At 50.4% G+C, this 115,343-nt stretch carries 96 protein-coding genes (2 of these 96 running past the window's edge); 30 read left to right on the top strand and 66 right to left on the bottom strand.

The features are described 5' to 3' along the window. From E6W40_RS22730 to E6W40_RS22720, 3 genes are all read left to right on the top strand, one after another. A protein-coding gene (locus tag E6W40_RS22730; protein ID WP_136607839.1) for a LacI family DNA-binding transcriptional regulator crosses the window boundary here: on the top strand, window positions 1-632 show its 3' portion. It extends 367 nt beyond the left edge of the window; 632 of the gene's 999 nt are visible here — the last part of the coding sequence; its start codon lies beyond the left edge, outside the window; its stop codon occupies window positions 630-632. Between the two features lie 160 nt (window positions 633-792). Further along, the gene (locus E6W40_RS22725) at window positions 793-1,785 is read left to right on the top strand and encodes an N-acetylglucosamine kinase (RefSeq protein WP_136607838.1); all 993 of its coding nucleotides are present in this window, start codon (window positions 793-795) and stop codon (window positions 1,783-1,785) included. Window positions 1,786-1,831: 46 nt separating this feature from the next. Next, entirely contained in the window at window positions 1,832-3,157 is a 1,326-nt protein-coding gene (locus tag E6W40_RS22720; RefSeq protein WP_136607837.1) for a 6-phospho-beta-glucosidase, read from the top strand. A 109-nt stretch (window positions 3,158-3,266) separates the two neighbouring features. On the opposite strand, the gene E6W40_RS22715 is transcribed toward E6W40_RS22720, so the two are convergent. The 3 genes from E6W40_RS22715 to E6W40_RS22705 all read right to left on the bottom strand — a co-directional run bounded on the left by E6W40_RS22715 (window position 3,267) and on the right by E6W40_RS22705 (window position 6,601). After that, window positions 3,267-4,652 (bottom strand): FAD-dependent oxidoreductase, encoded by a 1,386-nt coding sequence (locus tag E6W40_RS22715; protein ID WP_136607836.1) that lies wholly within the window; start codon window positions 4,650-4,652, stop codon window positions 3,267-3,269. A 160-nt stretch (window positions 4,653-4,812) separates the two neighbouring features. After that, a complete protein-coding gene (locus E6W40_RS22710) occupies window positions 4,813-6,018 on the bottom strand; it encodes a multidrug effflux MFS transporter (RefSeq protein ID WP_246073171.1) in 1,206 nt (401 codons plus the stop codon). 112 nt (window positions 6,019-6,130) lie between these two features. Next, on the bottom strand, window positions 6,131-6,601 hold the full coding sequence (locus tag E6W40_RS22705; protein WP_136607834.1) for a pyridoxamine 5'-phosphate oxidase family protein: 471 nt from the start codon (window positions 6,599-6,601) through the stop codon (window positions 6,131-6,133). A gap of 216 nt (window positions 6,602-6,817) precedes the next feature. Here E6W40_RS22705 and E6W40_RS22700 point away from each other — a divergent pair, with 216 nt between their 5' ends. Further along, a complete protein-coding gene (locus E6W40_RS22700) occupies window positions 6,818-7,372 on the top strand; it encodes a GNAT family N-acetyltransferase (protein WP_136607833.1) in 555 nt (184 codons plus the stop codon). A gap of 67 nt (window positions 7,373-7,439) precedes the next feature. Here E6W40_RS22700 and E6W40_RS22695 read toward each other — a convergent pair whose 3' ends face one another. From E6W40_RS22695 to E6W40_RS22685, 3 genes are all read right to left on the bottom strand, one after another. Next, complete coding sequence (locus E6W40_RS22695; protein WP_136607832.1) at window positions 7,440-7,856, bottom strand: YugN family protein; 417 nt, start codon at window positions 7,854-7,856, stop codon at window positions 7,440-7,442. Between the two features lie 151 nt (window positions 7,857-8,007). Next, window positions 8,008-11,376, bottom strand: a complete 3,369-nt coding sequence (locus tag E6W40_RS22690) for a copper amine oxidase N-terminal domain-containing protein (protein ID WP_136607831.1) — start codon at window positions 11,374-11,376, stop codon at window positions 8,008-8,010. 198 nt (window positions 11,377-11,574) lie between these two features. Next, window positions 11,575-11,799 carry a hypothetical protein gene (locus tag E6W40_RS22685; protein WP_136607830.1) on the bottom strand — a complete coding sequence of 75 codons (225 nt, stop codon included), beginning with the start codon at window positions 11,797-11,799 and terminating at the stop codon, window positions 11,575-11,577. A gap of 604 nt (window positions 11,800-12,403) precedes the next feature. Here E6W40_RS22685 and E6W40_RS22680 point away from each other — a divergent pair. Continuing rightward, window positions 12,404-13,513, top strand: coding sequence for a tetratricopeptide repeat-containing glycosyltransferase family 2 protein (locus E6W40_RS22680; RefSeq protein WP_136607829.1), 1,110 nt, complete (start codon window positions 12,404-12,406; stop codon window positions 13,511-13,513). A gap of 113 nt (window positions 13,514-13,626) precedes the next feature. Here the strand turns inward: E6W40_RS22680 and E6W40_RS22675 are convergent, their stop codons facing one another. Continuing rightward, window positions 13,627-15,081 carry a catalase gene (locus E6W40_RS22675; protein ID WP_281281495.1) on the bottom strand — a complete coding sequence of 485 codons (1,455 nt, stop codon included), beginning with the start codon at window positions 15,079-15,081 and terminating at the stop codon, window positions 13,627-13,629. 273 nt (window positions 15,082-15,354) lie between these two features. On the opposite strand from E6W40_RS22675, the gene E6W40_RS22670 reads away from it, so the two are divergent. From E6W40_RS22670 to E6W40_RS22655, 4 genes are all read left to right on the top strand, one after another. Then, a complete protein-coding gene (locus E6W40_RS22670; RefSeq protein ID WP_136607827.1) occupies window positions 15,355-16,059 on the top strand; it encodes a response regulator transcription factor in 705 nt (234 codons plus the stop codon). After that, window positions 16,056-17,039 (top strand): sensor histidine kinase, encoded by a 984-nt coding sequence (locus E6W40_RS22665; protein WP_136607826.1) that lies wholly within the window; start codon window positions 16,056-16,058, stop codon window positions 17,037-17,039. Before E6W40_RS22670 ends, E6W40_RS22665 begins: the two co-directional genes overlap by 4 nt. Window positions 17,040-17,178: 139 nt before the next feature. Continuing rightward, window positions 17,179-17,949 (top strand): ABC transporter ATP-binding protein, encoded by a 771-nt coding sequence (locus E6W40_RS22660; RefSeq protein ID WP_136607825.1) that lies wholly within the window; start codon window positions 17,179-17,181, stop codon window positions 17,947-17,949. Further along, window positions 17,924-19,867, top strand: a complete 1,944-nt coding sequence (locus tag E6W40_RS22655) for an ABC transporter permease (protein WP_136607824.1) — start codon at window positions 17,924-17,926, stop codon at window positions 19,865-19,867. The genes E6W40_RS22660 and E6W40_RS22655 overlap by 26 nt, the downstream gene beginning before the upstream one ends. Window positions 19,868-19,946: 79 nt before the next feature. Here E6W40_RS22655 and E6W40_RS22650 read toward each other — a convergent pair whose 3' ends face one another. After that, window positions 19,947-21,002 carry a CotH kinase family protein gene (locus E6W40_RS22650; RefSeq protein WP_136607823.1) on the bottom strand — a complete coding sequence of 352 codons (1,056 nt, stop codon included), beginning with the start codon at window positions 21,000-21,002 and terminating at the stop codon, window positions 19,947-19,949. Window positions 21,003-21,293: 291 nt separating this feature from the next. On the opposite strand from E6W40_RS22650, the gene E6W40_RS22645 reads away from it, so the two are divergent. The 3 genes from E6W40_RS22645 to E6W40_RS22635 all read left to right on the top strand — a co-directional run bounded on the left by E6W40_RS22645 (window position 21,294) and on the right by E6W40_RS22635 (window position 25,816). Continuing rightward, on the top strand, window positions 21,294-22,067 hold the full coding sequence (locus tag E6W40_RS22645; RefSeq protein WP_136607822.1) for a hypothetical protein: 774 nt from the start codon (window positions 21,294-21,296) through the stop codon (window positions 22,065-22,067). A gap of 279 nt (window positions 22,068-22,346) precedes the next feature. Then, window positions 22,347-23,009, top strand: a complete 663-nt coding sequence (locus E6W40_RS22640; protein WP_136607821.1) for a DUF2642 domain-containing protein — start codon at window positions 22,347-22,349, stop codon at window positions 23,007-23,009. 197 nt (window positions 23,010-23,206) lie between these two features. Further along, window positions 23,207-25,816, top strand: a complete 2,610-nt coding sequence (locus tag E6W40_RS22635; protein ID WP_136607820.1) for a winged helix-turn-helix domain-containing protein — start codon at window positions 23,207-23,209, stop codon at window positions 25,814-25,816. On the opposite strand, the gene E6W40_RS22630 is transcribed toward E6W40_RS22635, so the two are convergent. Then, window positions 25,722-26,855, bottom strand: coding sequence for a sensor histidine kinase (locus tag E6W40_RS22630; RefSeq protein WP_136607819.1), 1,134 nt, complete (start codon window positions 26,853-26,855; stop codon window positions 25,722-25,724). The genes E6W40_RS22635 and E6W40_RS22630 overlap by 95 nt on opposite strands. Further along, on the bottom strand, window positions 26,852-27,529 hold the full coding sequence (locus E6W40_RS22625; protein WP_136607818.1) for a response regulator transcription factor: 678 nt from the start codon (window positions 27,527-27,529) through the stop codon (window positions 26,852-26,854). Before E6W40_RS22625 ends, E6W40_RS22630 begins: the two co-directional genes overlap by 4 nt. A gap of 360 nt (window positions 27,530-27,889) precedes the next feature. Here E6W40_RS22625 and E6W40_RS22620 point away from each other — a divergent pair, with 360 nt between their 5' ends. Together E6W40_RS22620 and E6W40_RS22615 are read left to right on the top strand one after the other, a co-directional pair. Then, window positions 27,890-29,635, top strand: a complete 1,746-nt coding sequence (locus E6W40_RS22620) for an ABC transporter ATP-binding protein (RefSeq protein ID WP_136607817.1) — start codon at window positions 27,890-27,892, stop codon at window positions 29,633-29,635. Beyond that, a complete protein-coding gene (locus E6W40_RS22615) occupies window positions 29,632-31,422 on the top strand; it encodes an ABC transporter ATP-binding protein (RefSeq protein WP_136607816.1) in 1,791 nt (596 codons plus the stop codon). The genes E6W40_RS22620 and E6W40_RS22615 overlap by 4 nt, the downstream gene beginning before the upstream one ends. A gap of 57 nt (window positions 31,423-31,479) precedes the next feature. On the opposite strand, the gene E6W40_RS22610 is transcribed toward E6W40_RS22615, so the two are convergent. From E6W40_RS22610 to E6W40_RS22580, 7 genes are all read right to left on the bottom strand, one after another. After that, the gene (locus E6W40_RS22610; RefSeq protein ID WP_168929013.1) at window positions 31,480-32,502 is read right to left on the bottom strand and encodes an extracellular solute-binding protein; all 1,023 of its coding nucleotides are present in this window, start codon (window positions 32,500-32,502) and stop codon (window positions 31,480-31,482) included. A 123-nt stretch (window positions 32,503-32,625) separates the two neighbouring features. Beyond that, the gene (locus E6W40_RS22605) at window positions 32,626-33,705 is read right to left on the bottom strand and encodes an ABC transporter ATP-binding protein (RefSeq protein WP_136607814.1); all 1,080 of its coding nucleotides are present in this window, start codon (window positions 33,703-33,705) and stop codon (window positions 32,626-32,628) included. A 42-nt stretch (window positions 33,706-33,747) separates the two neighbouring features. Next, entirely contained in the window at window positions 33,748-35,403 is a 1,656-nt protein-coding gene (locus tag E6W40_RS22600) for an ABC transporter permease (RefSeq protein ID WP_136607813.1), read from the bottom strand. A 91-nt stretch (window positions 35,404-35,494) separates the two neighbouring features. After that, window positions 35,495-36,532, bottom strand: a complete 1,038-nt coding sequence (locus tag E6W40_RS22595; protein WP_136607812.1) for an ABC transporter substrate-binding protein — start codon at window positions 36,530-36,532, stop codon at window positions 35,495-35,497. 25 nt (window positions 36,533-36,557) lie between these two features. Beyond that, complete coding sequence (locus E6W40_RS22590) at window positions 36,558-37,343, bottom strand: DUF3919 family protein (RefSeq protein WP_136607811.1); 786 nt, start codon at window positions 37,341-37,343, stop codon at window positions 36,558-36,560. Window positions 37,344-37,386: 43 nt separating this feature from the next. Further along, window positions 37,387-38,820: a HAMP domain-containing sensor histidine kinase gene (locus E6W40_RS22585; RefSeq protein ID WP_136607810.1), complete on the bottom strand. Its 1,434-nt coding sequence runs from the start codon at window positions 38,818-38,820 to the stop codon at window positions 37,387-37,389. A 2-nt stretch (window positions 38,821-38,822) separates the two neighbouring features. Continuing rightward, window positions 38,823-39,491: a response regulator transcription factor gene (locus E6W40_RS22580; protein WP_136607809.1), complete on the bottom strand. Its 669-nt coding sequence runs from the start codon at window positions 39,489-39,491 to the stop codon at window positions 38,823-38,825. Between the two features lie 169 nt (window positions 39,492-39,660). On the opposite strand from E6W40_RS22580, the gene E6W40_RS22575 reads away from it, so the two are divergent. The 4 genes from E6W40_RS22575 (at window position 39,661) to mraY (ending at window position 42,374) form a co-directional block, all read left to right on the top strand. Next, entirely contained in the window at window positions 39,661-40,017 is a 357-nt protein-coding gene (locus E6W40_RS22575) for a PadR family transcriptional regulator (RefSeq protein WP_136607808.1), read from the top strand. Then, entirely contained in the window at window positions 40,014-40,694 is a 681-nt protein-coding gene (locus E6W40_RS22570) for a permease prefix domain 1-containing protein (RefSeq protein WP_136607807.1), read from the top strand. Before E6W40_RS22575 ends, E6W40_RS22570 begins: the two co-directional genes overlap by 4 nt. Then, entirely contained in the window at window positions 40,684-41,253 is a 570-nt protein-coding gene (locus E6W40_RS22565; RefSeq protein ID WP_136607806.1) for a DUF4825 domain-containing protein, read from the top strand. Before E6W40_RS22570 ends, E6W40_RS22565 begins: the two co-directional genes overlap by 11 nt. Window positions 41,254-41,423: 170 nt before the next feature. Continuing rightward, window positions 41,424-42,374, top strand: coding sequence for a phospho-N-acetylmuramoyl-pentapeptide-transferase (gene mraY, locus E6W40_RS22560; RefSeq protein WP_136607805.1), 951 nt, complete (start codon window positions 41,424-41,426; stop codon window positions 42,372-42,374). 426 nt (window positions 42,375-42,800) lie between these two features. Here the strand turns inward: mraY and E6W40_RS22555 are convergent, their stop codons facing one another. The 23 genes from E6W40_RS22555 to E6W40_RS22445 form a co-directional block, all read right to left on the bottom strand. Continuing rightward, window positions 42,801-43,037 carry a DUF6953 family protein gene (locus E6W40_RS22555; RefSeq protein ID WP_136608207.1) on the bottom strand — a complete coding sequence of 79 codons (237 nt, stop codon included), beginning with the start codon at window positions 43,035-43,037 and terminating at the stop codon, window positions 42,801-42,803. Between the two features lie 75 nt (window positions 43,038-43,112). Then, window positions 43,113-43,562 (bottom strand): DinB family protein, encoded by a 450-nt coding sequence (locus tag E6W40_RS22550; RefSeq protein ID WP_136607804.1) that lies wholly within the window; start codon window positions 43,560-43,562, stop codon window positions 43,113-43,115. A gap of 127 nt (window positions 43,563-43,689) precedes the next feature. Further along, a complete protein-coding gene (locus tag E6W40_RS22545; protein WP_136607803.1) occupies window positions 43,690-44,190 on the bottom strand; it encodes a HugZ family pyridoxamine 5'-phosphate oxidase in 501 nt (166 codons plus the stop codon). Window positions 44,191-44,211: 21 nt separating this feature from the next. Next, window positions 44,212-45,003 carry an ABC transporter ATP-binding protein gene (locus E6W40_RS22540; protein ID WP_136607802.1) on the bottom strand — a complete coding sequence of 264 codons (792 nt, stop codon included), beginning with the start codon at window positions 45,001-45,003 and terminating at the stop codon, window positions 44,212-44,214. A 1-nt stretch (window position 45,004) separates the two neighbouring features. Further along, a complete protein-coding gene (locus E6W40_RS22535; protein WP_425464952.1) occupies window positions 45,005-45,994 on the bottom strand; it encodes a FecCD family ABC transporter permease in 990 nt (329 codons plus the stop codon). A gap of 45 nt (window positions 45,995-46,039) precedes the next feature. Next, the gene (locus tag E6W40_RS22530; protein ID WP_246073137.1) at window positions 46,040-47,056 is read right to left on the bottom strand and encodes an ABC transporter substrate-binding protein; all 1,017 of its coding nucleotides are present in this window, start codon (window positions 47,054-47,056) and stop codon (window positions 46,040-46,042) included. 369 nt (window positions 47,057-47,425) lie between these two features. After that, complete coding sequence (locus tag E6W40_RS22525; protein WP_136607800.1) at window positions 47,426-49,270, bottom strand: alpha-L-fucosidase; 1,845 nt, start codon at window positions 49,268-49,270, stop codon at window positions 47,426-47,428. A 55-nt stretch (window positions 49,271-49,325) separates the two neighbouring features. After that, window positions 49,326-50,504: a glycoside hydrolase family 88 protein gene (locus E6W40_RS22520; protein ID WP_136607799.1), complete on the bottom strand. Its 1,179-nt coding sequence runs from the start codon at window positions 50,502-50,504 to the stop codon at window positions 49,326-49,328. A 31-nt stretch (window positions 50,505-50,535) separates the two neighbouring features. After that, on the bottom strand, window positions 50,536-52,668 hold the full coding sequence (locus tag E6W40_RS22515; protein ID WP_136607798.1) for a glycoside hydrolase family 31 protein: 2,133 nt from the start codon (window positions 52,666-52,668) through the stop codon (window positions 50,536-50,538). Between the two features lie 4 nt (window positions 52,669-52,672). Continuing rightward, entirely contained in the window at window positions 52,673-53,725 is a 1,053-nt protein-coding gene (locus tag E6W40_RS22510) for a glycoside hydrolase family protein (protein WP_211147064.1), read from the bottom strand. After that, window positions 53,725-54,921, bottom strand: coding sequence for a glucuronate isomerase (locus E6W40_RS22505; RefSeq protein WP_136607797.1), 1,197 nt, complete (start codon window positions 54,919-54,921; stop codon window positions 53,725-53,727). Before E6W40_RS22505 ends, E6W40_RS22510 begins: the two co-directional genes overlap by 1 nt. Window positions 54,922-54,982: 61 nt before the next feature. Further along, window positions 54,983-57,397: a glycosyl hydrolase family 95 catalytic domain-containing protein gene (locus tag E6W40_RS22500; protein WP_136607796.1), complete on the bottom strand. Its 2,415-nt coding sequence runs from the start codon at window positions 57,395-57,397 to the stop codon at window positions 54,983-54,985. 45 nt (window positions 57,398-57,442) lie between these two features. Further along, window positions 57,443-59,005 (bottom strand): extracellular solute-binding protein, encoded by a 1,563-nt coding sequence (locus E6W40_RS22495; RefSeq protein WP_136607795.1) that lies wholly within the window; start codon window positions 59,003-59,005, stop codon window positions 57,443-57,445. A 233-nt stretch (window positions 59,006-59,238) separates the two neighbouring features. Beyond that, window positions 59,239-61,146, bottom strand: a complete 1,908-nt coding sequence (locus E6W40_RS22490) for a cache domain-containing sensor histidine kinase (RefSeq protein ID WP_136607794.1) — start codon at window positions 61,144-61,146, stop codon at window positions 59,239-59,241. Continuing rightward, window positions 61,146-62,168: a response regulator transcription factor gene (locus tag E6W40_RS22485; RefSeq protein ID WP_136607793.1), complete on the bottom strand. Its 1,023-nt coding sequence runs from the start codon at window positions 62,166-62,168 to the stop codon at window positions 61,146-61,148. Before E6W40_RS22485 ends, E6W40_RS22490 begins: the two co-directional genes overlap by 1 nt. Before the next feature lie 74 nt (window positions 62,169-62,242). Beyond that, window positions 62,243-63,823 carry an extracellular solute-binding protein gene (locus tag E6W40_RS22480; RefSeq protein WP_136607792.1) on the bottom strand — a complete coding sequence of 527 codons (1,581 nt, stop codon included), beginning with the start codon at window positions 63,821-63,823 and terminating at the stop codon, window positions 62,243-62,245. A 144-nt stretch (window positions 63,824-63,967) separates the two neighbouring features. Beyond that, complete coding sequence (locus E6W40_RS22475; RefSeq protein ID WP_136607791.1) at window positions 63,968-64,831, bottom strand: carbohydrate ABC transporter permease; 864 nt, start codon at window positions 64,829-64,831, stop codon at window positions 63,968-63,970. An 18-nt stretch (window positions 64,832-64,849) separates the two neighbouring features. Beyond that, the gene (locus E6W40_RS22470) at window positions 64,850-65,773 is read right to left on the bottom strand and encodes an ABC transporter permease (RefSeq protein ID WP_244864638.1); all 924 of its coding nucleotides are present in this window, start codon (window positions 65,771-65,773) and stop codon (window positions 64,850-64,852) included. 260 nt (window positions 65,774-66,033) lie between these two features. Further along, window positions 66,034-68,505 carry a glycoside hydrolase family 95 protein gene (locus E6W40_RS22465; protein WP_246073136.1) on the bottom strand — a complete coding sequence of 824 codons (2,472 nt, stop codon included), beginning with the start codon at window positions 68,503-68,505 and terminating at the stop codon, window positions 66,034-66,036. 43 nt (window positions 68,506-68,548) lie between these two features. Further along, the gene (locus E6W40_RS22460) at window positions 68,549-69,838 is read right to left on the bottom strand and encodes a cupin domain-containing protein (RefSeq protein ID WP_136607789.1); all 1,290 of its coding nucleotides are present in this window, start codon (window positions 69,836-69,838) and stop codon (window positions 68,549-68,551) included. A gap of 196 nt (window positions 69,839-70,034) precedes the next feature. Beyond that, entirely contained in the window at window positions 70,035-70,856 is an 822-nt protein-coding gene (locus E6W40_RS22455; RefSeq protein WP_136607788.1) for a carbohydrate ABC transporter permease, read from the bottom strand. Then, complete coding sequence (locus E6W40_RS22450) at window positions 70,853-71,779, bottom strand: carbohydrate ABC transporter permease (protein WP_246073135.1); 927 nt, start codon at window positions 71,777-71,779, stop codon at window positions 70,853-70,855. Before E6W40_RS22450 ends, E6W40_RS22455 begins: the two co-directional genes overlap by 4 nt. 157 nt (window positions 71,780-71,936) lie before the next feature. Next, window positions 71,937-73,148 carry an ABC transporter substrate-binding protein gene (locus E6W40_RS22445; protein ID WP_246073134.1) on the bottom strand — a complete coding sequence of 404 codons (1,212 nt, stop codon included), beginning with the start codon at window positions 73,146-73,148 and terminating at the stop codon, window positions 71,937-71,939. A 206-nt stretch (window positions 73,149-73,354) separates the two neighbouring features. On the opposite strand from E6W40_RS22445, the gene E6W40_RS22440 reads away from it, so the two are divergent. Beyond that, window positions 73,355-75,121, top strand: a complete 1,767-nt coding sequence (locus E6W40_RS22440) for a cache domain-containing sensor histidine kinase (protein WP_136607787.1) — start codon at window positions 73,355-73,357, stop codon at window positions 75,119-75,121. After that, the gene (locus E6W40_RS22435) at window positions 75,102-76,592 is read left to right on the top strand and encodes a response regulator transcription factor (protein ID WP_136607786.1); all 1,491 of its coding nucleotides are present in this window, start codon (window positions 75,102-75,104) and stop codon (window positions 76,590-76,592) included. Before E6W40_RS22440 ends, E6W40_RS22435 begins: the two co-directional genes overlap by 20 nt. A 125-nt stretch (window positions 76,593-76,717) precedes the next feature. On the opposite strand, the gene melA is transcribed toward E6W40_RS22435, so the two are convergent. Then, window positions 76,718-78,016: an alpha-glucosidase/alpha-galactosidase gene (gene melA / locus E6W40_RS22430; protein WP_136607785.1), complete on the bottom strand. Its 1,299-nt coding sequence runs from the start codon at window positions 78,014-78,016 to the stop codon at window positions 76,718-76,720. Window positions 78,017-78,223: 207 nt separating this feature from the next. On the opposite strand from melA, the gene E6W40_RS22425 reads away from it, so the two are divergent. After that, entirely contained in the window at window positions 78,224-79,057 is an 834-nt protein-coding gene (locus E6W40_RS22425) for an AraC family transcriptional regulator (RefSeq protein ID WP_136607784.1), read from the top strand. 47 nt (window positions 79,058-79,104) lie between these two features. Here the strand turns inward: E6W40_RS22425 and E6W40_RS22420 are convergent, their stop codons facing one another. The 3 genes from E6W40_RS22420 to E6W40_RS22410 form a co-directional block, all read right to left on the bottom strand. Beyond that, complete coding sequence (locus tag E6W40_RS22420) at window positions 79,105-79,437, bottom strand: hypothetical protein (RefSeq protein WP_136607783.1); 333 nt, start codon at window positions 79,435-79,437, stop codon at window positions 79,105-79,107. Beyond that, the gene (locus tag E6W40_RS22415) at window positions 79,434-79,862 is read right to left on the bottom strand and encodes a DUF4257 domain-containing protein (protein WP_136607782.1); all 429 of its coding nucleotides are present in this window, start codon (window positions 79,860-79,862) and stop codon (window positions 79,434-79,436) included. The genes E6W40_RS22420 and E6W40_RS22415 overlap by 4 nt, the downstream gene beginning before the upstream one ends. A gap of 243 nt (window positions 79,863-80,105) precedes the next feature. Continuing rightward, window positions 80,106-80,555, bottom strand: a complete 450-nt coding sequence (locus E6W40_RS22410; protein ID WP_136607781.1) for an SRPBCC domain-containing protein — start codon at window positions 80,553-80,555, stop codon at window positions 80,106-80,108. 193 nt (window positions 80,556-80,748) lie between these two features. Here E6W40_RS22410 and E6W40_RS22405 point away from each other — a divergent pair, with 193 nt between their 5' ends. Next, window positions 80,749-81,558, top strand: a complete 810-nt coding sequence (locus E6W40_RS22405) for an AraC family transcriptional regulator (RefSeq protein WP_136607780.1) — start codon at window positions 80,749-80,751, stop codon at window positions 81,556-81,558. 114 nt (window positions 81,559-81,672) lie between these two features. On the opposite strand, the gene E6W40_RS22400 is transcribed toward E6W40_RS22405, so the two are convergent. Both E6W40_RS22400 and E6W40_RS22395 read right to left on the bottom strand, forming a co-directional pair. Then, the gene (locus tag E6W40_RS22400) at window positions 81,673-82,116 is read right to left on the bottom strand and encodes a hypothetical protein (protein ID WP_136607779.1); all 444 of its coding nucleotides are present in this window, start codon (window positions 82,114-82,116) and stop codon (window positions 81,673-81,675) included. Between the two features lie 152 nt (window positions 82,117-82,268). Continuing rightward, complete coding sequence (locus E6W40_RS22395; protein WP_136607778.1) at window positions 82,269-83,861, bottom strand: ATP-binding protein; 1,593 nt, start codon at window positions 83,859-83,861, stop codon at window positions 82,269-82,271. A 242-nt stretch (window positions 83,862-84,103) separates the two neighbouring features. Between E6W40_RS22395 and E6W40_RS22390 the strand changes: the two genes are divergently transcribed. After that, window positions 84,104-84,403 (top strand): MGMT family protein, encoded by a 300-nt coding sequence (locus tag E6W40_RS22390; RefSeq protein WP_136607777.1) that lies wholly within the window; start codon window positions 84,104-84,106, stop codon window positions 84,401-84,403. Between the two features lie 91 nt (window positions 84,404-84,494). On the opposite strand, the gene E6W40_RS22385 is transcribed toward E6W40_RS22390, so the two are convergent. From E6W40_RS22385 to E6W40_RS22370, 4 genes are all read right to left on the bottom strand, one after another. Next, window positions 84,495-88,643, bottom strand: coding sequence for a glycosyl hydrolase family 18 protein (locus tag E6W40_RS22385; RefSeq protein ID WP_136607776.1), 4,149 nt, complete (start codon window positions 88,641-88,643; stop codon window positions 84,495-84,497). Between the two features lie 410 nt (window positions 88,644-89,053). Then, the gene (locus E6W40_RS22380) at window positions 89,054-90,805 is read right to left on the bottom strand and encodes a fibronectin type III domain-containing protein (RefSeq protein WP_136607775.1); all 1,752 of its coding nucleotides are present in this window, start codon (window positions 90,803-90,805) and stop codon (window positions 89,054-89,056) included. 548 nt (window positions 90,806-91,353) lie between these two features. After that, window positions 91,354-91,896: a peptide-methionine (S)-S-oxide reductase MsrA gene (locus E6W40_RS22375; protein WP_246073133.1), complete on the bottom strand. Its 543-nt coding sequence runs from the start codon at window positions 91,894-91,896 to the stop codon at window positions 91,354-91,356. Beyond that, a complete protein-coding gene (locus E6W40_RS22370; protein ID WP_136607774.1) occupies window positions 91,889-92,998 on the bottom strand; it encodes a threonine aldolase family protein in 1,110 nt (369 codons plus the stop codon). The genes E6W40_RS22375 and E6W40_RS22370 overlap by 8 nt, the downstream gene beginning before the upstream one ends. Before the next feature lie 199 nt (window positions 92,999-93,197). Here E6W40_RS22370 and E6W40_RS22365 point away from each other — a divergent pair, with 199 nt between their 5' ends. Both E6W40_RS22365 and E6W40_RS22360 read left to right on the top strand, forming a co-directional pair. After that, window positions 93,198-93,515 carry a hypothetical protein gene (locus tag E6W40_RS22365; protein ID WP_136607773.1) on the top strand — a complete coding sequence of 106 codons (318 nt, stop codon included), beginning with the start codon at window positions 93,198-93,200 and terminating at the stop codon, window positions 93,513-93,515. 52 nt (window positions 93,516-93,567) lie between these two features. After that, the gene (locus E6W40_RS22360) at window positions 93,568-93,858 is read left to right on the top strand and encodes a transporter (RefSeq protein ID WP_136607772.1); all 291 of its coding nucleotides are present in this window, start codon (window positions 93,568-93,570) and stop codon (window positions 93,856-93,858) included. Window positions 93,859-93,989: 131 nt separating this feature from the next. Here E6W40_RS22360 and E6W40_RS22355 read toward each other — a convergent pair whose 3' ends face one another. Both E6W40_RS22355 and E6W40_RS22350 read right to left on the bottom strand, forming a co-directional pair. Next, on the bottom strand, window positions 93,990-94,790 hold the full coding sequence (locus tag E6W40_RS22355) for a hypothetical protein (RefSeq protein ID WP_136607771.1): 801 nt from the start codon (window positions 94,788-94,790) through the stop codon (window positions 93,990-93,992). A 96-nt stretch (window positions 94,791-94,886) separates the two neighbouring features. Next, window positions 94,887-95,180: a hypothetical protein gene (locus E6W40_RS22350; protein ID WP_136607770.1), complete on the bottom strand. Its 294-nt coding sequence runs from the start codon at window positions 95,178-95,180 to the stop codon at window positions 94,887-94,889. A gap of 63 nt (window positions 95,181-95,243) precedes the next feature. Between E6W40_RS22350 and E6W40_RS22345 the strand changes: the two genes are divergently transcribed. After that, complete coding sequence (locus E6W40_RS22345; RefSeq protein ID WP_136607769.1) at window positions 95,244-95,978, top strand: response regulator transcription factor; 735 nt, start codon at window positions 95,244-95,246, stop codon at window positions 95,976-95,978. Beyond that, window positions 95,956-97,329: a sensor histidine kinase gene (locus E6W40_RS22340; protein WP_136608202.1), complete on the top strand. Its 1,374-nt coding sequence runs from the start codon at window positions 95,956-95,958 to the stop codon at window positions 97,327-97,329. The genes E6W40_RS22345 and E6W40_RS22340 overlap by 23 nt, the downstream gene beginning before the upstream one ends. Window positions 97,330-97,423: 94 nt before the next feature. Here the strand turns inward: E6W40_RS22340 and E6W40_RS22335 are convergent, their stop codons facing one another. The 12 genes from E6W40_RS22335 to E6W40_RS22280 all read right to left on the bottom strand — a co-directional run bounded on the left by E6W40_RS22335 (window position 97,424) and on the right by E6W40_RS22280 (window position 108,413). Continuing rightward, on the bottom strand, window positions 97,424-98,335 hold the full coding sequence (locus E6W40_RS22335; RefSeq protein WP_136607768.1) for a polysaccharide deacetylase family protein: 912 nt from the start codon (window positions 98,333-98,335) through the stop codon (window positions 97,424-97,426). Beyond that, window positions 98,307-99,629, bottom strand: a complete 1,323-nt coding sequence (locus E6W40_RS22330; protein ID WP_136607767.1) for an MFS transporter — start codon at window positions 99,627-99,629, stop codon at window positions 98,307-98,309. Before E6W40_RS22330 ends, E6W40_RS22335 begins: the two co-directional genes overlap by 29 nt. A gap of 235 nt (window positions 99,630-99,864) precedes the next feature. Then, complete coding sequence (locus tag E6W40_RS22325) at window positions 99,865-100,548, bottom strand: LrgB family protein (protein ID WP_136607766.1); 684 nt, start codon at window positions 100,546-100,548, stop codon at window positions 99,865-99,867. Beyond that, on the bottom strand, window positions 100,532-100,909 hold the full coding sequence (locus E6W40_RS22320; protein WP_136607765.1) for a CidA/LrgA family protein: 378 nt from the start codon (window positions 100,907-100,909) through the stop codon (window positions 100,532-100,534). The genes E6W40_RS22325 and E6W40_RS22320 overlap by 17 nt, the downstream gene beginning before the upstream one ends. Before the next feature lie 51 nt (window positions 100,910-100,960). Beyond that, the gene (locus tag E6W40_RS22315; protein WP_136607764.1) at window positions 100,961-101,923 is read right to left on the bottom strand and encodes an acetylxylan esterase; all 963 of its coding nucleotides are present in this window, start codon (window positions 101,921-101,923) and stop codon (window positions 100,961-100,963) included. After that, window positions 101,856-102,422, bottom strand: coding sequence for a NanQ anomerase/TabA/YiaL family protein (locus tag E6W40_RS22310; protein WP_168929012.1), 567 nt, complete (start codon window positions 102,420-102,422; stop codon window positions 101,856-101,858). Before E6W40_RS22310 ends, E6W40_RS22315 begins: the two co-directional genes overlap by 68 nt. Beyond that, window positions 102,419-103,423 (bottom strand): ROK family protein, encoded by a 1,005-nt coding sequence (locus tag E6W40_RS22305; RefSeq protein ID WP_136607762.1) that lies wholly within the window; start codon window positions 103,421-103,423, stop codon window positions 102,419-102,421. The genes E6W40_RS22310 and E6W40_RS22305 overlap by 4 nt, the downstream gene beginning before the upstream one ends. Before the next feature lie 11 nt (window positions 103,424-103,434). Beyond that, complete coding sequence (locus E6W40_RS22300) at window positions 103,435-104,115, bottom strand: N-acetylmannosamine-6-phosphate 2-epimerase (protein ID WP_136607761.1); 681 nt, start codon at window positions 104,113-104,115, stop codon at window positions 103,435-103,437. Window positions 104,116-104,139: 24 nt separating this feature from the next. After that, the gene (locus tag E6W40_RS22295; protein ID WP_136607760.1) at window positions 104,140-105,063 is read right to left on the bottom strand and encodes a dihydrodipicolinate synthase family protein; all 924 of its coding nucleotides are present in this window, start codon (window positions 105,061-105,063) and stop codon (window positions 104,140-104,142) included. A gap of 70 nt (window positions 105,064-105,133) precedes the next feature. Then, on the bottom strand, window positions 105,134-106,015 hold the full coding sequence (locus E6W40_RS22290) for a carbohydrate ABC transporter permease (RefSeq protein WP_244864615.1): 882 nt from the start codon (window positions 106,013-106,015) through the stop codon (window positions 105,134-105,136). A gap of 12 nt (window positions 106,016-106,027) precedes the next feature. Then, window positions 106,028-106,924: a carbohydrate ABC transporter permease gene (locus tag E6W40_RS22285; protein WP_136607759.1), complete on the bottom strand. Its 897-nt coding sequence runs from the start codon at window positions 106,922-106,924 to the stop codon at window positions 106,028-106,030. Between the two features lie 91 nt (window positions 106,925-107,015). After that, complete coding sequence (locus E6W40_RS22280) at window positions 107,016-108,413, bottom strand: ABC transporter substrate-binding protein (RefSeq protein WP_136607758.1); 1,398 nt, start codon at window positions 108,411-108,413, stop codon at window positions 107,016-107,018. 312 nt (window positions 108,414-108,725) lie between these two features. On the opposite strand from E6W40_RS22280, the gene E6W40_RS22275 reads away from it, so the two are divergent. From E6W40_RS22275 to E6W40_RS22265, 3 genes are all read left to right on the top strand, one after another. Continuing rightward, window positions 108,726-110,372 carry a response regulator transcription factor gene (locus tag E6W40_RS22275; protein ID WP_136607757.1) on the top strand — a complete coding sequence of 549 codons (1,647 nt, stop codon included), beginning with the start codon at window positions 108,726-108,728 and terminating at the stop codon, window positions 110,370-110,372. Next, the gene (locus E6W40_RS22270; RefSeq protein WP_168929011.1) at window positions 110,369-112,174 is read left to right on the top strand and encodes a cache domain-containing sensor histidine kinase; all 1,806 of its coding nucleotides are present in this window, start codon (window positions 110,369-110,371) and stop codon (window positions 112,172-112,174) included. The genes E6W40_RS22275 and E6W40_RS22270 overlap by 4 nt, the downstream gene beginning before the upstream one ends. A 119-nt stretch (window positions 112,175-112,293) precedes the next feature. Beyond that, entirely contained in the window at window positions 112,294-113,163 is an 870-nt protein-coding gene (locus tag E6W40_RS22265; RefSeq protein WP_136607755.1) for a hypothetical protein, read from the top strand. Window positions 113,164-113,275: 112 nt separating this feature from the next. Here the strand turns inward: E6W40_RS22265 and E6W40_RS22260 are convergent, their stop codons facing one another. Together E6W40_RS22260 and E6W40_RS22255 are read right to left on the bottom strand one after the other, a co-directional pair. Further along, window positions 113,276-114,637 (bottom strand): FAD-dependent oxidoreductase, encoded by a 1,362-nt coding sequence (locus tag E6W40_RS22260; protein WP_136607754.1) that lies wholly within the window; start codon window positions 114,635-114,637, stop codon window positions 113,276-113,278. A gap of 373 nt (window positions 114,638-115,010) precedes the next feature. After that, a protein-coding gene (locus E6W40_RS22255) for an ATP-dependent Clp protease ATP-binding subunit (protein WP_136607753.1) crosses the window boundary here: on the bottom strand, window positions 115,011-115,343 show its final stretch. The gene runs 1,824 nt beyond the window's last position; 333 of the gene's 2,157 nt are visible here — the last part of the coding sequence; its start codon lies off the right edge, out of view — the gene reads right to left on this strand; the stop codon is at window positions 115,011-115,013.

The following is a 115,343-nucleotide window of genomic DNA, read 5'->3' as shown; positions in this document are numbered from 1 at the left end:
CGATGGAAGAGGACAACTACATCGTGGAATTGAAGCGGCGTAATATCCCTTATGTCCTGATCGATAACCAGAAACCGGAAAATGATGCTTTCTCCGTGACCATAGACAACTATAAAGGCGGCTATGTCGCAACTAAGCATTTGCTGGATCAAGGACATACCTCCATTGCTCATCTGAGCGGGCATAACATGTTCCGCAGTACACGGGAACGCCGCAGCGGCTTCCTTCAGGCACTGGAGGAAAAGAACCTCGCTCCGTTTGAGATGGTAACAGGCGATTTTGAAATCGATTTTGGGTATGATGCCTGCCGGAGATGGCTTCGTGATGGCCGTCTTCCTTCCGCTGTATTTGCAGGCGATGACAATATTGCGCTTGGTGTTGCGAACGCTCTGATGGAAGCTGGAATTCGCGTGCCTGATCAGGTAGCCATCGTGGGCTATGACGATCAACACATCTCCTCGAAGCTGCGCCCGCATTTGACAACGGTCCGTCAGCCTGCTGACCGGATTGGTCTTGCCGCTGCGGATATGCTGCTCAAACGGATGGACGGTACGATGAAACGCGGGGCAAATGTGCGGATTGACCCTGAACTCATCGTAAGAGAGTCTACTGTATCGAAAACAGAAGGATAACTGAATCAATTTCATAATACCTTAAGCTACTTCAATCAAGGCTATATATAGATCCAAACGATTTTATTGGTCTATATATAGTTTCCATTTTATCGTTTTAGTGAGTTATGAAATTGATTCAACTAAAAAAATATATCCGTATATATAGGAGTGACGACCATTGACTTACTACTTGGGAATCGATGGGGGAGGAACAAAAACATACGCCCTGCTGACCGACGACCGCGGCAGCGTGCTTGGCAAAGGCGTAAGTGGCAACGGCAATCACCAGATTGACCGTTCCATGGCTGCGCAAAGTATCCGGGAAGCTGCGGAAGGCGCGCTGAACGAAGCAGGCCTGCGGGTTCATGAAATTTCGCACACCTATTTCGGGCTGGCTGGCGCAGATCGGGAAGCAGATTACCGTATCCTGCATCCTTTAGTCCAGGGAATCGGCTTCACCCAGAATTATTCGATCAATTGCGATACGATGATCGGCCTGCGTGCAGGTACCAACCATCCTTATGGTGTCGCTCTGATCTGCGGAACAGGAACCAACGCCGCTGGACGAAATCCTGCGGGGGAACATGTTCAGGTAGGCGGCTTTGATTACATGTACGGTGATTTTGGCGGAGGCGGTTCCCTCAATATCGAGGTGTTCCGCTCCGTCATCCGCTCATGGGATGGCCGCGAGCAAACGACGCTGCTGACGCCGCTTCTGCTGAACTTCCTCGGATATGACAACGTCAGCGATATGTTTGAAGACTTTCAGGATCACGGGAAGCATGTACCCGTACATGCGGCGAAGCTGCTGTTTGAAGCGGCGGCGGAAAATGATGCCGTAGCCCTTGAGATTCTGACCCGTCAAGGCGTAGAGCTCGGCAAATCAGCGGTGGCAGTTATCCATAGGCTTGGCATGGAGAAAGATACGTTCGACGTCGTGTTGGCAGGAAGTCTGCTAACAAGGGGAGACCGCGGCTGGATCCGAAGCAAGGTTGAACAGGCAGTCGCAGCAGCCGCTCCGAATGCAGCCGTCGTCACGCTGTCCGCAGAGCCGGTTGTCGGCGCCATATGGTCAGCCATGGAAGCGGACGGACATCCAATAAGCCGGGAAGTGTATGACAAAATGCGGGCCTTCCGTGATTTTGAACATATTAAACAAACAACAAGATAACCCCATAAATATAAATTCAATTCTTTCAAGACTGGAGCGTGCAGAAATGACAAATGAACAAGGACTCAAAATAGCAGTAATCGGCGGTGGATCTTCCTATACTCCGGAACTCGTTGAGGGATTCATCCTTCACTATGCCGAGCTCCCGGTACGTGAGCTGTGGCTGGTGGATATTGAGCCAGGGCAGCGCAAATTGAATATTGTCGGCAACTTGGCCAAGCGTATGGTCGAGAAATCCGGTCTTCCCATTGAAGTCCATCTGACCTTGGATCGCCGCGAGGCGATTAAAGATGCAGACTTTGTCAGCACCCAAATGCGTGTAGGCATGCTGGATGCGCGCGGCCGCGATGAATCCATCCCTCTGAAATATGGTGTAATTGGCCAGGAGACCACCGGTCCCGGGGGCATGATGAAAGCACTTCGGACGATCCCGGTCCTGCTCGACATCTGCCGCGATATTGAAGAGCTTGCCCCAAACGCCTGGCTGCTGAACTTCACGAATCCTGCGGGCATGGTTACGGAAGCCATCCTGAAATATTCCAATGTAAAAAGCATCGGCCTCTGCAATGCGCCCATCGGCTTGATCAAGCAAACGTCAGCCAAATACGGTGTAGAAGCGGACCGCATTTATGCTGAATTCGTTGGCCTGAACCATCTGCACTGGATTACACGCATCGATGTGAATGGCGAAGACAAGCTGGATGAAATGCTCGCTGATACCGCTGGATACAGCGCGAAGAACGTGCCTGCACGGGAATGGAATCCGGAATTCCTTCAGTCCCTTCACGCTCTTCCTTCCTATTACCTGAAATACTTCTATATGACTGATGCCATGCTCGAAGAGCAGCTGGAATCCTTCCAAAGAGGCGGCAACCGCGCGGAAGTGGTTAAGCGTGTTGAGGAAGAGCTGTTCGAGCTGTATAACGATCCGGAACTGAAGGATAAGCCCAAGCAGCTGGAACAACGCGGCGGTGCCTTCTATTCTGAAGCAGCCGTGAACCTGATGCGTTCGCTGTACAATGGTTCGAATGACATCCAAACCCTGAACGTCGCCAACCAAGGCATTATTGACTTCCTGCCGGATGATGCGAGCATTGAAGTCAACTGTGTAGTCACCAAAACCGGCCCGCTGCCGCTTCCATTGACCAAGGTCCCTCCGATGGCTGTCGGTCTGATCCATGCAGTTAAAACCTATGAGCGTCTCGCCATTGATGCTGCTGTAACCGGTGATCGCGGATTGGCAATCCAAGCATTGGCCCATCATCCACTGGTTCCGTCCGTGGAAGTGGCGATCCGGATGCTGGATGAAATGCTGGAAGCAAACAAGGAATATTTGCCGCAGTTTTTTAAAGAAACGACGGCTAACGCATAAATTAGGTATTATATATGATTTCCTAAATGTAACCGCCCTGCCCAGGATTAACCGGAGCAGGGCGGTTGTTGTTTTGTCTTTTCCCTCTGAATCATTGTGCAAAATATCGCTACTCCATTTGTCCGAACAAATCATTAAATACTTCACTCATCGTAGGGTGCGTGAAGATTTGGTCTCTAAGGAGTGTATAGTTTTGCCCGGTTTGCATGAATATTTGAACGATATTAATAATTTCACTTGATTCTGTACAAAAGAGCGTACATCCCAGAATCTGATCCGTCTTGGCATCGACGACTGCCTTTAAAACACCTTGTGTTTCTTTCATTAATCTGGCTCGGGGACTGGCTGCGACGGGCATTTTCGCGATCTTGATCTCATACCCCTGTTCTATTGCCTCATCCTCTGACAAACCCACCCGCGATAAGGGAGGATCGATAAATACCGAATAAGGAATATTCACACGATCCTTCGTGGAGCGTTTCCCAGCGCCAAATAGTTGATCCTTGATGATTCGAAAATCATCCAACGAAACATAAGTAAATTGTGGTCCGCCCTTCACATCACCAATTGCCCAAATATGGGGAATGTTAGTCTTCAGATGTTCATCCACCTGAATGGCTCCCTTTTCATTAACCGCAACGCCTGCTTGAGCCAGATTCAATTCTTCCGTATTAGGTTTTCTGCCTGTCGCCAGCAGGATCGCATCCGCCTCTAGCGTTTCAGGCTGATCCGCACCACTACGTAAGTAAATGACCTGTGTGCCATCCGGTTTCTTGTCTTGAACAGTTTGAACCTGTGCGCCGGATATATACCGTATCCCCTTACCCTCAAGCGTTTTTAGGACCCCTTTGGCAATATCGCGGTCTTCACGCTTCAAAAATACCTCTGCTCCATCGAGCACAGTCACATCTGATCCGTAATTGGCATACATCGATGCAAATTCCAGGCCGATATATCCTCCGCCGATGATGACAAGGTGTTTGGGAAGTTCCGTTTTATCCATCAACGTCGTGCTGTCATATACGTATTTGCTTGCATGGATTCCCTGGATATTCGGAACGATCGGAGTTGCTCCTGTATTAATAAAAATCCGCTCCGCGGTAAGCTGGACGGTTTCATCCTTCATCTCCACCTTTATTTCGTGTGAGGAGATAAAGCTCGCTTTGCCTGTAATAACAGTGATTCCTTCTTTATCACTCAGATTGTGATAGTTTTTAGTTCGTAAAAAGGATACCAGTTCGTTCTTCTCCGAAATGGCTTGTGTATAGTAAGCATTCTGATCCTCAAAAGAGTTTGGATTTAGGAAGGCTGCATACTTGGATTGATACGCAAGCGACTTGGATGGAATACATGCGATGTTGATGCAGGTTCCTCCGTACATTTTATCGGACTGCTCGATCATCGCAACCTTCCACCCCTGTCTCTCCATTGCACCTGCCAGTGTTTTTCCACCCTTGCCAAAGCCAATAATAATGGCGTCATAATTGTTATTCATCTCATTCTCTCCTTTCCCGTAGCTTTTCCAAATATCCAATTTCCCATCAGGATGTCCATTAATATCAATTACCCAAACAAAAAGAAGTGTAACTATATAAGTTACACTTCTACTTTATGGTAATATATCTTCCGGCCATTTTTACGTCTCATTTTGCATGTTAACTGCTCTTGTTGTGAACGCCAGAAACCTCCGCCGTCAGCACCCTGCTTCTGGCACTGCGGACCAGCAGCAGGTAACAAAGCACGGAAAGCACATCCGCACCGGCGATCACGATACCCATCGGAAGCGCTGATGTGCTGCCGCCGATGCCGACAAGAGGACTGACAATGCCTCCGAAAATGTATGATAACAATCCGAGCAGTGCCGATGCGCTGCCTGCCGCGTGCCCATAATTCTGCAAAGCCAGCGAGGAGCCCGCGGTACCCACAATACCAACGCAGGAGACAACAATAAACAGCGGTGGCAGGATTGCTGCAAGCGGCGCTTTGGCTGTCAGCAGAATCAGGAGGGACAGGCCTCCGATCGTCGCCAGGGTAATACCTGTCACCAGCAGTTTCTTTTCGTTGACCCGTCCGGCCAGTCGACCTGTGATCTGTCCAGCAATAATAATGCCAAGCCCGTTCATAGCGAAAATCAGACTGAACATTTGCGGGCTTACCCCGTAAATTTTTTGAAGCACAAACGGCGATCCCGAAATATAGGCAAACATCGCTGCAGAAATAAATCCCGAGCTTAATGCAAGTCCCATAAATTTACGATCTTTCAGCAGTACACCAAATGTCTTGAGCGTGTTCTTCATGCCGCCGCTGGAGCGTCTATCTGGTTTAAGCGTCTCGGGTAATCCAAACAGTACCGATAAAAGCATCACGATGCCAATCACCGCAAGCACGATAAATACGCCGCGCCAGGATGTCACTTGCAGCAGCTGACCGCCCACAATCGGAGACAAAATCGGTGCTGCACCATTTACCAGCATCAGCATAGAGAAAAGCTTGGTCAGCTCTGAGCCGGAATACATATCTCTGACAATCGCGCGCGAGATGACAATCCCAGCGGACCCTGCAATCCCTTGAATAAAGCGCAAAAGTATCAGCATCTCAATCGATGTGCTAAATGCGCATAATAAAGATGAAACGCCGTAAACCACCATGCCGATCAGCAGTGGAATGCGCCGTCCGCGGACATCACTGAACGGCCCAGCGAGCAATTGGCCTACCGAAAGTCCAATCAAACAGGAAGTCAGGCTGAGCTGTGTCAGCGAGGTTGTCGTATGCATCGTATCCGCGAGGCTTGGCAGCGCAGGCAAATACATATCCAGCGAAAATGGACCGAAGGCAGATAGCGCCCCCAGAACGATAATCATCCAAAGCCGGCTTGTGCTGGGCCGTACAGGCAGCTCTTCCTGAACCCCGTCCCGGCTTTGGACACCTTGCGTTTGTTTATTCATAACGAGTAAGTGTTCCCCCTTATAACCATTACAGCATGAGTTCTGCCAATGTTTCATGCCACCGCCGGAGGACGGACTCCTCTTCCTTCAGATCAATCTGAATCCCGGTGGTAATATCGGCATATTGCGCCACGTCTGATCTGACAGCCACAATATCTGCCTCGAACCGTTCGCGCGGATGTTTGGCTGCAGGCAGAACCGGCAACCGTTTCAGCGAAAGCTTGATATAATGCGCTGCTCCAGCGTAAACAAACGCCAGAGTCGCCTTTTCCGTACGAATCAGGTTACGCGTGGTTGTCGTACCGGACCACATGGCCAATCTCACCCGCTTGGAGTCCAAAGCAATTATTTCACCTGCACTGATCATGGCCGTATGTGGCCATTCTTCTTCCGTGACGGTCATCAGCATCAAGGCTTCATGCTTTTTGGTCTCGAGGTCCTTACCGTTCAGCAGCTCATATAGTTCCGCGGAAAGCTCCTGGCTTGGCGACTGTTCCATAGAGTCGAATCCCTCCTCCTCTTGTATTTTCATTCTATTGTAGCTCATTTCACGGTTGAAAAAGAACCCTAAATTTTTTCATATGGCGGTGTTTGCTGGATGATCTCCCCCGGATGACCCACTCTACGCCTGAATTTATTTTCTTCCAATACTGCATATGCTAGACTCAGATTATTGAAAAATATGTAAAATCCATTCTAAAGAGGTGCAACATTATTGAAATATTACGATACTTCTTACGAAACCGAGAGACTTAGGATAAGACCCTTAAAAGTAGAAGATTACTTAGCTTGGCTTACTGGATACAACAATAGACTACCGTCCCAGCACAGACATGATGAAGGTAACCGGGATATGAATGAATGTTCCATGGAATGGTATGTGCGTTTGATACAACAGCATCAAGAGCTAGCACGGAATGACGAAGTTTATGCTTACGGGCTATTTTTAAAGGATGAAGGGTCACATGTGGGGATGATCGACTTCATGACACTGGTAAGAAGTGAATTCCAATGGGGATGTATTGGTTACATGATTCATAATCAATATTGGCGCAACGGTTATGGTAAAGAGGCCGTACTTAAAGCGCTGGACTTTGCATCCAGTGACTTGAATTTCCACCGTATTGAGGCGCACATCAATGTTGATAACGAAGCCTCCATCCGACTCGCACAAAGCGCAGGACTGGAATATGAGTGTACCCGCAAAGGATTTATTTTCGAATTTGGCGAATGGACAGACAATCTTATCTACTATAAAAATCTGATATAACGGCTGAGGGGTACATCAGAAACAGCCCGGCCGAAAGTATCCGCCCAGGCTGGTATTCAAGCAAATCTTAATGCAAATAATAGCCCCGTTCGACTTCATTCAGCACTTTTCTGGCATGCTCCACCCAAAAATTATCCAGGGGTGCATCATCGTCAAGCGGCGGCTGAAACTGGTCGAAGAGGGCACCCATTAAATGCGGGGTGGCATGCTTGTCCGTACCCGTGTTGTAGATATATTTGAATACGAACGGGCGTCCCAGTTTGACGGTTGCATGGCATCCACCGCATTCCCCATCCAGACTTCCCTTGGTCACGTGAAAAGGAATCCGCAGCCATACCATCCGTTCCTGATCGAGCCGTTTGTCCAGATAGCCGTGTTTGTAGTCCCAGTTGCCAGCTAGCGTAAAATCATGCGTGCATAAATAGCTGTCGATATTTACAAAGCGGTCTTCGATATTTTCGAGTCTTGACTCCAGATTGATCATTTAAATTCGCCCACCTTGCTGTTTTTAGTTAAAGGATGGACGTGAATGGTTCGCTTTATACGAGAAAGTGAAATGAACAGCAAAAAAGCACCGGACCGATAGGGTCCGATGCTCTTTGTGCTGCTGCAAAGAAAGATTGTTTGACGAAAAATTATTTCTCAGCGACGGCTTTAACTTCTACCGAAGCAGACAAGGCTTGTTTTTTATCCCCATTTGCGAGTACGTAAACGTAGTAATTTTTCGACGGTACGATTTTTTCTCCGTTAAAATCCTTTTCGTCTGCGTTGAAGGTAACCGGAGTTTCATCATTACTAGCCGTTCTTAACGTTTTTATTTTTTTTGCCACAGCGTCAAACGAGATTTTGCTGGATGAGAGAAATACGGAATAGGACTGACCTTCCGCTTTCGTAAAAGTAACCTCAAGAGCCCCGTCCTTATTCCATGACGCCTTCACATCCGTAGGTGCGCCGACACTGTTGTTTTTCAGAGTAACCGTCTTCGTACTTGCCAGGCTGCTCGTTCCGGACTTGGCAACAGACAGGACATATACCTTATATTCCATATCTTCAACGATTTTACTTCCATCTGAATCCGTTGCGTTTTGGGGGAGCGCTTGATCGAAATTACTGCCTGTATCTGCACGTGCTGCGCTGTTCGCCTTGTTTGCTGCTTTAAGATCAAAGCTGCCCGCAATACTGCCCTTTACAACAAATATTTTATACTCTTGAATATTGCTTTCATCCTTTGCCTTTACAAAAGATACCTGAATGTCTCTAGCATCATGTTGATCATCAACATCAACTGCACTCAAATTACTTACCAGAGGTGCGGTTGTATCTAATTTAATATCACCGGAAGCATCCGAGAGAGCATACGTACCGTGGTTACTAACGGAGAGGACATACACTTTGTAGGAAACATCACTTGTAATTGCATCTCCATCGGTATCTCTGGAATCAGCGTCCAGCGTCCTTGTATAGCTGTTGTTATTGTTTTTGCCAACGACCGTATAATTGGAACCACCTATATTGCTTGCAGCCGTTTCATTAAATCTTCCTGCTTTCGAGGATTTCACCACCATAACCCGGTAGTGCTGAATATCCGAATCGTTATCAGCACGGTTAAATGTTACCTGCAGATCGCGGCCATCATTATTGTCTCCTACATCCTGAGCACTGACATTCTTCGCTGCTCCCACTGTATAGCTTTGCGACAAAGTAATGCCAGCAGATGGAGATGATAGCGCATTGTTGAAGCCGTTTACTCCTACCGATAGCACAAACACCCGGTATTTAACGTTGTTTTTAATCGCCTGGCCGTTTATATCCTTCGCGCTGGAAGAGAGGGTCTTGGTAATGCTTTGTTTGCTTCCGGCATCCGTAATGCGGGTATAGCTGCCGCTTGACACGGCATTGGCCGATGTCAGATCGAAATAAGGGTAATCAGACTCTTTGACAACCATGATTCTGTATTCATTAATGTTATAATCTTCTTTCGCACGCGTAAACGTAACTTCCATATCGCTTCCGTTATTATTATCGTCGATATCTCTGGCCGTTACATTGGCAGCCGGATATACACTTGTGTTTCCGGTCAGCGTAATGGCTGAAGAGTAGCTCGACAGTGCATTCGTACTGTATGAACCTACAGCGAGTACAAAGACCCGGTAGCTGACGTTATTACGGATGGATTGACCGTTCACGTCTCTTGCGCCCGAGGAAAGAGTTTGGGTAATGGTATTTCCCGCTTTATTTACGGAAGTGTAATTAGAGCTGGATACGGCATTGGCTTGCGCCAAATCGAAATAATAAGCATCCGCAGCCTTCACAACCATAATCCGGTAGCCGTACAGATTGCTTTCATCCGCAGCCCGTGTAAACGAAACACGAAGATCACGACCATCCCCATAATCTGAGACATCGGCAACGTTCACGTTCGTTGGTGCATATACATCCGTATTTCCGTATAACACAATGGAAGAGGAAGCTGACGAGAGCGAATAGCTACCCGAGTAACTTCCGGTTCCTACGGCCATGACGAAAACGCGATAGGCCACACCCGGGTTGATCAGCGATCCGTCCACATCCCTGGCTCCACTCGACAAGGTTTGGTTAATATTGTACCCTGTCTTGCTGACCACCGTGTAATAGGAACTGGACACTCTGCTTGCTTCTGACAGATTGAAGCTGTTTGCTCTGCTGTCCTTGACCACAAAGATACGGTAAGAACCGATTCGAGACTCATCGGATGATTTGTTGAAACGCACCATCAGATCGCGTCCGTCCCCGTAGTTGCTGACATCCTCCACTTTGGTAATGACCGGTGCCGCAATCGCGCTGGCGGTCAGCGTAAATGCGGATGATGCCGAGGAGAGCTGAGATGTTGCATTGCTGCCGTTAGCAACAGAAAGGATAAAGACGGTATAGGAGACGCCGTTTTTAATATATTCACCGGAAGTATCTCTTGTTGTTGAATTTAATGTTGAAGTTATTGTCGTACTGCTCGACTTGCTAACTGTCGTATAATTAGAGCTTGCAACCGCATTGGCGGAATTGAGACTAAAGCTGCCTGCATCCTTGGTCTTCACGACCATGACACGGTAGTTCTGAATGTTGCTTGTATTTTGAGGCTGGTTAAAGCTGACCGAAATATCCCGGCCGTCACCATAATCATTAATATCACTCGCTTTTACGCTGGAAACCGAGCTCACCGGTGAAGCTGTGGTCAATGTGACCGTTGGTGAAACGCCGGATAAAGCGCTGGAGCCTCTTTTGCCTATTGTGAGTACATAGACGCTATAAGATTGATTAGCCTTCAACACATCACCGTTCACATCCTTCGACTGTGCGGACAATGTCACGAGCGGATCATATCCGGACGGCTGCACCGATGTGTAAGATCCGGTAGAAAGAGCCTGAGACAGCGTAAAGCCATATGCATTAGAGGACTTGACTACCAGAACACGGTATTCGCTGATATCCGATTCCCGCTGCACTTTTGGAAAGCTTACTTCCAGGTCGCGACCATCGCCGTTTTTACCAACGACACGTGCGGATACATAAGAAACGGAGCCAACGGCGGTATCCGAGGTCATGATACTTACGGTCTGCGCGGCTTGATTCCAATTTACTTCAGCGCCAAGTGTTTCGCTCACGAAGCGGACTGGAACCATGGTGGTTCCCGACAGATTTTGAGCAGGCACATCCAGTACGATCCTTTGATTGTTGACCGTTGCCGTCTGCGCTCCTATTTTGAGTACGATCGTAATATCATCTCGGGTAGCGGTTACCGTACTGGTCTTCTGGTTCCACGACACCTTTGCATCAAACGCTTCAAAAATCGCCCGCATCGGCAGCATCGTTCTGCCTTTGACCATAGTGGGCGCCTGCAGCGGATTCAGTTTGACTCCGTCCACATACACACTAATTTTTTGGGCGGCTGCCCCCTGCACCTGCGCAGGCTGCAGAGAAAATGAAACAACCATCAGTACCGCCACAAGCATAACCCAAAGCTTTTTCACGGTTCTCCTCCTCAATCTTTCTTATATAAAATAACTACACTTATTTGACGAGCGAAGGGCCAGAAATGTTTTCCATTTTTAAAAAAATATATAGGTTCTAGATCATTAAAAAGGCGTCTTCGACGAACCTTCTCAGATTTAGATCTTTTTCGAGGTGTAATCTAAAAAAGCACCGCCTGTAGGCAGTGCTTTTTGCTTTTATGATTTGTTTTTTTGAAGCTTGATCAGCTCATTAAAGGTTAGAATGATGGACCAGATCACCAGGATGAAGCCTATAAATTGCAGAAGATAGATGAGATAAGGTTCAATTTTGGTAACGGATCCAAAAAAGGACTTAAAGAGGGACAAAGGTTCCTCTGATGATAGCTGCATTAACATAAATCCGATGATAAAGCTGATTAGTAGCGTTATTTTCTTCTCCAATGAATGTTGCCTCCCTGCATGCGCAGCACGTTATACGTTCCAATATAACTTACATGGGATATATTGTCTATTCCCTCATGAAAATGAAAAATCCGCTGAATTACGGCATCGTTCGCCCTATAACACAAAAAAGGACCAAACGAATCTGCTCAGTTTAAGAGGAGATTTGTCGGTCTCGATAAACCTTATTTTATTGATGACTACCCGATGGGACAGGAATGCCCTTAAGCGGTATAAACTGCTTTTCAGGAATGAAAAAGGGCTCCTGATCCACAATATCTGACGGGTTATACCCTCGGCATTCCATTTCACATGCTGAAAGACCTTTTCATTAATACTCATCCATTTTTTCTCCTACATGATTCATTCCAACATAGATCCGTACCCTTGTTTTTCAATGCGACGAAATCAGACTGTCTGAACGCCATGGTCTTTTTCTGCGGTCTGCTTTCTGATTTAACGTCATACAAATGAATGACTGAAATCGTTCGAGTTGCCCTTTTCGCACCCCATACCAAATGTATTCATGATATTTGTACCACTTACTAAGTTTTGGGGGTTATTCCCGTTTAAAAGATCTACCCTTCCAAGGAGTGATAATAAAATGATAAGTATCAGCTTGTGCATGATCGTCAAAAATGAGGAAACCTCTCTGGAGCGCTGTCTTTCTTCGGTACATAGAGCTGTCGACCAGATTATCATCGTCGATACCGGCTCCACGGATAGCACGAAACAGATTGCCCGCAAGTTCACCCGCCATGTTCTTGATTTCGAGTGGATTGATGATTTCGCAGCCGCACGCAATTATGCTTTCAGCCAAGCAGATAAGGATTATATCCTGTGGCTCGATGCGGATGACGTTCTCATGGAAGAGGATCTTTCCAAGCTGATTGCTCTCAAAAGCGATTTGGAGCCTGAAACCGATTCTGTCACCATGAAATATCATCTGGCTTTTGACGAGCATGCCAACGTGGTGTCCAGCCTGCGCCGCAACCGTCTTGTAAAAAGAAGCAATCAGTTCCGCTGGATCGGAGCCGTTCATGAATACCTTGAAGTCGGAGGACAAATCATCGACAGTGATATTGCCGTGACGCATTGCGGTGATGACCGTGACAACGACCGGAATTTGAAAATATATATGAAAAGACAGTCCAAAGGGGAGATCTTCTCACCAAGGGATGTCTACTATTTTGCCAATGAACTGAAGGATCACCGTTATTTCGAAATGGCAGCCGTCTACTATCAGAAGTTCCTGGATGATGAAAAGGGATGGATCGAAGACAATATTGCAGCATGCGGCAAGCTTGCTGATTGCTATCATGAGCTGGGGGACAGCTCTAGGGAACTCGCCTGTACTCTGAAGTCATTTGAATATGGACCGCCCCGCCCTGAGTTTTGCTGCCGTATGGGGTATTACTTCATGCAAAAAAAGGAATACAGCTCCGCTGTATTCTGGTATAAGCAGGCGGTCGAGAACCCTGCACCCGACAGCAGCTGGGGCATGCAAAACATAAGCTGCTCCACCTGGCTGCCACATCTGCAGCTTTGCGTTTGCTACGACCGACTCGGATTTCACGAACTCGCTTACCGGCATAACGAAGCTGCGCGGCATTTCCAGCCGCAACACCCGGCGGTCATAAGCAATAAAGCATATCTTGAGGATAAGCTCGAAATTGTTCATGAGCCGGGCACAGCAGCCGTTTCCAGTGTTTAACTCCTTCAATAAATATAAGCACTTATTCACAGCGCATAATTGTGGCAATATATGAATAAACAGGGCATCGCTTAAGCGATGTCCTGTTTTAGTTTAATGATTATGAACTGTAATTACGACAACCGCGAAAGAAACGGGGCCAGGTCCACTTGAAGAGCATCTGCCAGACGTTTGCCCAGCTCTTCATCCGCACGGTAAAAGTTACAGATGGTAAGAAGTTTGGTCTGCTCTGCGACATGCTCCAGATCGGCAGCCAGATTGCTGACCAGCTGTGCTTGAACCTCTGGAGTATATTTGCGGAACACTTGGCCTGCCTGGCCAAAATCATTCGGTTTGTTGATCTTCTCCCGGGAGATCACGCCCTGAATAGGCTGCGGCACATCCTGGTAAGCCGGATCTTCTTTCGGCGTATGCTGATAGCGGTTCGGTTCATAGTTAATCCGGTCCGTTTGCTGTTTGATCGGCATCGCTCCGTCACGCTGGTTGTTGCTTACCTGCGCAAACGGGCAATTGATCGGAAGCTGCAGATAGTTAGGTCCAATGCGGTGGCGCTGGGTATCCGAGTAGGAGAACAACCGCCCCTGCAGCATCTTATCCTCCGAAGGCTCGATGCCTGGTACAAGCACACCCGGATTGAAACCAACAGACTCTGTTTCCGCAAAAATATTTTCCGGATTCCGGTTCAACGTCATCGTTCCCACCAGTTGGTAAGGGACATCCTCTTCGAACCAGTCCTTCGTCGCATCCAGCGGATTGAAATCGAAGCTGTCCAGATCGGCAGGGTCCAGCACCTGCACATACAGATCCCACTCCGGATAATCCCCGCGCTCAATCGCTTCATATAAATCACGGCTGGCATGGTTGAAGTCGTTCGCTTGAATGGCCGAAGCTTCGGCCCCGCTCAAATGTTTCACGCCCTGTTTCGGAACCCAGCGCAGCTTCACGTACACCATATTGCCGAACTGGTTGATCCATTTGTAAGCATGGACGCTCGATCCGCGCATCTGGCGGTAGTTCGCCGGAATGCCTTCATCCGTGAACAGATGCACCATCATGTTCGTTGATTCAGGAGTTAGCGACATGAAATCCCAGTAACGGTCTGAATCTTGAATATTCGTGCGTGGATCAGGCTTGAGAGAATGGACCATATCCGGAAACTTCATCGCGTCACGGATAAAAAACACCGGGAGGTTATTGCCAACGAAATCATAGTTTCCTTCCTCCGTATAAAACTTAACAGCGAATCCGCGTGGATCCCGCAGCGTCTCCGGGGAATGCTGTCCGTGAATAACCGTGGAAAAACGGGCGAACACTGGCGTTTCCAGCCCTTCATTTTGCAAAAATGCCGCCTTTGTATAACGCTTCATGCTGTTTGTCAGCTTGAAAACACCATGCGCTCCGGCACCGCGGGCGTGAACAACACGCTCCGGTACACGTTCGCGGTCAAAATGCGCCAGCTTCTCCAGAAGCTGATAGTCCTCCAGCAGTGTAGGTCCATTTTGTCCTGCCGTTCTTGAATTTTGATTATCCCCGATTGGAACGCCCTGATTTGTTGCGAGTTTTGCCATAATCATGTTTCCCCCTCATATATAATCAAATTAGAATAATTCTAAATAAGTAACTGATGTGGTTTATTGTAACGTAAGCGATAATGAAAATCAATATTAAATTATAATTATTATAATCTGTTAAATTATATGTCCAACACTGCAGTGTTATGCTGAAAAAATCACGTCTATATGAAAAGACCCTACACTTCATTTAGTGAAGAAGGCTGTACCATGTATAATAATGTGAAGAAAGCGACTTTCATTCCATAAAACGATGTAGGAGCTATTGGTATGTATAAAATATTAATCGTTGAAGACGATCCCAAAATTGCAGACTTACTGAAGTCTCATATTGAAAAATACGGAGATATCGGCATTGTTATTCATGATTTTGATCACGTGTTGGAACAATTTGAAAAGCATACGCCTCATATTGTTCTTCTGGATATTAATCTCCCGAGCTTTGACGGATTTTACTGGTGCCGCCAGATCCGGCAAAAATCGACCTGCCCGATTATTTTCATCTCCGCTCGCAGCGAGAAAATGGATCAGATAATGGCACTGGAGAACGGGGCCGACGACTTTATCACCAAGCCTTTTTACTATGAAATTGTGATGGCCAAAATCCGCAGTCAGCTTCGGCGCGTCTACGGTGATTATGCTTCGAAGAATGAAGAACGCACCGTGGAAAAAGAGGGATTGATTTTATATCCGGAACGCATGGAGCTGAAACTGGGTAGCCAGACCGTAACGTTAAGCAAAAAAGAAACCATTTTAATAGAAACCTTGATGGAGCGGAGCCCGCGGGTAGTGAGCCGGGAGGTCATTCTGGAGAAATTGTGGGACGATACTTTCGTGGATGATAACACGCTGAGCGTCAATATTACACGGGTGCGGAAACGGTTGGCGGAGCTTGGACTTGAAGACGCGCTGGAAACCGTTCGGGGAATGGGATACCGGCTTCATTCGACCTGGAAGGACAAACCCCTGCCATGAGGCTATTCGTCCGGGAACATCTCTCTCTGTTGATTTTTACCTTGTTCGAACTTCTGGCTGTACTGATGGTCTTCTGGTTCGATGGTTACAATCATCCGCTTACTGCTATTTACGCCCTTTTGCTGGGATTGTTTATCTTTGCCGGGTATCTTGTTTTCCGCTATTTCACCCATCGCGGCTTTTATGAGCGTCTCTCCCATCCTGTCGATTCTCTGGCCGAATCCGTGCACAGACATGAATCATCACCACTTCCGTCAGCTCTCAGCGAACTCATGGAAACCCAGTATAGACAGTATCAGAATATGCTGCAGAACTGGGAACGTAAGAACGAGGACTACCTTACCTTTATGAACCAATGGGTACATCAGATGAAAACGCCACTTTCTGTCATCGAGATGGTGACACAGGATGAAGAGGACGAACGGATGATCAGCATTTCGGAAGAATCAGACCGTTTGAGAAGAGGTCTTGAAATGGTTTTGTATGTGGCCCGGCTCGATACATTCGAGCAGGACTTCAGCGTGGAAGATGTCAACCTGCAGCAGATCACAAGCGAGGCGGTGCATGAACACAAACGGTATTTCATCCGCAGCCATGTATATCCCGAGGTACTTATCGATGAAAGCATGTCCGTGCGGACGGATGCCAAATGGATGAGGTTCATACTCGAGCAGCTGCTTTCAAATGCCATTAAATACTCGGCTGGTAGCGGGCAGAAGGTCACCCTGTCGGCAAAGACCGACGGTCGTGCAGTCATTCTGGAGATACAAGACCGCGGCGCCGGCATTCCCAAGGCAGATCTTCCGCGGGTGTTCCGCCCTTTTTATACAGGAGAAAATGGAAGGCGCTTCAAAGAGTCTACAGGGATGGGGCTCTACCTCGTTAAGGAGGTTATCGGCAGATTGAACCACCAGATCGAGCTGGAATCTACCGAGGGGCAAGGCACACGGGTCCGTATCCGTTTTCCGTATGCTCTCTGACCATGGAGCCGCCATTCGTATTTACGCTTATCTTACAATCATGTAAGACAGATGAAAGCTGAGTCGATAGGAGAAATCATGCCAGAAGCTTACACTCGGGATAACGACTTAAAGAAATGAAGGAGGCATTCAAAAGCCAATGGAAATTCTATCCGTCCGAAATCTCGGCAAAATATATAAAGGCATGGTCTCCTATGAGGCCCTCTCCAATCTTGATCTATCGATCAACCAGGGTGAATTCGTAGGCATAATGGGACCTTCCGGGAGCGGAAAAACGACTCTACTCAACATGATTTCCACCATCGATAAGCCCACCTCGGGTGAAATCCGCATAGATGGTGAAGATCCTTATCAACTGTCACAAGACAAGCTGGCCTTGTTCCGCCGCCGGGAGCTGGGGTTTGTGTTCCAATCCTTTAATCTGCTGAACACGCTCACCGTCAAAGAAAATATCGTGCTGCCGCTTACACTTGACGGTGTCGGTATCAAGGAAATGAATTCACGGGTAGACGTTCTTGCTGACAAGCTGGGCATCACCTCCATTCTCGATAAACGCACCTATGAAATCTCCGGAGGACAGGCCCAGCGTACTGCCATTGCCAGATCATTAATTCATCAGCCCAAGCTGGTGCTCGCGGATGAGCCGACAGGCAACCTGGATTCCAAGTCGGCGCGCGACGTTATGGAAATTCTCGAAGAACGCAACCGGGAGGATCAGGCAACCATGATGCTGGTCACACATGATCCGGTTGCAGCAAGCTACTGCAGCCGTGTGATTTTCATTAAAGACGGACAGCTTTACAACGAAATCTATTATGGGGACAACCGCGCCGCCTTCTATCAGAAAATCATCAATGTTTTGTCGCTGCTGGGAGGGAATGGACATGAATTTCCGTCAGTTCGCATTTAACAACGTCTTCCGGAACAAGCGGACTTATGTCGCCCATTTTCTAAGCAGCGCCTTTTCGGTCATGATCTTTTTTACGTATGCCCTGCTCGCTTTCCATCCTGACCTTCGGGGTGCGATTGTTTCAAACAGTACCATGCTAACCATGCTGGGCACCATGGGCATGAACATATCGCAGGCGATCGTGTTCGTATTTTCGTTTCTGTTCCTGCTGTACTCGGTCAGCGCCTTCATCAAGCTGCGCAAAAAAGAGTTCGGCATCCTGCTGCTGCTCGGCATGTCCCGCAAACAGCTGAACCGCATGCTCTTCATTGAAAATGTCGTGATTGGCGCAGCAGCCATGATTACCGGCATCCTTGTGGGTGTCGTATTTTCCAAGCTGATTCTGCTGATCTGCGCCACCCTGCTGGCTGTCGAGCACGGCCTTCCGTTCTACCTGCCGGGGAAAGCCATTCTGCTGACGGCCGTGGCGTATCTGGCATTGTTCATCATCGTCGCCGCCTTTACGTCTTTCATGACCAAGAAAGGAACGCTGGCCGAGCTGATCAAATCCGAGGATAAGCCGAAACCGGAGCCGAAGGCCTCTGTTCTGTTATCTTTGTTATCGGTATTGCTCATATTGCTTGGCTACGCCGCTGTGCTTATCTTCGTGATTTGGCGTATCCTCTCGTTCGCCCTGCTATTTGGAGGCGTGCTGCTGGTTATTATCGGCACCTATTTCCTGTTTACCCAGCTGAGCGTATACGTCATAAGAGCCTTGAAAAAACGGCCTCACATCTTCTTCAACCGCACGAATCTGTTGACCATATCCGAGCTGGTCTACCGGATGAAGGACAACGCGGTCATGTTCTTCATGGTATCGATTATTTCGGCTACTGCCTTCACGGGCATCGGCACTTCGCTGGCCATTGGAGATCCGGGGCTTGCCGCGATGAAAAACCCATATGCTTTTTCGTACATTTCCTTTAATGAATCCGATCTGAAAAACAATTCCGAACAAAAGCATATCCGCCTCATCGAAGAGACGCTGAGGCGGGAAGGCTTTGCTTACCAGATGGCCTCATATACCCCGACCTATACCCAAGACGGATTCGCGCTGGTCAAGCTGAGCGAATACAACCGTCTGGCATCGGCACTTGGTTATGACCTGGAAATGCTCCAAAACGGGGAGACGCTGGCATCCCCTTCAACCATATCCCAGAACAGCAAATACAAGCTGGAGGGGGTAGGCGCCGACACGGTTAGGATGGTAAACTTCGAAGGCAACTGGGAAATGACCATGCATATCAAAAAGGCTCTCCAGCATATCGTCATTCCGGAAGCCTACAAAATTTATATCGTTACCGATTCGGACTACGACACGTTTAACGCCGGCAATCTAATGAATGTAAACTATGTAGAATTTGTCGTGCCGAAGTGGCATGATACGCGCGCCATCACGCGGGAATTGACTGCGGCCATATATAATGGGGATACCAATTCAATGCAATATATTCCTTTTCAATTCAGCGCGCTCGTTACCCAGTGGGTGGAATCCCGGCAGACGAACGGCATTCTTCTCATCGTCAGCGGGCTTGTCGGCATCGTATTCTTCACCTTTGCCGCCAGCTTCATCTACTTCAGGCTCTACGCCGATCTTTCCCGGGACGAGGAGCAGTACCGGATGATATCCAAAGTCGGCCTCAGCCGCAAGGAGCTGGCCAAAACCGTTACAAGGCAGCTTGGCCTTATGTTCTTCCTTCCGCTCCTAGTAGCCTTCGTTCATAGCAGTGTAGCATTCATCGCACTGCAGCAGCTCGTTGATTTCTCTGTTATTTCTCATACGCTGGCCATATTTTCCTCATTTCTGGTAGTGCAGATCATCTACTTTTTCGTTACACGCTGGCGCTATCTGAACCATCTCTATCAAAAAGTAATGTAATCCTTATACTAAAAAAGACATCTGCCCTTCCTTCTCTAAGGCTGCAGGTGTCTTTTTCTTTTTCCATACTTATTATGTTTCATAAATTTTGTAGCTCGCGCCTGATATCCTTGCGCCGATCTTCAATATAAGCATGTATGAGATCGGGTTCGGAAATAAACATGCCGCGAGGCCATTTGTACTTCGGATCCCGATACACATCGCCCTCGATCTGATTAAACATTCTTCTGACCACAGGCATCAACTGTTGGACCGTAAAGGCAGACGCAAGAATGCCCTCCAGGCGCTTCTTGTACTGCTGCCGGTAGGAGCTGTACGCTAGTACCTTACCTGTCAGCCTGTTGTAACCCTCGATTCTTACCAGGTCGGAAGCAACCGACTTGCCATAGCAGTTGCGGCCCCATGTCCCTTCGTAATCCCATGGAAGAAAGCCATATGCCTTACGCTTTTTATACTCGAATATCGTGTAGTTTTGTTGAAACCCATCATAGTTTCCTGTAAGTACGGCTCCGCTCAGCCACTTTAAATAATTGTCCATGTACAAGCGCCCACCCAGATATTTCTGAAGCATCCTTCCCCGTTTCGCATGAATATCCCGGATGAATCGGATCAATTTCTGCCGATCCTCTCCCGTTCCCCTGATGAGACTGTACCCGGAGAACAGTGAGCTTTTGGGTGTATCCGTACCCACCTTGTTCAAGTCAAAGGTAGCATTGTCATTCACCGCATAGATGATGCTCCGCACCTGTATTTTTCGGACCCTAAAAAAAGCCTGATTGACTGCCTCAATCCTCAAATATACCCCTTGGGTCTCTCCATTTAATTGAAGAACACAGTGCTGGGTAGCGGGACTTGGAACGCCGATGGTATTAAAGAAGTGAAAAGAAAGCGCATTTCGGAGTAACGATGGATCATCATGCTCCGCATTATAATGATATGTTGCGCGTGATGTGCGAATTTCGTAGGATTTTTTCGGATATTCCCGGGTATGGCCGCCGCGGTAACGGATGCGCACCGGCTCCGAACTGCTTCCGTTCGACATCGTCGCCGGGACAAACTGATCCGACCATATTTGACTCTCCATCTGTTTCAAGTCCTTTTCCTTGATCATGATCCGATAAACGGGCAGACCCATGCAGAAACCGCCTTTCCAACACGAAGAATGGCCTATAGCAGGCTTTTCACCATCCTATGCTTGATCAGCGGATGCCGTCAGGGCTGACGCCTTGATTTCAGGTGTTTTGCATTTTTTCATCATCATGTAATTCTAGCAATCGAGCAGCGAGATATTGGCTCAATTTTGCTAATCTAGTATATCCGGCTAGTCCCCCCTTGCACGAGGACACATATAAATAGAGCATAGATAGACTTGAAGGACGAATTAACGTTCTTGTCTACCTAATATACTGAGGAAGGGGAATGTGCAATGTCTTTATCCGGTAATGATTTAATGGGCTTGGTCGGACAAAGTGTAAAGATCAACCGCGGTGGTCCGGATTCCGTTGAAGGTGTTCTGCTCAGCGTTCAGAGCAACTATCTGGCCGTATGGGCAAAAGACAAAAAGATCGTGTATGTCAGCACAACACACATTAAAAGCGTCACGGCTACTGATCAATCGGGCGGGTCCAAGTCAGGAAGAATGCGTTCAGGCGGAGTTCAATCAGCCATGGCACGTCCAATTCAAAGCTTTAATTTCGCAACACTCCTTCAATCACTGCAGTACCGTCACGTTCAGATCAATCGCGGTGGTCCGGAAAAGCTTGAAGGTATCATCACTAATGCGAATCAAAACTTTCTTGTGCTCGCCGTAAAAGCGGAGGAGATCGTACGTATTCCAATTTTCCATGTCAAATCCGTTACGGTAGTGAGCAGCTCCAATAACAGCGGTGGAAACAAGAGCAACGGAAATAAAAACAATCAATCTGGTGGAAACAAAAGCAACGGAAATAAAAACAATCATTCTGGTGGAAACAACTCGGGTGGAAGTAAATCATTAGGAAATAGAACACAAGGAAACCAAACCCGTGGGCACCAAATCGGCGGCAACCGGACATGGGGGAACCTAACCGGGGGCAACCGCACCGGTAACCGTACTGGCAATCATCCAGGCAACCGTACTGGCAAACGTATTGGCAAACGTGTTGGCAATCGTCTTGGCAGTCGTCCCGGCAACCGCAGCGGCCGGTGTGGCTGCGAATAATGGATTTGCTAAAGTAAGCTCAGACTAATTAAGAACAAGCATTGAATCCTATGAATAAATATGACGCTCCCCCGCGGAGTCTATGATTCTATTCCTCACTCTAAAGGAAACCGGATCCTACAGCCGCAGGGGACGTCGCTTAACCGATGCTCTATTAACAAATGCCTTCCATTTGGAACAGTATATGCATGCTGTATTTATTATGACACCCGAATTGGACCGGGATCCCGCCTGCCTATACGTAACTTAGTCTGATTCTTGTGCGAAAGGAGGTAGTTTATGGAGTCTATACGTTCTCTCCTCGGTAAAAAAGTCGAGCTCAAAATATTAGGCTGTAAAATTCCTTTCATCGGAGAGCTCGTGGATCTTGGCAGCGACATTATCGTGATTTTCTCCGAGAGCAGATATGTCTACACGCCTGTGCATCATTTACAGCATATGAAGCTCTCAACAGACAGCGAAGATTCCTCTCCGGCCGACAGGGAACCCTTGGTAGACCACACCCATATCTCATATCGGAAAATGCTGATGAACTCCAGAGGGATTTTCACGGAAATCGATTTGGGAGGCCCCAATCTCCTTCATGGCTATGTAACGAGTATTATGAATGATTATTTTATCTTTTTCTCGCCGCTCTATCATTCCGTATATATACCGCTTCATCATGTGAAGTATATATGCCCTCTTCCGCCCAATATGACCCCATCCTATCTCAATCAGCATCTTTTTCAGCTGCAGCAGCCTGCGCTCCCCCTCTCGCGTACTTTGGATCAGCAGCTGGAAAAATTTCAAAATGAGCTTGTAATTTTTGATTTGGGGGAATCCCCATTAAAAGCCGGTATGCTAAAAAAGGTGGACAATCGGATCATTGAACTGGTGGAGGCCGGAGGAAGTACTATCCTACTTCACTGTGACCATATCAAATCGATTCACTTACCATAAGCTGAATACAACGAACGAAAGGGCTGCTGTAGACATTCCTTCTACAACAGCCTTTTTCATGGATGAAGATATGCTTATAAAAATAAACTCATTAAACCGACTATCCGAAGTTAACGTACCTCATATTTTTTTATATAATGGTGTAAAACAGGTAAAAAAATAGGAATTTGTCGCAAGTTTGGAGGACTGACTTAAGGATGAGTATGACCACTCCTGTCGTTTTAAAAACCAAAATCACCCCGCCTCTGTTAAAGGAGGCTCTTGTCGAACGGACAAGACTCCTGGAGTGGATACAAAACGGCACCCGAGGCCGGATCAGCCTGGTTTGTGCCCCTGCAGGCTTTGGCAAAACAACACTGCTCACCCAGTGGGTGTATGCCCGGCAAACCTCCTGCGCATGGCTGACACTGGATGAACGTGATAATGATCCGGTACGCTTCTGGCGCTATGCGGTATACTCTCTTGCGGAAACGGTACCCGCATCTATGAAATCCAAAATTACATTGCTGGCTGAGAGCCTTAACGGCTTGTCTCTCACCGCATTTCTGGACGCTTTTATGAATGAGCTTTTTGAACTGGAAGATACCGTCAGCTGGGTTATGGATGACTACCATTTCATTACAAATCCGCGCATTCACGAGAGCCTTTCCTACTTTATCGAATATATGCCGCGGCAGCTGACCCTGCTGATCTCGACTCGGCGGGAGCTCCCCTTTGCCACGGTTAAATGGCTCACGAAAAATGAGAGTCGTGAAATGAATGCCTCGGGGCTGCAGTTTACCCCAAACGAAACCGAAACCTTTTATTGCGAATCGGAAGGTCCGCAATTAACAGAGCGGCAAATCAGAGAATTGAATGAGCGGACGGAGGGATGGGTCACCGGTCTGCAGCTCGCCCTGTTGTCCCTGCAATCCAGGCAGGATATTGACTGTTTTATTGAACAGTTTCAGGGCAGCCATCGGAATGTGACCGATTATATTTTCCATGAGGTCATTTCGAGTCTGCCAGAGGAAATTTATGACTTTGTATTAAAAACATCCATCCTGGAGCAGTTCGACGCACGAATCTGCGATGCGGTGACAGAGGATCGGGAAAGCCGATCGAAGCTTGAACACATTAAAAAGCTCAACCTCTTCCTTATCCCTTTGGACGAAAAAAATGAATGGTTCCGATATCATCATCTGTTCTCAGGTTCGGTGAGTGAATATATCAGAAGGCAGCAGCCTGATAAATGGGACAGGCTGAACCGTTTGGCAAGCCTTGAGTTTGCAAAGCGGGGTTATATGGATGAAGCCGTAGAATACGCGATCACCGCCGGAGACTTTGTATTGGTGGAAGAGCTGCTGCAAGGCCATATTTCTGCATTAATGGAAAGCGGAGAGCTCGGCAATCTGCTCCGCTGGTTTGAAGGTTTTCCTTCCTCGCATGCTTTGCACCCGGAAATGGATCTGTTTTATGCTTTTGTACTGGTCCTGACCGGTCGTTTCGAACAAGCCGAGCAGCGTCTGAAAGCCTTCGTGGAAAAACACCAAGGTGCAGATCCCGAACAATGGAAGCATCTGCAAAGCGGGATCTTGTTCGTCAGATCGAATCTGATGTTCGCAAGCGGTGACTTCGGCAACTGGTATACCTTCATCGGTACCATGCTTGATGAGCTCCTGCCGGCGGACCCGGTATTCTATAAATTTAATTATAATGTCAGAGAACCCTATATCCGTCGTACGCCACTTGGCTTGAATGGGGCGTTATCACCCGATATGGAGAACATCGGAGGCTTGTATCTCGGCGTTCTGTCCTCCCATGGTCTTCAGGAATCGCTGGTATATTATTATGTGAAACAATCCTTGGTTGAAGGCTACTATGAATGGAACCGGATCGCCGATTCCCGCAAAGCCTTGGAAGAAATGCTCCGGGCAGCTTCCCGTGTCGACCTGCCCGGCCTGCTGGTTCCTATACTGCTTATGCGTGTAAAGCTGCATCTTCTGGACGGCTATACTCAGCTGGCCCATGATTTACTTGAGGAGGGTCTCGATAACGCAGGACTTCATTGGAAAGAGCCCTGGGTGTCCCTGCTGCTTGCCCAAAAAATGCGCCTGCACATCAAGGAGGGTAAGCTGCCTGCAGCCAAAAAAATCGCGGCTAAGCTTGGACTCTCCACAAAAGACAAACCTACCTTTCAGCGAGAATACGAGTATTTATCCTACGTACGCCTGCTGGGACGACAGCGCAAGGAGATAGAGGCACTGCGGCTGCTGGAGCAGTTGAAGCCGCAATCGGTCCGAGAGCGGCTGGTTTCAAGCAGTGCGGAAATATCCATTATTCAGGCACTGCTGGAGGAGCAGCTTGGCCAGCGTAAAGCCGCACTCCGTGCGCTGCATGAAGCCCTGCTGATAGGCGAATGCAATGGATATATCCGCAGCTTCGTCGATGAAGCTGCGCCGATGCATGCTTTGCTCACCCGTTATACGGTTGAAGCCTTCACCGAACCGTCTTCTCTAACGGAGGATAAAGGCCTGAGAGAGCTAGAGAGTGTATCTGCGGATTATGTGCACAGCCTGCTGCAGCATTTTACAGCGGTTGACACGGAAGCCGCCGCAACTTCTCCTCTTATTGAGCAGTTCAGCCGGAGTGAAACTGTCCTGCTGCAGCTGATCCGAAAGGGCGCCAGCAACAAACAGATCGCCGCAGAGCTGGCTTTATCAGAAGGTACGGTCAAGGTTTATCTTTCGAGGCTGTACGAAAAGCTCGGCGTGTCTTCGCGGACGCAGGCGCTGCTAGCTGCGCAGGAGCTGGGTCTGCTGCTATAGCGACAGGAAGTCGCACGGTCATTGTGGTTCCTTCGCCCAGCTGGCTGGTCGCCGTGACGCTGCCCTGGTGCATCTGCACGATTTTTTGAATAATGGACAGTCCAAGCCCGCTCCCACCACCTGAGCGGGTTCTTGATTTATCCGCCTTATAAAAGCGGTCAAAGATATGTGCTTGGTCTTCTTCCGATATGCCGATGCCCGAGTCCTCCACCATGATGCATACCTGCCGTCCTTCCGCTTCCAGCCGGACCTGGATGGTGCCGCCGCGCGGCGTAAACTTGATGGCGTTATGGATCAGGTTCACCCAAACCTGGCTCAGCAGATCCGGGTCCGCATCAATCGTCACCGGGCTGAGCTCGGCCGACATATCCAAATCCTTATCCAGCCATTGCGGCTCACAGGCCAGGATCAGCTGCTGCAGCTGCTTATCCAGCCGCATCGGAACGGGATGGAATGGATGCTTCTCGGAATCCAGCGAAGCGAGGCGCAGCATATTTTCCGATAGGCGGGAGAGCCTCACGCTTTCCTGCTCGATGATATCAAGGTAATGCTCCCGTTCCTCCGCGGTCAGCTCCTTCTTCTTCAGCACTCTGGCAAAGCCGTTGATGGACGTAAGTGGAGATTGGATCTCATGGGAAACATTCGAAATAAATTCCTGGCGCATGGATTCGAGCTTATTCAGATCGGCCGCCATGTCATTGATGCTCTTGATGATATCCGTAAAGCGGCCATTATCGAAGCCTTCCAAGGGCAGCGAGACATTAAAGTCGCCTCTGGCAATCTTCCTGAAAGCATCAATAATGCTTTGGTAGAACTCCATCTCCCTTCTCCGGCCAAATCTTGACATGATCGAAATGAGCAATCCGAAAATGATAAACCCAGTAATGGAAACGGCCAGCTGTCTCGCAAGAGGGACATGCGGCCAATCAAGCCAATGGATAATGAAATAGGCCGCCGTCCAGCAGAGACTGAGTGAAGAAATCACCATCAGCATAAAAAATACGACCTTTAGCTTCATCCAAATCCCCTTATGCTTCATGAAGTCACCTCCATCCGGTATCCGAGACCGCGGATCGTCCGGATCTGAAACGCATGATCCTCCGGGGGAAACCGCTCCCGGAGGCGTTTGATATGCACGTCGACCGTGCGTTCATCGCCTTCGTAATCGAATCCCCAGATCTGCTCGATCAGCTGGTCGCGAGAGAACGTCTTACCTGGATAGCTTGCAAGCAGAAAAAGCAGCTCGAATTCTTTCAGGGGAAGCGTAATGCCTTCTTCGCCGGTATAACATTCGTAGGTTTTGCGGTTTAGCCGCAAGGAGCCGATCTGAATCTGCTGTGAGGCCGAAATACGGTAGCGCTTCAGAAGTGCTTTCACCCTGGCGATGAGCTCCGGCGGATCGAAGGGCTTAACCAGATAATCATCGGTTCCGAGCTCAAATCCCTTAACTTTATGCACGGTCTCCCCTTTTGCGGTGAGCATCAGAACCGGCATATCCTCATAATTTCCCGACAGCTCCTTACAGAGTTCCCACCCGTCCATGCCCGGCATCATGATGTCGAGCACGACCAGATCGGCCCGCGTCGTTTCCAGCACCTTCAGCGCTTCGTGTCCGTTTGCGGCTTCCGCGATGCTGAACCCTTCGCTTTTGAGCAGATGGCTAACCAGTTCACGGATATGCGGGTCATCATCAACGACAAGAATGAGTGGCATGAAGCTCAGCTCCTTTTCTTAATTGTATTGTCCGAATCATGTTCATCAATCCGGCCGCAACTGAGTGGCCTGCCAACGGATGATACAGAACAATTCTACTATACATCTTTCGTTCTCGAATAAAAGAAACTGCTTCTCACAGGTTCATTCCTTGTGACGGACTTAGAATACCTTGTTTGTATGAACTGAATATGAACTAAGAATCCTTTTTTATAATCAAACTTTATCTTGAATCGCTTCCAAATTATTGTATGATGGATATTATTTGCGTCTGGTCAATGAAATGGCGGCGGCTGGAATGCAGTAAAGACCAAGCTTAAAAATACATACTTGTCTTGTTCTGGAATTGGGGGTTTTCACATGCAACAGCCTAAACAGCCATCGATGTCATGGTTACTAAGGTATCTTCGTCCGGTCAAGGGCCGGCTGCTCATTCTGCTTATTCTGTTACTCGCTTCCACCGGGGCCCAGCTTGTAAATCCACAGATCGTACAGCGTTTTATCGATACAGCGGTGGATAACGGTGTGGTTTCCAGCCTGCTCGTACTGGCCGGCATCTACCTTATCTTTGCCGTTTTCAATCAAGTTTTGACAGTAGCCATCAGCTATTTGGGAAATGATGTATCCTGGCGTGCCACCAATCAGCTTCGCGGCGATCTGCTGAAGCACTGTCTACGTCTGGATATGCGCTTTCACAATATGAAAACACCCGGTGAGATGATCGAGCGTATCGATGGTGACGTGACCAACATGTCGAACTTTTTCGCCATGTTTATCATCAAGGTCATCGGCAGCTTTGTGCTCCTCGCCGGCATCCTTAGCTTTATGTTTACCATGAACTGGCCGATTGCGACAGTCATGACCGTATTCACGCTAGCCTCTATCGGCGCCATGGTTTTCATCCGGGATCTGGGCGTAAAATCCTCCAAAGATGAGCGCGGAGCAAGCGCAGCGCTATTCGGATTTATTGAGGAACGAATTGCGGGGATTGAAGATGTTCAGGCGAACGGCAATGTGCCGTATGTCATGAACCGTTTCCACCGTGCCATGCGTACCGTGTTCCTGAAAGGCCGCAAAGCATGGATGCTGCGGGTTATTCCCTGGAATACGACCGTAGTCCTTTTTGCCATCGCCGTAACGGTCGTACTTCTGCTTGGCGTTCACTATTATCTGACCAAACAAATAACGTTGGGTACACTCTTCCTCATCTATCAGTACACACAAATGCTGAACGATCCTATCGAACAGCTGGGTGATCAGGTGCAGGAATTCCAAAAGGCCAAATCCGGCATGATGCGCTCCCAGGAGCTGCTGGCAAACCGCAGCGAGATCGTTGAAGGAAACGAAACAACGCTGCCTGACGGCGCACTCGGCTTGGAATTTGATCATGTCAACTTCAGTTACAACCCGGATAAGCCGGTGCTTCATGATATTACATTCTCCGTTCGTCCGGGCGAGAGACTGGGCATTATCGGGCGTACCGGCAGCGGTAAATCCAGCCTCAGCCGTGTCCTGCTGCGGTTATACAACATTAACAGCGGCGTCATCCGAGTCGGAGGCACAGACATACAGGAGCTGAAGCTTGAGGCATTGTATCGCCGGGTAGGCATGGTAACGCAGGATGTGCAGCTGTTTGACGGCTCTCTCCGCGATAATCTGACGCTGTTTGACGGCAGCATTTCGGATGATTATATCCTGGAAACGACCGGAGGACTCGGACTGAAGCAGTGGATTGATTCGCTGCCTGAAGGCCTGGATACGCATCTAAAGGCAGGCGGCGCCTCACTTTCTGCCGGCGAGGCTCAGCTCTTCGCCCTGACACGGGTATTCCTGACCCAGCCAAGTCTGGTCATTCTGGATGAGCCTTCATCTCGCCTCGATGCTGCAACCGAGGCTATGCTGCAATCCGCCGTGGACCAGCTCATGATGAAATGCACGGGCATTGTGATCGCACACCGCCTCTCTACGCTGGAGCAGGTGGATCACATTATGGTGCTTGGAGACGGAAAGATACTTGAATTGGGTGAGAGGGAAGTACTGGCTAAAGATCCTTCCTCCCATTACGCTCAGCTCCTGATTACAGGCAGAGAGGAGGATTTGGCATGACCGTATCCCGATTTATACAACGCCTGTTTGCTCATAACATACCTCTGTTCATCGTTAACGGCCTGCTATGGGGGATGTTCCACTCTATTCCCCTGCTCCTCGGACTCGGTATGCAATGGTTTTTTGACAGGGCGACGAGCCAATCGCATAACTATTTATGGCTTGCTGTCCCGCTGATCTTTATCGCGCTCGTGAGGATTTCAAGGGTAGGCGTCTTTTTCTGGGCTTTCTTTAAATGGGTGACCTACATTTACGATATTCAGGCAATTCTCCGCACCAATATGCTCAAGGGCATTATGCGCTGGCCCGGCCGGAACCTTCCTGCCTCCCCGGGCGAAGCGGTGAGCCGGTTCCGGGAGGATGTGGATGAGGTTGTCGAATACGTGGAATCCTGGGTTGACTTCTGGGGCCGATTCGCGTTTGCGGTCATTTCCCTTGTCATTATGGCCAGAATCAATTGGCAGATTACGCTGGTCGCCATTCTACCTCTGCTTGCGGTTACCCTGCTGAATAATCTTTCAGGCAACCGTGCCAGGCGTTATGGCCAGCAAAATCGTGAAGCTACGGGGCGCATCACCAGCTTCATTGCGGAATCCTTCGGCGCGGTGCAGGCCCTCAAACTCGGCCAGGCCGAGGATCATGTCCATCAGCGGTTTACTCAGCTGAACGAATCCCGCCGCCAGGCAGCGCTTAAGGATAATCTGTTCAAGCAATGGATGCGCTCGCTCAATCAGCATGTGTTAAGCATTTGTACAGGTATTATCCTGCTGATGTGTGCCTCGGCGATGGAAGCGGGACGATTTACCGTAGGTGATTTTGCACTCTTTACTTCTTATCTGTCGAATATTGCCTTCAGTATTTCACTATTCGGATATATGGTATTCCAGCATAAACGCTTAAAGGTGTCTCTGGATCGGATGAGTATACTCTTCCGCCCCGGCGAACAGGACCGGATTATGCAATTCAGTGAAACTCATCTTTACGGAGAGCCGCCTGAACCGCCCGTCATTCAAAAGGATCCGAAAGAGCGGCTGCAAACGCTGGAGATCAAAGGGCTTTCCTATTCCTACCCGAACTCCGAGAACGGTATTACTGATGTGAGCTTCGCGATGGAACGCGGGAAATTCGTAGTGATTACCGGCCGGATCGGCTCCGGGAAATCTACGCTGGTGCGCGCTATGCTCGGACTGCTGCCCACATCGGATGGTTCCGTGCACTGGAACGGCAAAGAGGTTGATCCAGCTGCATTTCTCATACCGCCAAGGGCTGCTTATACGCCTCAAGTCCCCCGGCTGTTCAGTGATTCACTTCGGGAAAATATCATTCAAGGAAGCCCGCCAAGTGAGGATAAGCTTGCGCGTGCTATCCACTTGGCCGTGATGGAAAAGGATATTGAAGATCTGGAGAAAGGTCTGGATACCTTTGTTGGTCCGAGAGGTGTCATGCTGTCGGGTGGTCAGATTCAGCGCGCCGCTACAGCGCGGATGATGATGACGGAGTCGGATTTGTTTATCTTCGACGATCTGTCGAGCGCACTGGACGTCGAGACGGAGAAACAGCTCTGGGAACGTCTCTTTGAAGAGAGGGACGTCACTTGTATTGCCGTATCCCACCGCAGGGCAGCTCTTGCGCAGGCCGACCATATCATCGTCATGAAAGATGGCCGCATCGAGTCAGAGGGAACATTATCCAACCTGCTGGCAACCAGCACCGAAATGCAGCTGTTGTGGAAGGGTGAAGCTTCAGCGGTCGAAGAAGCAGATGGTAGCCTGATAACGGCTAATTAAATCCATAACAAATAAGGCAGGGCCAAGAGAAACCTTCTTGGCCCTGCCTTGTTATATTTAGGGTTCGTTCACGGCCCGCCACCGCATGAGCAGGTCTGATCGCGCTGAAGCCGCCACATCAAATCTGTAGCTACTCAGCAGCTGATCCGTCTTAACTGAAGCAAGCAGCGAATTAGGCTTGATATTAGGGATGACAGGCATTGAAAAGGCTGTGTTCATATATGTCGTTTGAGCGCTCTTGGAGAGTACAAAATCAGCAAGCTTCTTCGCAGCTGCCTTATTGCCTCCATTCTTGAGAATGGAGACCGCACCGATTTCCCATCCCGCCTGCGGCGGAATTGAAGAGCGGATAGCATATCCGGAGTTGTTAAACCGCAGTTGGTCGCCCAGAAAGCTGACAACCGCCGCGACATCTCCTACAGCCAGGCGCTGCGCTGAGGAAATGCCGGAAAAGGTCGTTGATGAGCTCTGCTGCTTCAGCGCATGCATTAGCTCAATGGCCTTTTCCGTTCCCCGCTCCTGTGCAAGCGAGGCCAAGAGCGTATAACCGGTCCCGGATGTCTCCGGATCGGGAATCTCAATCTTCCCCTTCAGCTCAGGACGGAGCAAATCCTCGTAGCGCTGTGGGAGAGGAAGCGGTGCGAGCTCGGGATCCTGCTTCCATACCTGCTCATTCACGCCGATTGCCAGCGCGCCCATGTACATGCCGGTCCAATACCCCTGCTTATCTTTATAAGCCTCAGGAATTTTATCGCTCATACGGGGCGAATACCGGAGCAGTTTGCCGCTGCTTTTCAGCGACTCATGCAAATCGGCTGTCCCCCCCAGCACCACGTCGATGCCGGTCTTGTTCATGGACAGCAGATGATAGCTGGCCTCTCCGCTGGACATCCGGATTACCTCGTACGACTGGCCTGTTTCCTTCTTGAATTTTTCCAGCAGCATGCGGCCTTCATCCTCCTGAAAAATAACATATACCTTTAGTGGCGGGTTAGCCGTCTTGCCCGGATAGATCCAGACCAAGACCAATACCAAGGCAGCGGCCAGCACCAAAATCACGCTCCCTTTCCTCATCATCATGACTCCCCCCCTTCTGCAGCTGAACTTTCTTAAGTAAATGTATTTGTAAAGCGTCAAAAAGGAAAACAAATTTGTTTTCCTTTTTGTGAAACGTATTCCATTGATCATATCCGGTTGTTATGTTTAGTTGTCCTCAGCTTTCATCATGTGTATTTTATCTGCCGTCGCAGCAAAGGTAACTTCGCCCTCATATGAAATATGACCGATATCATAGGCATCAACGATCCATTCCTTGCCTTCATCATCCAGAATGAAATACCTTTCCTTCTCGCCAAGGAACATGGAAGACTGTACCTTGCCCTTCATATAAAAGTCATAAGCCTCCGGCGGGCTCATACGCAGCGACTCCGGACGGACGCTAAGTATGACCTTTTCGCCCGTGGACCATAATCCATCGGTCGGGATCGTTGCCTTCCGGCCTTTTCCGTAAGCAACCGTTGCCATATTTCCTTCCTGGCGTTCAACCACGCCGTCGATGAAATTGGTCGTTCCTATGAAATCGGCTACATAACGGGTCCGCGGTTTATAATATATTTCGTGCGGCGTGCCGTATTGGTCAATTTTCCCCTTGTTGAAGACCACAATATAGTCCGACATCGACAAGGCCTCCAGCTGATCATGCGTGACATAAATGACGGTTAGTCCAAGCTCCTGCTGAATGCCCCGAAGCTCGACCCGGACCTCCTCACGCAGCTTGGCATCAAGGTTGCTTAGAGGCTCATCGAGCAGGATGATCGGCGAGTTCATGACGAGCGCACGCGCCATAGCCACACGCTGCTGCTGGCCGCCGGACATTTCATGCGGGTAGCGTTCCTCCAGGCCTGTTAGCTTGACCTGCGCCAAGGCCGTCTTCACGCGCTGCTGGACCTCAGCCTCCGGACGTTTTTTGATGTCCAGCCCATAAGCTACATTATCAAAAACGGTCATATGCGGAAAGAGAGCATACTCCTGGAATACCATGGGCGTTCCTCTTTTGTAGGGAGGCAGATCGTTCACGACCTTGCCGTCAATCCATACCTCACCCTGATCCACCGTATAAAACCCTGCAATAGAGCGCAAAAGCGTAGTTTTGCCGCAGCCGCTAGGTCCCAGGAATGTGATGAATTTCCCCCGCTCGATTTGCAGGTTGATATTTTTAAGAACATGATTCTGTCCAAACACTTTATTCACGTCTTTTAAATCAAGCAATACTTGTGACTCCATAATGTCCACTCCCTGTTTCTCCAGTTTTGCATAGGCCCTTTGCTAGAAATCAAATATTTTAACCTTGGAGCGGAATATAAGCTTGATGATGCCAAGCGTACCGAGTGTCGCGCCCATCAGACCCACTGCAACAGCCGCCGCCCAGTAATAGGTCCCGGTCTCCGCGTAGTTGAAGATCGATACGGCCGCAACCACCCATTTGGGCGTAATCAGGAAAATAATCGTGCTTAGGGTGTTCATATTTTTCATAAACGCATAGACAAAGTTGGCTACGACGGTTTTTTGCAGCATTGGAAACACGATGGTCGTCAGTGTCTTACGGCTATTCGCACCCAGATTGGTGGCGGCTTCTTCTATCGATTTGTCCACCTGCTTGAAGGAAGCGGTTAATCCGCGGTATCCGACAGGCATTTGCTTGAGCAGCATGGCAATGACAATCAATGCCGCCGAACCCTGCAGAATAATCGGCCCTTTGCTGAAGGTCACGATGAGAGCCAGGCCGACGAAGGTACCCGGAAGAGCAATAGGTAGAACCGCACTGAAATCCAGCAGCTTTTTGCCTGGAAACGGCTTGCGAACCACAATATAGGCAAGAACCAGCGCAAATGCAACGGCCAGGATCGCACTCACCAGTGAAAGCACGAGACTGTTCAGAACCGCCGGACTGGAGGAGCTGAATACGACCTTCATCATATGTTCGAGTGTAAATGTATTGTCTCGTCCGAAGTTTTTCGTAAAGGCAAACAGAATCGTAATCGCGAACATCGAAATAATGAATATGGAAATGATGGTGTTAAAGATAAAGAGCAATATATCGGTTTTTCTGGATGTCGTAATCCGTTTCAGGCCCGATACCGGCTTGCCTGTTACGGTGGAATAAGAGCCTTTGGACAATACCTTATTTTGAACCCAGAAAACCAGCAGTGCCGGAATAACGAGAATGATTCCCATAACGGATGCCAGCCCTGGCTCGTTATTAATGATTTCCCCGTAAATTTCCACGGCCAGCAGCGAATAATTGCCGCCAATCAGCTTCGGATTCCCAAAGTCGGCAAAACAGTTGATAGCCACCAGCAGAAAAGCATTGATAACACCTGGAAGCGCGAGTCTAAACGTAATAGTCCGAAACAATCGGAAGCCTCTTGCTCCTAAATTTTGTGCCGCGATTTCGAGATTCGGTGAAATGGAGCGCAGCACGCCGGTGATCGTCATGTAAGCCAGCGGGAAATATGAGATCGTCTGGACAATCCACAAGCCCGGCAGGCCATATAAATCCAGTTCAACATGGAATACGGAGTTCATCCAATGCGAAATCATGCCTCCGCGTCCGAACAAGAGGAGAAAAGCCAGACCGCTCATTACCGATGGGGCCAGCAGCGGAATAAATGCAATAAAACGGAAGAATTTTTTGCCCGCGATATTGCTGTAATGAATCGCGTATGCATAAATAAAACCGATGACTGTCGCCGTTAATGCCGACAGTGAGGAACTGACAACCGTATTCAGCAGCGCCTTCCCGTAGCGGGCTTTACTGAAGAACATGCCCCAGTTATCAAAACCCGAGGTAAAGACAACCACAATTAGCGGGTATATGACAAACAGGATCAATACGATAAAGCTGGTCAACACGAGAACAAGGGATGATGGATCTTTAAGGAGTCTCTTTAGCGACTCCCCGGTGCCTTTTTTCTCTTTCATAGGGGGCGACTCCACCTTTCTTCTGTCTATCCATGAAAGGGCAGTACGGTTAGCGCTAAGGCTGCCCGCAATGCCCCTTTTCGGCTATCGATTATCTCAAACCTTTCAAAGCACCTTGCAAATCTTTGCGCTGATCCGCTGCTTTCCACAGATCATATGCAGAATTGTACTTGGTCGATTTGATATCGATGCCGCCTTGTGGAATAGGTACAGAAGGCTTCACGGAAACCGCATACGCGGATTGCGTATAGATTTCGCCAGGTGTATTCGTCAGCATGTAATCCATCAGCTTTTTCGCTGCTTTCGTGTTTGGTCCGCCTTTTACAATGGACAGGCCGCCGATTTCATAGCCGGCCGCTTCCGGAACGATGCTGTGAATCGGATTGCCTTGATTTTTAATTTTGAGCTGGTCGCCGAGGAATGTCACACCGATGGTGTACTCGCCTTTGGCAGCCTTTTGGATCGGCTCGATACCGGATTTTGGTCTTTCTTTCAGGTTAGGCAGGAGCTGCTTCATATAGTTCAGCATTTCATCCTCACCCCATACCTGAGCAAGAGAAGCGACAGCCGTGTATGCCGTTCCTGAGGTTGCAGGGTCGGACATGCCGATCTCGCCCTTGAATTTCGGATCAAGCAAATCCTTGAATGTTTCAGGATAAGGATCGCTGCCGTATTTCTCTTTCCAGCGTTCTTCATTGACACCGATAGCGATTGGATTCAAATAAAACCCGGTCCAAAAGCCTTCCTTGTCTTTCATGTTGTCTGGAATATCGGAAGCATTAGGTGAACTGTACGCCTCAAGGGCACCTGCTTTTTTCAGCACTTCATGGGAATCGGCAGGGCCGCCCATCAAAAAGTCCGCTTGGGGATTCAACATTTCATTTTGCACACGGGAAACAGCCTCGCCGCTTGGCAACCGGAGAATATCATAGTCGATGCCTGTTTCTTCTTTGAACTTATCCAGAATCTTACGTGCCTCTTCCTCTTGGAAGATGGAATACACGGTAATTTTCTCTTTGTCTTTACCGCCGAAAACCCCTGATTTGTATAAGAAAAATCCTCCAACCAACACAACGATAACCACTGCCAAAATAATGATCGAGCCGTTGTTTTTCTTTCTAGCCGCCATACTTCAAACCATCCCTTCATTATGATCATGAGGCAACGTTAAGTTTGAAATAGGCTCTTTGGTTCGTCTCATCCAGCAAGTCATACACCACCATGTAAGCGCTGTTAAACCGATCGATATGAAGCCAGTGCTTCTTCCCCTCTTCGGATGTGGTCAGCGAAATGACAAAATGCCGATCCGGCTGCCCTGCCAAATCCTCGAAATGGCTGAAATCAATCACGCGGGCTGCCGTAAGAATCTGCACCGTCAGCGCTTTGCGATCTGCCTTGGACAGGGCTGTAATCACACCCTGCTGCAGGGAGTACACTTCGTTCTCCGGCTTTTGGACCGCCATACCAATGGTGGATGCCGTAAACACCTTATCGATCAGCGTACTTTGCAGCTTGCGGATATTTGCACTCACATTCAGTGAATTGACCGATACCTGCCCGAATTGAAAAGCATTGGTCTGTACCTGAAACGGAACATCCTCCTGGTCCAGATAGGCAATACTTCCCGTAAGCAGCAGACGCGGCTCCTTCGTGATCTGTTCCTCTTTGCCTGTCGTTAGCAGACTGGAAAAGGATGATTTCAGATTCAGCAGCTCCTTCGGATCATCCAGAATCACCTTGCCAAGACCGGGATAGGTGAGATCGATCCGCATCGGAATACCTGCGAATCGTTCCGATTGATCCTGCTGGGGCGAAGACGTACGGACTTTATCCATCGGAATCCTGAAGGTATAAGAGCAAATGCCGATCAGCACACAGCCAATGATGACTTGTAACAAAATGAGGCGAAACCATGAAAGCCCTTTCTTTTCCTCTGGCATTCACTTTAACCTCCTTTTATCTCAGAAAAATAGAAACTTTGTATCAGTTTTGTAACAGCGCTTTCATCGGCATTTCCTTACTGAAAACAAGCTGCACTTCTGTCCCCTTGCCCGGGCGGCTGACAAGCGAAACTTCCCCTCCCTGAAGCTCCATCAGCTGCTTGCACAGCGGCAATCCGAGGCCATGCGATTCCTGCGAGATAACGCGGTCCTGCTTTTCCTCCGGGGGAAGAAATATTCTGGATAGGTCCTGCTCCGGAATTCCCCTTCCGTTATCGGCAATTTTGACAGTTCCCCGTCCCTCCTTCTCCTTCAGCTCAATATGCAGATGCGTGCACTCGCTATGCCGTATTGCATTATCGATAATATTGAACAATACCTGCTGCGCCCGTTTCGGATCCAGATATACCTCGAAATGCGATCCTTTTACCGTCGTCGAAATCATGGATTTTGCAAGCGTAGGCTTCAGAATCCTCAGGCTGTCCGTGATAAGGGCGCCCAGATCCACCTTCTCCGGCCGGATGCGCCAAGCCTCATCACCCTTAAGCGAAGTTTGCAGGAGCTCCTCGACCATGTTCAGCAGTCGCGTGCTTTCTTTGCGGATATAATGATTGCATTCCTGAACATCTTCCATCCGCTGCATTTTGGATATAAGCTCCGAAAAACCGATGACCGATGTCAGCGGCGTTTTAAATTCATGTGTGATATTGTCATAGAAAGCCTTCTGCTTGCCCTGCTCGTAATGCAGCAGCTCAATGTGATGCTGAAGCGCATTCGACATATGGTTGAAATCCTTGGCCAGTTCGCCGATTTCATCCTTGGTATTCACCTCGATTGTACTGCTGAAATCCCCGATTGAAACGCGCTTTAGCGCACGCTGCAGCGCATGCAATGGCTTCATCAGAAATGAGGCGAAGGAGTAGCTCGCCAGTAAGGACAGCACCAGGCAGCCTGCTGCAGCACCAACAAACCATGTGCGCATCTGTCTCAGGGTCTCCACGTTGGGGCTCAAATCCAGCAGGTATCGGAATCCCCCCACAATCTTGCCTTCATACCAGAAAGGAGCGGAATACGTCAGGAACTGCGTGCCCTCTTTTTCCGTAATGACGGTGGCACTTTGGCCTTGGAGCGCAGCCTTGATGTCATCCCGCTTCAGAAGGTTCTCCTTATCGCTGCTGCTTCCGACGATCGTTTCATCCGGAGCAAAGAGCTGCACCTGAAAGTTGCTGTTGGCAGATAAATGCGAAGCGATAAAAGGTGCATAGGTCCCCGAGAACAGCTGGTTCATGCTGATTTTTTTGTCGCTGACAATCTTTAGAGCCTCGATGCGATGCAGAGCAAAATATTGGCTGAGCGTCTGCGTATCCCGCTCGATCATACTCTTGTTCAGCGTATAATTGACAATGAAGTACATCGCTGCCAGCAGCATAATAATCGTCACGGCATGCTGGATAAACATCTTATTGCGCAGCCCCATCCTTATACCTCCAGCTTGTAGCCTGTGCCGTGGACGGTGGCAACCAGATGATCGTAAGGCTTCATTTTCTCTCTTAGCCGGTTGACCATCATGTCGACGGAACGGGTGTGACCGTAATATTCATAACCCCATACTTGATCCAGAAGCTGCTCTCTCGTGAATACCTTCTTCGGATTTGTGCAGAGCAGCCACAAGAAATCAAACTCCTTGCTCGTCGTCTTCAGTGGCTTGCCGTCAATGCGGAAGGACCGCTCCCGGTGATCTATTTCGATACATCCGATCTGAATGGTTTCAGGTGAAGCCGTCGCAGCCCTGGTTCTCCGCATAACGGCCTTGATGCGCTCGACGAGCTCCCGGGTCTCAAACGGTTTGGTCAAATAATCATCAGCGCCCAGCTGGAAGCCGAGAATTTTATCGTTCATCTCATTTTTTGCGGTTAGCACAATAACAGGTATGCTTCGGTATTGCTGCTGCAGGATTTGCAGTAATTCGAAACCGGAGCGGTCCGGAAGCATCAGATCGAGCAGAATCAGATCCGTCTGCCCAAACGCAAGCTCTGTTAATCCTGCCGCCACGCTCCCGACGGTTATAGGATGAAACCCCTCTACTTCAAGGCTCAGCTTGAGCAGCATCTGTATGCTGGCATCGTCTTCGATAATTAAAATGTTCATCTCGTGACATCCCTCCCACGCGTTTTAGTGCCGCATGTTCAAAGTCCAACTTAGCTTAAAATATAAAGTCTGTAAATTAAAAAATAACTGCAGCAGCACCATATCTTTTCATTTTATTTATTACATTGTCACACATAGTAATATGTGTTACATTACATTCACGAGGTGAATGCAAGTGGGAGCAAGCAGCATCAGCAGTGACCTGATCCGCGGTAATATTGACACGATCATTCTCCGCATCCTGTGCGAAGGAGACAACTACGGATATAAAATTATCAAATCGATATCCAAATACAGCCAAGGCCAGTACGAGCTCAAGGAGCCTTCACTCTATACCAGTCTGAAGAGGCTGGAATCCCAGGGGTATATCACATCCTACTGGGGAGACGAGAGCCAAGGAGGGCGCCGGAAATATTATACGGTTACACCTGAAGGGACAACATCCTACCACCACAACGTGGAAGCTTGGAAAACAGCAAAAAGGCTGATTGATCAGCTGATTGAATCCGGGGAGGGATTGAATTGAATCCATTGCAGGAGCATGTGGAGAGATTATTTGCGGGATATAAGCCTACTCGCCAGGTCCGGGAGTTAAAGGATGAAATCCTGAGCAATCTGGAGGCCAGGGTTACGGATCTGACCGCTGAAGGCATGACATACAATCAGGCCTTGGAAGTAGCCCGGGCCAATATGACGAGCGTTGAGGGATTAATTGAGGAACAGTCTTCCTATGACGTTGTAAAATACCGGACCGCCATGCTGCAGACGGCCTTAATGTACTGCCTGATCGCCTGGATTGCCACCATTCCGATGCGGCTCTTCCGTGTTGCAGAGAATCTTAGTCTGCTGCTGCCGCTTATTGCGGTCATCCTGGGGATGATCTACCTGATTGTTCGCGGTTCCGCGGCTTCAGCCCAGCAACGGACTGTAAAGTTCGATAGTACCGCAGCGGATCACAGCCGGAAGCTGGTATGGATCATTTGGGGCATTTTCGTTCTGGCTGTGACGATGTCCACGACAGCACTCCATATGGGCAGCAATATCTGGTTCGGCAGACCGGTTCATATTTCGGGTCCCTACCAATTTGGCGTTCTTGCAGCGAACTATGCCTGGCCGCTTGTCACGATTGTCATTCCGCTGCTCTTCAATGCATCTCTCCGATTCAAAATGAAATACGAGGCAGGTGGGTGCCATGTGGACTAAAAATAAAACCATTCTGCTTCTTGCAGTGGTTGGCATTCTGCTTTTTACCGCTGTTCAGGGGATTGCACTGCCCCAGTGGGACCGTAACAAGCAGGTATACGCAGCCGAGCAGCAAAGTCCGCTGACGCATGATTTGCAAAGTATAATGAAATATCAGAGCCAATACATGGGCAACTCCTCGAACTTGTCCAATCTTATGCACACCCTGCCATTAAATGAGATCCGATGCACGATGGAGCTGCACCCGGACAGCCTGACCGCAGACATTCTCTATCATGCCGAAACGGCCGGTCTGAACACGGAAAGACTTGAGCGCTCGCTCATTTACAACGCCACTGCCGCCTTTGCGCTGGTCGACAATCTGGAGCAAATCCGGTTTAAGTTCGATGATCGGACGTATACGGCTGAGCGGAGCCAGCTCGAAGAATGGTATGGCAAGAAGCTTTCCTCCCTGACCGATTCACCGAAGATTTGGGAACCAGATGTTCAGGAACCTCTCGCAAGTCATGATTATGTGCAAAAGGGAATCGCCAGCCTGTTTACCGTCATCGACGAGTAGACAGATTTTTTTATTTGTGGTTTAATATCGCGTGTGCAGGCATTTACCCGATTTAAATTTCCCTTTTTTGGTTATGAAAGGAATGATTGTCCAGAATGCCGAATTAAATATATTAAGGATATTTTTATTCCTCCCGCTCATTCCAATATCTAAAAAAGGGTGTTTATCACATGTTTGGAATTATGGCTATGTCCGGTTTATCCTTTTTGCTCGTTGCCGTGTTCATGCCGGTTCTTATCTGGATGCTGCGAAGACTGAGGCTAACACAGCCTATCCGCGCGGAGCTTCCGGCGGACCATCAGGCCAAACGCGGAACTCCGCTGATGGCAGGACTTATTTTAATCATTGGTGTCGCGACTTCATTACAGTTTCGTCCCGTTCCTTTGATGGTGCTGCTTGGTGCTACGTTTATTTTGTTCAGCTCGATTGGTTTTCTTGATGATTTCAAAAAGGCCGCTTGGCAGGATCCTTCCGGCATCTCCGGTCGCATGAAGCTGGTGCTCCAATTCGTTTTTACGGGCGCGATTCTGTACATGCTGCTGCACTCCTTCGGTCTGACAAGTGATATTGCGTTGTTCCAAGGATTCCAGCTGCATCTGCCTGTTTATGTGTATGTAGCAATTATGCTGCTATTCGTCGTGGGATCCGCGAATGCCATCAATTTTACGGATGGTCTGGATGGTCTGTTGATCAACGTGGCGATACCCACTTATTTTTTCTTTTTCATGATATCGGACAAACCGGAAGTGCAGACCTTCTCACTCGTGATGATCGGCTGTCTGCTCGGACTTTTCCTCTACAATATTTATCCGGCAAGAGCCTTTATGGGTGATACCGGGTCGCTGGCCATTGGAGGCTCCCTATCCTTTTTGGCTGTAATTGAGAAGGTTGAGATCCTGATTCCAATCCTCTTTTTCGTGTATCTCGCAGAACAGCTGTCGGTCATCTTGCAGGTGTGGTACTACAAGCGGACCAAGCTGCGGCTGTTCCGGATGGCCCCGATCCATTTTCACTTCAGTCTGAAATACGGCTGGAACGAGAACAAAATCGTCATGGTATTTGGCTTTATTTCTTGGTTATCCGTACTTATCTCCTGGCTGATCTGGAAGTATCTCATGTAGCATCTCACCCCGCGGACATACATAAATCGATGTAATTCCAGATTTAGCTTACGGTATTGGAAATCCGAAGCCTCAAATTTTGCATTCTCTCATGTTTATAAAAAAAGAAAATTTCCTGTTTTTTCTCATAAACTTACGCTCCTTTTAGGTTCAAATGGTTTAAAATTCATGACATAACCTTCAAGCAGGATTACGCAGTACAGCGTCTAAGGAAAAAATCCACTATGGCTATTCACTATTTTCCGGTGCAAACACCCCCTTAAGTTAAAGCGCTTTAACTTAAGCGCTTACACATAGTTTAGGTGTTTTTCTAATATTTGTAAATAGGTCTGAGAGAGATTGCATCTAAAGTCCTGAATCGACATGATTCACGAAAAAACCCCCGGACAATGGCCCGGAGGTTTACATACGGTTATACTTATTTCCTTACGTCCATGCCCACATAAATCCGTCGCGATCCCAGGCAATTCGGCCGCCATGCAGCTTCCGGAATGCCTTTTTCACTTCCTTGGACAGCGAAGCATTCCCATTCTCATTAACAAAAACAAATTCCTCACCGAAATGTTCTCGTACATATTGGATGGCATCCGTTTGATACAGATTGCCCTTAAACCTGATCTCTTCAACCATCCATTCAGCCACCTGCTGAGGTGTGTATGCCATCATTACATCGATCCCTTCCATTTGCGTCCACCTATTATAACAGATCGGATCGGAAATCGATTACTCTAGGGTATTCTACACATTAAATTTACGGATCTGTGATATCTGACCCGCGTGCAAACCGTTATGATACATTACTCTTCCCAATGCCTCACGCGGCGTTGACATCCCCATCGGGGAAGAAACAGGGATATCCCACGCATCCTCCGGCAGCGAGCGCATGGCCATCGTCAGATGGTTATCGGAAGCCTCCAGAAAGCGGAGAAGCCCCTTATGATCTGCGTATTCCTGATGATCTTCCGCACCGCCGCTGGTTAGATATAAGACATCCCCAGGCTGAGCAGCCCTGAAAAACCACTCTGCAAACATATACTCCACTTCTGCATTATGACGAAGCATAAAACCTATGGAGGAGCCCTGACCGGACAACTTCAGAGGCAGTTCCTCTTCCCGCAATCCCAGCGCCAATTTTTGAAAACGGTCCCGTACGGCTCTCCATACCGGATGCACAGCTTCAAACGACATGAATCTTTCTCCCCTTCCTTCTTCCCGGAATACCTAACGATTTATTATTTATGTCTCTTGCTTTTACTCTAACTATTTCTCTTACTATGTCTCTTACTTTTACTAGTGTTTATCTTGCTTGCGTCTCTTACTTGTCTTTTTCCTTGTCTACCACCACATGCTCAAACCGGTCCCCGGACAAATCCACATCGAACGCTTGGCCGAAGCCGATGACGTATCTCCCCGCAAGCGGCGTCAGCTCAAACAGTGAGAAATCCAGCCCGCGCAGCATATTCATCATTTTATCGCCGAATTTCAGATTAAACTCTCCGAAAATATCCTCATGACCGTCATTGCCGAGATTTTCCGAGGCACAGGCCCAGCGTGCCCGCTCACGTGCGAAGGTGTTCGGCGTTTGCGACTCATCGGCAATCATCATGACATGGATCTGCTCATTGTTCTCCACATAACGGTAATGATCGGAAATTTGGCTGATGTATATGTACAGCTTCCCGCCCGTCTTTACAAATGGAGCATAGCTGATAAAAGGTGTTCCGTTCTCATCCAGCGTGCTTATAATCAGCGTACTGCGGCTTTCCATAAAGGCTGTGTAGCGAGTCTTCGTGGTTTCAATATCAATGGTTTTCATTCATGAATACCTCCTTATATTCTATAGAGCGGCAGTCCTTGCCCGCCGGATCGGATGGATGCGCGGATACTGCGCGTTATGGACAAATTCAACCTCTGCCTCCACGCCGTATATCTCCCGGATCGTTGCCGGTGTCAGCACTTCGCTCGGTTTGCCCGTCATGGCAATCTGCCCCTCGCGAATGACACAGATGGTGTCACTGTAGGCGCTGGCCTGATTCAGGTCATGCAGCACCATCACCGTGGTAATACCCAGCTCCCGATTCACGCTCCGCACCAGCTCCAGCACCTCAAGCTGATGGGCTATATCCAGATAGGTTGTCGGTTCATCCAGCAAAAGCACTTTAGGCCGCTGCGCAAGCGCCATGGCAATCCAGGCCCGCTGTCCCTCTCCCCCGGAAAGCGATACCACCAGCCTTTTGCGGAAAGTCTCCAGTCCCGTCTGTGCAATGGCCCAGTCTATAATGGCGTAATCCTCAAGTGATAAGCGTCCGTACCACTTCATATGTGGAAGACGGCCATAGGACACCAGCTCCTCTACCGTCATATCCGCAGGGGTCTGGTTCGACTGGGAGAGAATGCACATCAGCTGCGAAATCCGTTTGTTCGGCATGGATTTCAGCTCCTGGCCGGCAAGCCGTACCGTCCCGCTCTCGCAGGGAAGCAGTCTCGATAATCCCTTGAGAAGGGTCGATTTGCCAGAGCCGTTAGGACCGATAATGGACAGCATTTCTCCCTCGCGGATCTGAAGATTTACATTATGGATGATGCGTTTTCCGTCATAACCGATCGTCACATGGTTTGCTTCGAGCAAGTCAGATATCCCCTTTCCGCATCAGATACAGAAAATATGGACCGCCAGCTACAGCCATCACAATCCCCGCAGGAATATCCAGTGGCGCGAACAAGGTACGTCCTGCCGTATCGGCCACCAGCAGCACGAGTGCTCCAAGCCCCATGCTCATTGGCAGCATTTTGCGATAGTCCGAGCCGACCAGCATTCTTGCCATATGAGGCACAACCAGACCCACAAAGCCGATCATGCCAACGGTAGAGACCGATACCGCTGCCAGATAAACGGCCACAAAAGAAATCAGCAGCCGGATTCTGTTTATATTTTCGCCAAGATTCAGCGCTGCCTGCTCACCAAGCCTTAACACGTTGGCCTTTCGTATGCAAAACAGGGCGGCGATCCAGCCGGCGACTGAATATGGCAGCATAACCGTGAGATCCCCCATTCCCTTGCCGGACATGCTTCCGTTCAGCCACTGCAGGGCTGCTGGGAGCTTATCGCTGTACAAGAGAGACAAGAGGCCGATAATCCCGCCGAAAATGGAGTTCACAGCCACCCCGGATAAAATGACCCGTACCGGTGTAATCCCCCATTTTTTCCAGGCCAGCGCATACACCATCACGGCTGCTAACCCGCCTCCAGCTATGGCGGCAATCGGAATAAACGAGGAATAGCCTGGAACAACCAGTAAAATAAACAGCACGGCTACGGCTGCGCCGCTGGACACGCCCGTCAGTCCCGGATCAGCCAGCGGATTATGCATAACAGCCTGCAGCAGCGCGCCCGAAATCGCCAGGTTCAAGCCAATGACGGCAGCGAGCAAAACCCGGGGAATCCGGATGTCCCATAAAATCGTATCCGAAACCTGTTCACCGTAACCAGCAAGTGCTTTTACAATTTCCACTGGCGAAAACTTCACGCTTCCAAGCCCAATGGAACATATCAACGCAATGACCAGCAGAATAAAAGTGGTACTGATGGCAAAGCTTTTTGTTTTTTTCGTTTCCAGCACCCTGCTTATTCCTCCGTTCAACGTATATCTTGTTACATTTTCAAATTAAGGATATAAAAGACCGAGCATTTCCTTGTAAGCGTCGGAGGCTTTTACAATGGAGGCTACACCGAAAAGATTATAGTCCAGCGCCTGCACGCGTTTGTTCTTAAAGGCATTCAGCTTTTCCCATGCTCCGTTCTTCTTCACATCAGCCTCAAACTTCTGGATCGCTGCCTGCGGATCACCATGAGAAACAAGCAGTATCACATCCGGATTGGCGGTGACTACATTCTCCATATTCAGTGGCAGGTAGGTTTCTTCAGACTTAAGTACATCCGTAACCACGTTGGATGCACCCAGCTTCTTGGCAATGCTTCCGGCAAATGTATTTTCATTCATCATCATGAAGGATTCTGCCGAGCCGAACAGGATCATGACCTTCGGTGCTGTTTTACCTTGAGCCTGGCTTACGGCATCCTTCTCCTGTTTTTCCATGGAAGTGATAAACTCGCTCGCCTTCTGCTCCTGCTTGAATACGCGGCCCAGAACGACGGTAGACAATTTGAGCTCTTCAAGGGAGTCGGATGGGACATAGGCTGTTTTCAACGAAGCCGGCTTAAACTGCTTTTCCAGGCTATCCTTAATCGATGCAGGTCCCAGAACCACTTCCGGTTGAAGCTTCGTTACCTGTTCCACATCCGGTTTCAGCGCAGATCCAATCGGCTGGATGTCCTTGAACTTGTCTGGGAGAGCTACGGTTGAAGTCGGTACTCCTACCGGCGTGACATCCAAAACATTCAGAATTTCCGCGATAGCGACGGATGCCACTACGACTTTGGATGGCTGACCTTGGAACTGCGCCTGCAGCTCGGCTGCCTTCGTTTCGTCCACCTGCACAGCTGCCGGTTCATCTGATTTGGTCTCGGTTTGAGTCTCTGTCTTAGTCTCGGCAGGTGCTGCTTCCGCCGCTGTCTCCTTCAAAGGTTGTTCTGCCGGAGCAGACTCCTTACCGCATGCCACTGTAGTTGCGAGCAGCACCAGAACGGCCGCATATCCCCATTTGCTATTTATGTATTTCACGTACAAATTGCACCCCTTCATTATGTAATTGATACTGATTATCAATATCATTCTGATACATACTAGCATGGTAATGTTAGGAAGACAATACTAAATGAGAAAAATTATCATTCTCATTACTATGCATTAATTCGTATCATTAAAACGTGTAAGATGCTCTTTACGGAAAAAACCCGAAGATCATCTTTCGATGACTTCGGGTTTAAAAAGGCGGGATATCTCTTGATATTTGGGGAACGCATTATGTTTCGGGACAGCCTTTTCGAAGCTTCTTCAGTTGAATAAGTCTGAATCATTGCGTTCAGCTAACAGCAGCAGGTTGTACCTTAACTCCGTTGGCGGCAGGATCCGCTAAGAATAACCTTCATTCTAGCGCCGGGCTTCCAGTGGGTTTAGCAGTATTTTGCGCGGCTGCATCAAGTACGCTCCCGTGATCTGGTCTGCATGCAGCTCGATTCTGTACTCCCCCGCCTCTGGAAAGTACAGCTCGCCCAGCTCAAACCCGCGGAACTCATAAGGGCCGCCAGTCGCCTGAGCCTCCGAGACCAGCATCTGATCTCGAGCCGTCAGCCGGAAGGAGCCGCCCCCCTCTTCCCCGCATCCATATTCCAGACTCACAGCAAAGCTGCAGGGCCCGGATGTACGAATATTCCAAGATGTATAATCTTGTTCATCGGACCAGTCCAGCAGGTTATCGCGGTTCTTTTTGCCCGTGTCGTAGCGGAGGGTAGAACCGGAAATTTCACTCTCAAATACACCCAGATCATAAATCTGGGGAGCACCTTCTCCGTTCATCAGCAGTCGCTCGGAATTGCCCTGAACCGGACCGGAGCATTCAACAGCCAGCACGATCGGCTTGCCGTCCGAAGATAGATGCTGGTTACCGAGCAGCACAACCAGATCCTGATTCCCCAGCCGTTTGAATGCAAGCTCGGCTCCTCCTGCCAATGGATAAACCCTCTCCACTTGGCTCAGCAGCCCCGGAACCACCAAATGCCCATCTGCGGGAATATCAAAAATATGCAGATACAGCGTTTGGTCCTTCAGGGTACATCTGCCCCAGGAAGGCTTCGCTGTAGGGGAAGCACCGGATCCATATATACTGTCTCCATGAACCCGGAGCCATTCCCCAACCTCCAGCAGAATCTCTTCTGAGACAGGGTCCCACTCACCCGTGGCCGTCGGCCCCACATTGATGACCAGATTGCCACCCTTGCTCACCACATCAATTATTTGGCGGATGATCGATACTGGCGGCTTCCAGTTGGTATCCGACTTTTTATAGCCCCAGGAATCATTCAGCGTAATGATATTTTCCCAATCTTGACGAATGGTCCGCGTCTCCAGCTGATTATCCGAGGTGTTGGCATAGTCCCCGAGCGGGCTTTTCCAGACGCGGCTGTTGACGAGGCAGTCCTGCTGCAGCGCATGAACAGTGGTGAGAAACAGCTCTCCCTGCTCTCTTGTCAGCTTGCCGCCGCAATCAAACCACATCAATCCAACCTTGCCGTATCCGGTCAGCAGCTCCCGCACCTGCGGCAGCGATTTGCGGTGCAGATAATGATCGAAGCGCGTGCGCTTATCCTCGTCGCCAATCCAGCTCTCCACGTCATCATAAGCCCCGATATTGCCCGGATAATCCCAGGTATTCCCTTGCGAGTCCGGATCATGCCAATCCATCGCATGCGAATAGTAAATTCCGAGTACCATCCCTTCTTCGCGGCAGGCCTCCTCCAGCTCCTTGAGCGGATCGCGGCCAAACGCGGTATGCCTGACGATGGAATAATCGGAAATATGAGAGTCATACATAGCGAACCCGTCATGATGCTTTGCGGTAAAAATAATATATTTTAGCCCGGCCTGCTTGGCAGTACGAACCCATCTTCCTGCATCAAAAGCCGTTGGATTAAACTGTTCCGACATTTCCTCATAAGCCTGCACCGGGACGCGGGCACGCAGCATGATATGCTCGCTGTAAGAAGCTAGTATCTCTTCTCCGTCCCACTCGCCGGCAGGAAGCGCATAAGGCCCCCAATGGATAAACAGACCGAGTCTGGCTTCCCGCCACCACGCAATCCGCCGCTCATGAGCCTCATCATGCTCCGCGCCGGTACCCTCCTTCAGGGACTGAAGCGGATCATCCAGAAGATTCTCTTCCCGGCTGTCCGTTTGCTGATCGGGCACTGATTTTTTAAAATCGATCTGATCTCTCATGATTCGCTCATTCCCCTTTCAATGCCTCTGTAACTTATATCTGTCCGGATTCAGCCTACCAGAAGCGGCGCTCGGAACCGCGCAGCTTGGAAACAGCCTCCACAAAGAAATAGTCCCCATAAATGAGTGGTGTATCAACATGCACCCCGCCTGGCAGATTAGAGGTTCCGGATAAAATCAGACCCTCCTCATCCTCCCGATCCCAGGCGCCGTAATTCTCATCCATTGAACGGACAAGACGTACTGCGGCCTCCAGATACATTTGGCCTTCCCCAGCTGGAAGGCAGCCTGCCAATTCGATCAATCCGCAAGCGGCGCAGGCGCCTGCCGAGGTATCCCGCGGTGTATCCACGTTTCTCGGCGCTCTGAAATCCCAGTGCGGCACGTAATCCTCAGGCAGATTGGCCAGGAAGAAATGGGCAGCCCGTTTCGCGCCAATCAAAAATGCCTCATCCCCGGTGTATTGATAGGAGAGCACCATGCCATAAATGGTCCAAGCGCTGCCTCTTGCCCATGCGGAATTCTCCGCATGCCCCTGACCAGCATCCGCGCCCAGCAGTGCACCGGTTTCCGCATCAAAATGGAGAATGTGATAGCTTGATCCATCCGGGCGCATGAAATGCGTAAGTACCGTTTCCGCATGCGCGGCGGCGATATGGCGGAAGCGTGGATCATTTGTCGTCTCCGATGCCCAGTAAAGCAGCGGCAAATTCATCATCGTGTCAATGATGGACCAGCCTGCACGATTCAAGCTTGCCGTATCATGCCAGGCACGGATATATCTGCCCTTCAGGTTGAAGCGGCTGGCCAGCTGAGAAGCTGCCATCAACCCCCGCTCCTTGGAGCGTTCATTACCCGTTATGCGGTAATTGGCCACAGCAGACAACAGCCAAATAAAGCCTGAGTCATGATGCACAGCCAGCGCATGCAGCGGCTCATCCAGACGCTCTTCGCACTGCTCCGCAATGGTCGTCAGCTCTGGATGCCCCCCATCCGCTGACAGCTGCCACAAGATGCCTGGCCAGAAGCCTGCCGTCCACCACGATATTCTCATATCATCGTACACGCCGTTCACGGAAGCATGCGGACAGCTGACGCCGATCCGGCGGCTGGTTCTTTCGATTTTTTGGCCAATCCGTTCCCATAGTCCATCCGCCCAGGAATGGACGGAAGCAGATAGTTCCGCGCGGTCAGGCGCCTTTGCCGCAGCCTGATTTAAAGTCTGTTCACTCATCTTGTAGTCCTCCTCTGTATTTTTGCAGTATCTATTCAAGCGGCAGACGGGTCTGCCCAAAGCGCCAGCCCGTAATGCGATACCGGCAGGCAGGTCCGCCTTCTTCAGCTGTTCCTGAAAATTTGCCGTCAACAGCTTGATTGACGGTCAACTTTCGCCAGCAGCCGCCGTTTTTCTCATAATCAAAGGTTTCTCCATCATCGTCATACAGCATGCTTCGACCAGGCATCGTTCCAAAGTGGATCATTTCAACCGGAATTTCTTGCATTCCTTCGGGTACATGATTCAAGGCTGGCATCATCGGAATAATGGCTCCTTCCCGTACAAACAACGGAAAGCGCTCCAGCGGACAGTCCATATGAATGATCTGATCCCCTTCATGGCGAACACCGGTTTCGGCCTCGTACCATACGCCCTTCGGCAGCAGCACTTCTCGTCCGGATTCACCGGCAAACAGTGGAGCTATCAACAAATCACGTCCGATGCAGAATTGATCATCCCATTCACGTCCAGCCTGCAGTCCGTAAGCTCCTTCTGCGGTATTAAAGCCCTCCCGGGTGTCACCTGCAGTCTCCTCAGACTCGCCATTCATCTGTTTTTCACCAGCCAGAACGAGCGGCATCGCCTGAAACGGCGGGGTTCCCTTCGCTTCATACTCAGCGAATACGGTATACAAATAAGGCAGCAGGCGCATCCGCAAGCGGATATAATGCCGGATAATCGGCTCCACCTCAGGGAAGCTCCACGGCTTAACCCCATCCCCCCATGCGTTTAACATCGCCAGCGGCGAAAAGCATACCGTCTGCATGCGTCTTACCCAATCTTCGGCGCTGTCAGCTCTGCGTACCTCCGGGCTCCAGAGCAGCCCGCTAAATGAAGCGTTGCACAGCGCCCGGACAAATTGGCGATGATCATATAGATCCGAGTATAGAACATACGGAAGATTGGATGCGCCCGCATTAGAAGCCCGGACAAGCCCGTAAGTCCGACGGTTTTTCTTGCGATAGAGGCGGTCCGTCATGTCCTGCAGCAGCAGGCCGTAAAGCTGCCGCATCTGCTCCCCGTCATGTCCGGAAGGAAAAGAAGCATGCGGCGGGAACATCCATGAATTGCGGGTCAGCTCGCTGCCATCGCATTCATCCAGCTTGTAGCCAGAAGTGCCGAGACTTACATGCTCCCGGTCATGCTGCGCGGTGTAAAGCTCACGTGCTTCTTCCAGTGCATAGTCGGGAGCCAGGCCGCCCCATACCGAGTAATTGCCGGACAGCGGCTGCATGGGGCCGAACAATCCGGATTCCGGCGATACATATGGATGTTCCCATAAATTGATCTGAAATCCGGCTTCCTTCATTCTGCTGACAAATCCGGCCGGATCGGGAAACCGATCGCGATCCCATTCATAAGTGACAGGGTAACTCGCAGAATGCCAGCCCGGCTCCAGCCCGATGACATCGCAAGGGATATCCCTTGCACGGAACTCCATGGCTTCCTGCTCCACCTCGGCATCCCTGAACAGCGTAGGCACGCGGTGCCAGAAGCCAAGCCCCCAGCGGGGCGGTAGTACGCCTCCGCCGCAGAATAGATTGTAACGCCGCATCACATCCAGCATACCGGGTCCGGCAAACAGATATACAGCTGCGCCCTCCTGTGGCAGACGGATTTCGAGCCGGTCTGATACCGGGGTCGCCTTCCAGCTGCGATCCGTATTGCGGTCACGGGCCTGTACAGATGCACCTTCCTGCTGCCGCAGCGCCGAACCGCAGTAAAAAGTGACGGCTCTGGCGCTGTCTACCAAAATGCCGTATCCTTTTCCGCTTACCAGAAAAGAAGCGGGCGCATGCGTTTCTCCGGTGTCCTGTTTGGGATCGCTGTTCACCCGCAAATACCGGGTTCTTCCGCGCTGGTTCATACGCATGAACTGCAGACCCATGCCGTACAGCTCCTCGCTGATATCCAGCGGAAACGATAGCAGGCTGCCGCCTGCTGACAGAGGGAGCAGCTCTGTTTCATTCTCATTTAACGGCAATGGCATCTCTGGCATCGCCGCCATCGCTTCCGTTCTTGGCTGCCGGTTCAGACAAGTCAGCGGGGTCAGCCCTTCCGGGCTGCCGACCGTCATCTTCCACACCCCCGGCGCTGCTTGAATCCAGTTTGTATGCTGCATTTTGCTAACCCTCCCCGCTAAAACCAGCTTGGTCATCCGTTAATAGCGGAATGACCATATTCCATGTATTTTGAGCTTCGCGGAAGCCGCCCGGACCATCGGCTACGGCTGCAAACATATGGGTCGGCCGGCCATCCTGGAACAGCAGGAACGGCCGTTCAAAGCTGCCCATGATCCGCTCTTGTCCGTCATCCCACAATACCTTTCGTGAATAAGCCTTTTTGGCATCTGCGAGCTGCCAATTCCTGCCGTTATCCGACACCGCCAATATGCCGCCATGCTTCTCGCCGCATAAATGACCATCCATATCCTTGGCGATCATGGCATATCCATAGCCGTTTCTCCAAATAAACGGATCCTCGACATGTACTTCAGGCGGGAACAACGGCTGCTCGCTGATGACTCGGTATTGCCCTTCTGCTTCATCTGCCTCCGCCGCGCCAAGCGTCATTTTTCCATACGTATGTCCTTCATATCGCCGTGCTTTATAGATTAGAAGCATCGAGCCGTCGTCCCGGACACAGGGGGCAGGATTGGAGGTCAGATAGCTGTCGAACCTGCCGGGACGCACCGGCAAAATCGGGTCATCCATCCGCTTCCATGGTCCAAGTATACTGTCTGCCACCGCTAGGCCAACCCGTTTATTTGCCCTAGCGGCAATAACACGGCAGTCCTCCATTTCAATCGTTTCTCCAGGCTCCGCTTCTGCAAAAGGATGGGTCGAGCCCATGTAGTACAACAGGAATTTATCGCCACTGCGGATGATATGCGGGTTATGTGTGCTGCGGCCATCCCAATACTCCGCTCCTCTGGCAGGTAATACCGTTTCCGCGTACGTGTATGGACCTTCCGGAGTATTCGATACCGCCCGCACAATCTCCGAACGAATTAACCAGCCCGGATGCATCGGTAGCCACTTAGGCCACCGAGAGGCGAACATGTGATAACGGCCATCTTCTCCGCGTACGACCGACCCGCACCATATCCACCAGCCCTCCATCTGGAAACCACCGCCTACCGGAGCAGGCAGCATGCGATCCATCAACGACAAAGCCATTACAATCCCTCCTGCCCCTTCAATCCATAACGATTGGCAGCACTTCCGCACAGCCACTCTGAAGCGCAGTATAGTGCTCCCTCCCGATCGATCCAGCCTTTGGACACTTGTTCATCCAGAAATCCGGCCAGCAGCCGTTTCACGACATGGAGCTTACCGTAAGTCCACTCGATGCAGCGGGCATCGGACACGATCAGCGAGCTTTTTAAAGGTGCCAAAGCCTCCAGTCTGTACTGCATGCTTTGGGTATACGTGCTTGCCCGGAAGTTGTACCACCACATGCCGCCGACATGCACATTGGGAAAATTCCATGCGGCCTGAACGACATCCAGGTTGTTCAGCTCCGAGGCAACGACCAGTTCAAACGGAATACTGTAGCGCTCGAATAATCCGTAGAGTCTGACTACCCGGAGCGAATCATTCACCGGTGCAGCTGAGGTCTTGCCCCATCTGCGCTCCACGCCCAGAAACAGCTGTAGAAACATACCGAGGCGTTCAAGTTCGGCACATACCTCATGTAGAAGCATAAACATGATTTCATCGGAACGGGTTTCCCTGTTTATACCGTACTGCTCATGCGCTGCTGCATCATAATTAGACAGCGTCGTCATGATGCCAAGGCAGCCCAGCTTATGGTATTCGTGAAGCTGCTTCCGGATATGAGCCTTGGCCTGTTCCAGTGCCTCTTCCCGCTTCTCAGCCTGAGCAATCTCCTGCACCAGCTTCGGCAGCCAGCCGTCAATCCGCGGAAACAGCAGTGCGTCATGCGTCATGCCTTCGAATGCGGCATGGTCAGGGTGGTTGACCACGAACCTGCGCACATGCAGCCGGTCTGCCACACTTTGCGCCCAGCCCGAACCGGTTTTGTTAGCCTTAATCTGTTCATCTGCTGCCCGAATCGATGCCAGGTCTGTTAGCTCAATACCGTATAAATCCTTAAGGATTGTCGTGAAAGCAATATTCATCATCGTATTCCGTGAAGACTGGTAAGCCTTAAGGAACGCCTCCATCCGCTTCTCCTCTGGCAAAGCCTCCGCCTCTGGCGGGTAGCCCGCGGTTTGGAGCTCGCGGTTCAACCAGAAGTAATCCGCAATCTTCCAGAAATCCTCAGCGCACAGATGGTCTCCCACCAGATGAGTATGTGTATCGATAACGTCCAATGCCATGATGTCATCCAGCAAGGATGCATGCTTCATACGGAATCCTCTCCTTCGTCGCCATAGTCATGTATTTTCCGTTGATATCATTACTTCTGTATTACTGAAATACCATTTCCACAAAAATCGGCGTACCCGCTTGCAGCAGCAGCTGCAATCTTCGTCCCGACTGTGCCTCTGTCACAGCATCCTCTGAAGCATCATCGACTATAACCCGATCGATCGTATCCGGCAGTGAGCAGCCCTCCGGCAGCTCGATGGCAACCTGTTGATCAGTATTCAACGATTTAAGCCTGACATTCAGCATCCCCTTCTCCAGGTCCCAGTCCACATCTGCCTCGATGTTCCCGCTGGCCAGCATGCCATTCGCCCGCCCGCGGCTCCACCGGTCAGGCAACGCCGGAAGAATTCGCATCAGCCCTGGCTCTGAGTACAGGAGCATCTCCTGTACAGCCGCAGTCCAGCCCATGTTCGCATCAATTTGAAATGGAGCCCAGTCCATCGAAAGTCCAATCCCCATATTCCGCCAGTCATTATGAAGCGTATAGAAGTTGTTCATGACCGCCGAACGGCTTAGCAAGTCCAGGCATTCCAGCGCAAGATTGCCTTCGCCCAAGCGAGCGTACAGATTCGCCATATGGGCAAGCGACCATCCGGTCTGTTCCTTAAGTCCGACTACCAGCCTCTTTTTTACGGCCGTGAGGAAGGCATCAAACAATGCAGGATCTTTATCTCTTCTGACTTCTTTTCCGGGAAACATCGGATAAAGATGCGATTGATGGCGGTGATGGTACTCATCCCCATATGCCGGATGCATCCATTCCCGGACTGCGCCATCCTCATTGATCTGATAAGCCGGAATCCGGCCCAGCAGCTCTTTCCACACAGGGATTTCTTCCGGATACAGACCTTCGCCTTCGGCACCAGCCACCAAACGGCTCAGCACCTCCTTGGCAATGGCAAAATCCATGGTCGCATTTACGGTTGTTCCTTTGGGGCCGCCCGCTCCATTTCCAGGCCTGTTCTCCGGTGAATTGGACGGGCAGCTGATAAGCTGTCCATCCTCTCCTGTTATGAAGAAGTCCTCATAAAACAAGGCCACCTCTCTTAAAAAGGGCAGTGCCCGGTTGCGTAAAAAATCTCGATCCTGCGTGTACAGGTAATAGTCGTAATAGTGCTGTGCGATCCAGCCTGCTGCTCCAGTCCAATGAATGATATGCGGGGCAATGGTCTTTAGCAGGCCCGAATCCGGAGCCGATGGAGCAGGAATGAAGATCCCTCGGCAGCCATAGAGATGCCTGGCATTAAGCCGGAAGTCATCCATGAGTCGCTCCATGTAATCAAATACGGGCAGGAGAAGTTCCGGCATCCTGCCGCTCAGCGCCTGCCAGTAAATCATCTGAAGATTCTCATTAGCCATGTTAAAAGCCCAGAAGCCCCGGTACTCTCCGCACCACAAGCCGTACAAATGACAGGGACTGCCTCCTTCACGGGAGCTTGAGATCAGCAGATATCGTCCATAAGCCCACATCTTCTCCATCATAGCCAGCGGCGCTTCACCCTGGTAAGCCGCAAGCAGCAGCTCCTCATTGGAACGTCCCCGCCCCTCTGCTCCCAGATCCAGCGACATCCGCCCGAATAATGCCTTATGCTCGCGGACATGTGCATCCAGCAGTTCGAGGTAGCCCCTTTCTTCTGCTGCCAGCTCCGCTTTCAGCCTCTTCCATTCCTGTTCCCGGCTGCCGTGAACGAACATGCGCAGCAGTACGAGCACCTTTCCCGAGTCCCCGATGACAGCTTCAGCTCCATCTGCCGTCACCGTGCCGCTCTCAGAAATTAACCGGGCCACGGCGCCAAAATCGCTTCCATTATCATTTTGAGCAGCGTACCACACAAAGGAACCATCGGATCCGGATTCCACCTCAGTAGGAAGCGGCGCCTCCGGCCGACCCGGCGGACGCCTCACGTCGCTTGGGTCATGCAGTCCAAGTGATAGCCGCGCCTGCAGCGTTTCGCTGCCTTCCGCTCTGAGTTCCATCACAATCATGTCTTCGGGACGGGATGCGAACAGGGCCCGCTCGAAAGCGGCCCCCCTGTCCTTCCAGCGAACGGTAACTTCGCCAGTCTGCATATCAAGCTCACGGGAATAGTGCTTGAAGCCCTCATCCACGGCGGACACGATCGTGAGATCTCCCAGCGGAAGCGGAACGGCCATCACCGGATCATATCCTTTTCTGTGAAGCTCATCTACCAATACCGGCTCAGCCTGCGCTTCCTGACCTTCAAGCATAAGCCGTTGCAATTCAGGCAGTCGTCCACTGACATCCGGCAGGTCCGGCGTGCGGCTCTGCCACCACAAATCGCCATGAGTCAGCATCACGGTTTCCCGGTGAACCCCTCCGTACACGGCAGCGCCAATCATGCCGCTGCCGGTCGGAAGAGCTTCACGCCATTTGGCGCCCCACCACGAGGATGGGGTCAGCAGCTTCAGCTTCCAGGGATGCTCCGTATTCATGCCTCATACACCTCTTTTCCCGTCTTCCTGATCATGCTGTTCATCTTATTTGTTACGGCTCGATTGGTTAAGGACACCGTCCTTGTTTTTAAAACGTTCGGTAGCTTCCTTGACGATATCATTACCGCCTTTTTGCTTGTATTCCTCTATGACTTTCGGCCAATCCGTGATCGGCTCCTTGCCATAAATCATTTTCACCATATGGTCGATGATCAGCTTCGGCGCCTGATCGGGACGCTTGGATGCCAGATCCGGATTTTTGCTGAACGATTCCAGCTCAGGCACGAATCCGATTCCGCCAATACCTTCGTCGGCCAGCGTTTCGTCCAGCGCTTTCAGCACATCCTGTCCACCAGGAAGCAGCTCGGTACGCTCGCGGTTAATCGTTGCGTCGCCAACCCATCTCAGCAGGGAGCGGAAGCCTTGCTCATCATTGCCTGCCTTGTCTGTCGGGAACTTGTAATCGATCTTGCCGTCTTTCTCCGTATAATTTTCACCTTCGATGCCAAAGCTGAAGAATTTGGTTGCTTCAGGCGTCTGCATCCAGTCGAACAGCTTGATGATGCGAATGGCTTTTTCCTTGCTTACTTTGCTGTTGATATACAAAGAGGTATTGACCGAGCTGTACAATCCATAGCCCTTTAAGCCGTTTTCTCCTTCAGGAGACGAGATGATATCCACTTTCGCGTCCGGCACGGAGGCTTGGACTTTCGTGCGGAAATCAAGCAAGCTTGCAGCATTGGCTGTCCAGATCCCTGCATTTCCTGCCTCAATGTTCTCGGAATACTGAGGTGCCTGAATCGTTGCAAAATCCTTCTGAATCAAGCCCTCATCATACATGGTTTTGTATACAGTGAGCGCTTTTTCCATGTTCTCCGCATTGTAGAACTTCGGAACGACCTCGCCATCCCTCTCAGTAAACTGATAACCGAGCGCGTCGTAGGCTCCGAAGCCGATATCGGCATATTTGAAGTTTTCGCGGGCTTGGTACGGCGCAGGCACGCCCAGTTTCTTGAATGCACGCATGACGTTCAGGTAATCATCCATCGTTTTCGGAACCGGAAGCCCCGTTTTTTCGAGCAGATCGGTACGAATATACGTAGCGCGGCGGGAAGGATTGCTTATCCACGTTGGTACGCCGTATATTTTTCCTTTATAGCTGACCTCGGCCCACGCTTCCTTCGGAACCGCTTTCATGATGTTCGGCGCGTATTCGTTCAGCAAGTCATCGAGCGGCATGAACACACCGGCTTCAATGGAGCCCGACATCGATTTATCTGTTGCGCCGCCGACGTTCTGCACCACATCCGGGATATCCCCGCCTGCGTACATGACGGCCATTTTCGAGTCAAAATCCTTCAGCGGAATCATGCGCAAGTCCACATCCACATTGGCGCGCTTTTCGAATTCCTTCACCCATTTGTCGTTGTTGACATCCTTTGAGCTTTCCGCGTAAGCGTTTCCACTTGTTGTCGAGGAGATAGAGAATTTAAGCGGTTTTGATTCATCCGAGGCATCGGCCGCTTCCTTCTCACTGCCGCCTCCGCATCCTGCAAGTCCTGCTGTAAGGAGCGTTGATGTCAAAATCAGGCTGATCCATTTCTTCATTAGACCTTTCCCCTTTCCGTTATCGAAAGACACTCTGTACCTGTGCTTACCTCATGATAAAACGAAAATCCGGGAAGCACCCATGGGGCGGATTATGCTGGTGATGTGTTTTTTTAGGTTATAGCCCAAAAAAGCATAAGGATCCGCACCCATTATAAGATGGTTACCGGTCTTTCTTCTTCCGAAAATGAAAAAACGGCAGGTTTCCCTACCGCCCATCATCTATTGTTATGTTATCCAGCCTGCCACGACTCTCCGCTGCCAGCGAAGCCCGGAGGTAGGAGTTCGGGTTTCGAGGAGGCATCTGCAGCCCCCTTCGTATGATTATCCACCTCAGAGCGGGGCATCCGCATGATCATCTTGGTGCCTTGTTCCAGGCTGCTCTCCACCGTAAGACCATATTCCTCGCCAAACACAAGCTGAATGCGGCGGTGCACATTCGCCACACCGATGCCCCCCTTCATTCGCCCCTCTTCTTCATCATCCGCGAGGCGGTTTTCGCTGAGCTTGGCGCGCAGCTCCTCGAGCCGCTCATGCGTCATGCCGCAGCCGTTATCCTCGACGCTGACCCAAAAGCCATCCTCTTCTTCACCGGCGTCAATAATAATGGTATGGTGATCCTCGACTCCATAGCGGAAAGCATGCTGAAACACATTTTCCACCAGAGGCTGGAGGGTAAGGCGAACCATTTTCCGCAGTAAAAGATCCGGGCTGACACGCATATCGATTTCAAATGTCCGGCCGATCCGGTGATTAATAATGACCATGAAGTACATGACATGTTTCAGCTCGTTCGCTACCGTTATTTCTTCAAGATTGGTCCGCACCGAGTAATGAAGCATGTAGGAAAGTGCTCCCACGATTTCGGAAATTTCATCCGAGTCCTGAATGACGGCATAACAGACGACCGTTTCTAGCGTGTTGTATAAAAAATGCGGATTGATCTGCAGCTGCAGCGACTGAAATTCGGCTTTCTGCCTTTCGGCCTGCATCTCCCTGTTCTTCAGTTCGGACTGGTAGACGATGTCCACCAGCTCCGACAGCCGGTTCACCATCAGGTTATATCTGACAATCAGCTCGGTAATTTCATCATGGCGCTTCGGCAGAGGAATGAACTCCCAATTCCCTTTTTCCGTCTGACTCATCCCTTTCATCAGGGAACGAATCGGATTCGTGACCGATTTGCCGAAACGGTTGGCCAGAAACAGCGCGCAGAAAAAGGTGAGTGCCGCTACGATCCATATGAGCATGCGCGTCGTCTCCAGCGGCTTGACCAGCTGGCTGTTCGGAATGGACACGACCAGATTCCAGCCGGAGTAATCGGCCTTTCGGCTGATATAAGCCCGCTTGGAGCCTTCCGCGGAGCTGCGGAACATCGACGTGTCCGCCTGGGCCATTTCATCCGCGAGCTTTCCCGATATCATCTTTCCGATCTTCGACGGATTGGTGTGGTACTGGATCCGGCCTTTATCATCCACGATGAAAAAATAGCTGTCTTCGCCGAGATCGATACCCTTCCAGAGCGTAGAAAGCTCCTCGGACTTCACTTCAATGCCGACAAAGCCTTTCATATCCGAGGAGCTAAGACCGCGGATACGGCGGATCAGCGTCAGCATCGGAGCCGCATTTTCCCCTTGAATGGTATGGTTGATAATCGTCAGGCGGCCGGATTCATCGGTATGCGACTTGAAATATTCAATCTGCTCTGCCGTATCTTTTGGCGAAAAGGAAGGCTCCGTTCCGCCATTAAAATAATAAAGCGCATTCCCGTTATACCCGATGATGTACAGCGCGCTGATCTCCGGATTGCGGATCCAGACCGGATCCACGATGGAATCGCGGATGTCGGTCATATAGCGGTAGTTTTCGTATTCCTCACGGTCCGAGGGCAAATCGATGTATTTTTTGACGCTAAGATTGGAAAGCAGAGCCACCATCGAACGCTGATAGGAGGAAAGATACAAATTCGTATGATGGACCGCATTGTTCACGATCTGGGTCATCTGATTCTCCGTGCTTTGCTCCAGCTGCCTGGCCGATATCGTGTAGAAGGCTATACCCACCGCGGAAAGCGAGAGCAAAATGACAACCAAAAAGCTCATCAGCAGCTTGACCCGCAGGCGGATTCTCAGCTTTCTCATTATTCGATGCCAAAAGACGAGCGGTATTCGGAGGGCGACATGCCTACGAAATTTTTGAACGTCTTCGTAAAATGGGGATAATCCTCATACCCAACCTGCACTGCGATATCCGTGATGGTAAGGGCGGGAACTGCAAGCAGCTTGCGTGCCTCCTCGATCCGCTTCTTGATGCGATAATGCACGAAGGTTTCGCCCGTCATTTTCTTGAACAAGGCACTGAAATAGGTCCGGGTGAGCCCTACCCTTTTCGCGACTTCCTCCAGCGTTACTTCTTCTGACAGATGCAGATCGATAAAAGCTTTCGCCTCCTCGATCGGGTCCTTGAATTTGCCCTTGCGGGTCTGCTGCAGCTGCGTAAAGATGTCTTCGAGCACGGCTCCGAAGGCTTCCAGCGCTTCCTTTTTGCTGATATCCGTACCATTCTTGTCCGCACGGATCTGCGGCTGCCACCCTCGCTGTACGAGCCTTCCCACAATCATGTTCATGCAGTCCTCCAGCACCGATTTCATCCCGAGCACATGCAGCCCACTGAACAGGCAGTTTTCCCTGCTTTCTTCAAGCAGCCGATGCATATCGCTCTTTTGCAACATCCAAATGCTTTCTTCCAGCTTCTCCGACCACTCCATGTATTTTTGCAGGGATACGATATTTTCGCTCATTCCCGCAATGATCTCACGCAGCGCGTTATGAATGTCCTGCTGGGTGACCGGCTTTAGCAAATAACGCTTCACACCATAAGCAATGGCCCGCTGGGCATATTGAAAATCGTTATATCCGGAAATGACTACGACCTGGACATGGCCGAATTCCCGGTGAATCTGTTCGCACAGCTCCAGGCCGTCCATCCGCTTCATCCGTAGATCGGTCAGCACCAGATGCGGCTCCTCGCTGCGGATCATTTCAAGGGCGGATTCCCCATCATCGGCTGTATAGATGGCAGAAAACGACGCGGGATACCGCTGCACCATTTTCACCAATCCCTTTTGAATGACAGGTTCATCTTCCACAATCAGCACTCGCATGGATCATAACCCCTTTTCTCATCGGATTTGAGAAGCAAACGGCAGCATGCTGCGGTTTGCCTGAAGAGTATCTTTTAGCGGCCTTCTAGCACCATGACGCCCTCGTTTGCGTGATAACGCTGCGTAGCCTCGCGAATGATGTCCTCCCCTCCGCGGCTTCTATACTCCTGAATCACCTTCGGCCAATTTGAAATCGGCTCCTTTCCATAAATCATCCGCACAATGTGGTCCACGATAAAGGGCGGAGGCTGATTCGGATTGTTTGGAGCCAGCTCCGGATAGATGTTGAATGCTTCCAGATCCGGAATAAAAACGATATTGCCACGGCCCTCCTTGGAAAGTGTCGAATCGATTGCTCCAAGTACATCCTTGCCGCCAGGGAGAAGCCTCGTTCTTTCGCGGTTGATCGTCAAATCATGGCTCAGCCAAAGCAGCTCGCGAAAGCCTTGTTCGTCCTGCTCCTCTTTCGTTTGCGGAAACCGGTAGCTTAGGGCTCCATTGGTTACGGTATAGGTATCGCCGGGAATCCCGAAGGAAAAAAACCGCTCGGCTTCATCGCTGAGCATCCAGTTGAAAAACTGAATAATGCCGATCGCCTTTTCTTTGGAGACATGTTTATTGATGTAATAGGAATTGATGACCGGGCTGTACAGCCCATAGCCCTTCTTGCCGTCCGGACCGGCTGGTGACGGGACGATGTCAACCTTCGCTTCCGGAACCGAGTCGTTCACTTGGGTCCTGAAATCAAGCAGCCCGGCGGCATTCGCCGTCCAGACGCCTGCTTTTCCGCTGTAAATGTTCTGGGTATATTCACTCGAGCTCACCGTTGCAAAATCCTTCGCGATCAGGCCTTCCTCGAGCATTTTTTTATAAACCGAGATGGCTTCCATCATGCGTTTTTCCTCAAAAAACTTCGGTACGACCTCGCCGTCTTTGAGTTCAAACTGGTACCCAAGCACGTCAAAAGCCCCAAAAATGACATCCGCATATTTGAAGTTCTCACGCATTTGGTACGGATTCTCCACCCCCATCTTCTTGAAGGCGCGCAGCACATTCAGGAATTCATCCACCGTTCTCGGTACCTGGAGTCCCGTCTGCTTAAGAAGATCCGTCCGGATATACGTGCCGCGCCGCGAAGGATTGTCCAGCCAGGCTGGAATGCCATAAATTTTCCCGTGATAGCTGGTTTCCTTCCAAGCCTCTTCCGGAATTCGCTCCAGCATATGCGGCGCATAGGTACGGATCAAATCATCCAAGCGCATGAACAAGCCCGCTTCGACCGTCCCCGACATCGCTGCCGAGCTTGCTCCGCCCACGGTCTGGATCACATCCGGAAAATCATCTCCCGTCAGGAGCACTGGCAGGCGTTTGTCGACATCCTTCAGCGGGATCATCGTAATCCGAATATCTGTATTTGTCAGCGCTTCCAATTGTTTAACCCATTTATCCTCCTGGATATCGGGCACCTTGGCCGCATAAGGGTTGGAGGCGGTGGACAGCACAATGGAAAAAGACAAAGCCCCCGGGGAAGAGCCGCTGCCGGCTTTTTGTCCAGGGGAGTGTTCAGAGGTGTCCGGAGATAACGTGATTTCCGGAAAAGAACAGCCAGCGAGAGTCATCAACGTGGCCAACATCAGATACAACCACTTTTTCATTGCCTCCCCCTCTTTTTCGTCCTGATTTTGAATCTTCGGACGTAATGGGCGCTATTCGATTTGGAACACCTCTATATTATCATATTTCGTTCATATGAAAACGGATTCAAATGGGTTTCATAAGTCTTATTCTTACTCCTGCTTCTAGGTCTTGATTGAGCCTACCAGCATCCCTTTGATGAAATATTTCTGCAGAAATGGATATACGATGATGATCGGCAGGACCGAGACGATGATAACAGCCATCTGCACGCCCGCAGGAGACACTTCATTAACTCCGTCTAGCAGGCTTTCCGCTTGGCCGAGATCGTTGCTGAGCACGATTTCCCGCAGCCGGAGCTGGAGAGGATACAAGGTACGGCTGTTGATAAAATACAAGGCCGTGGAATACGAGTTCCAGTGGGATACGGCGTAAAAAAGTCCCATGGTCGCCATGACCGGTTTGGACAGCGGCAATATTACGCTCCACATCGTCCGCATTTCACTGGCGCCGTCGATTCTTGCACTATCGATTAGCTCGGCGGGCAGCGCAACGAAGAAGGACCGCATGATGAACAGATTATATGCGCTGATGGCTGATGGAATGACGAGCGCCCATAGCGTATCCAGCATGTGCAGGTTTTTAATGACCAGATAGTTCGGGATCAGCGGAGCCTGAAAAATCATCGTGATGAGGATGAAGATCAGGACGACCTTCCGCAGGGAATACTCCGGACGGGAAAGCGGGTAGGCCAGCGATGCCGTCATGATCAGGTTAATCGCCGTGCCGCCGACGGTAATAATGACGCTGATCAGAAACGCCCGCCAGATCGAAGTATCCGCCAAGATGACTTTATAGTTGACGAAAGTCCAGTCCACCGGAATCACTTTGACGAGACCTGCGTTGATCGCTTTACTGCTGCTGAACGATTTGGCAAGCACATGGAGCAGCGGAAATACCATGATGCAGCCGACGAGCGTCAAAAAAATTGTATTGAACCAGTCAAACCATCGTCCTTTGATGTTCATTTCGCCTTGCTCCTTTCTCTAGTAAAGTCCCTCTCCGCTTGTCTTCTTGCTCAGGGTGTTGCCGATCATGATGAGCATCAGGCCGACAAGCGATTTAAACAGGCCGATGGCGGTGGTGTAACTGTACTGCTGGTCGATGAGGCCGACCCGGTAAATATACGTATCGAGGATGTCGCCTTTATGTTCGTTCAGCGAATTGACGAATACGAATACCCGTTCAAAGCCGAAATCCAGGAAGTTGCCGATATGCAGCAGGAACATGATCGTGATCGTTGGCAAAATTGCCGGAATGGTGATGGATAAGGTCTGTCTCCAACGGTTGGCGCCATCCATGCGGGCCGCTTCGTACAGCTCCGGATTGACGCTCGCGAGCGCTGCCAGATATATGATCGTCCCCCAGCCGCTGTCTTTCCAGATGCCCGTACCGACCAGAATGCTTCGGATATAGGAATCCTCGCCGAGAAAATAAATGGACTTGATGCCAATCGCGTTCAGCATCTGATTCACGATCCCTGTCGTAGGAGACAGGATGCCAATCATGATGCCGCCGATGATGACCCAGGAAAGGAAATGGGGCAAATAAACGATGGTTTGCAAAATCCGCTTGAAGAGCACCTTCCTCAGCTCATTGAGCAGCAGCGCCAGGATGATCGGCACCGGGAAAGCGATAAGAATATCGTACAAGCCGATCAGTACGGTATTTTCCAGAATTCTCAGGAATTCCGTGTAGGTAAACATTCGTCTGAATTGGTCCAGTCCCACCCAGGGGCTGCCGGTAAAGCCTTTGAAAATGTTGTAGTCCTGAAATGCCATAACTGAACCCATAAGCGGCAAGTATTTGAAAATAATAAAATAAAGAATGCCTGGAATCGTAATGAAATAGAGCGCTTTGTATTTGCGGAAATTGCTTCTTTGCCTGCCGAGAGGCTTGCTTGTTTTCATGCTTGTCTGGTTTGCTGTGGGCGCCTGTCCTGACATCATCATCGCTCCTTCTGCTTTTGAACCGGATGAGCGGACCTTCCGTTCGCAGCCCGCCGATTCAGCTTCTTGTTCTGAAAAAGAAAGCGTTATCTTAAACGTTGATACCTTGTTCCTCCGTTAGATACTTTGCCTTCGAAACTATCTTACCGCTCCCTGGCAGCAGGCCGGAATGGAGATTTGTCGACTGGCCTGTGTTTTATTACGATTGCTTGCAAGTAACGCTATGAACAAGCTGCCCCGCTGGTTATCGTGATGCTTTTTCCTTGGATAACAGGAATTTGATATCGATATCCTCTGAACAAAGCCGGTACGCCGTTCTCTGCTTCGCTATGCGGGTGAGCCTTAATTCCTCCGCAGCGCAGCGGTACGGGCGACCATATGCAGCATTGTCCGCTTAACTGTGGATGGATCGTGACTTCAGCAAGCGTCCCTTCCCTCCAGCACATGTCTACCTTATAGCCACCTCTGGCCCGCAGCCCCCGTACCTCGCCCGAACGCCACTGCGGTGGAAGCGCAGGCAGGAGCCGGAGCTCGCCGGTATGCGATTGAAGCAGCATTTCCGCTGCGCCGGCTGCGCCGCCAAAATTACCGTCAATTTGAAAGGGCGGGTGGCAGTCCAGCATATTCGGATATGTGGAGTGCGACAGCAGTTTAGCCAGGTGGGCGTGTGCTTCATCCCCCATCAGCAGCCGGGCATAGAAGTTGATGATCCAGGCACGGCTCCAGCCTGTATGTCCGCCGCCGGAAGAAAGTCTGCGCGCAAGCGTCGTTCTAGCGGCGTCCGCCAGCTCCGGGGTCTCAAAAGCATCGATGAGCTTGCCCGGATGCAGAGCGAACAGCTGCGAGATATGGCGGTGACCGGGATCGACTTCCTCATGATCGATCTGCCATTCCATAATTTGTCCACTCATGCTGATTTGCGGCTTCGGAATGCACTGGATCGCATGCTCAAGCTTATCGGTGAAGACAGCTTCCCTATCCGTCCCCATCGTCTTCACGGCTTCCAGGCAGGCCTCGAACAAGGTCAATGCGATCTGTGCATCCATGGAAGGTCCCATGCACAGACTGCCGCTGCTGCCGTCAGGCAGCAGAAATTTATTCTCGGGCGATACGGAGGGTCCGGTGACAAGCATGCCGTTCTCATCCATCGTCATATAATCGAGCAGGAACACGGCCGCCTCCTTCATCGCCGGATAGGCCCGCTTCTTCAGGAACTCCATGTCCAGTCCGTAACGGTAATGCTCCCACAGGTGCAGACTAAGCCAGGCGGCTCCCATCGGCCATACCGTGCAAGTCATGAGAATGCCCTCCGGACGTGTCTCCGCCCACAGGTTCGTATTGTGATGGGCTACAAATCCCCGGCAGCCGTACATCTCCTGCGCGGTTATCCGTCCATTGGGTACCATTCGCTCAATCAGATCAAAGAGCGGTTCATGGCACTCCTCCAGCCCCAATACTTCCGCTGGCCAATAATTCATCTGCGTATTGATATTAATCGTATATTTCGACTCCCACGGCGGCGTGAAGCTGTGATTCCAGATCCCCTGCAGGTTGGCGGCCAAAGTGCCCGGCCGTGAACAGGAAAGCAGCAGATAACGGCCGTACTGCACGTATATTGCCATCAACCCGGGGTCGTCGGATAAAACATGTTCACCGGCCTCCGGCTTGCCTGGATCCTGTAACGTTTCCTTCAGCCTGAGCAGCCTCTGATCCGTAGGAAGCTCCTCAAATGGATCACCATCCGGTGTGAGTGTCAGTTCAAAACGGTCAAACCTCTGCCGGTATTCCTTCACATGCCGTTTGAACAGCTCATCAAAGGTCATGGCCGCAGCCCGTTCCAGCTGGATCAAGCATGCCTCTTCCGAGTTCTTTTCCCGGAAACTCGTCTGCGCTGCGAGCAGGATCGTCACTGCGTCCGCTCCGTCCACGGACAGGAAATCCCCGATCGTCCGCATACTTCCTCCCTCATGGATCGCCCGGAATGCCGCGCTGAACCGGACGCCGTCCACGCCGCATTCACCGCCCATTACCATCGTGTTATCCGGTCCCGGCCAGCAGCCGCAGTCGAAGGGACGCCGCATGAGATTGGCGGCAAAGGTTAGCGCGCCAGGCCGGTCGGCTGTCAGACGGACCACCAGGACACCGTCCGGTTCACTGACAAAATATTGTCTGCGGTAGTTCACGCCCCGCGCATGATAGCTGACGTTCACAACGGCGCGCTCCAGGTCCAGCTCCCGTTCATAATCCTCCACAGGAAGGATATCCTCCATCGGCTTGAGCATCAGGTCGCCAAGCGGCTGAAAAGGCTGCTCATACTTCGGTGAAGCCGTAAGAGCCATTCTGGCAAGATGCTCTGCTTCCGCCTGTCTGCCATCCTTCAGCAGGCTCCGGATTTCTTCCAGATAAGGCTGCGCCTCTGGATTCGCCGCCCGTGACGGGCCGCCATACCACAGTGAGTCCTCATTGAGCCGGATGGTCTCAAGCCCTGTCGAACCGTAGACCATTGCCCCGAGGCGACCATTACCGATAGGTAATGCCTCCTCCCATGCTGCAGCCGGGGTGGTGTACCACAGCCGCAGAGGACGGCCATGACTGCCCGCTCCGCGTCTCATGAAGCTGCCGCTGCCATAACTCTCCTGATCCCTATCCTTCCCTTGCTCCGGTCGTTCACCTAGTCCGCTCTGCCTCATCATCAGCTTTATCTCCTTTTCATGCCCCGCCGCACGGATGCGTAGATCAGGCTTTATCAATTTCAAATACAATCGCTTTGATCGGCTCATTTCCATCATTAAGCAGGCCATGCTTCCACCAAGGCTTGTTAACGATCACATCTCCAGGACCAACTCTCGTGTCTCTCCCGTTCATCGTCATCAAGCCCGTTCCCTCCAGGATGATATAGATCTCTTCGTCATCACGATGCCCGTGATATCCAATCGAAGTGCCCGGAGGCAATACGGAATAATACAGGAATTTAAGAGGGGTCTCGAAATCCCCCTTGCCATACAGCCTCACACTCTCGACCAAGCCCTGACCTCCATGGCTTGAAGAGGGCTTTAGCTCTGCCCGCAGAAAATTACGGATGTCTGCCGGCCCGTATCCCCAGCTCGCCGAGGTATCCACCTGCTGCCCTTGCTTCAGCGACAAGCGTGTGTAATGGGCGAGTGCCTGATTTTTGAGATATTCCTTCGCGTCCGTCTCGCCGCGGCGTTTCTCCTCCAAGGCCTTCAGGAATTCCTGAACCGGTGTCTGAACCGCCACATCACTGAAATCACTCCAGCGCTGCACGCCCTCCGGCGTCGTCAGCTCAATTTCCCCGTCTGAAAAGGTCAAACTGCCCTTCTCCCCTTCAATCCTCCAATCGCCCGGCCACTGTGTTTCGCGCCCCACACTATGCAGCGAACAGCGGAAGGAGGCCTGAATACCTGCCTGCAAATCCATCACGATATGAAAGACATGGCGCTTCACGGCAAACAACTTGCCGACTTCCCGTCCCGACAAATGGCGCAGCAGATCGAAATGGTGAATGATGACTTCCTCCAGCTCGTCATTCGGCTCCAGGGTCACACGCTGACGCTTGCGGAAAAATTCGCATTCCAGGGAGTACAGCGCTCCAACGGCCCCTTCATCGATCAACTGTTTCAGCTTGCGCAGCGGCGCAAACGTGCGGTAATTTTCCGCAATCATAAATGGAATGTGTTCTTCCTCGGCCCGTTTGACGATCTCCATGGACTTCTCGTAGTTTTCGGCAATCGGCTTCTCGCAGAGAACCGGCAGTTTATAATCAAAGGCCAAGTGATTAATCGCACTATGCGCATGGCGCGGTGTAACGTTAATCACAAAATCCGGCTTCTCCTGCTCGATCGCCTCCCTGGCATCGGTATAAAAAGGAACTCCATCTGCCTGAAGCTGCTCACGTCTGCTCTCATTCGTATCGGAAACAGCCAGCTCCAAATCACCGTTCAAACTCCGCAGTCTCCGGTACCAGCCGCTTCCCGCCTCACCCATTCCTACTAAAAGCGCTTTCATAAAAAACCCTCCTGTTCCATTTCCGTATTATAAGCTTTCCTTCATGCTACTACCGGCTGGGCAAAGCCTCCATTGAATAGGTTGCGCTGGCATGTGTTTTTTTACGATGCAATCCGTCCTTTGCAAGCAGAATCCATAAAAAAAAGCCTGGCCCGCGGGCCAGACTCTTGCTGGAAAACTAAATGAACACTGTTCCCTACCCCTTGACCGCACCGGCGGCAATGCCATCGACGAAGTATTTTTGCAGCAAAATGTAAACCAAAATGCTCGGAATCGCGGCCATGAGCGAACCGGCGGCGATCCAGCCGATCTGCGCGCTGTTTTCTCCGAAAAAACTGGACAGGGCCACCGTAATGGTACGCGAATCCGGCTTTTGCAGGAAAAAGAGCGAAAACTGATAGTCATTCCAGATTGAGTTGGCATTCATGATGACAATCGTGGCCGTAACCGGCTTTAAGAGCGGCAAAATGATGCGGAAAAACATGCCTGTCTTGGTCGCACCGTCGATCATTGCCGCCTCGTCCAGCTCCCGCGGAATCGTCCCGATGAAGCTTGTATAGAGGAAAATGGCCATCGACAGCTGAAAGGTCACATGCAGCAGCACGATCCCGAAATAAGTGTTCATAAAGCCAATATCGACAAACAGCTTATACAGCGGTACCAGAATCGTAAGCGGCGGTACGATGAGTGCGCTGACGAAGATGCCGTACACCCACTTGTTCAGCCTTGACTGGTAACGCGCCAGCGGGAAAGCCGCCAAGGAGCCAAAGATTAGAATCAGCACGACGGACATGACTGTGATCACGCCGGTATTCAAAAAGGCTCTGCCCAGGTGCGCGTTCTGCCAGGCGCTTACAAAATTGCCTGTGAACCCGTAACCTGGAAACAGCCACTTAGAGCTCATATCCCTGAGATCTTTAAAGGAAACCGTCAGCAGGATGTAAAACGGGATGATATGCACCAGAGCCACCAAAAGGCCGATAACCGTATAAATAACCGTGCGTTTTCGCTGCTTCATTGCGACAGCTCCTTTCTGCGCAGAAAGTACAGGGATGTCAGGCTGATGACGGTGATGAGCAGAAACATCAGATTGCCCAGCGAAGCCGCGAGTCCGGCATCCTGGCGGGCAAAATACAACTGATACATCATCGTGGACAACGACGCGGAGGCGTATCCCGGGCCACCGTTGGTCAGTGCCGCAATGACGTCGAACAGCTTCAAGCCGCCAATCAGATTAAGGATAATGCTCGTTGTCAGTGCCGGGGCAAGCAGCGGAAAGGTAATGTTCGCAAAGCGCTTCAACGGTGAGGCCCCGTCTATTTCAGCCGCTTCATAATAATCCTTGGAAATGCCCTGCAGGCCTGAGAGAAAAATCATCATCGCAATCCCCAGGAATTGATACGTATTAACAACCATAATAATCCAGACATTTACCTTCGGGTCTGCCAGCAGATTAACCGGCTTGCCGGTAAAAGCCATAATGATATCGTTGATTGCCCCGCCATTATATTGAAGCAGGAAATACCAGATATATCCCATGATGATCGGACTGACAATCGCGGGAATATATACGATGACACGGACGAAGGTTTTGGCCTTGCCATGTTTATTCAGCAGCAGCGCGTACAAAAGCCCGAACATATTTTGAAAAAGTGTACTGCCGAGGCCGTAGATCAGCGTGTTGATAATGACGGTGTGGACACGGCTGTCGGTCAGCATTCTTTTATAATTGTCGATCCCAATATAGTGCAGTGCCTGGGAGTAGCCATCCCAATCCGTAAAGGAAATCAGCAGCCCCCGGAAAAAGGGATAGTAGATAAATACAGCAAACAGCAGCAGCGCAGGCAGATACATCCAGTTCAGCATCACCGGCGATTTTACCAGACGCATGCCGGTCGTTCTGCGCGGCCTTGCTTTGGTGACAACAACGCTTGGTTTCATCTCTTCACGCTCCTCGCAAAACGGGCAAGGTGCGGGGCATGACCTCATGCCCCGCTGCCCCTGACGATTATTTTTTGGACAGCCGCTCGACCTCGGTCTTCATCGATTCGCTGAACTGCTCCGGCGTCATGCGTCCGGCAAGCAGTTCGGTACCATTTTAGCAGAGAACATCCCACATGCCGTTTGGCAGATACACGCGGTCAAAGTATGGGAATACCCGGATATTCGCGTATTTTTCATAATAAGGGGTCAGCTCATGGTCTGTCTTAATATCCTTCAGTCCCGGAGGATTCTTCGATACGTTCGACAGCTTCGCCATATTGTCCGGTTTGGCAAAATACTGCAGCAGCTTCTTCGCCTCATCCAGATGCTTCGTGTCCTTCCATACCGCCAGTGTATTGCGCTCCCCGCCCGCAAAGGTCGGTTCATCACCAGCCACCATCGACGGCACCGGCATAATGCCGATTTTCATATCCGGTGCGATCGCATGTACGGAATCCATAAATGCCGGACCGACAAGTGCAAAGGTTACCTTGCCTGCAGCAAAAGCGGCCGGAAGATCGCTGCGCTTGGCGGTCAGCACATCTTCATTAATTAGTCCTTTTTTCTGGAGATCCACCAGGCTTTGTGCCAGCGGCGTAATATGAGTCCAATCGAAATTGCCGTTTAGGAGCGCATCCGCATCGTTATTCTTGGCTGTAATCAGGAGTGGATTCGCAAAATTGTCCAGATACTGGCCGATCATGCTATCATCTATGCCGGACATATAGAACGGATTCGTTTTGCCGCCGCTTTCCTTCTTTATCTTCTCCCCGGCAGCTATCAGCTCATCAAACGTGTTTGGCACCTGAATGCCATACTGCTCGAGCATATCCACGTTATACAGCAGGCCATCCTTCGCTTCAGTGAGCACTAATGCGTAGACCTTCCCATCCTTGTCAGTCACAACATCGCGGATCGTATCGGTCAGCTGGGAAGCCCAAGGCTCATCCCGCAGATCAGCGAGGTAATCACCGTAACGGAGCTTCGCCCAGCCATGGGTATCGAATATATCGGGCAGGTCGTTCGCAGCCATTTTGACCTTCATGGTGTTCTCGTAGCCCGTGCTGTCAAACTGCAGGTTGACGCTTATATCGGGATTTTCTTTCGTAAAGCCATCCACGATTTCACGGTAAGCCTGAGTCAGTGATTCATCCGAAATGTTCACCATCATCGACAACGTGGTTTTCGCCTTGCCCGAGCCGATTTTGCCGGAGCCCGTTTCTGTGTTCCCACTGCCGGTACTCCCGCTGTCGGGACGTGATGAGCAGCCGCTTGCAATGATGATGAGAATTGCCAGAGTCATGAACCAAAATGCGCGTGTTCTCATATACCCACCTCTTCATTTTCTGATTTGAAAATTAACGTGTACGCCACTCCTTTTTACAGATTTAGCTTATCACACGTAAAAGCGCTTACAAATGACCCATTCCTACGATGAAAGCGCTATTTTCTATCTATTGCCTAAGCCCGGTCCTTCAAGTAAAATGAGAAACATTAACTTTGCCCAGACCGAGCAAACGGAGGTAGTTCGCGTTGAAAAACAGAGCCTTGTCCATCCGTTCCAAGCTGATGATTCTCTTCTCCGTCACCATCTTGTTCCCCGTCCTGATTATTGCTTATGTGATGCCTGCCTATTATACGAAGCTGCTAACGACAGAGACCGAAAAGCTGACCGAGTCGACGCTTGTGGGCTTGACCAGTAATATTCAATACTATCTGGATGAACTCGAGCGCGTAACGACCATTCCGTACAATTACAATGAAGTAATGTATGCCCTGAAAATCCGTTCAGCAGGCATTTACAAAACATCCGATAGCTATACAAAATACAAAGCCGATTACGCGCTTTACAACACACTGCCTAGCGTGCTCGAAAACATGCATAAGGAGATCCTGGGAACGCTGCTGCTGCCGCTGGACGGGTCGATCTTTTATAAAGACAGCCGTTCGACGCTATATGCAGCCCGCAGTGATTATCCGTATACCGAACAGGATTGGTACAAGGAGGCGGTCAAGGCCGAGGGTAAAGCTACCTTTGTCCGGGTCCATCCCCAGGATTATTTGAAGCTCGACCAGGTGCAGAGCGTATTCTCGGTGGCCCGGCTCATCCGGGATATGGATTCCCGGAAGCCGATTGCCGTCATCATGGCCGACGCAGACACGGTTGTAATTGACCGGATTGTGCGCCAGCTGATCAGCAATGATTCTGTCGTGGTCATCACAGATAAGAACGGGCAGCTTGTATACGCAAGCAGTGACGTCCCGGCCGAAACATTGAAGGAACTATCGAAGCCCTCCGCCACCATAGATTATTATGGAGAACCCTATGTCCAGGTGTCCAAAATGGTTCCCTCGAGCTCCTGGAAGGTGACCTCCCTCATACCGCAAAGCCGTTTCACCGATAAGGTCCGGTGGATGCATACGACAGGGCTTATTTTTGCTTCAGGCGGATTGATCCTGACCTTATTCGTGTTCCTGGCTTACTCACGCAAGCTGCTGACCCCGTTCCGCGAAATGATACTGGTCATGCGTCATGTGCAGCGCGGCGATATGACCAGGCGGGTGGATATCCACGGCAAGGATGAGATTGCGGAGCTTGGGAGCGCGCTAAACCGGATGATCCGGCAGCTGGATGATATGGTGATCAGTGAATACCGCGCCAAGCTGAAGCAGCAGGATGCCGAAATGCAGGCGTTGCAATCGCAAATTAAGCCGCATTTTCTGTATAACACGCTGAATGGCTTCATCGGGCTGAACCGCAGGCGTGACCACGATACGCTAGACCGGGCAATCCGTTCACTGAGCGGGTTGCTCCGATATATTTTATCTTCCGATACGACGATCACCCTCGCGGAAGAATTCGAAATAATCCGTAAGTATGCGGATCTGCAGTCCATGCGCTTTCAGGACCGCCTCACCTTCCATTTTACGCTGGATGAAAAGCTGGAGGGCCTGAAAATTCCCAAACTGCTGCTGCAGCCCCTCGTGGAGAATTCAGTCGTCCATGGCTGTGAGCCGTGTGAGCATCCCTGCCTCATTGAAGTGGACGCGGCGCTTCAGTGGGAGAACGGGCAGCCGCGAGCCGTCATCCGGGTGACGGATAACGGTGTCGGGTTTGAGCCTGCGGCGCTGCGGAGCCGGGATCGCGTCGGCATGCGGAACGTTGAGGAGCGTCTTTGCCTTTCATACCGCGGGTTATCCAGCTTCAAAATTCGTAGCACTCCAAATCTCGGGACCCTGATTACCATTACCATTGATCTGCAGGAGGAGGGATTGGGATATGAACATCATAGTGGCTGACGATGAAATGCTGGCAAGGGAAACGCTCGTTGGTATTCTTGAGGATATCCATGCGGGTCTTGAAATCCGTGAGGCTGGAAACGGGCAGGAACTGATCGAGTTGGTTCGGCAGAAACAGCCGGATGTTGCCTTCGTCGATATCCGCATGCCAGGCAAAAACGGGCTTGAAGCGATCAAGGAAGCCTTGCCCTTAGCGCCATCAACTCAGTGGGTTATGCTCACCGGCTATGCAGAATTTGAATATGCCCGGGAAGCCATACAGCTGGGTGCCGTCGATTATCTGCTCAAACCTGCTGATCCGGAGCTGGTACGGAATATTCTGAGACAGGCAAAAGCCAAAGCAGGTCAGGACTGCCTCTCACACTGTCGGGAATTTGAATCGCAGATGGTGTCCATCTTTCATAATCAGAGCCAGCCGGAGCAAACGCTGCCTAGTCCAGGCCCCGCCGGAGAGAGTTGGCTCGCTGTCATCATCTACGAGGATACGGCGGCACAGGCCGGGGAGAATTGCGTGGCGCAAGCCTCTGTGCCGCAAATCCTGCGTGAGCTAATTAATGAACATTGCTCGAAAGAACTGATGCTCGCTCTGGTTACTCTTGGGAAGAAGGGGCATATCTTCATCGGCAAAGCATCCACGGAAAAGGAGCGCCGCAGCCTTCTTCGCCTGCCGGAACGAATCATGGAATGTACCCGGCAGCAATCCACCTCCTCCCGGCTCCTGACTTGGCTGCAAACGAAGGAATATGCCACACTGGCTCCACTGCGGGACGAGGTAGCCTTGCTGAGATCGTTATCCTTCCTGCGTAGTGTCGCAGACAGCTCCGTTCTCTTAAGCCTGAGCGACCTGGAGCTGCTTGGGGCCGATCCCAATTACGCCAAAACCGGCAAAATCGCAGCCACCCTGGCACAGGCTTACCAGGATGGGGATTATGTCACGTTCATCAGCAGCTGTGAAAAGCTTCAGAACCGGTATTCAAGCGAGCCTTTTCTCCCTCCAGATATGGAAAAGCGGCTTGTCGCCTATCTCCGCTGTATCATTGGGCCGGATTCGACCATTGAACTGCATCCGGATACGGGCTGGCTGGAGCAGCTGCCGCAAGCTGCAGGCTCCTTCCTCCTGAGGAGAAAATCCGCCGAAGAACCCGGCAGGCAGGATTGGCTGGATGCGGTCATCCGCTACTTGGAAGTGAATTTCTGCGGTGATATTACCGTTGCGGGGATCGCGGAACGATTTCAGGTATCACCCAACCATCTGAGCACCCATTTCCATAAAAAAATGGGTGTGACCTTCATTCAATACGTTACCCGCCTGCGGATGCTGAAAGCGCAGGAGCTGCTGTCCAGACCCGGCATGAAGGTCAATGAAGCCGCGGAGCAAGTCGGTTACTATAGCACGCGCCATTTCACGAATCTGTTCAAGGAAAACGTGGGCTGCTACCCTTCCGAATTCAGTAAAAAGCATCAGCGATAAACCCAGTTGTGTTGACCTTATGCAGCATGAAAAGCCCCTGCCTTCTTCAGAATGCGAAGGCAGGGGCTAAAAAAATTTCAATTACCTGGTAATAGGTTACAGCAGCGTAACCCAGCGGTCACCCTTTATTTAAACTCCGGCAACCAGCTACCGTGAGCTTCGATCAGATCATCGCACAGAGCCACGATGTCATCCAGCGACAACTCTGCAGCCGTATGCGGATCGAGCATAGCGGCATGGTAGATATGCTCTTTTTTGCCTGTTATAGCCGCTTCAATGGTAAGCAGCTGTGTATTGATATTCGTGCGGTTGAGCGCGGCCAGCTGCGGCGGCAGATCACCCACAAAGGTTGGGGAGATACCCGAGCGGTCCACGAGACACGGAACCTCAACGCATGCTTCCTTCGGCAGGTTCGTGATGAGGCCGGTATTCATGACGTTTCCGCCGATTTTGAACGGTACATTCGTTTCCATGGCTTCCATGATATAAGATGCATATTCCTTGGAACGCGCATGTTCGATATTTTCGCTGGCGAAAATCTTTTCGCGCATTTCCTTCCAGCCGTTAATCTGGTTAACGCAGCGGCGCGGATATTCATCAAGCGGAATATTGTATTTTTCAATCAGCTCAGGATAGTTTTTCTTAATAAAATAAGGATGATATTCAGCGTTATGCTCGGACGATTCCGTTACATAATAGCCAAAGCGGAGCATCAGCTCGAAGCGAACCATATCGTGATGCTTCTCCTTCTGCTTCCGGGCAGCACGGCGCTTGATTTCCGGATAGAGATCCACCCCGTCCTTCTTCACCTCAAGCAGCCAAGCCATATGGTTGATACCGGCGATTTTCGATTCCACGCCTGTTTGATCCATGTCCAGCGCCTTGAACAGTTCGGATACGCAGTGCTGCACGCTGTGGCAGAGACCAACGGTCTTGATCCCGCCCACGGTGTTCATCACATTGGTGAGAACCGCCATCGGATTGGTGTAGTTGAGGAACTGCGCATCAGGGCATACTTCCTGCATGTCTCTGGCAAAATCGAGCATCACCGGGATCGTCCGCAGGTTCCGGAAAATGCCGCCGATTCCGAGCGTGTCGGCAATCGTTTGGCGCAGGCCGTACTTTTTCGGAATCTCAAAATCAGTAATAGTACATGGATCATAACCGCCCACCTGAATGGCATTGATGACGTACTTGGCACCTCTTAAAGCTTCCTTACGGTCGCTATAAGCCTTAATGACACATGTACTGCCCAGTGTGTTCTTAATGCTGCTCAGAAGCCGCTCGGAATCCTGCAGACGCTCCGGATCAATATCGAACAAGGCAAGCTCAAAGCCCTGCAAAGCTGGTGTCGACATCACATCACCAAGCACATTTTTAACAAACACAGTGCTTCCCGCACCGATAAACGTAATTTTGGACATGAATGATAACCTACCTTTCGGATTGGCTTGAATTTGATTCTAACTAGATTCTAACTATACCCTTCAAGCCGCAGAGCGAACATGGAGCAAACCCAGCAATACATGTCATAATCCCATTTGCGTATCCGCTTTCAGAGGAGAAATATACCGTTTCGCCTGTTATAATATGTAGTAAAGCTTGCTGAGAACAAAGGAGATGCCATTCCCATGGTTCGTATCAATGTCAACTACAGCTCCCCCGCTATGCAGGGTCAGATGGACCTGAATTTGCTGTTTTTTGGTTTGGAGGAATGTCTGCCGAGGCATACCTGGGGACCGGGTCTGCGTGATGCGTATATTTTGCACTACATTCACAGCGGCCGGGGCGTATTCCATACGAGTGAGAGGGTATATGAGCTGAAGGCGGGACAAGGCTTTGTCATTCTTCCGGATACACTTGTCCATTACAGCGCCGATGAATCCGACCCCTGGACGTATTCTTGGATCGGTTTTAAAGGGCTCAACGCAAAGTCGCTGCTGCAGCGGGCACAGATTAGCGCCGGGCGGCCGGTGTTCACGGGACTGCCCGCAAGCAGCTTCGGCAGCTTTTATGAAGAACTGAAGTCAGCCAGCGCCGACCGCGGCAGCGACGTGCTCAGCCAGAGCATCCTGTACCGTATTCTTGCCGATCTGATCCGCTGTTCTCCCGAACCGGATACCGGCCACAAGCCGCAGCACTCCCGGGAAGGCTATATCCGGAAGGCTATTGAATATATGGAAAGCAGCTACAGCCAAAAGGTGACCGTGCTGGATATCGCGCGTTCGGTAGGCCTCGACCGCACCTACCTGTCTGGCCTGTTCAAGGACAAATTCGGGGTTTCGCTGCAAACCTTTCTGCTGGAATACCGGATGAACCGGGCCACAGATCTGCTGAGAAATCCTGAGCTTTCTGTCAGTGATATCTCCCGTTCGGTAGGATATAATGATCCGTTTCTATTCTCCAAAATGTTCAAAAAAGTGATTGGCTTGTCTCCACGAAAGTATAGAGAAACAAAGATTTAGATAATCACGGATTTTTTTAAAGCAGGAAAAAAGTTATCAACTACTCCTTACCGGCCCGAATTTGATTTCGCTAATTTGGTGACGATCGGGGAACGTTTGATATGCTGCGGGAGCGTATGACTGTGGCTTACCGCCGCATAGGCTGACAGCTTCAGTTTCTTTTCCTTTGGTTTGCTCTTTTCCTGTATCCCTTTGATTTGCGGCTTATTGCCATTCTCCAATTTGTTAACATAACGCAGACGGCCCTTATCCAGGATTTCCTCCGCCCGTTTCGTGTATAACGATATTTCCAGTCTTGTTCTTGCTTCTCTGATCATTTGCTTCAGCCTGTTATATTCATTGATTTCGTCATTCGTTAGCGTAATCTTTCCAAGGGTCATGTCTGCTTCTCTCCTTTGCGGTCTGAAATTGCGAGTTCAAATGTCACTTCTTTGGGATCATCCGTGTCTGGAATGCTTGAGGCAATGATTGTCGGCAGCTTATCCTGCGACGATACTTTCTCTTCCGCAGTCAGCTTGGCTTGTTTGGCTATGAAGCTGCCGCCTCCAAAGCCCGCGATAATCGCTACATAAATATATTTTGGGAACTCTAGTCCAATTGGTAGTACCGAAATGAGTCCCGCGCCAGCCCCGAGAATGATATCCGAAAGAAAACCGATATGATAGTTTTTCCTTCTGGATCCGTCGCTTAGTTCCAATTCAATAATTTTAGGCAGTATAAGAGATCCGTCATGGATATACAAACTAGACAGGAGGCCGCCGAACGAACCTGACGCGATGATCACCAGGAAATCAGTCCAATGCATAATTCGATTCCCCCATATACTTTCTAATATGTAATGCCAAGTGGAATGGTGAATTCAAAAAGTGAAAATATGATGGCAATTCAGCAGGATTCTTAGTTCTGCTATTTTATGCATGGGTTTGCTGCAACTTGCGAATTATTTGATGTCAACCGAAAAGAAATGCATCGCAGAAAAAGAAATGCATCGCAAAAAGAGCAGCTGCTGACGCAGCCACTCTTGTCGGAGCTTTCAGATAATGATTTTTTACCAGCCGAAATCCAGCGTGTTTCCCGTTTCCGCCACGGTCTTGATGTTGCTCAGGATCATCCACCAATGCCCTTCGGCATTTTGAAATGAAGGATGGTTGTCCGACCACTCATCATTCACGAGTGTCAGTTTCGTGCATTTGCCAACCGTATCCAGCGTAAACGTAACCCGCGAAGTCAGCTCCTGATGATTGGTGTGGTAGGATGGCCCCGGGTGCTCGAGGTAGCTCAGCACTTTGCGTGGCTCATACGCCAGGATGTCACCGTATACATGAACCGTTTCATCCCCATCATTTCCCGGTCCTACATAGGCAAAAGGCTCCCCTGCCTTAAAGCTCGATTGAAGCACACAATTGAAAAAGGTCTTCTTCGTGCCTTCCGGTGCTACCAGCAGTTCCCATACCTTTTGCGATTCAGCTCCAATATAAAACTCATATTTCAAACTCATGATTTTGCACGCTCCTTTGTTTATTATGGTTAGATTTTTACTTTTTTTGCGCTTGTCTTACGCTTTGAAAATTTATGCTAAACTAATGATACCTTCGGTGATAATCTATGTATTGTAAAAACACGACAGGAACACCTGTTCCATAAAAAACTTTCAATCGAGCTAATAAAAAGTGAGTAAGGGGTTGAGATACATGCCTGCCGGATTACCACGGCCAAATATGGGCGTCCTGAACCTGCAGGGCGGTGAGAAGAAATTCAAGCTGTCCCGTCATGCGGCCTCGGAAGCGTTAAGCTTCTTCGTTAAGCATTATTGGATTGTCAGCTGGGATTGTACCGATGAAGATCCCTATCTTCAACATGTCGTTCCCAATCCTTGCGTCAATCTGGTTGTCGAGCCGCATAAAACTTTTATTTTCGGCCCCTCCACCCGGAAGTTCTCTTATCCGATCCATGGAAAGGGAGTCGTGTTTGGAGTGAAATTCAAGCCCGGCGGCTTTTATCCATTCCTGAATCAACCCATCTCCACATTGCTTAATCATCCGCTGGAAGTGCAAAGCATATTTGATCTCGACGGCCCGGGACTTGAGGAAGCTATACTCTCGATGCCAACCGAGGAGGATATGGTCGCCGCCATGAACAAGCTTTTAGAGCCCAAACTGCCGTCACGGGATGAGCAGGTCCTGTCTGTAAACCGGATTATTGATTACATCGCCAGTGAACACGAAATTTCGAAGGTTGATCAGGTCTGCGAGCATTTTGATATCCATATCCGAAAGCTTCAGCGTCTGTTCGACCAATACGTTGGCATCAGTCCAAAATGGGTGATTCGCCTATATCGCCTGCAAAATGCAGCTGAGACGATGGACTGCCGCCTGCCGGTTGATTTGGCCCGTCTATCCACAGAGCTCGGCTACCACGATCAGCCGCATTTTATCAAGGACTTTAAAGCAGTGGTCGGCAGCACGCCGGAAGAATACCGGAAGTGGGTGCAGGAGAGCTGAGCGGCTATGCAGCCCTTGGCTATTCCACCGAAAGAAGCAGACGCAATGCCTCATCATGCAAACCGATTTTTCTCAGCAGCTCCACGATTCAAGATAAAAACCCACATGCCATTCCTATCTAAATAAACTCCGAATAGTGGCTGGGTCAAACTCGTTAGATATTTTATAAGACTTAATCGAATTCTTTGGAATCTTTGGATCATAGTCGAAAATTCTCAGATAGTTTTTATCGTAAAGTGTCATTCCGAATCTTCTTAGATTATTGGTTTTTATGGTAATATAATATGATTCTGTTGAATCAATTGAGTACGATCCTTCACTCAATTTTATTACTGATAATGAGTTGATTATCTTATTAATTTCACTTTTATCTGTTATTGTTTTCTTCTCATCGTTTGAGCTCTTTAATATCTCCAGGGAGCTAATTTGATCAGTATTTATCTTATCAAGTACAACATCCTTAAATGTAGTGTTCTTACTATAAAAATTATATATTACTAACCCAACAATAACGATGATAATTACAGGAGCTATAATATACATATTACTTTTCCTCATGAAATGCCTCCTCTTTTGACAGTCAAAGTTGTGTGTAATTTAGGAAATGCTGGCTGCCTATTTTCTCTTGCGCCAGCGCTAGATTCTAAAGAAAAAGGGGCCTCCGAAGGTTCATTGGACCTTTTGGATTGCCCCTATTTTGCAGGTCGGGCTTATCTGATGGGCAGGTAAATGTCCACCGTTGTGCCTTCGTTCACTTTGCTTGTGATGAGCAGCCGTCCTTTGTGAGCTTCAATGATTCTTTTCACGATCATCATACCAAGGCCATTGCCTTCGGCTTTGGTTGTATGGAATGGCTCTCCGATCCGCTGCAGCACCTCGTCGGTCATTCCCACTCCGTTATCAGAAATTCGGATGCGCTGGTAAGTCCCCTCGGTATCGAGCAAAATATGGACGGAACCGCCAAAAGGCAAAGCCTCCACAGCATTTTTCAAAATATTCATGAATACCTGTTTTATCTGGTTCCGGTCACAGCGGATAAGATGATCCGCGTCAGTCGTGCAGCTCAGCGTAATGCTGTTCAATGCTGCCTGGATTTCAAACAAATGCAGCACTTCTTGCATAACTGGCATACAGCGCTCTTGCCGGAAATGAACAGCCTGCGGCTTGCCCAGGATCAAAAATTCGCTGACAATCAGGTTCATCCGATCCAGCTCCGACATAATCAGATCATAATGCCTTAGACATGTATTTTTGCCTGATAATTGCAGCATTCCTTTAACGGTTGTCAGCGGATTACGGATTTCATGAGCAATACCGACTGCAATCTGCCCGGCGAAAACCAGCTTCTCGGTATTGCGCAGGATTTCCTCCGTTTTCTTCATCTCGGTTATGTCACGAAGGCTTCCTACCACACGGACAATGGAATGCGCGTTATCATAGACCGGCAGCACATCGAGCATATAATGATGTTCCCCGTCTTGTAAATTGACGCTCAGCTCCACGCCGGTGCAATCCTCAAACCGTTTCATGACCCGCTGAAAATAGCCGCTGACCAAGCCGATATCAAACACGGATTTATCCTTAAATACATCCGGATTACCAAGCTGCAGCATGGAGCGGCACCGTTCGTTCATCTCCAGAATACTGCCTGTGCCGTCTGTAATCACGACCCCGTAAAAGTTCGTATCCAGCAGGAACTGGTTCAAAATCTGCAGCTGGGTGTTTTGTCTGCGCAGCAGCAGTTCCCGTTCCACGGAATCAGCCATTGTACACAGCAAGGCAAGCAAATGGGGATGGGCAAAATGGATATCCGTCATCAGCGAGATAGTCCCCAGAACGGTGCCTTTATCGTTGTGAAATCCAGCCGTATAGCAGGCAAGGCCGTGATGAATAACATGGTAATGATCCTCTCCTATAAGCTGGAAAGGCCGTTGATGTGACAGGCACAGGTCAATGGAATTCGTACCCGCATCTTTATTGAACTGAATGCCTTCCTCGATTCCTAAATGCCTGACCGTCTCGATGATGGTCGGATCGCCCGCGAACTCCAACATATACCCCCGGTCATCGGTAATGGCAATCATAATCGGACTGCCCGAAATGGAGGATAGAAATTTGCTGATAAAAAAGTGGATGACTTCAGTATACTCCTGGTATTTCACCAACTTCGCCGCCAGCTCCGCATGACTGTACCGCCGTGTAAACGCGGGAAGCTCGTCCGGTTTAATCCCCATCTGCCTGCAATACTGTTTGGACACCGCAATGGCATCTGCAGTATCTATTTTAGATAATGGTCCTCCCATGCTAAATACCTCGTTTTTCTACTATACTTAATCATTCATAGATATTTATTATAAAAGTTTCCAAAAATACAAGCGGTTAAAGTTTATGGAGTCCCCCTTATAATACCACCCTATTGCCAATCCTTCACTATAACGTTTTGCCGGGATAAAATAACGCTCATAAAGCATTTCTATGATACACTGTCGATAACAAAAAACAGAGACTTTGCAGGGCCCTAGTGCCCTGGTATAAAGGAGAAGCAATGCAGCCATTTACCATGTTAGTCATTGAACAAATCAAGGCCATTCCTGCCGGAAAAGTCATGACCTACGGCGGCATTGCTGCCGCCGCCGGAAGCCCGCGTGCCGCAAGACAGGTCGTCAGAATCCTTCATTCCATGAGCGGCAAATACCAGCTGCCCTGGCACCGGGTGGTGAATGCCAAAGGAGAAATCGCCCTCACGGACGATGAGTCACGTTTTATGCAGCAATCCCTCCTGGAGGACGAGGGCGTGGAATTCATCCGCGACGGCCGGATCGACCTGTCGGTGTATGGAATGTAGTTCGGCAGGACATTGGCCAGGAGTCCTGCATAGAAACAGAATAGACGTGCAGATACATATCGTATCTGCACGTCTTCTTTACTTTACGCCATCAGTTTGATTCTGTTTCTCGCGGAGCATCCCCATGTGGATCTGCTCCTTCAGGCGCTCCTTCCCCTGGTGCGGTTTCTGCAGGTGGAACGTTCTCCTCTTGAGGTGGAGACTCTTCATTCGGTGAATTCGCCGGATCATTGGTAGGCTCCGGCGAATTCACCGTTTGCCCGGCTTCCTTGATCGTAAAATGAATCGTTGTGGTGGCAGATTTTTTGCTCTTGGCATGAACCGCAGTGACAGCCAATGTGTATTCGCCCGGCGCCGTGATCGGCGTTCCCTTCATGTATTCCGCTCCATTTAATTGAGCACTGCTTATCGTATCAGCTGTATCTTCCCAGTCCAATACAAGGCCTGGAGCGTACTCTTCCCCGTCCCTTACGCCGCTGATTACCGGCGCAGCCGGTATGGCTTGCGACTCTTCATGCTTGGGAGCCATAAAAGCGATTCCCTTCAACCCGTTCGCCATAGCCGCAAGCAGATCGCCCGACGCGTCCTGGCTGTATTCCCAGAACATGGCGCCCCCCAGCCTCTGATCCAGCACGTACTTCGCCTTTTCCGCTACGGACTGCTCGTCGTCATAGGAAATAAAGACACTGCCACCGAACAGGTATGGGGCTTTGGCGGTATCATCCCAATACCGGGTAAGGCCTTGCTCCGGTCCGTATTGCGCAATGATTTCATTATAGGTCGGCGTTTCCGGAGTGCCTATCGCCTCCTGTCCAAGCCCATCCGGGTTGGAGGCTTTTACATCCGTCCATTTATGGCCATAGAAGGCCGCTCCGATCACAATTTGATCGGCAGGAACGTGATGATTCAAATACAGCTGCACCGAGGAATCGACGCTGATGCTTCCGCCGTACAGGTTCGTATGATGCTCCGTCTTCGCGCTCCATCCTCCGGCGAAATCGTAGGTCATTAAATTGATGTTGTCGACGTATTTGATTACTTCTTCGATTTCGACCCCGTTCAAATACGTCTGCGTCGCGCCGGCGGCAATCGTCAGCTCGTAATAGCGATGCTGTTCGGCGCCCAGCTGATTCAGCTTTTCCCGCATCAGCTTCAGCAGAAGCGAGAAGTTCTGTTTGTCCTCCGGTCTCGCCTTCATGACGCCGTCTGCGCTTTGGGAAGGATACTCCCAATCCAAGTCGATGCCGTCCAAATCATGCTTTTTCACGTAATCGATGATGCTGTTCGTGAATACCTCGCGGCTTTCCTCCGTAAATGCGGCATCGGAGAAGCCGTCCGCTCCCCAGCCGCCAACCGAGTTCAAAATTTTCAGGTGCGGATTTTGCGATCTGAGGTTTTGCAGGTAGGCATAATTGGCATCATCATTCTGGTCCATTGGAATGATTTTGTTGTCTTTGACATGGGTAAACGCATAATTGATATGGGTCAGCTTGGATGCGTCAATCGGTTTGGCATCCGACCAATCGACCCAGCCCGGAACGTAGGCGATGGTTTTCGGTCCTTTAATGGCAAACGGAATATGGGTCGTTGCCGTTTTCAAGCTCTTGCCATGAACCGTAGTTAAAGTAAGCACATATTTTCCCGGTCCCTTAATCGCCTTTCCCTTCACATATGGCCTGCCGTTTAGCTGGGCCGTGCTGGCCGTTCCCGGGGCATCACTCCAATCCGGTATAAAGCCAATTTCGTATTCCTCGTCTTCCTGCACCGAAATCTGAGGCAAGGCCGGAACAGCGTCCAGTTCCTCGTTATAAGGCAGGCCCTTGAGTCCGTCTGCCAGAGCGGTAAGCAGGCTTCCCGATGCATCCTGGCTGTACTCCCAGAACATGGCCCCGCCCAGCTTCTTATCCAATACGTATTTGGCCTTTGCTGCCAAGGATTCCGGATCGTCATAGGAAATGAACGTGCTGCCGTCGAAGAGGTAAGGCGCCTTCGCATCCTCATCCCAAGTACGGACAAATGAGCTATCTGCGTTGTAGTTCGCCAAAATGTCCGTATAGGTTGGCGTGTCGCCGCTTCCCGTCGCTTTCCTTCCAACAGCTGTCCCCTCACCAGCCTCCACATCCGTCCATTTATGGCTATAGAAGGCCGCACCGATGACGATTTTATGTGCGGGAACCTTGCTTTGCAGCAATACCTGCACGCATAAATCGGTGCTGATGTTCTTGCCGTACAGATGGGTATGATGCGCCGTATTCGGTACCCAGCCGCCTGCAAAGTCATAGGTCATCACGTTGATGTTATCGAGCAGCGGGGTAATTTTGTCGATCTCCACGCCATCCAGATAGCTCCATCCGGCTCCGGCCGCGATCGTCAGCTCATAGTATTTGTTGTTTTCCAGGCCCAGCGTATTCAGCTTCTCGCGGATCAGCTTCAGCACCAAGGTAAAGTTTTCTTTGTCTTCAGGTCTTGCTTTTGTTTCTCCTGCTGGCTGGGTAGGGTACTCCCAATCCAGGTCAATCCCATCCAGATTGTATTTCTTCACATAATCGATGATGCTGTCCGCAAACACGAGGCGTGATTCTTCCGTGAACGCCGCGTCCGAAAATCCGTCTGCAGCCCAGCCGCGGACCGAGTTCAATATTTTCAAATTCGGGTTTTGGGATTTCAAGCTGCTGAGATACGCATAGTTATCATCATCATTCTGACCTGCGATCGGAATGATCTTGTTGTCCTTGATGTGGGTGAACGCATAGTTGATATGGGTCAGCTTGGAAGCATCCACCGGGCGAGCGTCCGACCAATTGCTCCAGCCCGCTACATAGCCGATCAACTTCTTCTGTGGGTCCATCGTAAAGTTGACGGTTGTGCTCGCCTTCTTGCCGCTCGTCTTGTGGACGGCCGTGACAATCAGTGTGTACTTACCAGCCTCAATAATGCCTGTGCCCTTTACATAAGCGGCTCCATTCAGTGTCGCACTGCTGGTCGTTCCCGCGGCATCGCTCCAATTCGGAAGCACGCCTGAGTGATATGTCGCGCCGTTTGCCACGCCCGTTACGATGGGAGCCTGCGGCACGGTGCTATCGTTGCCTCCGCCGGAGCCCGAACCGCCACCCGAGCTGCTTCCACCGGAGCTGCTGCCCGATCCTGCACTGCTGCCAGGAGTGCCTGTTGTGACCGAACCGGCCTGAGGTCCATCCACGCTAAGCGGAGCCGTCTGGAATGAGGAGCCTTTTGCTCCTTCATTAATGGTAGCTTTTTGGATTTTACCGCTTCCCAAGACCTTTGTCAGCGTATTCAGTACCAGGTTAGATATGCTTGCATCGCTGCTAAGCTGCAGTGTATTGCCCTGGCCATCGAACACGACAGAACCGAGTGAGCTGCCGCTGATTTCGAGCTCTACTCCCGAAGCTCTCACGGTGAGCATTCCTTCCACCTTTACATTTTTCAAAATCACTTTTCCGGAGCTAATTCCCTTCTCCAGAATAAGGTTCCCTTGGATCACCAGATTTTGAAGGATAATCCCCGAAGCAGAAACAACAACGTTTCTGCTGATCGTTTCTGTACCTGAGGCCGGTCCATAGGTGCCCGCCTTATCGTAGGAAACTCCCGCCGGTGTTACCGGCAGGCGGCTGATCAATGCCGCGCCCTCAGCCCGCGTAAGAGGAGACTTCGGACGGAGTGTGCTATCCTCGTAACCGCCAAGCTTGCCCTGCTGTATCAAATAGGCAAGAGCTTGCCGGCTCCAAGCCGAGACATTAGCGGAATCCTTGAACGGCTTAAGCAGTTCAGAATCATTAACCGCTCCTGCTTTCAGAACCTTGGCCAGCATCACAGCGGCCTCTTCTCTGGAGACAATCTGATCCGGATGGATCATACCATCCTGATCACCTGCAATATAACCTGCCTGCAGGGCCCTTGCAGCTTCTGCATATTGCCATTGTCCGGTCTTCAGATCCGGGAATGTTACCGCCTTTTCGGCAGTAAAATGAAAGTACCTGTTGATCAGTGCCATCAGCTCAGCCCTGGTCAGTGCCTGATCCGGCTTCATCGAACCGTCAGGATATCCCTTAAGGAGCCCTTGATCCTGCCAGCCCGTGAGAAGCTGCTCCGCCCAGTGTCCCCGAATATCGGAGGAACGAGCTGAAACCTGTCCGGCAAAAGCATATGAAGATGCTATGATGGCTGCGCAAACGAAGTAAATAAACCACTTCCATTTCATCTTTTTATGAAGCGCTTTCATAGCACACCCCAATCTATCAGATTTGATGCAATGCGCCAACCTACAGGAAACGACTGTACACCTCCAATTTTCTGATGCTTATTGGCGTATGCATTGCTATTAAACCCGGCCTTGAAGGACCAGACTTAATGACCTTTGTGATTCTGACTGATCAGGAAGGACGAATATGAATTTGAAGATAAGCTCCGCAGGGCAAGCCATTTTGTGTATATAAAAACATGGAAGAGTAATAACCAAGGGAAATGAAAGGGGTCAACCATCTGTCGGTCCAGCAATATCAGCATAGCATCCCTTTCCGCTCACGAAAATCGCTTTCAGGATAAGTATCTTATTTCATTGATTTGTATCTTTTCGAAGAAAACATGAAAAAGCCCTCAGACAAAAAGTCCGAAGGCTGCGGGTTATTGTCTTTAAGGCAGGCTTACGAGGAATGGTTTGACGGTATTAGCAAAGCTGTAATTACTGGTCTTATCCCAGTTAATCGACCATGTCATGGCACCGCGGATATCCGGGTATTTGGCAACAGGCTTGTAGCTGCCGCAGCTGGTTCCATTCGCGAGACAGCTAAGGGCATTATTGACGACGGCTGGAGATACATAGCCACCCCCAGCGGCGCCGGATACTGCAGGCACGCCGATGCCCAGCTGTGAAGGTGCAACCCACTGCAGTGACAGATCGGACAGCGCAGTCAAGAAATCGACTGTTCCCTGGGAGTAACATTTGCCGTCACGTCCCAGCATGCAGCCGGAATTATAGTACTGAACGTTAATAACCGTCGTAATATCCTTGAGGTTATTATATAGCTGCATATAGGATGTGCTTGAACTCTGCATATCGATGGTTTGCGGAGCCATAGTCAGAATAAAGCCGGAGCCCACTCGCTGCTGCAGCTGCTTGACGGCATTGGTGAGGTTAGCCACATTCATTCCGTTCTCCAGATCGATATCAACACCATCGAGACCATATGTCGTGATGATGCTGTACATACTGTCCACGAAGTTCGCTACGTTTGGTGAAGCACTGCCTAGGTTGACATTGCCTTTTTCACCGCCTACGGAAATGATGACCTTCTTGCCTTGAGCATGCTTGGCCTGAATATCGCTGATCAGATTAGCGTTCGTATAGCCGCCAAGCGCACTCGAGAGTGAGGAATCCACGTTAAACGTTACGCCCCCCGGCTTGGCAGGATCCATGTCGGCAAAAGCCAGTACGATGATATCATATTGACTTGGTACATCACTTAGTCTCAGATTGGAGGAGCCATTGATGAAGTTATGCCAATAACCGGTAAGAACATGCTTCGGAAGCTGGCCTCCCCCGCCGCCTGTACTTTGGGTTGTGCCTGTAACAGAAGCGCTTTGAGGAGACATGTTACCGGCAGCATCCTTGGCAGCTACCTTGAAGGTATAAGCCGTTCCCGCTGCAAGTCCCGTAACCGTAGCTGTTGTTCCCGTAACGGTCATGACCTGCGTTGTCCCTTGGTAGACATTATAGCCAGTTACACCAACATTATCAGTGGAGGCTGTCCACGAGAGGGAAACGCTCGAGGTCGTAACGCTGGTTACAGCCAGATTTGTTGGCATCGTTGGTGCCTGTGTATCCGTTCCGCCGCCGCTCGCGCTGGTTTTTACGCTGAGGACGCCGCTCGCTGCAGATACATTGCCAGCTGCATCTTTAGCCTTTACGGTATAGGAGTAAGTCGTATCCGCCGTTAAGCTGGTATGGATAAATGCCAGCGTATTTCCAGACACGCTGCCTACAAGCGAGCTGCCCTGGTATACGTCATAGCCCGTCACACCAACATTATCCGTTGAAGCATTCCAGGCCAGTGAAATAGTGGAAGAAGTAACAGCGGTCGATCTCAGGTTAGCCGGAGCTGATGGAGCCTGCTGGTCGCCTCCGCCTCCAGGAACGAGCTGCCACAGCGCGGGTACATTTGGCGGTTCCCAGCCGGTCAAAGAGGTATGTGGCTGAACCACCTTATAAGTGCTGCCTCCATAGGTCACGGTGTCATTCGCCGCGTATGCGACACTCGGAGCCCAGGCTCCGCGGTCCGCAGCCGATGCTATCGACGGCAGCAGCCCGATGAACAAAGCCATTATGATGACCAGTGGCAGAAAACGGGTAAATGATCTGCCTTTTGATAATGAAGCTTTTCTCATGAAATCTCCTCCTCATAAATGAAATCATGATTCAATCCAGCTTTTCATGCCTTCCGCTTTGCTTCTGCATCCACCCCCTTCGCGCTGTTTCACGCCTTGGTCATGTCAACGCCCGCGGTGCATCATATGGCAACTATGCAATGGCATAAGAAGAAACAATAGTCTCATTTGCAAGGACAGATCGCGTAACGATACAGTTACACTCCGGGAGAATTCAAACTTTGAAAGCGCTTGCAGTTTATGCGTAACCAGCTTGTCCTTCCTTACTTCATGGGAGGTTTAATATTAACTTTCCATCTGCTCATGTCATGAATAACCATAACTTATACTAATTGTAATTAAGTGTTATTTGTCGGGATATAGACCGATAGTTGCAATTTTAATAATAAAAATCAACGATTTTGAAAAAACAAAAAAAGAAGCCCCTTCCTGTTTAGGAATCGGGGCATGGACATTACCAGCGAATCGACTTTAACAATTCAATGATGCGCTTCCGCTCAGACTCTGGCAATTGCCAGTCTTTCACTTCCTCTATAATCGACGACCTGTTAACAAAACCCTTCGCAAGTCCGTTGAGCCGCGCCCCCAGAGTAGACCCGTCCATGTCCGGGATGGAGGAGGTACCATGAAAGCAGCTTTTCCACCGCATCCGGATGACGCTTAAGATAATACTTTTGGTGCTTCTCTTCTGCGGGATAAAATACGGTAAAAGGATGGATTTCCGTAGCCGGTTCACCCTGGCCGGATTCACGCCGTTCTTCCAGTACTCGGTCAATAGCATTCTTCTGCTCCGGGCTGCGGTAAAGCAGCATGGATTGGTACTGCCGCCCTTTATAGTCATTGATATTTAGCGGGCTATGATTGTCCCAAAATACACGCAAAATCTCCCCGTATGACAGAAGCTCAGGGTCAAAATCAAACTCCACCGTTTTTGTATGATCGCCCATATGACGATAGGTCGGATCGGCGGGAGTTCCTCCCGCATACCCCGTTCGCGTGCTTATGACCCCGGGCATAGAGCCAAATAGCGCCTCCGGACTCCAAAAACAGCCCATTCCGAGTACTGCCGTCTGCATCTGGATTTTATTCATTGTCGTATGATTTAGCAGCTTCCTTCATCTTCTCGCCCAGCAAGCGGAACGCTTCCCGGACTTTGTCCTTCGGCACGTTCGCGTAACGGTCCCCAATGCTGATCTCGCAAAGGCAAGTGCCTTCATCGGTATTGCGCAGCCAAGCCGTTAATCCGACCCCGGTCGTTTCGAACACGGAGGTGAGAATCGGAACCATTTTCTCTTCCGGAAGCTCGAAGTAAACATGGAACATATTCGACACCGGCACCTCCGGTTTGGTGAAAATACCCGCGCATTCATTAAAGAAAGCAGCAAGTTCCTTTGCTTCCTCATAATACTGCGCCATTTTGCCGATCCGCTGGTCGAAGTAGTATTCCGAGCTGACAATATACGGATACAAGCTGATCAGATCGCCGCCGTGGCGTCTTTTCCATACCTTCGACTGCTCCGTAAAATCGGCAGCTCCGGCCAGAATAGCTCCTGCGATCCCACCGATCCCCTTGTAAAAGGATACATACACGCTGTCAAACAACGCGCATATTTCCGCAGCAGATTTCCCGTAATACGGCGTGATCTCGAATAATCTGGCTCCGTCCAAATGCAGCTTGATCCCTTTTTCCCGGCAATAGGCGGAAATAGCTTCAAGTTCCTCAAACTCCGGCAGCTGGCCGCCGATCTCTCGTTGTGGAAGCTCCAGAAGCAGGCAGGAAATTTCCTTGCCCAGCTGCTGCACATCCGTAAGGCTGATCAGCCGGTCTTTGTCCGCCAGCAAAATCGGCTCGATGTGATGAAGCTCCTTCATGCCGTCCTGCTCGTGAATTTCCAGATGACATAATGGGTGATAGGCGACCCGCTTCAATCCCTTCTCGTCGCACCAGATTCTTAGCGCAATCTGCTGCGCCATCGTACCGCTTGGAAAGAATACCGCCGATTCCTTGCCCAAAACCGATGCCATTTTATTCTGAAAATCTTCAATGACCTTGCCGTTTCCGTACATATCGCTGCTCAGACTTCCCTGAACCGCTTCAAAAGCCTCCTTCAGAACCTGAATATCCCGCGGACCATTGCCTCCCAGCGGGTAAGCCGTCTGCTCAAATGCCTCAATTAATGTTTTGCCGCTCATGACCGCTTGTCCCCCTTTGGTAAACCCTACTCCTCTAGCATACTAAATTCGCATCATGAAGAAAAATCATATTTATGTCAGCCCCTTGCCTGTACGCAAACCTTGATTATGTTAAAGCTGCAGGCACTCATATAGGCACCTCCATATAGGCAGCCGCATACGATGGATCATGCTATAACCCTAAACGGAGGTCTTAAATATGAGTCTGCAATATCCTGGCTATCAACAGCAAACCTTGTATCAAGCTGAGCCGACTATGCACCATACCCTTACATCAGTCCGCGACCATTTCAGCCATATGTGCAAGAAACATGTCAATCAGCATGTCCGAGTTGAAACGTTGGATGGCGATGTTTTTGAAGGAACGATCGTTAACTGCAACAAAGGAATTCTTTACATCCAAATGCAAATGCCGCAGCAGAACGGACAGCGCAGCTTTGGTCGTCCCCCGTTTTTCAACAATGTCATATTGCCTTTGGTTCTGTATGAATTGCTTGTCATTACCCTGCTGGCCTAATCCATTAAATGACTGAACATTATCATATGCCATGAATAAGGAGTGTTATAAAATGGCTTTTATGCCCCCTTTTGGTCCACAAGGACAGCAGCAGGCACCCGCTTCCCCACCACCGCAATTCACACCCCCGATGCCTGCCGCCTCTACATTCGCTGTTGATCCCGGAGCGATTTCCGGCTGCTTGTTCCGCAATACCTACGTTTGGCTGGTTGGCGGCAGTGGCTTCTGGTTCTATCCGGTCTTTGTTGGACGGACTTCCGTCGCAGGATTCAGGTGGAACGGCTTCTTCTGGATGTATTCCGGAGTAGATTTAAGACAAATCCAGTCGTTTACATGCTTCTAGCCAAGGCGATTCTGAAATACGTACACAAAAGCCCCTGCTCCGCTGTTTAAACAGCGGCAGGGGCTTTTACGATCTCCTTGATCATGTCTCGTTACGGCATACGTTTCTCTCTAGTCTAAAAGGCGGGAAGCTTACTTGGCAGCTGCTTCCTTCTCAGCGATTTGCTGCTTGTACTGCTCCAGCAGCTCAGCCAGTGCTTTCTTAATGGCGTCTGCATTGTTGGATTCTTCGGCATCAGACAAAGCAGCCCAAGCTTTTGCGAATGGTGTATCAGCTTCTTTTGCCTCCGTGGAGGAGATGGATACAGCGATCGAAGCCTGTTCTGTCTTATTTTTCGAATCCGTCAGACTTGCTGCCGGAATAGCCATCTCATAGCGGTCTGTCTTCACTCCCGCAATATCCTTTACCGTAGCCATGCTAATGGTCAGCTTCTCGGCAGGAGTCGTTTTCTCTCCTGTGGTAGGAACAGCCACTGCATATTCGCCTGTTTTTTCTCCAGTGATATCCTTTATCTTTTCCGCATTAAAGGTAAGCTTTTCTGCTGGAATGGTCTTCACAGCTGCGGTAGAGAAGGACAGTTGGCCTGTTTGTTCTCCAGAGGCATCCTTCAGGCTTTCCGCTTTACTGACAACGATATCCTTTGTCATTTCCGAAGCGAAGGTTTTTCTGAATTGTTCCAGCGTCTTCTTCCAATCCTCCGCCGTTTCCGGCGCATACTTTTGGGCAAGAGCCAGCGGATCGGAAATCTTCGTGATCATAATTCCCTGCACGTTATTGCTATCCTTGGCGGGGACGGCGATCGCTGCCAGTGTATTTACAGCAGATGTCTCGGCCTTCGAGCTGCTGTCCGCATTAGTTACAGCCGGAGCTGCAACAGCGGAAAACATCAATGCGGATAAAGCGGTTCTTTTAAGTATGTTTTGTACGTTCATGGTTCAACACTCCTTTGGATTGGTCTAGCAAGTCCCAGTGTACGAATTAGATGTGGCATAACATGGGTCAATTTGTGGAAAATGGATGGCAAAGACCTACTCTACTAACCGTTTCACAATCGCGTCATATGCCAGAACAGCGGACTCGGAGCAGGCGAATAAAACACACCAGCACAGTACCATCAACCCTGTGATCCGGAAGACTTTCTTGAGGACGGTATGCGGCTTCCTATCTGAACATGTTGTTTCCTTGGCCATCTTCTTCCACTCCTTTGCGTCGGCGGACCGATCACCCTGCCGGCATTCTTCATATACAAGGGTGCTTGCAAGTTCCAGTGTAGTGAGCGGATGTGGCAGGCTATTGGTGGATTTGTGGAAAAACGATGGCATTTTCCCTCCGCCGCCTTCCCATTGGTATACTTATAAGAGAAATTCCGCTTGGAGGATATATCAATGAATAACAATTATCTCATTGCCGTCGTGGACGATGATTTGAATATACGCAATCTGGTGGAAGCCTTTTTGCAAAAAGAAAATTACCGCACGGTTGGACTTGGCAGCGCAGAAGAAGCCTGGGAACTGTGGAGGAACAGTCCCCCCGACATGTGGGTGCTGGATATTATGCTGCCCGGCATGGATGGATACGAGCTTTGTCGGCGAATCCGGAGCGAGGCGGAAGTACCGATCATCATGATTTCTGCCAGAGACAATGAGGTGGATAAAATCCTTGGGCTGGAACTCGGGAGCGACGACTATCTGGTGAAGCCGTTCAGCCCGCGCGAGCTTGTGGCCCGCATTAAAAGACAGCTTCAGCGCTGGTATAAAATGAACGGCACGGAAGGACATGCAGTCGCAGCATCGCCTGTGTCAATCGAGATCGGCCGCCTGCAGCTGCTGCCGGAGGAACGCCGCGTGTTCTGGCAGGGCGAAGAAGTGGATCTCACCAGTAAGGAGTTTACGATGCTGCAGGTTTTTGCCGAAAATCCTAACCGCGCCTTTACGAGAGACGAGCTGCTCACCTATGTCTGGGGAGATGATTATTTTGGCAGTGACCGTGCGGTGGACCACTTGATTAAGCGGATGCGCAAAAAAATCGGGCATCTGCCGATTGAAGCGGTGTGGGGACATGGTTACCGGATGAGAAATGATGGAGGTGGCAGAAGCGATGAAGCTCGTTCATCAGATTAATTTGGCCTTTGGCATTGCTCTGGTATTGGTGCTATCCGTTACCGGGATCATCATTCACTACGTACTGCTCGATCACCTGATCGGCGCGCAGAGAAACGACCTGAAAGCCATGAGCGCGGAAATGACGGCCACTATGCAGCAGGGATACACGGCGATGAACAGTGTAGCGGTCAAAGATTATGCTATGGCAGTACCCATTACACCTTCGAATCTCAGTGTGAACGCCATTCTAACCGATTCAACAGGCAGCATTCTCTCGGTATCTCCGTCAACGGCTTATTCTATAGAATCGTCCCCGTCTGTTGACACGGGCAAAATGGCTAAACTGCAAACGGCCACCGTACAAAGCATCCAGAACGGCACCGCCAAGGACTTTATTACAGTCGACAATGTGACGCCTCAGGGAAAATTAACATTGTACACGCCCCTAAGCAAAATCAAAACTATTGAACAGGCGCTGCTGAAACGGCTGCTTATTATTTTCAGCACAGCGGGGCTCGTCATGCTTATCCTCAGCCTGTTTATTACGAAAAAGTTCATTGAGCCTTTAATCCAGCTGCGGGATGAGCTGAACAAAGTGAAGGAACGCCGCTTCGCTGACGTTAGTTTCGTGAAGGCTGGCGGCGAGATCGGCTCGGTGGCCAAATCGGTATTTGACATGGCCGGCGAGTTGAACCGCTTCAATCATGTGCAAAAACAATTTTTCCAAAATGCATCGCATGAATTAAAAACGCCGCTGATGTCCATCTCCGGTTATGCGGAAGGCATTCGCGACGGTGTCTTTGAAGGGGAAAACGTCCGCAAGGGGCTAGATGTCATCATGAGCGAAAGCGCACGCCTCAAAAAGCTTGTCACCGAAATGACGCTGCTGGCCAAGCTGGACAGTGAAGAGGATGTGTTCAAGGCCGAGGAAATTTGCCTCCAGGACCTGCTGACGGAAACGGTGGAACGCATGAATCCCCTTCTCGTTAAAAAAGGAATCACGCTGCATACGATGTACGAGGACATCGGGCCGGTGAAGCTGCGCGCGGATCGCGACAAGCTGCTGCAGGCGCTGCTGAACGTCGTCTCCAATGCGGTACGTTACGCCAAGCATCATATTTATATCCATGTGGAGATCCAGAACAAGCATATAGTCATTCGGATAAGTGATGACGGACCGGGCATATCAGAGACTCTGCTCCCGTATCTCTTCCACCGTTTTGTCAAAGGAAAAGACGGTGAATCCGGCCTCGGACTCGCCATATCTCGCGCCATAGTCGAGCGCAGCGGCGGCTTAATTCAGGCTGGCAACAAACGCGGAGGTGGAGCGGTGATTTCGCTGGATTTTCCTGCGGTACCGGGGACTTAGCAGCACTGCCCCTCCCGAAGAAACAATCTGTATACTAATTCCCGATAAAAAAAGACCCTCGAAGGGTCTTTTTTTTGTTTATTCTCGTAAGCCCCTATTTCAGCAGCTCCTGTACAAGTCGCAGCACCGAACGCAGACGCGGCTGCTTTAAATGCTCCTGTACATACCGGTAGTTCGTCAATTCAACGCCGGCATCGCGAAGAGCATAGCTGAAATCTTCGTCAAAAGGGAGCCGGAATTCCCATACCCGCTTGGCGTAATTCGGAATGTTCTCCTCCATCCACGGATCCTCGACACCGGGATGGATGTAAGTCTCGCAGACACCGTCCGGCAGATGGTACAGCTTGGCGATCATCGACTGCTTAAAGCTGTCATAAGTCTCCCCTTCCTCTATGCCGAAGGGATGGGACAGCAGATAATCAGGAATCGGCACGCCAAGCGCATCCGCCAAGGCTACCACACGGGCAACCGGACGCTCGATATCGCTCAGTGAACCCAGCAGCGGGTCTTCCTTGTAGATATGCCGGAAAAAGCGCATCGGCAGCTTCCAGCGCGATACCTTCCAAAGCGTCTGTGGAAGCAGGCTCCGTCCGGTTTCCATCCCGTACAGACTTCCCATATGATTGTCGACATGGCTAATGGCGATGCCTGCCTTCCGTGCCCGCTCATACTGGGCATCGATCTCTTTCATCGCAGCCTTCGTCTCTGCACCCTGTTCAAATTCCCTCACGGTACGGTATTGATAGCCGCTGTCGTCATGCAGCGACGGATTACCCGTCAGGCTGCGCCAACGAAGCGCTTCAAATTCGCTGGTCATCGTCAGATGCAGCCCAACGTTGGGCTGCTTCCGGCGGGCCGTCCATGCTGCCGCCTCCTCAAAGCCGGGGGCAACCGCCATAATTGTGGCTGAAGATACCTTTCCCTCTTCCAAAAGAGCCATGATCGCCTGGTTCAAGGCAGGGCTTTGTCCGAAATCGTCACAGTTGATGATGAGTTTCTTCCCCATGCGTTAAGTCCCCCCTACGATGCGTCGTAAATTCAAATCGGGTAAGCAGCGAAATCACAATGGATACGAGAAGCAGACAGAACGGCACGACACTGATCAGCACCCGGAACGTCATTTCGGGATTCGCTCCCGGCTTCTCACCGCTTTCATAGCCGAAGATTAAACCCACAATCAGAAATGCGAGAGCCGAGATCAGTCCGCTGGAACGGGTAATGAATCCGGCCACGGCCGTATATATCCCCTCTCTGCGCAGGCCCGTTTTCTCTGCATCTTCATCAATGATTCTGCCGCTGACCATCGCCGGTGTCACCAGGAAGCCCGCAAGTCCGAAACCGACAGCGATTCCGGCTGCCACCCCGCTGACCAGGTTAGAGCCGAACCAGAGCGGAAGAACGGATATCGCATAGACAACCAGCGACAACCGCCATACCTTCACCCCGTCCATCCGGCGGCAGATCCAGTACCAGACAAAGACGAGCGGAATGACCGATACGAACACGGCCGCCATAAGAATCGTGACCTGCGCGTCGCCAATTTTCAGCACATACTTCGCATAAAAAGGGATTATTGAGCTGACGAGTCCATTCACCGTCTGAGCGAATGAGTTCGAGATATTAAACAGCCAGAATTTCTTATTCTTCAACGTTTCCTTAAATGCGGCGCCCAGCTTTAATGGCTCTCCCACGCTGTGCTCCTTGCGCTCGCGTACTCCAAGCATGCAGATGAGCATGGCAATCCCGAAAACAAATGCGTAAATGATGGACATGTTGGAGAAATTCAGCGCCTTGAAAATAATAGGCGTAAGCGCCGATCCGATCAGCAGCGCCACTACCTGGTAGCTTTGCTGGATAGCCGATGCCTTGGCTCGGAGACGATCTCCCTGATACAGCTCAGGAAACAAGGCCCCATAATTGACCCACAAAACCGTAGATACCGCCTCAAACAATATCAAAGCCGTCAGAAACCAGGCGAATAGTCCGTTCTGTGATAACCCTCCGGGAGGCGAGAACACCATAATAAATGTCAGCATGAACAGCGGCATAGCACCGAAAATCCACGGTCTCCTCCGACCGAGCCGGGTATTGGTGCGGTCAGACCAGTGGCCAAATAGCGGATTATTAACGGCATCCCAGATGAGAAAGATCGTGCGGGCCAGTGTTGCCAGTCCGATGCCAAGCCCCAACTTTTCCACGTAAAAGAAGCTGTAAAACGTGCTGAATGCCTGGCTCGGAACCATCATGGCAAACATACCGAGAGCGAAGGTGTACGGTGAATTGACCCATTTACGCTGCATGCGCATTCCTCCCATACCGTGAATATCATTTGTTCTATTATATTCAACGCATGGGTTATTTTACCTTTAGGTGCGAGCCAACATAGAAATACTTATATACTAGAAAAACATGTAACCTGAACAATAACAGAAGTGACTATAAACCCCTTTAAGAATAAGTATAAAAGACTTTAACAAAAAGGGACGTGGCCCGTAGGCCCCGCCCCTTTCTTATTCTCGTAATCTACCACTTTCCTCAAAACCCCAGCAAATGCAGCGGAAGGGCCAGCACCGACACCCAGATGCCGGTCAGCCCCATGCTAAAGCCGCTGACAGCTCCCATCCACTCCGAGTCCTTGAGCACGCGCGCCGTGCCGATGCCATGAGAGGTCGTGCCGATGGCAACGCCGATGGCCGTCTCATCCCGGATGCCGCATAGCCGCAGCAGCGGCGGACCCATGATGCTGCCCGCAAGACCCGTCAAGACGGTGAGTACCGCCGTCAGCTCCGGATAGCCGCCATAAAGCCGCGATACCTCCATCGAGATCGGCGTTGTCGCAGACTTGGGCATAAGCGTCCAGGCCATGTCACTCGTTCCGCCCATCCACAGCACGATCAGCCCTGAGCTCAGCAGGCCGCTTAAAGCCCCAATGGTAATACCGCCCAGGATCGGACGCCAGCTGCGGCGGATTCGCTCGGCATTTTTATAGATGGGCACGCCAAGTGCGATCGTCGCCGGACCGAGCAGGAAGCTCAGCCAGGAGCCGCCCTTCTGGTAATCGGATACCGGAATCCTGAGCACCACAAGCATGAGCATAATCATGGCGCTGGTCATGAGCAGCGGCTGAACCCAAGAACGGCGGGATTGCAGCCATAAAAACAGCGCGTACACAATGACGGTAACAGCAATGCCGAATAAGGGATCAGCCGCGATGGACATGAGCATCCTCCTTCTGCTGCCGGGCCTTTCGGGCTTGCAGGCGGTTTTGCACCATCCAGCCGGTTACAAGCAAAGGCAAAAGCAGGCTCACAACTCCACTACCCGTGATTACCGCCCAATGCTCGCGGAGATAAGGAAAGAAAGCAAGGCTGCCTACGATCACCGGCACAAAAAAAAGACTCATATATTTGAGCAGGAACGACGCCGTTTCCTCCACCTTATGGAGCGGCACCCACTTCAAAAACAAAGCCACAATAAATAAAAGCAAGCCGATCACATTGGCGGGGAGCGGCAAGCCCGTTAGACGCTGAATGAGCCAACCAGCCAGCTGAAAAAAGGCAAGTATAGCAAATCCAATCATCTTAATCCCTCCTTGTGAACGGCTTGATGTCTTGTTTAGTCTTATAGAATCTTATAGATCCTTCAGGAATTGTATGATTTTATCATGGAGTCCCGGCAGGCCTTCATGGCCGAAATCAGGGAAAACCTCCAGCTGCACCGGAGCGGTGATCTTGTTGATGGCCGCAAACTGCGTGGACGGCGGACACACGACATCCATCAGGCCAACCCCGACAAGCACGTCAGCCTTGATGCGTGGTGCTAGGTTCTGGATATCGATGTATCCTAGCTTCGTGAAAATCTCTTCCTCGCGCTGATGCTGCGGATCAAAATAGCGGAAGTACGTGCTGAGCTCTTCATAAGCATGCTTGAAGAGATCCATTTCCCATGTTCTGCGGTAATCGCTTAGGAACGGATAGACCGGCGCCGCCTTCTTGATCCGTGGCTCCAAAGCTGCACATGCGATCGTCAGTGCACCACCCTGCGACCAGCCTGTTGCGCCTACACGTTCTGCATCCACTTCCGGCAGATTCATGACAATAGAGGCCAGTTGCGCAGTATCCAGGAATACGTCCCGGAACAGCAGGCGATGCGGGTCCTCATTCTCCAGACCGCGGATTATATGGCCGCGATGCGTATTACCCCGTACCCCGCCGGTATCTTCAGATAAGCCTCCCTGTCCCCGTACGTCCAGGGAAGCGACGGAAAGCCCAAGCGACGGATACACCATCTTGTCCATCCAGTCGCCGCTATTTCCGGTGTAGCCATGGAACTGAAGCACAGCCGGATGCGGCTCTGCAATTCCTTTGGGCCTGATGTACTTCGCATGCACTCTGGCACCGCTTACACCCGTGAAATACAAATGGAAGCATTCCGCGAACGGAAGCTGGAATTCAGCAGGGATCATCTCTACCTGGGGATCTACGGCACGCATCTCCTCAAGCGCCTTTTCCCAATAAGCATCAAAATCATGGGGTCTTGGATTGATTCCTTGGTACGTTTTCAGCTCTGATAGGGGCATATCGACTAGCGGCATCGTCATCACCTTTTTCTTCTGATTTAAACAAATTCGAGTTGACTTTGACAACTACTTTTTTTATCGGCTCGCCCATTATACCATGTTTGCCCCTTAATCCGGGCCGGTGAACATCTGTGGGAAAGAACACAGCATACATACCCGGCTCAAGCTCCAGAAGCTGCTCTGCACCTGTACTTTCATACAAACTGATGTCCTGTCCAGGACGGATTTCACAGGCGACATCCTCATCGGAATGAGCTTTCCAGCCTATGCATTCGCTCCCCCCCACCAGATAGTGGATATCAATGAACAACTCATGCTTCTCTGCCCTTGATCCGATAGGATCGAGAGACTCCAGCTCCGAAAGGGTCAGATAGATATCGGAGCCATTCAGTTCATATCTGCCTTCCTCCAATGAATCAAAATCCGTTTGATCCAACACATCAATCACTTGCCGGAGCAAAGGGTGAATATGCTGCCGGTCTTGTTCCCATTGATCCATTTTGCCGAGAATCATAAAGCCTTCCCCTCTCTGCCCGAGGCTGGCATACGCAGCGGATACTCCCATAGCTGAAGCCCTGCCCCGATCATGCCGCTGTAATTACCACGGTAAGCTGAGACAATCCGGAGACTACCGGTAAAAGAAGGCATTGCGCGCCTCATCGTTTCTTCCCGCACCCGATCTATGAAGGCCTCTCCGCTCTCAGCCACACCCCCGCCAAGCACGATCATCTCCGGGTTAAACATGTGGATGAGCGAAGCCAGCGCCGAGCCCAGCGCGCGGAAGGTCTCATCCATGATCTTACTTGCCGCGGGGTCACCCGCCTGCCAGAGGGCCATGACTTCCCGGGCGTCTACGCCGGCTGCATTTTGACCCATGTCCTCAAGCTCCTTCCGCATGCGCGCGCCGATTCCGGTGCCGGAAGCATACTGCTCCAAGCAGCCCACACCGCCGCAGATACAGGGCAGTCCGTCGAAATCCACCGACATATGTCCGATTTCTCCAGCTCCTCCCCAGCTGCCGCGCACAATTTGCCCGTCCACCATAATCCCTCCGCCAACGCCTGTTCCCAGAGCCAGACATAGAAAATGACGGAGACCTTGGGCGGCACCGAGTCTTTTCTCCGTCAGCGTCAGGACGTTCACATCATTGTCCACGAACACAGGCATCTGGAAACGCTCCTCCAGAATCCGCCGGAGCGGTGTGCCCGTATAGCCGGGAATCAGCTCCGTAGAAAAATGCACCGAACCCTGCTCCCAGTTGATCTGGCCAGCGCTGGCCACGCCAATACCGCGTATTCGGAAGAGGTCTGGGCCCCCTTCATTCTGGAATAGCTTTCCAAGTATCTCCATGATCCGGTCCGGAATACTTCCTTGACCCGGCAATGTAGGCAGAGAGCAAGCGCTAAGCACTTGCCCCCTCTCGTCAACGATGCCTGCATTGATTTTCGTGCCGCCAAGATCAATACCTATGGCATACGTAGAATCGGGTGCATAAACAAGTCGTGTAATCCCCATTTTGCGCCCGCCTATCCCAAAACCACGGACATGGCATGCACGTACTGCTCGGTGATCAGCTGCGGCCTGGTGATGGCGCTGCCGACTACGACGTATTCTGCGCCGACCGCCAATGTCAAAGCCGCGTCTGCCGGTGTGGAGATTTTACCTTCGGCAATCAATACCGCTTGGGTCAGTGACTTGGCGAGCTGTGACAGGAGACGGATATCAGGTCCGGCGATTTGGGCGCTATGCGATGTATATCCCGACAGCGTGGTGCCGACGTAATCTACCCCAAGCTTCTCCGCAGCCATGCCTTCTTCAAATGTCGATACATCAGCCATGACAGCCACTCCAGCTTCATGTGCCGCATCAATCAGTTCCTTGACCATTTCGAGGCGGTTTTCACGGTCTGTCACATCCAGTGCAACGATATCCGCGCCTGCTTCAATGATTTGCTTCACTTCTGTCAACGTAGGCGTAATGAATACATCCGAGCCCGGCATCATCCTTTTAATGATGCCGATTACCGGCAGTTCCACGGCCTGCTTGATGCCCCAAATATCGGGGGCTCCGTTCGCGCGAATGCCAACGGCGCCGGATTGCTGCGCAGCCAAAGCCATTTTTACCATCGTATCTCCGCCATGCAGCGGCTCATTCTCCAGTGCCTGGCAGGACACGATCAAACCCCGGTTTTTAAATATACAATTCATATAGCAGCTCCCCCTCTTACCCAATCAGGCTTTAACTGAAGACATGGCTTCTTCTGTATACTCATGGATTTGCTTTTGCAGCAGTACAATGCGTCCCTTGTCTGCCGGAGACACCGGAAGCAGCGGCAGCCTTGGCTCACCGCATTCTACACCCTGAAGCTTCAATACGGCTTTACAGGCGCCATACAGGGACGGAAAGCTGAGCAGGTTCTTAATGATCTCATTGATTCTAAACTGCCACTCACGAGCATCCTCCACTTTGCCTTCCCGGTAACAGCTCTCCACCTTCAGAAACAGCTCCGGCATCACGCCGTACGTGCCGCCGATACCACCATCGGCGCCGATACTGCGCCCTGCCAGATACTGCTCGTCAGGACCGTTCAGCACCAGAAAATCCGGGCCGCCAACGGCTTTGAACTGCTGCAGCTCAAATGTGCTTTCCGAGGATATCTTCACGCCGATAACTTTATCCTGCGCAGCCATTTTCGCCAATAGATCCGTGGAAAGATTGAATCCGGTTGTTTGCGGAATATGATAGATGATAAAAGGCAGCGATGTGCTGTCGATCATCTCCTGCCAATGCCGTTCCACGCTTGCGGGTGACAGACGATAGTAAATGGCTGGAACTGCAGATATGGCGTCTGCTCCTACCGCTTCGGCATGCCTGGCCAGCTCCACGCTTTCACGGGTTGATGCCGCACCGATGTGGGCGATGATCGTCAGCTCGCTTCCGACTTCCTCCATCACAGCCTCCAGGACAACCTTGCGTTCGGCTGCCGTTTGCAGCATACCTTCTCCGCTGCTTCCACCGACATACAGGCCTCTGACGCCCTTATCCGCGTAGTGGCGGGCAAGCTTGCGTACTCTTACAGGGTCTACGTCCCCCTCTTCGTTATAGCAGGCATAGAATGCGACAATGATTCCTTTGAATTTTTCGATATCAGACATCTCTCTTCCCATCCCTTCATTTTCATTGTTTCTTTTATCATCCAATCGATATGAGGTCTGCAATGAAGGCCTACCCTTTGACCGCACCCATCGTAATCCCCTGTGTAAATGCCTTTTGGAATGCGAGGAAGATCGCGATCATCGGAACAGATGCAAGCGCAGCGCCGGCCATCATTACGCCGTAGTTTGTGGTGTACTCGCCCTGCAGGGTCGCAATGCCCATCGGCAGCGTCATCATGGAGGTCGAACGCGTCATAATCAGCTGGCTGAAGTAGTCATTCCAGGAACCGATAAAGGTGAAAATGGCCAGTGCTCCGAGCGCCGGTGTCAGCAGCGGCAGGATAATGGTCGAGAACATGCGGACCTCCGAGCAGCCGTCGATTTTGGAAGCCTCGATAACCTCCGTTGGAATCGTCTGGGAAAACTGCTTCATCAGGAATACGCCAAACGGCCAACCAATGGCCGGTACGATCAGACCCCGGTATGTATTGACCCAGCCGAAATCAGCCAGCATCGTAAACAGCGGAACAAGGATAACCTGTTTGGGCAGCGCCATCGCAGCCACAAAGAGAGTAAAGATGATTTTCCGGCCCGGGAAGGACTTCTTCGCCAGAACATATCCCGCCAGGGCTGCCACCAGACAAACTGCGGCCATCTCGCAGAACGATATAAAAAAGCTGTTGAACGTCCAGCGCCAGACTGCATTTTTAAAAAGATCAGACCAATTTTGAAACGTAGGATGAAGCGGAAACCATTCCGGTGGAATAGCGGTCGCTGTCGTCTGCTTTTTGAACGCGCCCGTAATAATCCAGTAAAACGGAAAGATGAAAAATAGCGTGGACAGGGTCAGAATCACATTGGATATGATACCGCCGATGCTCCATTGTTTTTTGCCGGATGCTTTGGTACGGGGGATTCCCGCCTTCATTCCGGCCTGTATTGATGAACTCATCGCATGCCCCTCCTAGTACTCAACATCGCTGCCAAAGTATTTGAACTGAATGGTGGAAATAATGCCGATGATAACGGCCAGAATGACGCCCATGGCGGAAGCCATACCGAAGTTGCCTAGCTTGAATGCCTGCTCGTATACGCCGTACATGACGGTCGAAGTGCTGTAGTAGGGACCTCCGGATGTGAGCAGCTGGATAATCGCAAAACACTGAAATGTGTTAATCGTCGTAATGACGATAATATAGAGATTGGTCGGCATCAGCATCGGCCAAATGATTTTCCGGAATATTTGCCAGGACGAAGCCCGGTCGATTTGAGCCGCTTCGATATAAGAGGTTGGAATATTGCCCAGTGAAGCGACATAAAGGATGATCGGCTGCCCCACGGATGTGGTAATGAGCACCGCGATGATCGACAGCAGCGCCGTCTTTTCATTTCCCAGCCAGGAGATCGGTTCTGCTCCGAACAGTCCGGTCAGGTAATTAAGCACGCCGTAGTTCGGGTGGTAGATCCAGCCCCATACAACCGTGATACTGACCACGGAGGAAACGGCCGGCAGGTAGAATACACCTCTGAAGAACGATCTTGCGAATTCTTTTTTACGGTAAATACTCATCGCGACAAAAATGGAAAACACAATCACGACCGGAACCGTGATGATCACGAGCAGTGATGTATTCCATAGCGATTTGATAAAAATTTCGTTGTGGAACAGATCAATGTAGTTGCTAAGGCCCACGTACTCAAATTTCCGCAGACTGTAGTTAAAAAAGCTGATGTAAATCCCTCTCAGCATCGGATATGCAACGAACACGAGGAAGAATCCGAATGCCGGGAGCAAAAACAAATAACTCATGAACCAGTCACGCAAAACATTAGGATTTATTTTTCGTACCCTTGTTTCCATGGCTCTCTCCCCTACTTTCCCATCTCTTTGTTGAAAGGAGTAGCGCACCATCAGGCGCGCTACTCCAAGCTTTTTCGGGCGACAATATGGTTTATTTACCTGCTTCAGCCTTGGCTTTGGTGATGGCTTCATCCGCCTTTTTCGCGAATTCATCCAGTGCTTCCTTGCCTGTAGCCTTGCCAAGCAGCACTCTCTGCAGTTCTGGGAACCAGAACGTACGTACTTCGGCATAACCGTCTACGATGGTTGGCGGATTGGAGTAGAAATCACGGGCTTGTTCAGCGTACGTGTACTCCGGGTCGTCGTATAGACCAGTAATAGAGCTGCGTGCAGACAAACCGCCGGTTTGGATCAGATCCTTCTTGCCCCATTCCGGATCATTGGCAATAAAGTCGATCAGCTTCTTGGAAGCGGCAATTTTGGCATCATCCCCATTGTTGAAAATGGCCATGCCGCCAAGGTAAGGCTCCAGCTTCGGCTTCGCGCCGTCAATGGTAGGGAACGGCACCAGAACATCTTCAAATTCTGCTTTTTTCAGCGTTTTGTTTTGTGCTCTGAGAACCGGTGAGTAGTTCAGCGTAATCGCCAGCTTGCCTTGCAGGAACAAGTCGTTGACGTCACCGCCGGTGAGGGATTCGGAGCCCGAAACAACCAGCTTATCCTTCACGCCTTGTCTGATCCAGTCCAAAGCCGCTCCGGCTTTGTCCGTGTTGATTGCGATTTTGGAATAATCGTCGTTCAGAAAGCTTGCGTTGCCCAGGTTGGCGATATAAGCACGCGTGCCTTGGTCTCCGGCCTGGCTTTTCGCAAAAAATCCGGAAGGAATGATATCAGGAGCTTTTTCTTTCACAGCCTGCAGTGCTTTTTTATATTCATCAAACGTCCAGGTACGGTCTGGACGGTCCAGCGGCAGCAGATCAAGCGCGCCGATTTTTTCGAATACGGTTTTGTTGACGCCCATCATGAATGGAGCGGTATTAATTGGATACATATACGTTTTGTCGCTGACCATGGACTGCTTCCAAAGCGCTTCCGGAACGTCTTTTCTGACTTCATCCGTCACCATGTCATCCAGCGGAGCGAGCAGGTCCTTCTTGGCCCAGTCGAGGATCCGGCCTGGCGCGTCATAGATAACATCCGGAGCGGTATTCGAAGCAATGGCAACATTCAGCTTTTCGGGTCCGGCTTCGAAAGTGATCATCTCCAGATTGACCTTAATCTCAGGGTATTTCTTGTTGAAGGCCTCGATAATCTGCTTCTCATACTTGCCGACTTCCCCGTCAAGCGCCTGAAAGCTCGGGAAGTTCCACCACGTGATTTCTACGGGCTTGGCCGTATCCTTCGGTGTTTCTGCGGTTGTTTCTTTCTTGTCATTGCCTGCCGGCTCGGTTGTTTTCGCCGAATCACTTGTCGATCCGCAAGCAACGAGCTGGGTACCGATCAATGTAATGCCTAGGAGCGTCATCAGCCCTTTTTTTACTGTTCTCATTTCTTACCCCCCTGAATGGTTTGAAATTGTTTTGGTATAGCGCTTACAAGTGTAATTATAGGGGCACTCGTCTATTTTCTTGAATACCCTAATTTTTACTTTCATCCCTCAAAATTGACCCTTATGACAAACTCCTTCACTCGGGTTCCCATTTTCCATATATTGTTTTTTATCTTCGATTCGCTTCCTATACAATCGTAAATAACCTCAAGGATTCTATAGAATCCTTATACGAGATTGTCGACCAACCGCGATGATATATTTGCATCAGAAAAATATAACTATAACAACGAATTACCGGGGGCTAAGGCGATGTATAAATTGATGATTGTTGAGGACGAGCCGTTAATTCGCATGGGACTTCAAAAGTATCTGGACTGGAAGGAGCTTGGCTTTCATGACATCGTGGAAGCCGAGAACGGGGCTGAGGGCGTGGAAACCGCACTGAAGGAAAAGCCCGACCTTATCATTACAGACATCCGGATGCCGCTTATGGACGGGCTGGAAATGATCGGCTCCCTGCGCCACAGGCTGCCCGAGACGCTTTTTGTCATCTGGACCGGCTACAATGAATTCGAATATGCCCAGGAGGCCATCCGCCTCGGCAATGTGTCCGCATACCTGTTAAAGCCGCTGCAATATGAGAAGAGCCTTAAGACCATTCAGGATTGTGTCCGTCAGTTGGAAACGAAACGCGAGCAGGAGCGGCTGGCTGCCGCCGTGCAGCATAATCTGGCCGAAAATATCCAGCTGAAGCGGAGTCATTTCGTCAAACAGCTGCTTGAGGATGGAGAAGCTCCGGCGGACCCGAGACAGCTGGCTGCCTTGTGCGGAATGGACGAGGCAAATCTGTGCATGCAGCCCTTTGTGCTCTCCTATGTGCCAGACTCTGTGCCTTCACCGCAGTCCAAATCCTGGTGGCGGCAAAATGCCGGACAGCTGCTTGTATCCATGCTGCAGAATATCCTACCTTCCATGGAACGTCAGGTCCTATTCAGTTACATGTCCCACAATAAAATGTATGCGTTTACAATAATGGATGAGGGAAATACTCCACTCCTTCTGAGCCCTGCGCTGCACAGGGAAGCAGAAGCTTTCCTCCGGAGCGCATCGGCAAGGCAGAATATCCGGCTATTCCTGGCGCAGGGCCCGGCAGCTTCTGATCTCAAAACCCTTTCTGCCCTGCTGCTGCAAGCCAACCAGGCGTTGTTTATGCGGTTTGCCCAGAAGGGCCGGCATGTGTATGAGCTTCAGTCTGCATCATCCGAACCTTTAAAGACAAGCAACATTCATCTAGGAGACAAGGACAAAATGCAGCTGATTTCCTGCCTGGAGCAGGGCGAAATGGAGCAGCTGAAACAGCTCATGGACCGGCTGGCGCAGGATCTTCAGGCCAAAACCGGTCAGATCTCTATGGAGCAAAGTCTCGGTTTCATCCAGGAAGTAATTGCGACGGGCATACGGTATGCAGGCAAGCATGGCATCAATATCGAGGAGATGTATCATCAGAGGCTGCTTTATTTACGGTTTGTGGATGATTTTGACTCCATGCCGGCCTTGTTTGAGTGGCTTGCCGGCTGGATGCTGCAGCTGCGTGCGGATATGGGCCAAGCCGCAAAGGGTGGTGCCGATATCGCCATATTTGAGCAGATTGAGGCCTATATTCTTCAGCATATCGATCAGGAGATTACCCTGCAGATGGTTGCGGACCGCTTTTTCTACAATCCATCCTATCTCAGCCGCCTGTTCAAGACCAAGCTGAATAAAAATTATATGGCCTTTGTGACAGAAATACGTATTGCATTTTCCAAGCGCTGCCTCCTGCAGTCCAAGGTTCCGATGACGGATGTGGCCCAGATGTGCGGCTATGCCAGCTATAAGCATTTTGTTAAAACCTTTCGCAAATTAACGGATATGACACCCTCCGATTACCGGAAGCAAATGGGGATGATGGATTGAAAAGCTCATTGTGGCTGCGCAGAATTTTTCATATGAGGCATCTCAACACCCAAATTTTCGTGCTGATGATCCTGACGGTCACCATCCCGCTGCTGATCATCTCGGCCATTATTTATTCCGCCTCCTTGCAAACCGTCAAATCGGAATACACCAGCAGCTCCGACCTCATCCTGAACAATTTATCCTTCAATATCGACCAGTATCTGCAGAGTATTGAAAAGGGAACACTTTATGCGCATATGGACGGACAGCTGCAGAACGCGCTGGAAAAATGGATCAACAACCCGGACGATGACCAGAAGCTCTCCTCCCAGTACATCATCCAGCATTTTATCAGCACGCTCGAAATGACCATCAAAAATGTCGACAGCGTGCAAATTTACGCCGGTCATCAGCTTTTTTACTCGGCCAATTTCAACCGTGCGGACCTTCATTACGAAAATTTCGAGCAGGAGGACTGGTACCTCAAAACGCTCGCAAAAAAGGGTGGCATTGTCATCTTCGGCACGCATACCCCCTTCCACAAGATCGATACGAAAGAAAAGGTGATCTCGATCGCAAGGGTCATTAACAAAACCGGCGGCAAGCAGCCGCTTGGCGTTATGCTGGTGGATATCCGTCTGGATTCCCTGCGCGAAATTCTGAGCCTGTCCGAGAATACCAAGCGGAATTTTGCCATTACGGACCCTTCCGGAGCCATTATTTACGCATCAAAAAACCCGGATTTTTCGAAGCCGATGCAAATTGACAGCCAAAAGTTCGAGCAGGTGCTGGGTCAGCAGACAGGCAGCTTTTACAGCTATTTTGAGGGTCATGATTCCTACTTCAACTTCGTCACCTCCCCTTATTCCGGCTGGAAGGTCATTCAATATACGAATGAGAAGGAAATGACCAAGGATTCCGCAATGCTCGGCCGGATCATTCTCTTCCTTGCGGTCGGCTCAATCGGTATGGCCATCATTTTCCTCCTTATCATGCGGGCACGCGTAACGAGGCCGATTATATTCCTGAAACGTCAGGTGGAACGGGTCGGTATGGGTAATTTCGACGTGGACTTGGGAAGCAAACGGCAGGATGAATTTGGCGTGCTGTATCAGGGTCTGCGCAAAATGACCCAAGAGCTGCAGGATTATATCGAACGCTCCTCCAAAGCCAAGGTGCAGCAGAAGATTGCAAGGCTGGGAGCGCTGAAGAGCCAGATTAATCCGCATTTTCTCGCCAATGCCCTGGAATCGGTGCAAATGAAGGCAATCCTGAACGACCAGCGTGAAATCGGGGAAATGATCGGCACGCTGGGGCAGTTGTTCCGCATCCATACCAAAATGAGCAAGGATATCGTCTCCCTGGAACAGGAACTCCAGCATATCCGGCTGTATATCAAGGTGCAGCAGATGCGTTTCGGGGATAAGATCCAATATTCTGAGCAGCTCGAACCGCATACGGAATCTTTGCAGGTCGTACACTTCTCTTTGCAGCCGCTGATCGAAAATGCCATTATTCACGGCCTGGAAAGAAGAGTCGGCCCCGGACTGCTGGAGGTGTGCGCGGTGCAAAATGAGAATCAGCTTCTGATTACCGTTCGCGACAACGGCGCCGGCATGAGTGCGGATCAGCTTGTGGCACTGCAGCGGCGTCTGGCCGAGCAGTCCGAATCAGGTGATGATAACCATATCGGTCTGGTTAACGTGCAGGAACGCATTCACCTCTATTTTGGCACGCATTACGGTATGACCATCGACAGTCACCTCGGCATCGGTACGACGATCACAATCCGGCTGCCGGCGGTACAGAGTAGTCCATAACGTATTCTTGGTTTGATCCTCCTCCATGATCAATTGAAGCAAAGCATAATAATATGTGTCATTTCACGTTCCGGTGAATAGGCTATTATCATCACAATTGATCTGGAGGTTCATTTGACATGACGATAAACTATCCCTTCGGGCCCGGCTTCCAGCATAACCATCCGCTTACTTTTGCGTATGATCCGTATGCTTATACATTCCGCAGTCCGTTTCCGCCATCGTTCTACTACTGGCCTATGCCAGGCAGAGCTTATCCTTACACTGGAGCCTATCCGGGATATTCTCCTTATCCGGCATATCCAGCATACCCATCTCCCTATCCCGGCATCTCGTATACCGCGCCATATCCGTCGCTGGATCCAAGCCGGGTAGAGCCTACTCCCAAAGGGTTTCAGGTAAAGCTTGAACCTAAGCCGGAGCAAATGGTTGAACATACCCATGTGGAGAATGTTCAAGTAGAGAACCATCCGGGAATGAAAATGAACACCGGCATTGAAGTTGGAGGTAAGCATGGCGCCGGTTTCCAAGCAGCAACCCAGCTAGATAAACATGGCGTCAGCAATCAAGTCAGCAGCCATGTGGGCTCGGAGGCGTATGGCCTGAATATGCAGGGTGAAGCCAATCTGAATAACACGGCCAAGGGCTTTCAGTTCGAGACCGGCAGCCAATTGGGAGGCAAATACGGCATCCAGGCTCATGTGGAAGGCCACGCAGGCATGCAGCAGGGAATTGGCCTGAACACCGAAGCCCAAATCGGCGGTGAGCATGGACTTGGTGCCCATGTGAAGAGCCAGCTGGGCGGCGGTCAAGGAGCTGAATTCAGCACGGGTGCCCAAATCGGCGGAGACCATGGTCTTGGTGCTCATGCCGGCGCTCAAGTGGGTGGCGGTCAGGGTGTGAGCCTCAAGCTCGGCGGTAATGTCGGCAGCCATGACGGACAGGTGGGCATCAATCTGGGCGGCAAGGAAAAGAAGCAGGCTGAGTAGGCGGTAAGATGCATCACTTAGAAGCAGGCTGGATCCACCCAAGATTGGCAGCAAAAAAAGGTCATCTGTGAAGATGACCTTTTTGGTATTTAAGATGACCTATTACAATCATTCAATGGTGCTGCAGTTGTTCCGTCTTGATCTCAGGCAGTGCCGCGATACCGGCCGAATTCAGGAAATTCCATGGCTTATTGTAGTGAGGCTGGAAGAAGAAGTCCACGAAAGCCAGCTCGTCGACGGTCATCTTGTTTTGAATACATACCGACAGCGTGTTCATCGCCTGCGTTAAGTCGACTTTGGACATAATCTGCGCACCCAGAAGGCGGCGGCTTTCTTTTTCATAAACAATCTTCACGTTCACGGTTTCTGCTGTAGGCATGAACTCCGGCCGGTAAGCATCTTCAATCGTAACCGTATCTACATTCAGCTCCTCGTCCTTGCATGCACCTTCGGTAAGTCCGGTCGAAGCTAAATTCAGATCGTATATTTTCAATCCCGACGTTCCCTGTGTTCCCAGGTACTTCGTCGTTTTATGCATCAGATTGCGGGCCACCAGCATGCCCATGCGTACTGCATTCGTTGCCAGCGGGATATATGCTGCCTTGCCTGTTGGGTTATATCTGACGGCACAGCTGTCACCCGCGGCGAAAACATCCTTCTTGCTGGTCTGCATATACTCATCAACGATGATCGCGCCGTTAGGCAGCATATCTACCTGACCTCTCAGCAACTCCGTGTTGGGACGGAATCCGATGCAGAGAATGACCAGGTCTGTTTCTATTTTACCTTTGCTTGTAACAACATGGCTTACCATGCCATCCTTACCTTCAAAAGCTTGCACCGTCTGCCCCAGCGCCAGCTCGATACCTTTGCTGCTGAAGGATTCCTCGATCCGGCTGCTGAATTCGGCATCCAGATACCGGTTCAATATCCGGTCCGCACTGTCAATGAGCGTGACCTGCTTGCCGCTCTGCTGGAATGCTTCCACCAGTTCCACCCCAATATAGCCTGCGCCGACAACCGTGATATGATTCACGTTCTTTGCTTTATCAATAATGGTGTTGGAATGATCGTAGTTTTTGCAGAGCAGAATATTACCAAGCTCCATCCCCGCCAGCTTCGGAATAATCGGCCAAGAACCTGTCGTGACAATAAGTTTATCAAACGAATCCTCGAATGCTTCTCCCGTCTGCATGTTGCGAACCTGTAGTTTCTTGGCGTCGGCATCAACAGCCAGCACCTCGTGGCGCATGTGGGTTACGACACCCAAATCAGCCAGCTGCTGCGGCGAGGAGTAAAAGAGCCCTTCCGGATCTTTCACGACACCACCTACATACAGGGCAATACCGCAGGATAGAAAGGATATGTTATCGTTTCGTTCATAAACGGTAATTTGTGCTTCAGGGTAAAGCTTCGCGGCGTTAACCACCGCTGCCGTTCCTGCATGTGTACAACCGATGACTGCAATTTTCATGATAAGTTCCTCCTTGGGAATGGGTTAGTTTTTTAATAAAATTGATCTATGGTGCTATAAAGTTCATGCGGCGTTGTTGGATTAGAGAATAGAAACTTGATGAAATAGATGTTGTTGTGATTTATTTCACATTTACAGTATACTGTGATTTTTTTCACATTTCAAGGGGTTAGACGTCTAATTTCAAATATTGTTCATATTTTCACATTCATCACAACAAAATATTCTACCCGCCTCTCCTCAGGCCGGACAGTTAAAAAACAAAAAAATGCGCCCTTCAGAAATGATTCATAGGTTGAACCTGAAGGTTCAACCACTACCATTCTGAAAGGCGCATTTCGTCTAAAAGTTATTGTTGATGTGAAGCAGAGAATCAGGCTTTCGTTACTTGAATCACGTCATCTTGAACATCGACTTCAACATGCTGCACATCCTCATCGTCCAGCACCAGATCGGTGATGCCGTCTTCAACGTACTGCTGGATGACACGGCGCAGCGGACGGGCTCCGAATGCCGGATTGTAACCCAGCTCTGACAGTTTCTTCTTGGCATCATCAGAGACATTAAGGGAAATACCCTGCTCGCCAAGCGTGATCTCAATTTCGCCAAGCATATTATCGACAATCTGAACGAGGTCATCTTCCTTCAGTGAAGCAAACGGAATAATCGCATCAAAGCGGTTCAGGAATTCAGGCCGGAAGTAAGA

The organism is Paenibacillus dokdonensis (assembly GCF_004916975.1).
In the GTDB taxonomy this organism is placed as follows: Bacteria; Bacillota; Bacilli; order Paenibacillales; family Paenibacillaceae; genus Paenibacillus_AQ; species Paenibacillus_AQ dokdonensis.
The sequence above is the reverse complement of the archived record's forward strand: the minus strand, read 5'-3'. Positions and strand labels throughout refer to the sequence as shown.

Excerpts from the sequence above, each read along its gene's own strand:
- E6W40_RS22720 (WP_136607837.1), top strand. The coding sequence starts at position 1,832 with ATGACAAATGAACAAGGACTCAAAATAGCAGTAATCGGCGGTGGATCT.
- E6W40_RS22715 (WP_136607836.1), bottom strand. The coding sequence starts at position 4,652 with ATGAATAACAATTATGACGCCATTATTATTGGCTTTGGCAAGGGTGGA.
- E6W40_RS22710 (WP_246073171.1), bottom strand. The coding sequence starts at position 6,018 with ATGATTATCGTTCTGGGGGCGCTATCTGCCTTCGGTCCATTTTCGCTG.
- E6W40_RS22705 (WP_136607834.1), bottom strand. The coding sequence starts at position 6,601 with ATGGAACAGTCGCCAAGCCAGGAGCTTTCCGCGGAACTATATGAGCTG.
- E6W40_RS22695 (WP_136607832.1), bottom strand. The coding sequence starts at position 7,856 with ATGATCAATCTGGAGTCAAGACTCGAAAATATCGAAGACCGCTTTGTA.
- E6W40_RS22680 (WP_136607829.1), top strand. The coding sequence starts at position 12,404 with ATGATAAGTATCAGCTTGTGCATGATCGTCAAAAATGAGGAAACCTCT.
- E6W40_RS22675 (WP_281281495.1), bottom strand. The coding sequence starts at position 15,081 with ATGGCAAAACTCGCAACAAATCAGGGCGTTCCAATCGGGGATAATCAA.
- E6W40_RS22670 (WP_136607827.1), top strand. The coding sequence starts at position 15,355 with ATGTATAAAATATTAATCGTTGAAGACGATCCCAAAATTGCAGACTTA.
- E6W40_RS22665 (WP_136607826.1), top strand. The coding sequence starts at position 16,056 with ATGAGGCTATTCGTCCGGGAACATCTCTCTCTGTTGATTTTTACCTTG.
- E6W40_RS22660 (WP_136607825.1), top strand. The coding sequence starts at position 17,179 with ATGGAAATTCTATCCGTCCGAAATCTCGGCAAAATATATAAAGGCATG.
- E6W40_RS22655 (WP_136607824.1), top strand. The coding sequence starts at position 17,924 with ATGAATTTCCGTCAGTTCGCATTTAACAACGTCTTCCGGAACAAGCGG.
- E6W40_RS22650 (WP_136607823.1), bottom strand. The coding sequence starts at position 21,002 with ATGGGTCTGCCCGTTTATCGGATCATGATCAAGGAAAAGGACTTGAAA.
- E6W40_RS22645 (WP_136607822.1), top strand. The coding sequence starts at position 21,294 with ATGTCTTTATCCGGTAATGATTTAATGGGCTTGGTCGGACAAAGTGTA.
- E6W40_RS22640 (WP_136607821.1), top strand. The coding sequence starts at position 22,347 with ATGGAGTCTATACGTTCTCTCCTCGGTAAAAAAGTCGAGCTCAAAATA.
- E6W40_RS22635 (WP_136607820.1), top strand. The coding sequence starts at position 23,207 with ATGAGTATGACCACTCCTGTCGTTTTAAAAACCAAAATCACCCCGCCT.
- E6W40_RS22630 (WP_136607819.1), bottom strand. The coding sequence starts at position 26,855 with ATGAAGCATAAGGGGATTTGGATGAAGCTAAAGGTCGTATTTTTTATG.
- E6W40_RS22625 (WP_136607818.1), bottom strand. The coding sequence starts at position 27,529 with ATGCCACTCATTCTTGTCGTTGATGATGACCCGCATATCCGTGAACTG.
- E6W40_RS22620 (WP_136607817.1), top strand. The coding sequence starts at position 27,890 with ATGCAACAGCCTAAACAGCCATCGATGTCATGGTTACTAAGGTATCTT.
- E6W40_RS22615 (WP_136607816.1), top strand. The coding sequence starts at position 29,632 with ATGACCGTATCCCGATTTATACAACGCCTGTTTGCTCATAACATACCT.
- E6W40_RS22610 (WP_168929013.1), bottom strand. The coding sequence starts at position 32,502 with ATGATGATGAGGAAAGGGAGCGTGATTTTGGTGCTGGCCGCTGCCTTG.
- E6W40_RS22605 (WP_136607814.1), bottom strand. The coding sequence starts at position 33,705 with ATGGAGTCACAAGTATTGCTTGATTTAAAAGACGTGAATAAAGTGTTT.
- E6W40_RS22600 (WP_136607813.1), bottom strand. The coding sequence starts at position 35,403 with ATGAAAGAGAAAAAAGGCACCGGGGAGTCGCTAAAGAGACTCCTTAAA.
- E6W40_RS22595 (WP_136607812.1), bottom strand. The coding sequence starts at position 36,532 with ATGGCGGCTAGAAAGAAAAACAACGGCTCGATCATTATTTTGGCAGTG.
- E6W40_RS22590 (WP_136607811.1), bottom strand. The coding sequence starts at position 37,343 with ATGCCAGAGGAAAAGAAAGGGCTTTCATGGTTTCGCCTCATTTTGTTA.
- E6W40_RS22585 (WP_136607810.1), bottom strand. The coding sequence starts at position 38,820 with ATGGGGCTGCGCAATAAGATGTTTATCCAGCATGCCGTGACGATTATT.
- E6W40_RS22580 (WP_136607809.1), bottom strand. The coding sequence starts at position 39,491 with ATGAACATTTTAATTATCGAAGACGATGCCAGCATACAGATGCTGCTC.
- E6W40_RS22575 (WP_136607808.1), top strand. The coding sequence starts at position 39,661 with ATGCAAGTGGGAGCAAGCAGCATCAGCAGTGACCTGATCCGCGGTAAT.
- E6W40_RS22565 (WP_136607806.1), top strand. The coding sequence starts at position 40,684 with ATGTGGACTAAAAATAAAACCATTCTGCTTCTTGCAGTGGTTGGCATT.
- mraY (WP_136607805.1), top strand. The coding sequence starts at position 41,424 with ATGTTTGGAATTATGGCTATGTCCGGTTTATCCTTTTTGCTCGTTGCC.
- E6W40_RS22555 (WP_136608207.1), bottom strand. The coding sequence starts at position 43,037 with ATGGCATACACACCTCAGCAGGTGGCTGAATGGATGGTTGAAGAGATC.
- E6W40_RS22550 (WP_136607804.1), bottom strand. The coding sequence starts at position 43,562 with ATGTCGTTTGAAGCTGTGCATCCGGTATGGAGAGCCGTACGGGACCGT.
- E6W40_RS22545 (WP_136607803.1), bottom strand. The coding sequence starts at position 44,190 with ATGAAAACCATTGATATTGAAACCACGAAGACTCGCTACACAGCCTTT.
- E6W40_RS22525 (WP_136607800.1), bottom strand. The coding sequence starts at position 49,270 with ATGAGAGATCAGATCGATTTTAAAAAATCAGTGCCCGATCAGCAAACG.
- E6W40_RS22520 (WP_136607799.1), bottom strand. The coding sequence starts at position 50,504 with ATGAGTGAACAGACTTTAAATCAGGCTGCGGCAAAGGCGCCTGACCGC.
- E6W40_RS22515 (WP_136607798.1), bottom strand. The coding sequence starts at position 52,668 with ATGCAGCATACAAACTGGATTCAAGCAGCGCCGGGGGTGTGGAAGATG.
- E6W40_RS22510 (WP_211147064.1), bottom strand. The coding sequence starts at position 53,725 with ATGGCTTTGTCGTTGATGGATCGCATGCTGCCTGCTCCGGTAGGCGGT.
- E6W40_RS22505 (WP_136607797.1), bottom strand. The coding sequence starts at position 54,921 with ATGAAGCATGCATCCTTGCTGGATGACATCATGGCATTGGACGTTATC.
- E6W40_RS22500 (WP_136607796.1), bottom strand. The coding sequence starts at position 57,397 with ATGAATACGGAGCATCCCTGGAAGCTGAAGCTGCTGACCCCATCCTCG.
- E6W40_RS22495 (WP_136607795.1), bottom strand. The coding sequence starts at position 59,005 with ATGAAGAAATGGATCAGCCTGATTTTGACATCAACGCTCCTTACAGCA.
- E6W40_RS22490 (WP_136607794.1), bottom strand. The coding sequence starts at position 61,146 with ATGAGAAAGCTGAGAATCCGCCTGCGGGTCAAGCTGCTGATGAGCTTT.
- E6W40_RS22485 (WP_136607793.1), bottom strand. The coding sequence starts at position 62,168 with ATGCGAGTGCTGATTGTGGAAGATGAACCTGTCATTCAAAAGGGATTG.
- E6W40_RS22480 (WP_136607792.1), bottom strand. The coding sequence starts at position 63,823 with ATGAAAAAGTGGTTGTATCTGATGTTGGCCACGTTGATGACTCTCGCT.
- E6W40_RS22475 (WP_136607791.1), bottom strand. The coding sequence starts at position 64,831 with ATGAACATCAAAGGACGATGGTTTGACTGGTTCAATACAATTTTTTTG.
- E6W40_RS22470 (WP_244864638.1), bottom strand. The coding sequence starts at position 65,773 with ATGAAAACAAGCAAGCCTCTCGGCAGGCAAAGAAGCAATTTCCGCAAA.
- E6W40_RS22465 (WP_246073136.1), bottom strand. The coding sequence starts at position 68,505 with ATGATGAGGCAGAGCGGACTAGGTGAACGACCGGAGCAAGGGAAGGAT.
- E6W40_RS22460 (WP_136607789.1), bottom strand. The coding sequence starts at position 69,838 with ATGAAAGCGCTTTTAGTAGGAATGGGTGAGGCGGGAAGCGGCTGGTAC.
- E6W40_RS22455 (WP_136607788.1), bottom strand. The coding sequence starts at position 70,856 with ATGAAGCAGCGAAAACGCACGGTTATTTATACGGTTATCGGCCTTTTG.
- E6W40_RS22450 (WP_246073135.1), bottom strand. The coding sequence starts at position 71,779 with ATGAAACCAAGCGTTGTTGTCACCAAAGCAAGGCCGCGCAGAACGACC.
- E6W40_RS22445 (WP_246073134.1), bottom strand. The coding sequence starts at position 73,148 with ATGAGAACACGCGCATTTTGGTTCATGACTCTGGCAATTCTCATCATC.
- E6W40_RS22435 (WP_136607786.1), top strand. The coding sequence starts at position 75,102 with ATGAACATCATAGTGGCTGACGATGAAATGCTGGCAAGGGAAACGCTC.
- melA (WP_136607785.1), bottom strand. The coding sequence starts at position 78,016 with ATGTCCAAAATTACGTTTATCGGTGCGGGAAGCACTGTGTTTGTTAAA.
- E6W40_RS22425 (WP_136607784.1), top strand. The coding sequence starts at position 78,224 with ATGGTTCGTATCAATGTCAACTACAGCTCCCCCGCTATGCAGGGTCAG.
- E6W40_RS22420 (WP_136607783.1), bottom strand. The coding sequence starts at position 79,437 with ATGACCCTTGGAAAGATTACGCTAACGAATGACGAAATCAATGAATAT.
- E6W40_RS22415 (WP_136607782.1), bottom strand. The coding sequence starts at position 79,862 with ATGCATTGGACTGATTTCCTGGTGATCATCGCGTCAGGTTCGTTCGGC.
- E6W40_RS22410 (WP_136607781.1), bottom strand. The coding sequence starts at position 80,555 with ATGAGTTTGAAATATGAGTTTTATATTGGAGCTGAATCGCAAAAGGTA.
- E6W40_RS22405 (WP_136607780.1), top strand. The coding sequence starts at position 80,749 with ATGCCTGCCGGATTACCACGGCCAAATATGGGCGTCCTGAACCTGCAG.
- E6W40_RS22400 (WP_136607779.1), bottom strand. The coding sequence starts at position 82,116 with ATGAGGAAAAGTAATATGTATATTATAGCTCCTGTAATTATCATCGTT.
- E6W40_RS22395 (WP_136607778.1), bottom strand. The coding sequence starts at position 83,861 with ATGGGAGGACCATTATCTAAAATAGATACTGCAGATGCCATTGCGGTG.
- E6W40_RS22390 (WP_136607777.1), top strand. The coding sequence starts at position 84,104 with ATGCAGCCATTTACCATGTTAGTCATTGAACAAATCAAGGCCATTCCT.
- E6W40_RS22385 (WP_136607776.1), bottom strand. The coding sequence starts at position 88,643 with ATGAAAGCGCTTCATAAAAAGATGAAATGGAAGTGGTTTATTTACTTC.
- E6W40_RS22380 (WP_136607775.1), bottom strand. The coding sequence starts at position 90,805 with ATGAGAAAAGCTTCATTATCAAAAGGCAGATCATTTACCCGTTTTCTG.
- E6W40_RS22375 (WP_246073133.1), bottom strand. The coding sequence starts at position 91,896 with ATGAATAAAATCCAGATGCAGACGGCAGTACTCGGAATGGGCTGTTTT.
- E6W40_RS22370 (WP_136607774.1), bottom strand. The coding sequence starts at position 92,998 with ATGAGCGGCAAAACATTAATTGAGGCATTTGAGCAGACGGCTTACCCG.
- E6W40_RS22365 (WP_136607773.1), top strand. The coding sequence starts at position 93,198 with ATGAGTCTGCAATATCCTGGCTATCAACAGCAAACCTTGTATCAAGCT.
- E6W40_RS22360 (WP_136607772.1), top strand. The coding sequence starts at position 93,568 with ATGGCTTTTATGCCCCCTTTTGGTCCACAAGGACAGCAGCAGGCACCC.
- E6W40_RS22355 (WP_136607771.1), bottom strand. The coding sequence starts at position 94,790 with ATGAACGTACAAAACATACTTAAAAGAACCGCTTTATCCGCATTGATG.
- E6W40_RS22350 (WP_136607770.1), bottom strand. The coding sequence starts at position 95,180 with ATGCCATCGTTTTTCCACAAATCCACCAATAGCCTGCCACATCCGCTC.
- E6W40_RS22345 (WP_136607769.1), top strand. The coding sequence starts at position 95,244 with ATGAATAACAATTATCTCATTGCCGTCGTGGACGATGATTTGAATATA.
- E6W40_RS22340 (WP_136608202.1), top strand. The coding sequence starts at position 95,956 with ATGAAGCTCGTTCATCAGATTAATTTGGCCTTTGGCATTGCTCTGGTA.
- E6W40_RS22335 (WP_136607768.1), bottom strand. The coding sequence starts at position 98,335 with ATGGGGAAGAAACTCATCATCAACTGTGACGATTTCGGACAAAGCCCT.
- E6W40_RS22330 (WP_136607767.1), bottom strand. The coding sequence starts at position 99,629 with ATGCAGCGTAAATGGGTCAATTCACCGTACACCTTCGCTCTCGGTATG.
- E6W40_RS22325 (WP_136607766.1), bottom strand. The coding sequence starts at position 100,548 with ATGTCCATCGCGGCTGATCCCTTATTCGGCATTGCTGTTACCGTCATT.
- E6W40_RS22320 (WP_136607765.1), bottom strand. The coding sequence starts at position 100,909 with ATGATTGGATTTGCTATACTTGCCTTTTTTCAGCTGGCTGGTTGGCTC.
- E6W40_RS22315 (WP_136607764.1), bottom strand. The coding sequence starts at position 101,923 with ATGCCGCTAGTCGATATGCCCCTATCAGAGCTGAAAACGTACCAAGGA.
- E6W40_RS22310 (WP_168929012.1), bottom strand. The coding sequence starts at position 102,422 with ATGATTCTCGGCAAAATGGATCAATGGGAACAAGACCGGCAGCATATT.
- E6W40_RS22305 (WP_136607762.1), bottom strand. The coding sequence starts at position 103,423 with ATGGGGATTACACGACTTGTTTATGCACCCGATTCTACGTATGCCATA.
- E6W40_RS22300 (WP_136607761.1), bottom strand. The coding sequence starts at position 104,115 with ATGAATTGTATATTTAAAAACCGGGGTTTGATCGTGTCCTGCCAGGCA.
- E6W40_RS22295 (WP_136607760.1), bottom strand. The coding sequence starts at position 105,063 with ATGTCTGATATCGAAAAATTCAAAGGAATCATTGTCGCATTCTATGCC.
- E6W40_RS22290 (WP_244864615.1), bottom strand. The coding sequence starts at position 106,015 with ATGAGTTCATCAATACAGGCCGGAATGAAGGCGGGAATCCCCCGTACC.
- E6W40_RS22285 (WP_136607759.1), bottom strand. The coding sequence starts at position 106,924 with ATGGAAACAAGGGTACGAAAAATAAATCCTAATGTTTTGCGTGACTGG.
- E6W40_RS22280 (WP_136607758.1), bottom strand. The coding sequence starts at position 108,413 with ATGAGAACAGTAAAAAAAGGGCTGATGACGCTCCTAGGCATTACATTG.
- E6W40_RS22275 (WP_136607757.1), top strand. The coding sequence starts at position 108,726 with ATGTATAAATTGATGATTGTTGAGGACGAGCCGTTAATTCGCATGGGA.
- E6W40_RS22265 (WP_136607755.1), top strand. The coding sequence starts at position 112,294 with ATGACGATAAACTATCCCTTCGGGCCCGGCTTCCAGCATAACCATCCG.
- E6W40_RS22260 (WP_136607754.1), bottom strand. The coding sequence starts at position 114,637 with ATGAAAATTGCAGTCATCGGTTGTACACATGCAGGAACGGCAGCGGTG.